Origin of the sequence: Streptomyces sp. NPDC006643 (assembly GCF_042870175.1) — a bacterium.
Lineage (GTDB): Bacteria > Actinomycetota > Actinomycetes > Streptomycetales > Streptomycetaceae > Streptomyces.
The window spans coordinates 111871-226739 of the sequence record NZ_JBIAHA010000009.1; the positions used below are offsets into that span (position 1 = coordinate 111871).

Annotated in this window: 101 protein-coding genes (1 of these 101 running past the window's edge); 56 read left to right on the forward strand and 45 right to left on the reverse strand. The window is 71.1% G+C overall.

Going from position 1 to position 114869, the window contains the following annotated elements; all coding sequences use genetic code 11:
• The first annotated feature begins 322 nt into the window (after positions 1-322).
• Positions 323-1177: an endolytic transglycosylase MltG gene (mltG, locus tag ACFYNU_RS14470; protein ID WP_356585513.1), complete on the forward strand. Its 855-nt coding sequence runs from the start codon at positions 323-325 to the stop codon at positions 1175-1177.
• Between the two features lie 21 nt (positions 1178-1198).
• Here mltG and ACFYNU_RS14475 read toward each other — a convergent pair whose 3' ends face one another.
• On the reverse strand, positions 1199-2257 hold the full coding sequence (locus ACFYNU_RS14475) for an NAD(P)-binding domain-containing protein (RefSeq protein ID WP_356585736.1): 1059 nt from the start codon (positions 2255-2257) through the stop codon (positions 1199-1201).
• A gap of 115 nt (positions 2258-2372) precedes the next feature.
• Here ACFYNU_RS14475 and ACFYNU_RS14480 point away from each other — a divergent pair, with 115 nt between their 5' ends.
• Positions 2373-2795 carry a YjbQ family protein gene (locus tag ACFYNU_RS14480; RefSeq protein WP_356585514.1) on the forward strand — a complete coding sequence of 141 codons (423 nt, stop codon included), beginning with the start codon at positions 2373-2375 and terminating at the stop codon, positions 2793-2795.
• A gap of 5 nt (positions 2796-2800) precedes the next feature.
• Here ACFYNU_RS14480 and ACFYNU_RS14485 read toward each other — a convergent pair whose 3' ends face one another.
• Positions 2801-3307: a hypothetical protein gene (locus ACFYNU_RS14485; RefSeq protein ID WP_356585515.1), complete on the reverse strand. Its 507-nt coding sequence runs from the start codon at positions 3305-3307 to the stop codon at positions 2801-2803.
• 33 nt (positions 3308-3340) lie between these two features.
• Between ACFYNU_RS14485 and ACFYNU_RS14490 the strand changes: the two genes are divergently transcribed.
• Both ACFYNU_RS14490 and gap read left to right on the forward strand, forming a co-directional pair.
• Entirely contained in the window at positions 3341-4297 is a 957-nt protein-coding gene (locus tag ACFYNU_RS14490) for a helix-turn-helix domain-containing protein (protein WP_356585516.1), read from the forward strand.
• A gap of 151 nt (positions 4298-4448) precedes the next feature.
• Positions 4449-5447 (forward strand): type I glyceraldehyde-3-phosphate dehydrogenase, encoded by a 999-nt coding sequence (gene gap, locus ACFYNU_RS14495; protein ID WP_356585517.1) that lies wholly within the window; start codon positions 4449-4451, stop codon positions 5445-5447.
• A 74-nt stretch (positions 5448-5521) separates the two neighbouring features.
• Here gap and ACFYNU_RS14500 read toward each other — a convergent pair whose 3' ends face one another.
• The 8 genes from ACFYNU_RS14500 to ACFYNU_RS14535 all read right to left on the reverse strand — a co-directional run bounded on the left by ACFYNU_RS14500 (position 5522) and on the right by ACFYNU_RS14535 (position 13958).
• A complete protein-coding gene (locus ACFYNU_RS14500; RefSeq protein ID WP_356585518.1) occupies positions 5522-6310 on the reverse strand; it encodes an ATP-binding cassette domain-containing protein in 789 nt (262 codons plus the stop codon).
• Complete coding sequence (locus ACFYNU_RS14505; RefSeq protein ID WP_356585519.1) at positions 6307-7119, reverse strand: ABC transporter ATP-binding protein; 813 nt, start codon at positions 7117-7119, stop codon at positions 6307-6309. Before ACFYNU_RS14505 ends, ACFYNU_RS14500 begins: the two co-directional genes overlap by 4 nt.
• Complete coding sequence (locus tag ACFYNU_RS14510) at positions 7116-7961, reverse strand: ABC transporter permease (RefSeq protein ID WP_356585520.1); 846 nt, start codon at positions 7959-7961, stop codon at positions 7116-7118. Before ACFYNU_RS14510 ends, ACFYNU_RS14505 begins: the two co-directional genes overlap by 4 nt.
• Positions 7958-8923: an ABC transporter permease gene (locus ACFYNU_RS14515; protein WP_356585521.1), complete on the reverse strand. Its 966-nt coding sequence runs from the start codon at positions 8921-8923 to the stop codon at positions 7958-7960. Before ACFYNU_RS14515 ends, ACFYNU_RS14510 begins: the two co-directional genes overlap by 4 nt.
• Before the next feature lie 28 nt (positions 8924-8951).
• On the reverse strand, positions 8952-10472 hold the full coding sequence (locus ACFYNU_RS14520; RefSeq protein ID WP_356585522.1) for an ABC transporter substrate-binding protein: 1521 nt from the start codon (positions 10470-10472) through the stop codon (positions 8952-8954).
• Positions 10469-11233, reverse strand: coding sequence for a DUF1684 domain-containing protein (locus tag ACFYNU_RS14525; protein WP_356585523.1), 765 nt, complete (start codon positions 11231-11233; stop codon positions 10469-10471). The genes ACFYNU_RS14520 and ACFYNU_RS14525 overlap by 4 nt, the downstream gene beginning before the upstream one ends.
• A gap of 200 nt (positions 11234-11433) precedes the next feature.
• Entirely contained in the window at positions 11434-11538 is a 105-nt protein-coding gene (locus ACFYNU_RS14530) for a putative leader peptide (RefSeq protein WP_356585524.1), read from the reverse strand.
• Positions 11539-11660: 122 nt separating this feature from the next.
• Positions 11661-13958: an Ig-like domain-containing protein gene (locus ACFYNU_RS14535; RefSeq protein WP_356585525.1), complete on the reverse strand. Its 2298-nt coding sequence runs from the start codon at positions 13956-13958 to the stop codon at positions 11661-11663.
• Between the two features lie 156 nt (positions 13959-14114).
• Here ACFYNU_RS14535 and ACFYNU_RS14540 point away from each other — a divergent pair, with 156 nt between their 5' ends.
• The 6 genes from ACFYNU_RS14540 to ACFYNU_RS14565 all read left to right on the forward strand — a co-directional run bounded on the left by ACFYNU_RS14540 (position 14115) and on the right by ACFYNU_RS14565 (position 24027).
• A complete protein-coding gene (locus tag ACFYNU_RS14540) occupies positions 14115-15116 on the forward strand; it encodes a LacI family DNA-binding transcriptional regulator (RefSeq protein ID WP_356585526.1) in 1002 nt (333 codons plus the stop codon).
• A 228-nt stretch (positions 15117-15344) separates the two neighbouring features.
• Positions 15345-16634 carry an extracellular solute-binding protein gene (locus ACFYNU_RS14545; RefSeq protein WP_356585527.1) on the forward strand — a complete coding sequence of 430 codons (1290 nt, stop codon included), beginning with the start codon at positions 15345-15347 and terminating at the stop codon, positions 16632-16634.
• Positions 16631-17608: a sugar ABC transporter permease gene (locus ACFYNU_RS14550; RefSeq protein WP_356585528.1), complete on the forward strand. Its 978-nt coding sequence runs from the start codon at positions 16631-16633 to the stop codon at positions 17606-17608. The genes ACFYNU_RS14545 and ACFYNU_RS14550 overlap by 4 nt, the downstream gene beginning before the upstream one ends.
• Positions 17605-18426 (forward strand): carbohydrate ABC transporter permease, encoded by an 822-nt coding sequence (locus tag ACFYNU_RS14555; protein WP_135068564.1) that lies wholly within the window; start codon positions 17605-17607, stop codon positions 18424-18426. Before ACFYNU_RS14550 ends, ACFYNU_RS14555 begins: the two co-directional genes overlap by 4 nt.
• Before the next feature lie 10 nt (positions 18427-18436).
• A complete protein-coding gene (locus ACFYNU_RS14560) occupies positions 18437-21304 on the forward strand; it encodes a glycoside hydrolase family 2 TIM barrel-domain containing protein (RefSeq protein ID WP_356585529.1) in 2868 nt (955 codons plus the stop codon).
• A complete protein-coding gene (locus ACFYNU_RS14565; RefSeq protein ID WP_356585530.1) occupies positions 21301-24027 on the forward strand; it encodes an alpha-mannosidase in 2727 nt (908 codons plus the stop codon). Before ACFYNU_RS14560 ends, ACFYNU_RS14565 begins: the two co-directional genes overlap by 4 nt.
• A gap of 9 nt (positions 24028-24036) precedes the next feature.
• Here ACFYNU_RS14565 and ACFYNU_RS14570 read toward each other — a convergent pair whose 3' ends face one another.
• On the reverse strand, positions 24037-24996 hold the full coding sequence (locus ACFYNU_RS14570) for an NAD(P)-dependent alcohol dehydrogenase (protein WP_356585531.1): 960 nt from the start codon (positions 24994-24996) through the stop codon (positions 24037-24039).
• 88 nt (positions 24997-25084) lie between these two features.
• Between ACFYNU_RS14570 and ACFYNU_RS14575 the strand changes: the two genes are divergently transcribed.
• From ACFYNU_RS14575 to ACFYNU_RS14585, 3 genes are all read left to right on the forward strand, one after another.
• Entirely contained in the window at positions 25085-25828 is a 744-nt protein-coding gene (locus ACFYNU_RS14575) for a helix-turn-helix domain-containing protein (RefSeq protein ID WP_356585532.1), read from the forward strand.
• 99 nt (positions 25829-25927) lie between these two features.
• A complete protein-coding gene (locus ACFYNU_RS14580) occupies positions 25928-27508 on the forward strand; it encodes a TIGR03086 family metal-binding protein (protein WP_356585533.1) in 1581 nt (526 codons plus the stop codon).
• An 86-nt stretch (positions 27509-27594) separates the two neighbouring features.
• Positions 27595-28089, forward strand: a complete 495-nt coding sequence (locus tag ACFYNU_RS14585; RefSeq protein WP_356585534.1) for a hypothetical protein — start codon at positions 27595-27597, stop codon at positions 28087-28089.
• Between the two features lie 48 nt (positions 28090-28137).
• Here the strand turns inward: ACFYNU_RS14585 and ACFYNU_RS14590 are convergent, their stop codons facing one another.
• The 7 genes from ACFYNU_RS14590 to ACFYNU_RS14620 form a co-directional block, all read right to left on the reverse strand.
• Complete coding sequence (locus ACFYNU_RS14590; RefSeq protein ID WP_356585535.1) at positions 28138-28935, reverse strand: polysaccharide lyase family 7 protein; 798 nt, start codon at positions 28933-28935, stop codon at positions 28138-28140.
• 181 nt (positions 28936-29116) lie between these two features.
• On the reverse strand, positions 29117-30148 hold the full coding sequence (locus ACFYNU_RS14595; protein ID WP_356585536.1) for a D-2-hydroxyacid dehydrogenase: 1032 nt from the start codon (positions 30146-30148) through the stop codon (positions 29117-29119).
• Positions 30145-31134: a hydroxyacid dehydrogenase gene (locus ACFYNU_RS14600; protein WP_356585537.1), complete on the reverse strand. Its 990-nt coding sequence runs from the start codon at positions 31132-31134 to the stop codon at positions 30145-30147. The genes ACFYNU_RS14595 and ACFYNU_RS14600 overlap by 4 nt, the downstream gene beginning before the upstream one ends.
• Positions 31131-32318, reverse strand: coding sequence for a hypothetical protein (locus ACFYNU_RS14605; protein WP_356585538.1), 1188 nt, complete (start codon positions 32316-32318; stop codon positions 31131-31133). Before ACFYNU_RS14605 ends, ACFYNU_RS14600 begins: the two co-directional genes overlap by 4 nt.
• Positions 32319-32323: 5 nt before the next feature.
• Positions 32324-33178 (reverse strand): carbohydrate ABC transporter permease, encoded by an 855-nt coding sequence (locus ACFYNU_RS14610; RefSeq protein ID WP_356585539.1) that lies wholly within the window; start codon positions 33176-33178, stop codon positions 32324-32326.
• On the reverse strand, positions 33178-34224 hold the full coding sequence (locus ACFYNU_RS14615; protein ID WP_356585540.1) for a sugar ABC transporter permease: 1047 nt from the start codon (positions 34222-34224) through the stop codon (positions 33178-33180). Before ACFYNU_RS14615 ends, ACFYNU_RS14610 begins: the two co-directional genes overlap by 1 nt.
• Before the next feature lie 187 nt (positions 34225-34411).
• Complete coding sequence (locus ACFYNU_RS14620; protein ID WP_356585541.1) at positions 34412-35860, reverse strand: extracellular solute-binding protein; 1449 nt, start codon at positions 35858-35860, stop codon at positions 34412-34414.
• Positions 35861-36224: 364 nt separating this feature from the next.
• Here ACFYNU_RS14620 and ACFYNU_RS14625 point away from each other — a divergent pair, with 364 nt between their 5' ends.
• The gene (locus tag ACFYNU_RS14625; protein ID WP_356585542.1) at positions 36225-37304 is read left to right on the forward strand and encodes a LacI family DNA-binding transcriptional regulator; all 1080 of its coding nucleotides are present in this window, start codon (positions 36225-36227) and stop codon (positions 37302-37304) included.
• A 12-nt stretch (positions 37305-37316) separates the two neighbouring features.
• Positions 37317-37958, forward strand: coding sequence for a hypothetical protein (locus tag ACFYNU_RS14630; RefSeq protein ID WP_356585543.1), 642 nt, complete (start codon positions 37317-37319; stop codon positions 37956-37958).
• Between the two features lie 21 nt (positions 37959-37979).
• On the opposite strand, the gene ACFYNU_RS14635 is transcribed toward ACFYNU_RS14630, so the two are convergent.
• From ACFYNU_RS14635 to ACFYNU_RS14645, 3 genes are all read right to left on the reverse strand, one after another.
• Positions 37980-39257, reverse strand: coding sequence for a VWA-like domain-containing protein (locus ACFYNU_RS14635; RefSeq protein WP_388766262.1), 1278 nt, complete (start codon positions 39255-39257; stop codon positions 37980-37982).
• A 20-nt stretch (positions 39258-39277) separates the two neighbouring features.
• On the reverse strand, positions 39278-40489 hold the full coding sequence (locus ACFYNU_RS14640) for a MoxR family ATPase (protein ID WP_356585740.1): 1212 nt from the start codon (positions 40487-40489) through the stop codon (positions 39278-39280).
• A 121-nt stretch (positions 40490-40610) separates the two neighbouring features.
• Positions 40611-42044 carry a hypothetical protein gene (locus tag ACFYNU_RS14645; protein WP_356585544.1) on the reverse strand — a complete coding sequence of 478 codons (1434 nt, stop codon included), beginning with the start codon at positions 42042-42044 and terminating at the stop codon, positions 40611-40613.
• A gap of 375 nt (positions 42045-42419) precedes the next feature.
• Between ACFYNU_RS14645 and ACFYNU_RS14650 the strand changes: the two genes are divergently transcribed.
• The 6 genes from ACFYNU_RS14650 to ACFYNU_RS14675 all read left to right on the forward strand — a co-directional run bounded on the left by ACFYNU_RS14650 (position 42420) and on the right by ACFYNU_RS14675 (position 49133).
• The gene (locus tag ACFYNU_RS14650; RefSeq protein ID WP_388766265.1) at positions 42420-43241 is read left to right on the forward strand and encodes an endo alpha-1,4 polygalactosaminidase; all 822 of its coding nucleotides are present in this window, start codon (positions 42420-42422) and stop codon (positions 43239-43241) included.
• A gap of 196 nt (positions 43242-43437) precedes the next feature.
• Positions 43438-44772, forward strand: coding sequence for an ABC transporter substrate-binding protein (locus ACFYNU_RS14655; RefSeq protein ID WP_356585545.1), 1335 nt, complete (start codon positions 43438-43440; stop codon positions 44770-44772).
• Between the two features lie 11 nt (positions 44773-44783).
• Positions 44784-45851 (forward strand): sugar ABC transporter permease, encoded by a 1068-nt coding sequence (locus tag ACFYNU_RS14660; RefSeq protein ID WP_356585546.1) that lies wholly within the window; start codon positions 44784-44786, stop codon positions 45849-45851.
• Positions 45848-46714 carry a carbohydrate ABC transporter permease gene (locus tag ACFYNU_RS14665; protein ID WP_356585547.1) on the forward strand — a complete coding sequence of 289 codons (867 nt, stop codon included), beginning with the start codon at positions 45848-45850 and terminating at the stop codon, positions 46712-46714. The genes ACFYNU_RS14660 and ACFYNU_RS14665 overlap by 4 nt, the downstream gene beginning before the upstream one ends.
• A 56-nt stretch (positions 46715-46770) precedes the next feature.
• Positions 46771-47823, forward strand: a complete 1053-nt coding sequence (locus ACFYNU_RS14670) for a sugar kinase (RefSeq protein WP_356585548.1) — start codon at positions 46771-46773, stop codon at positions 47821-47823.
• Entirely contained in the window at positions 47823-49133 is a 1311-nt protein-coding gene (locus ACFYNU_RS14675; RefSeq protein WP_356585549.1) for an alpha-glucosidase/alpha-galactosidase, read from the forward strand. Before ACFYNU_RS14670 ends, ACFYNU_RS14675 begins: the two co-directional genes overlap by 1 nt.
• Positions 49134-49173: 40 nt before the next feature.
• Here ACFYNU_RS14675 and ACFYNU_RS14680 read toward each other — a convergent pair whose 3' ends face one another.
• Both ACFYNU_RS14680 and ACFYNU_RS14685 read right to left on the reverse strand, forming a co-directional pair.
• Complete coding sequence (locus ACFYNU_RS14680; RefSeq protein ID WP_356585550.1) at positions 49174-49932, reverse strand: dienelactone hydrolase family protein; 759 nt, start codon at positions 49930-49932, stop codon at positions 49174-49176.
• A gap of 389 nt (positions 49933-50321) precedes the next feature.
• Positions 50322-50924: a TetR/AcrR family transcriptional regulator gene (locus ACFYNU_RS14685; protein ID WP_388766327.1), complete on the reverse strand. Its 603-nt coding sequence runs from the start codon at positions 50922-50924 to the stop codon at positions 50322-50324.
• A gap of 443 nt (positions 50925-51367) precedes the next feature.
• On the opposite strand from ACFYNU_RS14685, the gene ACFYNU_RS14690 reads away from it, so the two are divergent.
• Positions 51368-52579 (forward strand): S8 family peptidase, encoded by a 1212-nt coding sequence (locus ACFYNU_RS14690; RefSeq protein ID WP_356585552.1) that lies wholly within the window; start codon positions 51368-51370, stop codon positions 52577-52579.
• Positions 52580-52698: 119 nt separating this feature from the next.
• Here the strand turns inward: ACFYNU_RS14690 and secD are convergent, their stop codons facing one another.
• From secD to ACFYNU_RS14705, 3 genes are all read right to left on the reverse strand, one after another.
• Positions 52699-55059, reverse strand: a complete 2361-nt coding sequence (gene secD / locus ACFYNU_RS14695) for a protein translocase subunit SecD (protein ID WP_356585553.1) — start codon at positions 55057-55059, stop codon at positions 52699-52701.
• A gap of 76 nt (positions 55060-55135) precedes the next feature.
• Entirely contained in the window at positions 55136-55666 is a 531-nt protein-coding gene (locus ACFYNU_RS14700; protein WP_356585554.1) for a hypothetical protein, read from the reverse strand.
• Between the two features lie 52 nt (positions 55667-55718).
• Positions 55719-55979, reverse strand: a complete 261-nt coding sequence (locus ACFYNU_RS14705; protein ID WP_356585555.1) for a hypothetical protein — start codon at positions 55977-55979, stop codon at positions 55719-55721.
• 195 nt (positions 55980-56174) lie between these two features.
• Here ACFYNU_RS14705 and ACFYNU_RS14710 point away from each other — a divergent pair, with 195 nt between their 5' ends.
• Positions 56175-56402: a DUF397 domain-containing protein gene (locus tag ACFYNU_RS14710; RefSeq protein ID WP_356585556.1), complete on the forward strand. Its 228-nt coding sequence runs from the start codon at positions 56175-56177 to the stop codon at positions 56400-56402.
• A gap of 76 nt (positions 56403-56478) precedes the next feature.
• A complete protein-coding gene (locus ACFYNU_RS14715) occupies positions 56479-57402 on the forward strand; it encodes a helix-turn-helix transcriptional regulator (protein WP_356585557.1) in 924 nt (307 codons plus the stop codon).
• Here ACFYNU_RS14715 and ACFYNU_RS14720 read toward each other — a convergent pair.
• Both ACFYNU_RS14720 and ACFYNU_RS14725 read right to left on the reverse strand, forming a co-directional pair.
• Positions 57383-58225 carry an SAM-dependent methyltransferase gene (locus tag ACFYNU_RS14720; RefSeq protein WP_356585558.1) on the reverse strand — a complete coding sequence of 281 codons (843 nt, stop codon included), beginning with the start codon at positions 58223-58225 and terminating at the stop codon, positions 57383-57385. The genes ACFYNU_RS14715 and ACFYNU_RS14720 overlap by 20 nt on opposite strands.
• A gap of 124 nt (positions 58226-58349) precedes the next feature.
• A complete protein-coding gene (locus ACFYNU_RS14725; protein ID WP_356585559.1) occupies positions 58350-58799 on the reverse strand; it encodes a hypothetical protein in 450 nt (149 codons plus the stop codon).
• Positions 58800-59308: 509 nt separating this feature from the next.
• On the opposite strand from ACFYNU_RS14725, the gene ACFYNU_RS14730 reads away from it, so the two are divergent.
• Positions 59309-61822: an alpha-L-fucosidase gene (locus ACFYNU_RS14730; protein ID WP_356585560.1), complete on the forward strand. Its 2514-nt coding sequence runs from the start codon at positions 59309-59311 to the stop codon at positions 61820-61822.
• Between the two features lie 199 nt (positions 61823-62021).
• Here ACFYNU_RS14730 and hypB read toward each other — a convergent pair whose 3' ends face one another.
• Complete coding sequence (gene hypB, locus ACFYNU_RS14735; protein ID WP_356585561.1) at positions 62022-62807, reverse strand: hydrogenase nickel incorporation protein HypB; 786 nt, start codon at positions 62805-62807, stop codon at positions 62022-62024.
• A 63-nt stretch (positions 62808-62870) separates the two neighbouring features.
• On the reverse strand, positions 62871-63335 hold the full coding sequence (locus ACFYNU_RS14740; RefSeq protein ID WP_356585562.1) for a hydrogenase maturation nickel metallochaperone HypA: 465 nt from the start codon (positions 63333-63335) through the stop codon (positions 62871-62873).
• 53 nt (positions 63336-63388) lie between these two features.
• Between ACFYNU_RS14740 and ACFYNU_RS14745 the strand changes: the two genes are divergently transcribed.
• From ACFYNU_RS14745 to ACFYNU_RS14810, 14 genes are all read left to right on the forward strand, one after another.
• The gene (locus ACFYNU_RS14745) at positions 63389-64444 is read left to right on the forward strand and encodes a hydrogenase expression protein HypE (protein ID WP_356585563.1); all 1056 of its coding nucleotides are present in this window, start codon (positions 63389-63391) and stop codon (positions 64442-64444) included.
• A 147-nt stretch (positions 64445-64591) separates the two neighbouring features.
• Complete coding sequence (locus tag ACFYNU_RS14750) at positions 64592-66364, forward strand: nickel-dependent hydrogenase large subunit (RefSeq protein WP_356585564.1); 1773 nt, start codon at positions 64592-64594, stop codon at positions 66362-66364.
• Between the two features lies 1 nt (position 66365).
• A complete protein-coding gene (locus ACFYNU_RS14755; RefSeq protein ID WP_356585565.1) occupies positions 66366-67331 on the forward strand; it encodes a NifU family protein in 966 nt (321 codons plus the stop codon).
• Positions 67328-68050, forward strand: a complete 723-nt coding sequence (locus ACFYNU_RS14760; RefSeq protein WP_356585566.1) for a DUF5947 family protein — start codon at positions 67328-67330, stop codon at positions 68048-68050. The genes ACFYNU_RS14755 and ACFYNU_RS14760 overlap by 4 nt, the downstream gene beginning before the upstream one ends.
• Complete coding sequence (locus tag ACFYNU_RS14765) at positions 68047-68760, forward strand: DUF6084 family protein (protein WP_356585567.1); 714 nt, start codon at positions 68047-68049, stop codon at positions 68758-68760. The genes ACFYNU_RS14760 and ACFYNU_RS14765 overlap by 4 nt, the downstream gene beginning before the upstream one ends.
• The gene (locus ACFYNU_RS14770) at positions 68757-70262 is read left to right on the forward strand and encodes a hypothetical protein (RefSeq protein WP_356585568.1); all 1506 of its coding nucleotides are present in this window, start codon (positions 68757-68759) and stop codon (positions 70260-70262) included. Before ACFYNU_RS14765 ends, ACFYNU_RS14770 begins: the two co-directional genes overlap by 4 nt.
• Positions 70259-70378, forward strand: coding sequence for a DUF6893 family small protein (locus tag ACFYNU_RS14775; RefSeq protein ID WP_388766279.1), 120 nt, complete (start codon positions 70259-70261; stop codon positions 70376-70378). Before ACFYNU_RS14770 ends, ACFYNU_RS14775 begins: the two co-directional genes overlap by 4 nt.
• A gap of 29 nt (positions 70379-70407) precedes the next feature.
• Positions 70408-70614, forward strand: a complete 207-nt coding sequence (locus ACFYNU_RS14780) for a hypothetical protein (RefSeq protein ID WP_356585569.1) — start codon at positions 70408-70410, stop codon at positions 70612-70614.
• A 7-nt stretch (positions 70615-70621) separates the two neighbouring features.
• The gene (locus ACFYNU_RS14785) at positions 70622-71188 is read left to right on the forward strand and encodes a hydrogenase maturation protease (RefSeq protein WP_356585570.1); all 567 of its coding nucleotides are present in this window, start codon (positions 70622-70624) and stop codon (positions 71186-71188) included.
• Positions 71189-71190: 2 nt separating this feature from the next.
• The gene (hypF, locus tag ACFYNU_RS14790) at positions 71191-73761 is read left to right on the forward strand and encodes a carbamoyltransferase HypF (protein ID WP_356585572.1); all 2571 of its coding nucleotides are present in this window, start codon (positions 71191-71193) and stop codon (positions 73759-73761) included.
• Between the two features lie 67 nt (positions 73762-73828).
• Complete coding sequence (locus tag ACFYNU_RS14795; RefSeq protein WP_356585574.1) at positions 73829-74122, forward strand: HypC/HybG/HupF family hydrogenase formation chaperone; 294 nt, start codon at positions 73829-73831, stop codon at positions 74120-74122.
• A complete protein-coding gene (hypD, locus tag ACFYNU_RS14800; RefSeq protein ID WP_356585576.1) occupies positions 74123-75226 on the forward strand; it encodes a hydrogenase formation protein HypD in 1104 nt (367 codons plus the stop codon). It abuts the gene before it with no gap.
• Positions 75223-76341, forward strand: coding sequence for a hydrogenase expression/formation protein HypE (gene hypE, locus ACFYNU_RS14805; protein WP_388766285.1), 1119 nt, complete (start codon positions 75223-75225; stop codon positions 76339-76341). The genes hypD and hypE overlap by 4 nt, the downstream gene beginning before the upstream one ends.
• The gene (locus tag ACFYNU_RS14810; protein ID WP_356585577.1) at positions 76342-77061 is read left to right on the forward strand and encodes a DUF6390 family protein; all 720 of its coding nucleotides are present in this window, start codon (positions 76342-76344) and stop codon (positions 77059-77061) included.
• A 7-nt stretch (positions 77062-77068) separates the two neighbouring features.
• On the opposite strand, the gene bla is transcribed toward ACFYNU_RS14810, so the two are convergent.
• Positions 77069-77998 (reverse strand): class A beta-lactamase, encoded by a 930-nt coding sequence (gene bla / locus ACFYNU_RS14815; RefSeq protein ID WP_356585579.1) that lies wholly within the window; start codon positions 77996-77998, stop codon positions 77069-77071.
• Between the two features lie 144 nt (positions 77999-78142).
• Here bla and ACFYNU_RS14820 point away from each other — a divergent pair, with 144 nt between their 5' ends.
• From ACFYNU_RS14820 to ACFYNU_RS14830, 3 genes are all read left to right on the forward strand, one after another.
• Complete coding sequence (locus ACFYNU_RS14820) at positions 78143-79069, forward strand: LysR family transcriptional regulator (RefSeq protein ID WP_356585746.1); 927 nt, start codon at positions 78143-78145, stop codon at positions 79067-79069.
• On the forward strand, positions 79066-80001 hold the full coding sequence (locus tag ACFYNU_RS14825; protein ID WP_356585581.1) for a serine hydrolase: 936 nt from the start codon (positions 79066-79068) through the stop codon (positions 79999-80001). Before ACFYNU_RS14820 ends, ACFYNU_RS14825 begins: the two co-directional genes overlap by 4 nt.
• A gap of 330 nt (positions 80002-80331) precedes the next feature.
• Positions 80332-81012 (forward strand): hypothetical protein, encoded by a 681-nt coding sequence (locus ACFYNU_RS14830; protein ID WP_356585583.1) that lies wholly within the window; start codon positions 80332-80334, stop codon positions 81010-81012.
• Positions 81013-81019: 7 nt separating this feature from the next.
• Here the strand turns inward: ACFYNU_RS14830 and ACFYNU_RS14835 are convergent, their stop codons facing one another.
• From ACFYNU_RS14835 to ACFYNU_RS14850, 4 genes are read right to left on the reverse strand one after another with little or no spacing between them, the layout of a single operon-like run.
• Positions 81020-81721, reverse strand: a complete 702-nt coding sequence (locus ACFYNU_RS14835; RefSeq protein WP_356585585.1) for a beta-glucanase — start codon at positions 81719-81721, stop codon at positions 81020-81022.
• 55 nt (positions 81722-81776) lie between these two features.
• The gene (locus tag ACFYNU_RS14840) at positions 81777-84011 is read right to left on the reverse strand and encodes a bifunctional serine/threonine-protein kinase/ABC transporter substrate-binding protein (RefSeq protein ID WP_356585587.1); all 2235 of its coding nucleotides are present in this window, start codon (positions 84009-84011) and stop codon (positions 81777-81779) included.
• Positions 84011-86188, reverse strand: a complete 2178-nt coding sequence (locus ACFYNU_RS14845) for a bifunctional serine/threonine-protein kinase/ABC transporter substrate-binding protein (protein WP_356585589.1) — start codon at positions 86186-86188, stop codon at positions 84011-84013. Before ACFYNU_RS14845 ends, ACFYNU_RS14840 begins: the two co-directional genes overlap by 1 nt.
• A complete protein-coding gene (locus ACFYNU_RS14850) occupies positions 86185-87120 on the reverse strand; it encodes a hypothetical protein (RefSeq protein ID WP_356585591.1) in 936 nt (311 codons plus the stop codon). Before ACFYNU_RS14850 ends, ACFYNU_RS14845 begins: the two co-directional genes overlap by 4 nt.
• A 292-nt stretch (positions 87121-87412) precedes the next feature.
• Between ACFYNU_RS14850 and ACFYNU_RS14855 the strand changes: the two genes are divergently transcribed.
• The 5 genes from ACFYNU_RS14855 (at position 87413) to ACFYNU_RS14875 (ending at position 94931) form a co-directional block, all read left to right on the forward strand.
• Positions 87413-88915 (forward strand): PHB depolymerase family esterase, encoded by a 1503-nt coding sequence (locus tag ACFYNU_RS14855; RefSeq protein WP_356585593.1) that lies wholly within the window; start codon positions 87413-87415, stop codon positions 88913-88915.
• An 81-nt stretch (positions 88916-88996) separates the two neighbouring features.
• Complete coding sequence (locus tag ACFYNU_RS14860; RefSeq protein ID WP_356585595.1) at positions 88997-90442, forward strand: 3-hydroxybutyrate oligomer hydrolase family protein; 1446 nt, start codon at positions 88997-88999, stop codon at positions 90440-90442.
• A gap of 128 nt (positions 90443-90570) precedes the next feature.
• Positions 90571-91323 (forward strand): 3-hydroxybutyrate dehydrogenase, encoded by a 753-nt coding sequence (locus ACFYNU_RS14865; protein WP_356585597.1) that lies wholly within the window; start codon positions 90571-90573, stop codon positions 91321-91323.
• Between the two features lie 114 nt (positions 91324-91437).
• Positions 91438-92889, forward strand: coding sequence for an MFS transporter (locus tag ACFYNU_RS14870; protein WP_356585599.1), 1452 nt, complete (start codon positions 91438-91440; stop codon positions 92887-92889).
• Between the two features lie 65 nt (positions 92890-92954).
• The gene (locus ACFYNU_RS14875; RefSeq protein WP_356585601.1) at positions 92955-94931 is read left to right on the forward strand and encodes a GAF domain-containing protein; all 1977 of its coding nucleotides are present in this window, start codon (positions 92955-92957) and stop codon (positions 94929-94931) included.
• Position 94932: 1 nt separating this feature from the next.
• On the opposite strand, the gene ACFYNU_RS14880 is transcribed toward ACFYNU_RS14875, so the two are convergent.
• The 5 genes from ACFYNU_RS14880 to ACFYNU_RS14900 all read right to left on the reverse strand — a co-directional run bounded on the left by ACFYNU_RS14880 (position 94933) and on the right by ACFYNU_RS14900 (position 100872).
• Positions 94933-96441 (reverse strand): phosphoesterase, encoded by a 1509-nt coding sequence (locus ACFYNU_RS14880; RefSeq protein WP_356585603.1) that lies wholly within the window; start codon positions 96439-96441, stop codon positions 94933-94935.
• Between the two features lie 141 nt (positions 96442-96582).
• Positions 96583-98682 carry a xanthine dehydrogenase family protein molybdopterin-binding subunit gene (locus ACFYNU_RS14885; protein ID WP_356585605.1) on the reverse strand — a complete coding sequence of 700 codons (2100 nt, stop codon included), beginning with the start codon at positions 98680-98682 and terminating at the stop codon, positions 96583-96585.
• Complete coding sequence (locus tag ACFYNU_RS14890) at positions 98679-99707, reverse strand: xanthine dehydrogenase family protein subunit M (RefSeq protein WP_356585607.1); 1029 nt, start codon at positions 99705-99707, stop codon at positions 98679-98681. The genes ACFYNU_RS14885 and ACFYNU_RS14890 overlap by 4 nt, the downstream gene beginning before the upstream one ends.
• The gene (locus ACFYNU_RS14895) at positions 99704-100270 is read right to left on the reverse strand and encodes a 2Fe-2S iron-sulfur cluster-binding protein (protein WP_356585609.1); all 567 of its coding nucleotides are present in this window, start codon (positions 100268-100270) and stop codon (positions 99704-99706) included. Before ACFYNU_RS14895 ends, ACFYNU_RS14890 begins: the two co-directional genes overlap by 4 nt.
• A 143-nt stretch (positions 100271-100413) precedes the next feature.
• On the reverse strand, positions 100414-100872 hold the full coding sequence (locus ACFYNU_RS14900; RefSeq protein ID WP_356585611.1) for an ATP-binding protein: 459 nt from the start codon (positions 100870-100872) through the stop codon (positions 100414-100416).
• Between the two features lie 196 nt (positions 100873-101068).
• Here ACFYNU_RS14900 and ACFYNU_RS14905 point away from each other — a divergent pair, with 196 nt between their 5' ends.
• A complete protein-coding gene (locus ACFYNU_RS14905) occupies positions 101069-101644 on the forward strand; it encodes a TerD family protein (protein WP_356585613.1) in 576 nt (191 codons plus the stop codon).
• A 210-nt stretch (positions 101645-101854) separates the two neighbouring features.
• On the opposite strand, the gene ACFYNU_RS14910 is transcribed toward ACFYNU_RS14905, so the two are convergent.
• Entirely contained in the window at positions 101855-102868 is a 1014-nt protein-coding gene (locus ACFYNU_RS14910; protein WP_356585615.1) for an alcohol dehydrogenase catalytic domain-containing protein, read from the reverse strand.
• Between the two features lie 93 nt (positions 102869-102961).
• Here ACFYNU_RS14910 and ACFYNU_RS14915 point away from each other — a divergent pair, with 93 nt between their 5' ends.
• Positions 102962-104677, forward strand: a complete 1716-nt coding sequence (locus ACFYNU_RS14915) for an IlvD/Edd family dehydratase (protein WP_356585617.1) — start codon at positions 102962-102964, stop codon at positions 104675-104677.
• A gap of 18 nt (positions 104678-104695) precedes the next feature.
• Here the strand turns inward: ACFYNU_RS14915 and ACFYNU_RS14920 are convergent, their stop codons facing one another.
• Positions 104696-105682 (reverse strand): YihY/virulence factor BrkB family protein, encoded by a 987-nt coding sequence (locus ACFYNU_RS14920; protein WP_356585619.1) that lies wholly within the window; start codon positions 105680-105682, stop codon positions 104696-104698.
• Positions 105683-105816: 134 nt separating this feature from the next.
• On the opposite strand from ACFYNU_RS14920, the gene ACFYNU_RS14925 reads away from it, so the two are divergent.
• Entirely contained in the window at positions 105817-106227 is a 411-nt protein-coding gene (locus ACFYNU_RS14925) for a cold shock domain-containing protein (protein WP_356585621.1), read from the forward strand.
• 63 nt (positions 106228-106290) lie between these two features.
• Entirely contained in the window at positions 106291-106938 is a 648-nt protein-coding gene (locus tag ACFYNU_RS14930; protein WP_356585623.1) for an SIMPL domain-containing protein, read from the forward strand.
• Here ACFYNU_RS14930 and efeU read toward each other — a convergent pair.
• The 3 genes from efeU to efeO all read right to left on the reverse strand — a co-directional run bounded on the left by efeU (position 106925) and on the right by efeO (position 110376).
• Positions 106925-107851, reverse strand: a complete 927-nt coding sequence (gene efeU, locus ACFYNU_RS14935; RefSeq protein ID WP_356585625.1) for an iron uptake transporter permease EfeU — start codon at positions 107849-107851, stop codon at positions 106925-106927. The genes ACFYNU_RS14930 and efeU overlap by 14 nt on opposite strands.
• 79 nt (positions 107852-107930) lie before the next feature.
• Entirely contained in the window at positions 107931-109214 is a 1284-nt protein-coding gene (gene efeB, locus ACFYNU_RS14940) for an iron uptake transporter deferrochelatase/peroxidase subunit (protein WP_356585627.1), read from the reverse strand.
• 10 nt (positions 109215-109224) lie between these two features.
• Positions 109225-110376 carry an iron uptake system protein EfeO gene (efeO, locus tag ACFYNU_RS14945; protein ID WP_356585629.1) on the reverse strand — a complete coding sequence of 384 codons (1152 nt, stop codon included), beginning with the start codon at positions 110374-110376 and terminating at the stop codon, positions 109225-109227.
• Between the two features lie 199 nt (positions 110377-110575).
• Between efeO and ACFYNU_RS14950 the strand changes: the two genes are divergently transcribed.
• The 5 genes from ACFYNU_RS14950 to ACFYNU_RS14970 form a co-directional block, all read left to right on the forward strand.
• Complete coding sequence (locus ACFYNU_RS14950) at positions 110576-110995, forward strand: TOBE domain-containing protein (RefSeq protein ID WP_356585631.1); 420 nt, start codon at positions 110576-110578, stop codon at positions 110993-110995.
• A 99-nt stretch (positions 110996-111094) separates the two neighbouring features.
• A complete protein-coding gene (locus ACFYNU_RS14955) occupies positions 111095-112441 on the forward strand; it encodes an extracellular solute-binding protein (protein ID WP_356585633.1) in 1347 nt (448 codons plus the stop codon).
• Positions 112428-113306, forward strand: a complete 879-nt coding sequence (locus tag ACFYNU_RS14960) for a sugar ABC transporter permease (RefSeq protein WP_356585635.1) — start codon at positions 112428-112430, stop codon at positions 113304-113306. Before ACFYNU_RS14955 ends, ACFYNU_RS14960 begins: the two co-directional genes overlap by 14 nt.
• The gene (locus ACFYNU_RS14965) at positions 113303-114292 is read left to right on the forward strand and encodes a carbohydrate ABC transporter permease (protein WP_356585637.1); all 990 of its coding nucleotides are present in this window, start codon (positions 113303-113305) and stop codon (positions 114290-114292) included. Before ACFYNU_RS14960 ends, ACFYNU_RS14965 begins: the two co-directional genes overlap by 4 nt.
• 136 nt (positions 114293-114428) lie before the next feature.
• Positions 114429-114869, forward strand: the 5' portion of a protein-coding gene (locus ACFYNU_RS14970; RefSeq protein ID WP_356585639.1) for a VOC family protein. The gene runs 36 nt beyond the window's last position; the window shows 441 of its 477 coding nt (coding positions 1-441); its start codon is at positions 114429-114431; its stop codon lies beyond the right edge, outside the window.

Consider the following 114869-nt stretch of genomic DNA (forward strand, 5'->3'; position numbering starts at 1 on the left):
GCGCCGGCGGTGGGGGTGTGTCAGACGAGCCAGCCGACGAAGTGGACCAGGCCGGCGAGCAGGTTCGTGATGACGTTCATAGTGGTGCGTTCTCCTTGTGAAGATGTACAGCTGGGACAGCGCACTCGCGGTCTGCAGCCCGTCGCTTGCGCACCGTAAGCATCTGTTGTCACACGGGAGTTGGGTCAGGATTCCCGTTGCGATCACACGTTCCAGCGAACATCCGCTCCCACGTTCGTGTGTTCGCGTCGCCGGTGAACGCCTGGTGTCGCCCCGTGCGGGGCTGCCGGAATCTCCCCTATGCCCGGGTTAGCGTGCCCGCATGACGAACGAGCCCCCACGTGCGACATCCGGGCGCGGGCCCCGACTGACCCGCCGTGGCCGACTGGCCCTGATCGTGACGGCGGTGGTCGTCGTCGCCGCGGTGGCCGTGCTCGTCCCGTTGCTGCGCACCGGGCAATCACCCGACAGCGAGCAGAAGAAGACCGTGTCGCTGCTCGTCCCCGAAGGGCGGCGGGCCACCCAGGTCTACGCCTCCGTCGACAAGGTCCTCGACTTGGCACCCGGCACCACCGAGAAGACGGCGACCGGCACCCGGCTCGAACTCCCCGACGCCGCCCGGCGCAACCCCGAGGGGTATCTCTTCCCCGCCACCTATCCGGTCGAGAAGGGCGCGACCCCGGCCGGTCTGCTCGGCTACATGGTCGACACGGCGCGCCGGCACTTCGGCGCCGACCACATCACCGAAGGCGCGCGGCGCAACGGGGTGACGGTCTATCAGACCGTCACGATCGCCAGCATCGTGCAGGCCGAGGCCGACACCGAGGCCGACATGGGCCGGGTGGCGCGCGTCGTGCACAACCGGCTGGCCCGGGACATGGCGCTCCAGATGGACTCGACCCTCAACTACGCCCTGAACCGCAGCACGCTGGACACCACACACTCCGACACCAGGACCGCCAGCCCCTACAACACCTATGAGTCCAAGGGCCTGCCGCCCACCCCGATCGGCAACCCGGGGGAGCAGGCGATGAACGCGGCGATCAACCCCACGCGCGGCGACTGGCTGTACTTCGTGACGGTGGCGCCGGGGGACACCCGCTTCACCGCCGACTACGCCGAACACCGGAGCAACGTCGAGGAGTTCAACGCCAACAGGAGCGCCGCGACCGACTGAGCGCGCGCCGCGTCCGGACCCTCAGACGAGGACCGGCTCCCGCTCCAGCAACGCCCGGATCTCCCGTACGGCGGCGCGCCCCGCCCGGTTGGCGCCGATCGTGGAGGCCGAAGGCCCGTACCCGACCAGATGGACCCGCTCGTCCCGTACGGCACGGGTGTCCTCGACCCTGATCCCGCCGCCCGGCTCGCGCAGCCGAAGCGGTGCGAGATGGTCGATCGCGGGGCGGAAGCCGGTGGCCCAGAGGATCACATCGGCGTCGACGCGCCGCCCGTCGTCCCAGACCACACCCGACGGGGTGATCCGGTCGAACATCGGCAGCCGGTCGAGCACCCCCTTCTCACGCGCCCGCGTGATCGCCTCGTTCACCGGCAGCCCGGTCACCGACACCACGCTGCGCGGCGGCAGCCCGGCCCGTACCCGCTCGTCCACCAGCGCGACGGCGGCCCGACCCTGCTCCTCGCCGAACGGACCCTCCCGGAAGACGGGCGGCCGGCGCGTCACCCAGGTCGTCTCGGCGGCCACGTCCGCGATCTCCATCAGATGCTGTGTCCCGGAGGCCCCGCCACCGACGACGACCACCCGCAGCCCGGCGAACCCGCCGGGGCCCGGGTAGCCGGCCGTGTGCAATTGGCGGCCCCGGAAAGTCTCCTGTCCCGGATAACGCGGCCAGAACGGCCGGTCCCAGGTGCCCGTGGCATTGATCAGCGCCCGCGCCGACCAGACGCCCTCCGACGTCTCGACCCGCAGCCGCCCACCGTCGCCCTCCCGCACCGCTGTCACATCCACGGGCCGGTGTACGCGCAGGTCGAACCGTTCCTCGTACGCGGTGAAGTACTCGCCGATCACCTCGGACGACGGCCGCGACCCGTCGGCGCCGATCAGCTCCATGCCGGGCAGCGCGTGCATGCCGTGGATCTTCTCGTACGTCAGCGAGTCCCACCGGAACTGCCAGGCGCCGCCCGGCCGCGGCGAGTGGTCGAGGGTGACGAAGTCCCGGTCGGGCACCAGCCCGGAGCGCCGCAGATGGTAGGCGCTCGACAGACCGGCCTGCCCCGCGCCGACGACCACGACGTCCATGTCCCGTGTCTCCCGCGCCGCTGCCACCCCGAAGTCGTTCACGCTTCTACCAACAGCCGGGGGCGCGCGGATCATCCCGCACGCGCACGCGCCCCGCGCGCGGCAGGATGGACCCATGCCCGACGCCTTCACCACCAGGACCGTGAACCTCACCACCGGCACCGACGAGACCGTCGTGGACCTGACGCACGTGTGCGAACAGTTCCTCCGCGAGAGCGCGGCCGGCCGGGACGGTCTCCTCAACGTCTTCGTCCCGCACGCGACAGCCGGCGTGGCCGTCATCGAGACAGGAGCCGGCAGCGACGACGACCTGCTCGCCGCGCTGCACACCCTGCTCCCGGCGGACAACCGCTGGCGACACCGCCACGGCTCCCCGGGCCACGGCCGCGACCATGTCCTGCCGGCGCTGGTCCCACCCCACGCGACGCTCCCGGTGATCGGCGGCCGACTGGAGCTGGGCACCTGGCAGTCGGTCTGCCTGGTCGACACGAACACCGACAACCCGGACCGGACGGTACGGCTGAGCTTCCTGGGCTGAACCGGTCAGCGCGCGCCCGGCGCCGGCTCCTCCAGTGTGGCCACGACCATGACCGGGAGATCGGTGTCCTGCTGGATCACACCGGCGGTCAGGAGCCGGCCGGTCAGCAGCCACTTCCGCACCGCGATGAAATCGTCGCCCTCCCACTCCCTCTCGGCGTCCGCCGCCGTCCGCCCGGCCTCGGCCAGGTGTCCGGCGAGCGGGGACTCCTCGATCTCGGGGAGGAACCGGGCCAGCACCCGCTCGCCCTCGTCGTACACGGCGTCCAGATCGTCGAAGTAGCCCGACGCGTCGACATCGCGGATCCAGACGGCGAACGAGACATGCACCGCCCCGTCGCCGAACGCCTGGATCCAGCCCTGGACGCCGTCCTTGTCCCAGGACGTCTCCACGCCCTCGCGGCGCCTGCCCCCGGGCACCCATCCCTGGGCCGCGAACCTCGCCGCCGCACCCGCGCGGGTCAGCGGGACGAGCCCCCGCAGCTCCTCGAGCATCGCGCTCACCGCCGTCATGAACGCACACCCTCCCACGCGTAGGCTGGCCCCGTGCCAGCCTCCCGCCCGCAGCGTGTAGCCGTCCTGGTGCTCGAAGGGGCGAAACCGCTCGACGTCGGCATCCCCGCGCAGGTGTTCACGACCCGCGAGAGCATGCCGTACGAGGTACGGGTCTGCGGTGCGGCGCCCGGTCTGGTGACCGGCGGCGACGGGCTGTCGTACCACGTCGCGCACGGGCTCGACGCGCTCGTCTGGGCCGACCTCGTCTTCATCCCCGGCTACCGGTTCCCGGACCGCGACGACCCGCGCCCTGAGATCATCGACGCGCTGATCGCCGCGCACGAGCGGGGCGCGCGGCTCGCCGCCATCTCGACGGGTGCCTTCGCGCTCGCCGCCACGGGGCTGCTCGACGGCAGGCGCGCCACGACGCACTGGCACTACACCCGGGCGCTCGCGGCGAAGCATCCGCTGGTCCGGGTCGACGAGAACGTGCTCTTCGTCGACGAGGGCACCGTGCTGACCTCGGCCGGCGCCGCCTCGGGCATCGACCTCTGCCTGCACATCCTGCGCGCCGATCTCGGCGTGGCCGCCTCGAACCACACCGCCCGGCGGCTGGTCGCCGCCCCGTACCGCAGCGGCGGGCAGGCCCAGTACGTACCGCGCCGGGTGCCCGAGCCGCTCGGCGAGCGGTTCGCCGCGACCCGCGAGTGGGCGCTGCGCCGGCTGGGGGAGCCCCTGACGCTCACGGCCCTGGCCCAGCACGCGGCCGTGTCGGCGCGCACGTTCTCCCGGCGCTTCGTCGAGGACACCGGGTACACGCCGATGCAGTGGGTCATGCGTGCCCGGGTCGACGCGGCCAGGGAGTTGCTGGAGCGTTCGGAGCGGAGCATCGAGCAGATCGCCACCGACGTGGGACTCGGTACGGGGACGAACCTGCGGCTGCACTTCCAGGCGACGCTCGGCACCACGCCCAGCGCGTACCGGCGCACCTTCACCCAGGGCGAGTAACCCCGCGCGAGCCGTACGGCGCGTCCGGCCGTCCCGGCACGGTCGACCCGTTTGGCGTGATCCTTTCGAACCATGGCGTTCGCGCCGCCGTCGTCCGGCACCCGCCGCTTGCGAGCATGGGCAGGACCCGAAACGCGAAAGGACATCCCCCATGACTCGGATCGCCATCAACGGATTCGGCCGCATCGGACGCAACGCGCTGCGCGTCCTGCTCGAACGCGACAGCGACCTCGACGTCGTCGCCGTCAACGACCTCACGGAGCCCGCCTCCCTCGCCCGGCTGCTCGCCTTCGACACGACCGCCGGCCGGCTCGGCCGCCCTGTCACCGTCGACGGTGACACCCTCGTCGTGGACGGCCGCCGTATCACCGTGCTCGCCGAGCGCGAACCGGCGCGGCTGCCGTGGTCCGAGCTCGGCGTCGACATCGTGCTGGAGGCCACCGGCCGCTTCACCTCGGCCGAGGCCGCCCGCGCCCATCTCACCGCGGGCGCCAGAAAGGTCCTCGTCAGCGCGCCGTCCACCGGCGCCGACGCCACCGTCGCGTTCGGCGTCAACACCGAGGCGTACGACCCGGCCACCCACACGATCGTCTCGAACGCCTCGTGCACGACCAACGCCCTCGCACCGCTGGCCAAGGTCCTCGACGACCTCGCCGGCATCGAGCACGGCTTCATGACGACGGTGCACGCCTACACCCAGGAGCAGAACCTCCAGGACGCCCCGCACCGCGACGCCCGCCGCGCCCGTGCCGCCGCCGTCAACATCGTCCCGACCACGACCGGCGCCGCCAAGGCGATCGGCCTCGTCCTGCCGAACCTCGACGGCAAACTGTCCGGCGACTCGATCCGCGTACCGGTACCGGTGGGCTCGATCGTCGAACTCAACACGACCGTCGCCCGCGACGTGACCCGCGACGACGTGCTCGCGGCGTACCGCGCCGCGGCGGACGGGCCGCTCGCGGGCATCATCGAGTACTCCGACGACGCGCTCGTCTCGTCCGACATCACGGGCAACCCGCACTCGGCGATCTTCGACTCGGCCCTCACCCGGGTCGACGGCCGGCACATCAAGGTCGTCGCCTGGTACGACAACGAGTGGGGCTTCTCGAACCGGCTGATCGACACGCTCGAACTGCTCGCCGCCCGCTGACCGTTCGGGCGTGACCGTTCAGCCGTGACCGCGCGGCCGTGACCGCCCAGCCGTAACCGTTCAGCCATGGCCGCTCAGCCGTCGCGCTTCTCCAGGGGAAGCGCCGACGGCAGCCGCGGCACACTCGCGATCAGCCGGGCGGTGTACGGGTGGGACGGCGCGCCCAGCACCTCGCGGGTGTCGCCCTGCTCCACGACCCGGCCGCTCTCCAGCACCGCGGTGTGTTCGCAGAGCGCCGCCACCACCGACAGGTCGTGGGAGACCATGGCGATGGTCAGGCCCCTCGACTCCTTCAACTCGCCGAGCAGATCGACGATACGGACGCGCGTGGTGACGTCGAGGGCGCTGACCGGCTCGTCCGCCAGCAGTACGCGCGGGTCGCAGACAGTGGCCCGCGCGAGGGCGATCCGCTGCCGCTGACCGCCGGAGAACTCGTGCGGATAGCGGTCCCCGGCGTCCGCCGGCAGCCCCACACCCTCCAGCGCCGCGGCGACCCGGCTCTCCGTGTCCGGCCCCGCGAGCCCCAGCGAGCGCAGCGGCTCGGCGACGATCCGGCGCACCCGCTGCCTGGGGTCCAGCGAGGAGTACGGATCCTGGAAGACGCTCTGCACACTGCGCCGGAAGGCGCGCATCCGCGCCCGGTTCCGCAGGTCCAGCGGCTGACCGTCGAAGACCACCGCGCCGCTGGTGGGCCGGGTGAGACCGAGGAGCAGCCGCAGGAGCGTCGTCTTGCCCGCCCCGGACTCGCCCACCAGCGCGACACTGCGGCCGGCGGTGATCTCCAGGCTGACGCCGTGCAGGACGGGCGCGGCGCCCCGGTACGCGAAACCCGCGTCCCGTACGGCGAGGACCGGTGACTTCATCGCGTGATCCGTTCCAGTGCGTTCTCGAAGGTACGGGCGCTCTCCACCAGGCTCCGGGTGTACGGCTGCCGGGGCGCGTGCAGGATGTCCGCGGTGCGCCCCGACTCCACCGCCGCGCCGTCCTTGAGCACGACCAACTCGTCGGTGACCCCGGAGACGACGGCCAGGTCATGGCTCACGAACAGCAGGGCCATGTCCTGTTCCGCGATCAACTCGCCCAGCAGCGACAGGACTTCGGCCTGGACGGTGACATCGAGCGCGGTCGTCGGCTCGTCCGCGATCAGCAGGGCCGGTTCGGGGGCCAGCGCCATGGCGAGGGCCACCCGCTGGCGCTGCCCGCCGGAGATCTCGTGCGGGAACGCACGGGCGATCCGCTCCGGCTCCGGCAGTTGGACCCGGTCGAGCGCGGCGGCGACGGCGCGCCGGAGTTCTCCGCCGCGCAAACCCCGGTGACGGCGCAGCGGTTCGGCGATCTGCCGTCCGACACGCATCAGCGGATCGAGCGCGGTGAGGGGCTCCTGGAACACCACGCCCACCCCCCGGCCGCGCAGCGGTCGCAGCCGGGACTCGGCCGCGCCCACCACCTCGGTGCGGCCCAGGCCCGGCGCGTCCAGCACCGCACTCCCGGTCGCGGTCAGGCCCGGCGGCAGCAATCCCATGAGCGCGAGCGCGGTCAGCGACTTCCCGGAGCCCGACTCACCGATCAGCCCCAGCCGGCCGCCCCGTTCGACGGTGAACGAGAGATCCGAGACGAGGGACCGGCCGCTGTCGGTGACGATGCCGAGGCCGGTGACGTCCAGCAGGCTCATGAACTCCTCCGGCGGGTCGGATCCAGGGTGTCGCGCAGTCCGTCCGCGATGAGATTGACCCCGACGACGAGAGCCACCAGCAGCACCCCCGGCGCGATGGCCCCGTAAGGAGCGGTCGTCACCGTCGCCTGGGCCTCCTGGAGCATGCGGCCCCACGAGGCGTTCGGCGGCGGGGCCCCCAGTCCGAGGAACGACAGACTCGCCTCGGCAAGCACCGCGAGACCGAACTGGAGCGCCAGATTGACGACCAGGGTGGGCCAGATGTTCGGCAGCACATGGCCGGTGATCACCCGTGGCCAGGACGTGCCGGACGTCCGCGCGGCGGTGATGTAGTCCTGTGCGAGTACCCGTTTGACCAGGATGCGGGTCAGCCGCGCCACGACGGCCGTCATGGCGAGACCGATCGCGACGATCGCCGAGGTGAGCGACGCCGACTGGGCCGCCACCACGAGCATGGCCAGCAGCAGGGTCGGGAAGGCGATCAGCACATCGAGGAGCGCCGAGAAGGTGTCGTCCACCCAGCGGTTGGCGAATCCGGCCGCCAGGCCCGTGGCCACCCCGAGCACCCCGCCGATCGCCACCGCCCCGGCCCCCGACTCCAGGGCGATCCGCGCGCCGATCATCACCTGGGAGAGCAGATCGCGCCCCAGCTTGTCGGTGCCGAGCAGATGCGACGTGCCGGGCGGGGACAGCCGGCCCCCCGAGGTGTCGTCCAGGGGGTACGGCAGCCAGAAGAAGGAGACCAGGGCGAGCGCCACGATCAGTCCGGCCGGTACGCAGCCGGCGATCAGGATGGCGGAGCGGCGGCGGGAGGGGACGCGCGTCTTCGTCGTCGATGTCATGGCTTGCCCCCGCCCAGCGTGGAGCGCAGCCGCGGATCGATGAGGCGCTGTGCGAGGTCGGCCAGGAAGCCGATGACCAGCACCGCGAGTGTGGTCACGAACAGCACGCCCTGGATCGTCGGGTAGTCGTGCTGCGCCACGGCCTGGGAGAGCATGCTGCCCAGCCCCGGCAGGGCGAAGACGGTCTCGACCACGACCGCGCCGAGCAGGGTGGAGGCCAGTTCGATGCCGAGTACGGCGACGACGGGCACCGCCCCGTTGCGCAGTCCGTGCCGCCGTACCGCCTCGCCGAACGAGGAACCGAGCGCCCGCGCCGTACGGAGGTAGTCGCTCCCGAGGACGTCCAGGCTCGCGGAGCGTACGTACCGGATGAGGGACGCCGACATGATCACGGCGACGGTGATGACCGGCAGGGCCAGCGACCGCAGCGCCTCCACGGGGTCGGCCCAGCCGTCCTGCGGGAAGCCGCCCGCCGGCAGCACTCCCAGATGCAGCGCGAACACGGTGATCAGGATCATGCCCACCCAGAACACCGGTACGGCGATGCCGAGTTGGGAGACCCCGTTGAGGATCAGCCCGTACCAGGTGTTGGCCCGGTGGGCGGCCAGAAAGCCGACGGGCAGTGCGATGAGGAGCGCCAGCCCGAACGCGAGGAGCGTGAGCGGGCCCGTCACCTCGATCCGGGTGGCTATCTCCGGTCCCACCGGCAGGGTGCTGACGAAGGAGTTGCCCAGGTCGAAGGTGGCCAGGCTGTGCAGCCAGGTCACGAACTGCTCGGGCAGCGGCCGGTCGGACCCGATCTCCTGGCGGGCCGCCGCCAGCTGCTCCGGGCTCGCGCCGACCGACGCCAGCGCGTTGGCGGGGTCGCCCGGAAGCAGCCGCAGCAGCAGGAACAGCACCACGCTGGCCAGCAGGAGGGAGGCTGCCAGGAAGGCCAGCCGCCTGAGTATGTACACGGTCATGGGTGCGTCGGGTTCCTGTCGGTTCCGGTCAGCTCTTCTTGATGTCGTAGGCGTAGAACTGGGAGTTCAGACCGTTGAGCGGATAGCCGGAGAGCTTCGAGGACGCGACGACGATCTGCGGGTAGAGATACAGCCAGTCGCTGGCCGCGTCCTGCGCGATCTGCCGGTTGACCTTCTTCAGCAGCTCGGTCTGCTGCGCGGTCGTGTCCGACTGCTCGGCCTGCTCGACCCACTGGGTGACCTGCTTGTTGTCGTAGCCCCAGTAGAAGTCGGGGTTGCCGTACCAGACGATGTCCCGGTCGTTCACGTGCTCCTGGAGCGTCGCGCTGAAATCGTGGTTCTGGTAGACCTTCGTGTACCACTCGTCCGGCGTGATGACGTTGATCTTGACCTTGATGCCGACCTTCGCCAGCTGGGACTTGATGAAGGTCGCGGCCGTCGGATGCGGGTCGTAGTTCGGGGTGTCGAGCGTGAGGTCGAAGCCGTCGGGGTAACCGGCCGCCGCCAGTTGCTTCTTGGCGAGCGCGGGGTCGTACGGATTGACGCCCGTCAGGTCCTCGTACCACGGGTCGGTCGGCGGGACCATCGAGCCGATGAGCTTGCCGTAGCCGCCCCAGACCGAGTCCAGCAGCTTCTTGTTGTCGATGGCCGAGCTGACGGCCTTGCGGACCCGCGCGTCGTCGAACGGCTTCACCCGGTCGTTGAAGGCGAGCAGCAGCTTGGTGGTCGAGTCGCCGCTGTTGACCTTGTACGCCGGGTTGTTCTTGAACTGGTCCAGCGCGTCCGGGCTCTGCTCGCTCGTGACCACGTCCACGGCGTTGGTGAGCAGCGCGTTGTTGAGGGCGGTCGCGTCCTTGTAGTAGCGGAAGACGACCTTCTTGTTCTGCGCGGCGCTGCCCCAGTAGTCCGCGTACCGGTCGAGACTCAGCGCGGAGCCACGATTCCAGCGGTCCAGCTTGTACGGCCCGGTGCCGTCCTCGGACGTCTTCAGGTTCTTGGCCTCGGCGTCGATGATCCACACATAGCTGAGGTTGTAGACGAACGAGATCGACTTGCTCTTCAGCGTCACCTCGACGGTGCGCGGGTCCGGGGTGGCGATGGACTTCACGGCTTCGAGGCTGCTCTTGCGCGCCGACTGCGACGACTCGCCCGTCACCTTCTCGATGCTGTACTTCACATCGGCGGAGTCGAGCGTCCGGCCCGAGTGGAACGTCACCCCGTCCCGCAGCTTGAACGTGTAGGTGAGGCCGTCCGGCGAGACGGTGTAGCTCTCGGCCAGCAGCTTCTCGACCTTGCCCTGGTCGGTGAGCCTGAACAGCCCCTCGTACACATTGCCGTTGAGGGCCTCGGTCACGCCCTGCCCGCCGCCGCCCGTGTTGTCCAGGTTCTGCGGCTCGTACAGGGAGCCGACGGAGACGGTCGCGTCCTTGTCGAAGGAACCGGACGCCCCGCCCTTCTGGTTCGACGTGCCCCCGCCGCAGGCGGTGAGGGCGACGGAGAGAGCGACCACCAGGGCGGCGCCGGCGAGGGGAGTGGTGGTTCGGTTCACTTCGATACTCCTGAGGGGTGGCTGCCGTCGATCGTGTGGCCGTCGAGGAAGACGGGCAGTTTCTCGCCCGCGGGTACGGGGAGATGGAGCCGGTTCTGCGGCGGGGGCAGCGGGCAGTTGTACTGGACGGAGAAGCCGCACGGCGGGACGAAGGCGCGGTTGAAGTCGAGCGTGACGGTGTCGTCGCCGGGGGCGCGCTCCACGAAGAGGAAGCGGCCGGCGGCGTACGTACCGGCCCCGTTCGTCGGGTCGGCGAAGACGAGCAGCAGCGTCCCGCCGTCGTCGAAGGCCGCGAGGGTGTAGTCGGTGCCGTCGAGCGTGACGGTGATGTCGCCGGGCACGATCAGACCCCGGCTGCCGCCGTTGTCGCGGATGTACTCGAACGGGATCCGGCGGTCCGTGGCGACGGGCGTGAACGTGGCCCGGACCACCCACGCAGGGTCGTGGTCGTAGGTCTCGATGTGCGAGAAGTGCTGGAGCGCGGGGGCTCCGGCGTCCCAGAACCGGAGGGCGAACTCCGGCTCACCGGTGAGGATATGGGTGCGCTCCAGCGACGTGACGCGTACGCCCGGGGGAGCGCTCCGCTGCTCGGCCGCCGGGTCCGGGACCGTACCGGACGGCAGCCATCGCGTTTCGACCAGTGCCAGGTTTCCGGTGGGCGCGGTCACGGAGGCGATCCGCCGCGCGCGCCAGGTCTCCCAGGAGGCCACCGCGGGGTCGGTGCCCCGCGCCGGGGAGGCGCCGGGCGACGGGAGGGACATGCTGACTCGATTCGGCAAGGTGAGACGTGTGCTTCGACACACTCGTCTCGCAAGGTGGTACGGGGAGAGAGAAGCCCCTTGCCCAGAGCCCGGTCAGGGGCGGACAAGGGTGGGCCGGCACGTCCACGATGTGGGAGATGGTTCCGGCTGCACAAGACGGCCCTCGTCGCCGCGTACGGCGGAGGGGCCCGCAGAACCGCTCAGACGGCGGAGGGGCTACAGAGCGCGCTCGCGACGCGGACAAGATCCACGTGCGCGCGGCTGACGAGGTGCAGAGAGTGGAACACGGCGCAAGATTCGCACACGCATTCCCGGGGGTCAAACAAACTAAACCGGACGGTTCGTCAGATGTCGGATGCGCCCGCCGTGAGCCGGCGGGCGCATGATCCACAGCTGATCCGGTCGGATCGACAAGACGCCCCGGGGCCTAGCCGCAGGCCGCGCCGACCTTGATCGTCACCGGTACTCCCGGCACGGGGCCGAGCCGGCTGCTCGTCGTGGGGGTCACGGCGACCGTGCCCGGCCTCTTCGCGGTGACCCGGCCGGCCCGGTCGACCGCGGCGATCGTGGGATCGCTGCTGGTCCAGCGCGTCGGGCCGAGCAGCGGCAGGATGTTGTCGGCGCCCAGGGCCACCTCGTCGGCGCTGACCTCGGCCTCGTCGGTGGCGTCCAGGTCGGCGCGCAGGTTCAGCCCATTGTCGAAGCGGTTGTCCTTGATCAGGGCCCCGGACGAACCCCGGTAGGCGAAGAGCGGGGTGGTGTACGGCGAGGCCTTCGCGACGGCCCGTACCTCGGTGGTGGCGCCCGGCGCCGGGCAGGCGTTCGCCGTCTCGGCGGCGAAGGCGGTCCGGCGGTCCAGCCGGGAGACCGTGTTGTGTGCGAAGGAGACGCCGCTGACGCTCTTCGCGTCGAACAGCTTCACGTCCGCCGTCCGGAAGTCGTTGTCCCGCACCCGGATGCCGTGGTGCACCGGCGTCGCCGGGTCGACCACCTGGTTGGTGGGCTCCACGAGGATCACCGGGGAGGCCGGCCGCAGAAAGGTGTTGCGGCTGATCAGGACATCCTTGACCGGCCCGGACTCGTACCACTGGTAGGCGTCGGAGGAGATGAAGACACTCGCCATCGTCATCCCGTCGAAGACGTTGTCCTCGATGACCACGGGCTTACGGGTGGTGAGCAGGATGCCCCGGGTGGGGATGTTGCGGAAGGTGTTGCCGCTGATGGTCACCGCCGGCGTGTAGGTGGTGTTCTCCACCACGAAGTCCGAAGCGGTGACGGTGGCGGGGACCGCCCGGTCGAAGGTGACCGTCATGGTGGTCAGCGGTTTGTCGTGGTCCTGGCCGGAGGGGCCGTCGACGGACACCACCCTGGGCGCCGGGCCGGGCACCGGCGCCATGGTCTCCTTGTCCACGATCTCCACCTCGTCGCCCGGGTGGAACTGGGGGAACCCGGCCGTCTCACGGTGTCTGTACGCGAGGGTGAGCGTGCGCGGGTCCGCCGGCCTGCCGGTGACCTCCAGATAGGTGCCGTGGATGTTGATCGCGTCGTCGTGCGCGCCGTCGAAGACGTTGTCGGTGACCCTTACCCGGCCCTTGACGCCGGACATCTGGACGAAGTCGGCGAACGCCGCCGTCGTCCGCCCGGAGGCGGGATCGGTGCGGAACGTGTTGCCTGCCACCGTGATGTTCTCGCTGAACTGGCCGACGAAGCCGAAGCCGTGCAGATAGCGCGCTTCGAGGCCGCGGACCGTGATGTCCCGCGACTCCCAGAACAGCGCCGACGAGGTGTCCCGGGTGGTCTCGCGCATCTGGTAGACGAGGCCGCGGTCGGTGGGGGCGGTCGCGGTCGTGTAGTCGATACGCAGCTTGTGGCCGCCGAGGTCGCGCACCGACGCGACATCCGTGAACAGAGGGTTGTCGCCGCGCCAACTCCGTTGCGCGGCCGGGTCGTGGAGCTGGGTGTAGTCCATGGCGCCGACGCCCGACCAGTACGGCTCCGAGGTGACCGGGCTCTTCTCGCCGAGCCAGGTCACCGTGTTGTCCGTGACGGAGAAGCCGTTGCCCGGAGGAACGGTCAGCACCCGGTAGGCCCGGCCGTCGGACACCCCGGCGTCGCTGACGGTGGCGTCGACGACCTTGGGCGCGGTGACGTCGTAACTGAAGTCCTCGACCACGACGTTCTGCGAGCGGATCGTCGCGAACGCGGTCATCAGCCCGTGGAACTGGAGGTGCGAGCCGTCACCGTCGATCGTGACGTCCCGCATGTCCTCGGCGAGGACGCCGATCCGCTTGTCCCGGTAAGTCTGGTCGGCGCCAACGGTGTTGGAGATGTACAGCTCACGGCTCTCGGCCCGCTCGGGGTAGATCTGATAGGTGCCGCGCGGGAACAGGACGCGGACCGGGCCGTCGGTCTTCCTGGCCTGCCTCATCGCCTTCGCCACGGCGGCGGCGCTGTCGCGCCGGCCCGTCCGGTCGGCGCCGAAAGCCGTGACGTCGACAACCGTCTCGGCGGAGGTGCCGGCGGAGGACGTCTCGGCGGGCGTCTCGGCGGGCGTCTCGGCGGACGTGCCGGACCCGGCCGCGTACACCGCCGGGGCCGGCGCCGTCAGCGACAGGACCACGGCCAGGGTGAGCGGCAGGGGCAGCAGGAGTTTCCGCAACGGCGGGCGGGTGCCGGGCAGATGCACGTCAGGCTCCGTGGGGGAGGAGAGATCATGGATCAACACAGTCGAACGTAAGCGAACGTATTCAAACAGCGAGCTGCCTCATGGAAACGTCGGACCTATCTCCCTGTCAATACGTCGGTCGTGCGACCCCGCACCGCCGAGGCATACTCGGATCCCTGTCGGCACGCCGGTGCCGTCGGATGCGCGGAGGTATCGATGGCGCCGTCGGGGACCGAATCCCGCAGGGTGACGATCCACGATGTCGCCCGGTCCGCCGGGGTGTCCCGGCAGACCGTGTCCCGGGCCCTGAACGACAAGGGCGAGATCCACGGCTCCACCAAACAGCGGGTGCTCGACGCCGCCCTCGCGCTCGGATACCGCCCGAGCCGGTTCGCCAGGGGGCTGGTCAGACAGGACACCATCAGCGTCGGACTGGTCATCCCCGACCTGCTCAATCCGTTCTTCACCGAGGTCGCCGCCGCCGCGCTGGAGGCCGCGCGCGCCCGCGGCTGGCACGTCCTCGTGTACGACACCGCCGACAGCGCCGAGGAGGAGCGCGGCACCCTCCAGGTGATCGCTTCCCAGGTGGACGCCGTCGTCGGGTACTTCAGCCGCCCCGAGGACGAGATCGAGAAGCTGACCCGCGGCGTCCCCGTCGTGCTCATCGACCGGGAGCGGCGCACCGACCGGTTCAGCTCGATCCGGATCGACGGCGAGGACGGCGTCAAGGCGGCAATCGCCCACCTCGTCGCGGCCGGTCACCGGCACATCGGCATGCTCGACCACGCGGGCCGCGCCGAACCGAGCGTCCGGCACGCCTGGTTCGCGGCGGCGACGGCGGCCTGCGGCCTCGACGCGGGCCCGGTGCGCCGCGCGGACCAGAGCGTCGAGGGCGGCGAGCGCGCGCTGGAGGCGCTGCTCGCCGAACACCCGGACGTGACCGCCGTGTTCACCTTCAACGACATCATCGCCATCGGCGCGCTGCGCGCCGCTCGGCGCCTCGGCCGGCAGGTCCCCCGGGATCTCGCGGTCATCGGCTTCGACGGCCTGCGGCTCGGCGCGCTCGTCGAGCCGCCGCTCTCGACCGTGGCCCTGGACACCCGGAGCCTCGGGGCGCTCGCCGTCGAACAGGCCGGCCGGCTGCTGACCGGCGGCGACCCACTCGCCCCCGGTGAACTGGTCGTTCGCGCGGAACTGAGACTCCGCGAATCCGGCTGAGCGCGCCGCTCGCACCTCGGACGCAGGCCGCTCGCGCCGCGAACGCGCGCCGCTCGCACCTCGGACGCACGCCGTACGCACCGCGAACGCGCGCCGCACGCACCTCGAACCCACCCCGCACGCACGCCGCATGTGACACCTCTTGACACATCGGCGTCGTCAGCCAGAGACTTCCCGGCAATTCGTGAACGTTCACGGGAACGTTCACGGGCCGTGGAAGGGTCCTCAATGACGCTGACTCGACGAAGGCTCCTGGCAGGCGCGACCGCTCTCGGCGCCGCCGCGTTCGGAGCCGGCGGATGCGCGAGCCCGAAGACCGCGAACCCCGGGCACCTCACCTTCTGGTACACGTACAACGGCTTCTCCGAGAAGGTGCTGAAGGCCGCCCGGAAGCGTTTCGCGGCCGACGAGTTCGTCCCCTCCCAGGTGAGCGGTGATCTGACGCAGCGGCTGCTGGCCGCACTCGCCGGTGATGCCTATCTGCCCGACATCACGATGATCGGCGACAACATCTCGCGGTACTTCAGCGACAGCGACCGCTTCGTGAACATGAACGACTACGGGGCGCGGGAGCTGGCGCCGGGATATCTGCCGTGGAAGTGGCAGGCCGGGGCGACCCCCGCCGGCTTCCAACTGGGCTTCCCCATCGACATCGGCCCCGCCGCCCTCTACTACCGTCACGACATCTTCGAGAAGGCCGGCCTGCCCAGCGAACCGGACGACGTCGCGGCGGCCGTACCCACCTGGGAGAAGTACTTCACCTTCGGCGAGCAGATCCGGAAAAGACTCCCCGGCCGCTATCTGATCACCGACACCAAGACGGTCTTCACCTACTCGATGGCCCAGGAGCGGCAGAAGTACTTCACCCCGCAGAACGGCTACCTCGACGACCAGTCCCATGTCCGGCTGGCCTGGGACCGCGCCGTCGAGGCCTTCGAGCGGCGGCTCACCGCGGGATTCGGCGGGTCGCAGACGGCCAGCGGCCAGTCCGTCGACCGGCACGCGGCGTGGAACACGGGCCAGGAGGTCAGCCTCGTCAACGCCTCCTGGATCACCGGCGAGATCAAGCAGTCGGCCCCCGGCACGGCCGGCAAGTGGCGGGTCTGCGCACCGCCCGGCGGCCCCGGCAACCAGGGCGGTTCCTTCCTCGCCATCACCGCGGCCTGCCCCGACCCGCAGGCGGCGTTCGACATCATCAGCTGGCTCCAGAACCCGGCGAACCAGGCCGCCAACTACGCCGAGATCGGCCTCTTCCCGGCCGGCCCGGCCGCGGCCGAGGACGAACGGATCACCGCCCCCGACGCGTTCTTCGGCGGCCAGTCCGCCGTCAAGGTCTTCGCCGACATCGCCGACCAGGTGCGGTACGCCTACTTCAGCCCCTGGGACATCACCCTCAGCGACATCTACACCGACGAACTCACCAACGTGGAACTGGGCGGCAAGGACCCGGAGCGCGCCTGGCGGGACGCCCGGAACCGGATCGAACGACTGCTGCGCCGACAGGGGGTGCTCTCATGACCGCGACGTCCGACACCGACACCCCGGCGCCCGCCGTCCCACGACCACGGGCCGCCGAGGACGCCGCCCGGCGACGGAGGCGGTGGCGCCATCTGCCGCAGTACGCCGCCGTGTCCCCGTTCTTCATCCTCTTCGCCGTCTTCGGCCTCTACCCGGTGTTCTACTCGCTCTATCTCTCGCTCCAGCGCTGGGACGGCGTCGGCCCGATGAAGTTCGTCGGCCTGGAGAACTTCCGCTATCTGCTCACCGACAGCCAGTTCTGGGACTCCATAGCCAACACCCTGATCATCTGGGTCATGTCGACGGTCCCGATGACCGTCCTCGCCCTGCTCATCGCCCTCGGCCTGAACTCCTCGGTCCGCTTCAAGGGCGCACTGCGCATCGCGTACTTCATGCCCAACGTGACGTCGATCGTCGCCATGTCGCTGGTCTTCGGCTCGATCTTCAGCGGCGAGTTCGGCATCCTCAACTGGATCCTCGACCTGTTCGGCTTCGGCCATGTCCCCTGGCTCACCGACCCGTGGGGCATCCGGTGCGCCATCGCCATCATGATCATCTGGCGGTGGACGGGCTACAACGCCATCATCTTCCTCGCCGGACTCCAGGCCCTGCCCACCGACGTCTACGAGGCGGCGCGCGTCGACGGCGCCGGGCCCGTACAGACCTTCTTCAGGATCACCCTGCCCCTGCTGCGGCCGGTGCTGCTCTTCTCCCTGGTCATGTCGGCCATCGGCGGCCTCCAGATCTTCACCGAGTCCCAGGTGCTGCTCGGCGACCGCGGCGGCCCCGGCGGCGCCGGACTGACGATGGTCCTCTACTTCTACGGAACCGCGTTCGCGGACAACGACTTCGGCTACGGAGCCGCCATCGCCTGGGGCATCTTCGTCGTCGTCGTGCTCTTCTCCATCCTCAACTGGCGCCTCGTGCAACGCCCCGAGCGCGGCCGGGTCACCATCAAGGAGGACGCCCGATGAGCACCCGCGGACGTGTCCTGACGTACGCCGCGCTGCTCGTCGGCGCCGCGATCACCCTCTTCCCCTACTACTGGCTCGCCGTCATGGCGTCCAACACCACGCCCGACATCTACTCCAGCCCGCCCAAGCTCGTCTTCGGCGACCAGTTGTTCCACAACATCGGGGAGGTGTTCTCCCGGATCGATTTCTTCGGGTCGCTGCTCAACACCCTGGTCGTCGCCGTCGTGACGACCGTCGCCGTGCTGTTCTTCGACTCGCTCGCCGCCTTCACCTTCGCCAAGTACACCTTCCCCGGCAGCAAGATCCTCTTCGGGATCCTGCTGGCGACCTTCGTCGTGCCCACCCAGCTCGCCGCGATCCCGCAGTTCTCCCTGATGGCCGACCTCGGCTGGGTGGGCAGTCTGAAGGCGCTGATCGTGCCCGCCGCCGCCAACGCCTTCGGCATCTTCTGGATGCGCCAGTACGCGGCCGGCGCCCTGCCGGACGAACTGCTGGACGCCGCCCGTATCGACGGCTGCGGCTTCTTCCGTACGTATCTGCACGTCGGACTGCCGGTACTGCGCCCGGCGCTCGCGTTCCTCGGCATCTTCACGTTCGTCAACGTGTGGAACGACTTCCTCTGGCCGCTGGTCGTCCTCATCGACTCCCGCCACATCACGCTCCAGCTCGCGCTCGCCCAGCTCAACGGCCTCTACGTCACCGACTACAGCGTGGTCATGGCGGGCACGCTGGTGGCCATCGTCCCGCTGATCATCATCTTCCTGTTCGGCGCCCGGCACTTCATCCGCAACATCGCCGCCGGCGCTCTCAAGGGCTGAAGGGAATCCATTGCCTTCCTCGTACGTCGAAGATCCGGCCCCCGGTCACGGCTCGACGGCGCCCCGCTCCGCCTTCCGCTCCGACGCGCCCGCGCTCAGCCTGGGCGGCAGTTGGCGGTTCCTGCTCTCACCGGCGGTCGACGCGGCGCCGGACGGGATCGAACGGGACGACTTCGACGACGGGGGCTGGAACGACATCCCCGTCCCCGGCCACTGGCAACTGCACGGACACGGCAGCCCCGCCTACACCAACGTCCGCTACCCCTTCCCGGTCAACCCGCCCCAGGTGCCGTCCGACAACCCGACGGGCGACTACCGGCTGGCCTTCGACCTGCCCGACGACTGGCCCGCCGAGCCCGCCGTGCTCCGCTTCGACGGCATCGACTCCTGCGGGCGCGTCTGGCTCAACGGCGTCGAGCTGGGCGTGACCAAGGGCAGCAGGCTCCCGGCGGAGTTCGACGTCGGCCCGCTGCTGCGACCGCGCGGCAATCTGCTCGCCGTCCGGGTCCACCAGTGGTCCGCCGGCAGCTATCTGGAAGACCAGGACATGTGGTGGCTGTCCGGCATCTTCCGCGACGTCACCCTGCTCGCCCGACCGGCGGGCGGGGTACGGGACTTCACCGTCGACGCAGGCTACGACCATCTCACCGCGCGCGGCACGCTCCGTCTGGACGCCGACAGCGGCGTCCGGATCAGCGTCCCCGAACTGGGCATCGACGGCCTGCCCGCGGGCCGGCCGGCCGAGATCGCGGACGTGGAGCCGTGGAGCGCCGAGGAACCACGGCTGTACGAGGGCGAGGTGTACACCGGCACCGAACGCGTACCCGTACGCATCGGTTTCCGCACCGTCGCCGTTGTGGACGGCCAACTCACGGTCAACGGCCGCCGTATCGTCTTCCGGGGCGTCAACCGCCATGAGTTCCACCCGGAGTCGGGACGTGCCGTGCCCCGCGAGTTCGCCGTCGCCGACATCGAACTCATGAAGCGCCACAACGTCAACGCCGTCCGCACCAGCCACTATCCGCCCGACTCCGCGTTCCTGGACCTGTGCGACACCTACGGCCTGTGGGTCATCGACGAGAGCGACGTGGAGACGCACGGCTTCTCCGAACTCGACTGGCGGGGCAACCCCAGCGACGACCCGCGATGGGCGGACGCCTATCTGGACCGGATGCGCCGCATGGTCGAGCGGGACAAGAACCACCCCTCGATTCTTCTGTGGTCGCTCGGCAACGAGGCGGGCACCGGCCGCAATCTGGCCGCCGCCGCCGAGTGGACCCACCGGCGCGACCCCACGCGCCCCCTGCACTACGAGGGCGACACCGACTGCTCGTACACCGACGTCCACAGCCGGATGTACGCGGGCCACGACGAGGTGGACCGCATCGGACAGGGCGTCGAAGGGCCGCCGCGCGTACGCGAACTGCCCTTCATCCTCTGCGAGTTCGGCCACGCGATGGGCAACGGGCCGGGCGGCCTGCTGGAGTACCGCGAGCTGTTCGAACGCCATCCGCGGTGCCAGGGCGGCTTCGTGTGGGAGTGGATCGACCACGGCATCGCCCGGCAAGACACGGACGGACGCGCCCACTTCGCGTACGGCGGCGACTTCGGCGAGCCCCTGCACGACGGCAACTTCGTCATCGACGGACTGGTGCACCCCGACCGCACTCCGTCCCCCGGCCTCGCGGAGTTCGCGAAGGTCTTCGAACCGGTACGGATCACGGCGGCCGACGGCGCCCTGCGCGTCACCAACCACTACGACATCATCCCGACCTCGCACCTGAGATTCCCCTGGGTCCTTGAGGAGGAGGGGACCCGGATCGCGCACGGCGACCTCACCGTGCCACCGGTCGCCCCGGGCGACAGCGCCGACGTCCCGCTGCCCGAGCTGCCGGCCACCGGTGCGGAGAGCTGGCTCACCGTACGGGCCGTGCTCGCCACCGACACCCCGTGGGCACCGGCCGGGCACGTCGTCGGCTGGGGGCAGATGCGCGTGACGGAGGCGGCCACCGTCCCCCCGGCCACCGGGGCGGCCCCGGACACGACGGACCCGGCGCCACGCCTGGGATCCGGCGTGTTCGACCCGGTCACCGGCCGGTTGACCGCGCTCGGCGGCCTGCTCGTCGAAGGCCCCCGGCTCGACCTGTGGCGGGCCCCCACCGACAACGACCGCGGCTCCGACGACCCCGAGGAAGCCCGGTGGCGGGCCGCCGGGCTGCACCGGTTGCAGCACCGACTCCTCGGCATCGAACGGCTCGGCGACACACTCGTCGTACGCACCCGGGTCGCCCCGCCCGGACTCGGCTTCGGCATGCGGGCCGACTACCACTGGACCGCCGACCACCGGCGCCTGCGGCTGCGCCTGGAGGTCGAGCCGGACGGCACCTGGCCGTGCACGCTGCCCAGGCTCGGTTTGCGGATGGCGCTGCCGGGGGACCTCGGGGCCGTCGAATGGTTCGGGCGCGGACCGGGTGAGGCGTACGCCGACAGCAGGCAGGCCGCCCGGATCGGCCGCTTCACCAGTACCGTCGACGCCCTCCAGACGCCGTACGTCCGCCCGCAGGAGAACGGCAACCGCGTCGACCTGCGATGGCTGAGGCTGACCTCCGCCGACGGCGCCGGCCTGCGTGTCGACGGCGAACCGGCCTTCGCGTTCACCGCGCGCCGCTGGACGTCCGAACACCTCGACGCCGCGACCCACACCACCGGCCTCGCACCGGGCGACAGTGTCGTACTCAACCTCGACCTCGCCCAGTACGGACTCGGGTCGGCGTCGTGCGGCCCCGGCGTACTGCCCGAGTACCGCCTCCAGCCGGCCGGGGCGTCGCTCACCCTGACCTTCACGCCCCTGGACGCAGAGGAGACACCGGCCCGATGACCGACCGCGCCCCTGAGGTCCTGCTCGTCCCGCACACCCACTGGGACCGCGAATGGTACGAGCCCTTCCAGCGCTTCCGGCTGCGTCTGGTCGACCTGCTGGACGAAGTCCTCGACCGGGCCGAGGCCGACGACCGGTTCCGGTTCACGCTCGACGGGCAGATGGCCGCCGTCGACGACTACCTCGAAGTACGCCCTGAACACCGCGACCGCGTCGTCCGGCTGGTCCGGCGCGGTCAACTGGCCGTCGGACCCTGGCAGATCCTCCTGGACGAGTTCCTGTGCTCCGGCGAGAACATCATCCGCAATCTGGAACTCGGCCACCGCCGCGCCACCGAGCTGGGCAGCGCCATGCCCGTCGGCTATCTCCCCGACATGTTCGGCCACTGCGCGCAGATGCCGCAGATCCTCTCCGCCGCCGGTCTCGACCACGCCTGTGTATGGCGGGGCGTTCCCGCGGGCGTACCCGGGCACGCCTTCCGCTGGCAGGCGCCCGACGGCAGCTCGGTCCGTACCGAATATCTCGCCGGCGGTTACGGCAACGCCGCCTACGTCTTCTCCGACCCCGGACACTTCGCCGCGCGCATGGCCGACCTCGGCAGGCGGCTGCGACCCGCCTTCGGCGCCGACCCGGTCCTCGCGATGTACGGCACGGACCACTCGGCGCCGGTCGGCTCCCTGGTCAGACTGGTGGCGGACCTGGACCCGGCGGACGTCGACGTCAAGATCACCACCCTCGCCGACTACATCGGCGAACGCGACCCGCACGACGGGTCGTTGCCGGTGGTGGCAGGCGAACTGCGCAGCCACGCCCACGCGAACATCCTGCCCGGAGTGCTCTCCGCGCGCCCTCATCTGAAGCAGGCGCTGGCCCGCGCCGAGCGTCTGGTCGAACGCTACGCCGAGCCCTTCGCCGCGCTCTGGTCGCCCGAGTGGCCCGAGAGGTTCCTCGACATGGCGTGGTGGCGGCTGATCGACGCCTCGGGCCACGACTCGGTCACCGGATGCGGTGTGGACGAGACGGCCACCCAGGTGTTCGCCCGTATCAGCGAGGCCGGACACCTCGGTCAGGCCGTACGCGACAGGGTCGCGGGCGCCCTCGCGCCCCAGGTCGCGCGGGACGCCGTACTCGTCCTCAACCCCACCCCGGCCGTACGCGAAGACCTCGTCACCGTCGATCTCGAAGTCCCCGACGAGTGGCAGGACATCGCCGTCGAACTCCCCGACGGCGGCAGACTGCCCGCCCAGACCGAGGTACGCGCCGAACAACTCCTGCTCTCCGAGGCCCTGTCCGGCGCGGACCTGCCCACGTTTCTGCCACGGATCCACGGGCGTGAACTGTTCGGCAGCGAGATCACCCACTGGTCCTGCGACCACGAACGGCGCGTACTGGAATTCGGCGTGGCGCGGCACGGCGGTGACACACCGTTCGACGTCGAGGCGGTCCGCGCCGCCGTGACCGGCGCGGGCGGCGACTGGACGGTCCGCATCACCCGGGCCGCGCACCGCACCGTCACCTGTCTGGCCCGGGTACCGGCCCTCGGCTGGACGTCGTTGCGGCCGGTCCGGGGCGGAGCGCCGGCCCAGCGGCCCGTACGGGCCGAAGGCCGCACGCTCTCCAACGGACTGGTCACCGTCACCGCGCTGGACGACGGCACCCTGCGGGTCACGGCCGCCGACGGGACCGTGCTCGACGGCGTCGGCCGCGTCGTGGACGGAGGGGACCGCGGCGACAGCTACAACTACGCCCCGCCCGGCACCGACACGCTCGTCACGACCCCCCGGACCCTGCGCGTCGGCGCCGCGACCGGCGGCCCGCTGCGCGCCTCGCTCACCGTGGAGCGCCGGTACGACTGGCCGGAGGCGGTGGACCGGACGGCCGACCGGCGGACGGCGGTGACCCGGCCCGGTGACGTCCGCCTGGACGTCGAACTACGGGCGGGGGAGCCCTTCGTCCGGCTGGACCTGACGCTGGACAACGCCTCGCTCGACCACCGGATACGCGTGCATGTGCCGCTCGCCCGCCCGGCCGAAACCTCCCACGCGGAGGGGCAGTTCGCGGTGGTCGAGCGGGGACGCACCGCGCAGGGCGGGTTCGGTGAGCACCCGGTGCCGACGTTTCCCGCGCACGGATTCGTCGACGCGGGCGGCGCGGGCCTGCTGCTGAGCCAGGCGTGCGAGTACGAACTCCTCGACGGCGAAGTCGCGTTGACCGTCCTGCGCGCCACCGGCTGGCTGAGCCGCAACATCCACCCCTACCGCGCCGAACCGGCGGGCCCTCAACTCGCCGTCCCCGCAGCCCAGATGGTCGGTACGAGCACCGTCTCGTTCGCCGTGCTGCCGCACGCGGGCGACTGGCACGAGGCGGGACTCATGGAGGCGGCCGAACGCTACCGCCACCCACTCCACACCACGCCGGGCACGGGCGCGCACGACGCCCCACCCGCCGCCTGCCCCGGTCTGTCGGTCGAGGGCGCGGTCATGACCAGCCTTCGCCGACGCGACGGCGACCTGGAACTCCGGCTGGTCGCCGCGTCCCCCGAGCCGGTCACGGCGGTCGTACGAGGTCCGTTCACCGCCGCCCACCGCGTCGGTCTGCTGGGCGGCGGTGACAGTCGGACCGAAGCGCCCGCCGTCGAAGCCGGAACGGTCCGGATTACGCTGCGGGCCTGGGAGATCGCGACGGTACGTCTGTCCGGCGGCCCGGGTGGCGCCCGTCGGTGAACGGCGTGCTCACACCACCCGCACGACGTGTTTTCCCCGGACGCCGCCGGCCTCCAGCGCCCGGTGGGCGGCGGCGATACCGGCGAGCGGATGGACGGTGTCGACCACCGGGCGCACGTCGCCGCTCTCCGCGTACCGGGTCAGCTCGGCGAACAGCGCATGGCGGGGATTGCCGCTGAAGAAGCGCACGCGACGGGAGCCGTGGACCGTGGAGCGCAGGATGTACGACAGGCTCGCGGCGGCGTTGTCGATGTCGAAGGCGATGGCCACCATGCGCCCGCCCGGTGCCAACAGGCTTCGGTAGACCGGGTGTTGGGTGCCGACGGTGTCCATGACGACGTCGAACGTGCCCAGCGCGGACGCGTCGGTCGTCCGGTGGTCCAGCACCTCGTCCGCGCCCAGGCCCCGGACGAAGTCGAGACTCCTCGCACTCGCGAGAGCCGTGACATGAGCGCCGAAGACCTTGCCGATCTGCACGGCGACGCTGCCGACCCCGCCGCCGGCGCCGCGCACCAGAAGGCGTTCGCCGGGCCTGAGGCCGGCCTTGTCGCGCAGGGCGGTGATCGAGGTCGTGCCGCCCGCCAGCAGGGAGACGGCCTCCACCGGGCTGAGATTGCCCGGGGCGAGGGCGATCTGCCGGGGCCGTACGGTCACGTACTCCGCCGCGCTGCCGAACGTCGACCGCCCCAGGAGCCCCCACACCAGCTGCCCCACCCGTGGTCCGGTCACCGAGGGGCCGATCCCGGTGATCTCGCCCGCGAAGTCGAGCCCGGTGCGCTGCGGGAAACGGCGGCCCGTCACCAGGCGCACCTTCCCGGCCCGGCCCGCCAGTTCGCCGCCGTTCACGGTTGCCGCGTGGACGCGGACCAGCACCTCGCCGGGCCGTACCTCCGGCACCGGCACCTTGCCCTCGTACAGCACCTCCGGGGGTCCGTAACGGTCGAAGAGGGCTGCGCGCATCTCACTCATGATCTCGTCCTGTTCTCTGTACCGGCTCTCCCGATCAAGCTAACGCGGTAAACGGACGACGCCTTCCACTTGCCGTAAAGTGAGAGACATGCCTGCTCAGCCCTCTCGGAAGCCGGGCCCACCGGCCGGAACCGCCGCCACCGCCACCGCCGACGACGCCACCACGCTGCGCGCCGACGCCCAGCACAATCGCGACCGCATCCTCGAAGTCGCCCGCGAGGCGTTCACGACCCAGGGCACCGACGTCCCCCTGACGACGATCGCCCGCCGCGCCGGCGTCGGCCCCGCCACCCTCTACCGGCGCTTTCCCACCCGCGCCTCTCTCGTCAGCGAGGCCTTCGCCGAACAGCTCAGCCTCTGCGCCTCCGTCCTGGACGACGCACTGGCCGACCCCGACCCCTGGCACGGACTGTGCACCGTCATCGAGAAGGTCTGCGCCATGCAGGCCACGGACCGGGGCTTCACCGCGGCCTTCTTCGCCGAGTTTCCCGACACCGTCGACTACCAGCGCGAGCGCGCCCGCGCCGAGGACATCCTCGGCGAGCTGGTACGCAGGGCCAAGGCCACCGGTCAACTGCGCGCGGACTTCGACCCGGCCGACATCACCCTGCTGCTGCTGGCCAACAGCGGCGTCGTCGGAGAGTCCCGGCAGATCTCACAGGCGGCGTCCCGACGACTGGTCGCCTACCTCCTCCAGTCCTTCGGACCCGACCACGCCGAACCTCTGCCGCCTCCGGCGCCGCTGGGCCTGCACCGGCTCCACACGACCGGGCGCAAGCCCTGGGAAGGCTCCGCGGCGGCCCAGGAGACGAGGAACCCCAGACCTTCGTAGGCGTTCGTAGGCGTTCTGGCCGGGGCCTCGCGGTCGTCGAGGAACAGCGGGCCACGAGTGCTTGACTCTCCCACGAGAGGAGAGTCGAGAGTGGAGCGCATGCGCAAGGACGACTCGTCGCGGCCCACGTGGAGCATCGGGGCCGTGGCGCGGCAGATCGGGCTGCCGGTGAAAGTGGTCAGGCACTGGTCGGACGTCGGCGTCGTGGCGCCGGTCGGCCGGACCGCCGGCGGCTACCGCCGCTACGACACCGCCGGCGTGGCCCGGCTACAGCTGGCCCGCACGCTGCGGGATCTGGGGCTGGGGCTCGGTGACATTCGGGCTGCCCTGGATCGCGAGGACGGGCTTCCCGAGGTGGCGGCGGCGCACGTCGAGGCTCTGGAGAGGCGGATCCGCCGCCTGCGGACCCACCAGGCCGTTCTGCGCACCGTCACACGCCGTACCACTCATGAAGGACTCGCCCTGATGACTCGCACTGCCCGTATGTCCCCCGACGAACGCCGCGAGCTGGTCCACGACTTCCTCACCGACACGCTCGGCGAGCTGGACGTTCCCCACTTCCGCGAAGGGCTCCTCGCGGCCGGCGCCGACCTCTCGGAAGATCCCACCGACGAGCAGGTGGAAGCCTGGCTGGAGCTGGGTGAGCTGGTCGCCGAGGGGGAGCTGCGGTCCGCCATGCGGCGCCTCGCGACGTACGCCGCCCGTCAGGAGCCGGGAGCGCGGGACTCCGCCACGGCGCAGGAGATGCGCGCCCTCACCGAGACCTGGACCGCACGCGTACGCGAGGCGATACACACCGGCACCGCGGCGGACTCCCCGGCCGCCGACCACGTCGTCTCGGAGATCGTCGCCGCCTGGCTGCCCAGCAGCGCGAACACCGCCCCCGCCGTGACCGCCGACGGCGCCGAAGCACGCAAGCTGCTGTGTGAGCAGCTCACCGCCGCGGCCGAGCCCGCCGTCGAGCGCTTCTGGCAACTGCTCTGCGTCCTCGGCGGCCGGCCCGCACCCGCCGGAATCGCCGGGGAGGGAGAGTGGCTGACCACCGCGCTGCGTGCCAACCCCTCGCCCGGCGCGCGAGGGGCCCGGCTCGAAGCCCTCTACACGGACGACACCGACCCGTGGCCGGGCGGTGTCCTGGACGCGTTCACGCGTGTCCAGGACACGGTCGGCGCACTCGTACGCGCGACGGCCCCGGACCGGTTCGACCGGCCGACCTCCTGCACGGACTGGACCGTACGGGATCTGCTCGACCATCTGGTGTGGGAGAACATCATCTGGGGCGGCCTGGCCCAAGGCACGCCCCCCACCGACGGCCACACCGAGGACCACCTCGGCGACGACCACGTCGCCGCCTTCGAGACCGCCGCCGCCGACGCCCGCGCCGCCTTCCGGCAACCGGGCATGCTGGACCGGTCCTTCGGCCCGGCCCCCGGCCGCCGCCTGGTCGAGCAACTGCTCATCGAGCTGCTCGTGCACGGGTGGGACCTCGCGACCGCGCTCGACCGCGACCGCGACCTTGAGCCGGACATCGCGCGTGCCGCCCTGCCGGTCGTCCGGGAGATCTACGGCGACCTGCCCCGCACCGCCGGCGGCTCCATCGCCCCGGCGAAGCCCGTACCCGAGCACGCCCCGGCCCTTGACCGGGTAGCCGCGTATCTAGGCCGCCGTGTCCCGCACTGATCGGGTCCATGAGCCGCGGCGGCGGTGGAAGGTCCTCGTCATATCGTGATCCGGCCGCTGTCGGTGCCGTGCGCTTGAATCACCCCATGGACGACTCGGCGCGCATGTGGATCACCCCCGTTCCCGCACTGGATCCGGACGGACCTCCGGCGGTGCTCCTCGGTCACGACAGTGCCTCGCGGGACGCCGGGGAGCGCATGATCTCCCGGCTTCTCGACCGTGGGCACGAAGGCGAGGAGGGGGTGTTCTATCTGCTGCCGTTCGACCTCTCGGCCCGCTACGAACGGACCGGCGACCGGCTCGCGGTGGTCGTCACCACCTCCAGGCAGCTCCTCGCGCGGGACGGCGCCGATCCCGCCGAACCCGCAGGTCCCGGCGAGTTTCCCGGCGACGGTGTGGACGGTGACCGGGTCGTCCTGCTGCGCCGTGAGATCGTGACGGATTTCGTGCCCGCCGAACAGGGCGGGGAGAAGCAGCCGGTGCTCCTGATCGACCACGACGGCTCGGCGGCCTCGCTCGCGGAGTTGTTCGACCGTTTCGACGAGGGCGAGGCCGGCATAGCCGTCCTCAACGCCGAGTGACTGTGGTCCGGCCCGGCGGACGCCACACCCGCCGGGCCGGGGCTTGGGTCAGCTGTGCTTGACGCTGACGTTGTACAGGGTCGTCTCGCCGTAGTTGCTCGTGTCACAGGGCGAGGAATTGCCGCAGTTCGCCTGGGTGTAGACGCCCGCCTTGAAGTATCCGGTGGTGAACTTCACCGGGATGGTGGTCTGGAGGACCCCGTTGTAGTACGCCTTGATGTTGCCGCCGCCGACGACGAACTTCGCCTCGAACTCCGTCCCGAGCTTGTAGTTGTCGGTGATGAGCTTGTGGTGGGTGTCGTTGTCCTTGGTGACGTAGAGGCTGCTGCCTTCGAGGCGGAAGACCGACCGGTCGTTGCCGTCATGGATCTGACCGGCCACCACATGGCTCTTGGTGGCGGGCAGCCGGTTGATGGCCTGGTCGATGATGAGGGTGTGCGTCCCCGAGGTGGACGACCAACTGGCGTTGGTCGCACCGTTGTTGGTCATCTCCCGCAGTTCCGAGCGCGGGTAGGACGTGTTCGTCGTCGTCGCCCCGTTCACGGCGGCGCGGAACTTCACCCCGTCGCACGCCGAGGTCGGCGTGAACCAGGGGGCGTTGTTGTACGAGGCGAGAGCCGGCTGCTTGATCTCCAGCGGCTGGGTGCCGGAGGCGTTGGGGTCGTCGACCGGCAGCTGGATCTTCCAGTTGCTGGTCAGCCCGAGCACCTTGGAGGGTGACGCGCACGCGGCCGACTCGGCCGCGACGGCCGTCGGTCCGGCGGTGAGCAGCGTCGCGCCGAGGCCCAGCGAGGCGAAGGCGCAGGCCGCCCGGCCGTGGCGGGTGCGGAGGGTGAACTTGTACATGTGCGACTCCTGTTCAGGAAAACGGTCGGTTGCCGAGCTGAGGGGGGTGGTTATCTCCTCCGTTCATGTACATGACAATCCTGGTGCCGGTCCCGTCGGCACCCGCATCAGGAAATCCGGGGGTCCGGCGGAGAGAGGCGCGGGCGGGCGGCCCGCACGCCCGCGCTCCCTCGTCCGCCGGTCAGTGCCATTCCGCCTTGTCCACCACGTTGACCAGCGGTTCACCGGCCATGAAGCGCCGGGCGTTCGCCAGGAACACGGCGAACCGCCGCTCGTCCGCGTGCGGACCCGCGCCCGCGACATGCGGTGTGATGAGGACATCGGGGCGGCGCCACAACGGGTGGTCCGCCGCCAGTGGTTCGGTCTCGAACACATCGAGCGCCGCCCCGCGCAGCCGCCCCGCTTCGAGCGCCGCCACGAGCGCGTCGAGCCGGACGGTCGGCCCTCGCCCGATGTTGACCAGACAGGCACCGGGCTTCATCAGGGCGAGGCGGCCGGTGTCCATCAGCCCCTCGGTGTGCGGGGTGTGCGGCACGGTCAGCACGACGAGGTCCGCCAGGGGGAGCCGCGCGTCGAGCCGGTCCGCCGGGTGGAGCCGGGTGAAGCCCTCGACGGGACCCGTACGCCGGGTGTCGACGCCCTCCACCTCGGTGCCGAAGGCGGCGAGCAGCCGCCCCACCTCCGCGCCCACGGCACCCACCCCGACCACCAGCGCGCGGCTCTCCGTGAGCGGCACCACGGAGCCGGGATCCCAGTCGGGTGCCCACCGCACGGCCTGCTGGTCACGCACATAGCGGGGCAGGCCCCGCGCCAGGGCGAGCACCAGCGCCAGAGTGTGCGCCGCCACATGGTCGGTGTACGTGTCGCGCATGTTGGTGACGACGACCGGGTGCTCGATCAGTGCCGGATAGTAGAAGCCGGGCGGCGGACCGGCCTGCGGGACCTGGAGCCAGCGCAGCCGTCCGGCGTGCGGCAGCAGCTCCGGGGGGAGGGTGCCGTACGCGGCGTCCGCCTCGGCCAGCGCCCGCGCCGCCTCTCGCGGTTCCTCCGGCCGCAGGACCCGGATGCCGGGCACCTCCCGCGTCAGCCGCCCCGCCCACTCCTCGGTCGCCGGGGCCTGCGGCGGCAGCATCACCAGGGTGTACGGGCCGGGCCCGCCGTTGCGACCGCCGTCCGTACCGCCATTCCGATTGCCGTCCGTACCGCCGCTCATGCCGCGAACTCCATTCTGTCGGCGGTCACTTCGTGCCGCAGCCGCTGCCCCCGTGCGTACCGGGCCAGTTCCTCCGCCATGGCCCGGCCCAGCCGTCTCCGCTCCGGCCCGAGATTTCCCGCGAGATGCGGGGTCACGACGATGTTCTCCAAGGAGAACAGAGGCGATCCGGCAGGTGGCGGCTCCGGATCGGTCACGTCGAGCGCAAAGAACAGATCGGGTCGGCGGGCCGCCACGACGGCCAGCGCCTCCTCGTCGATCAGCCCGCCGCGCGCCGTGTTGATCAGGGTGGCGTCCCGCTTCATGGACCCCAGCAGCCGGCCGTCGACCATGCGCCGGGTCGCGGGCAGCAGCGGGGTGTGCAGACTGACGACGTCACTCGTCGCGAACAGCTCGTCGAGGCCCGTGAGCCGCACACCGAGTGCCGCCGCCTCCGACGGGTCGGCGTACGGGTCGTACGCCTGGACACGTACCGCGTGCCGGCCGAGCAGCTGGGCCGTGGCGCGCCCGGCGGCCCCGAGCGAGACCAGTCCGACGACGGAGCCTGCGGTGCCCCGTTCGGCCTCCCGGGGTACCGGCGCGCGGGCGGCTCGGTTCCGCAGGACGTACCGCCAGCCGTGCTTCAGCGCGAACAGCACCTGGGCCAGGGTGAATTCGGCGACGCAGTCGGCGATGACCGACCCGGCGGCGCTGACCCGGACACCGCGCTCCCAGGAGTCGGCGGTGACGACGTGGCGTACCGATCCCGCCCCGTACAGCACCAGTTCGAGCCGGGGAGCGGACGCGAGCAGTTCCGCGTCGAGCCGGGGCGCGCCCCAGCCGGTGATCAGGACCTGGGCGGCGGCGAGTTGGTCCGGCGGCAGCCGGTCGGCCGCCAGATTGGGGCTGGGGACCGTGACGTACCGCTCGACGGCCGCACGCTCCTCGGGTCCGTACACGTCGTCGAATCGCGCCGGGTCCATGGCGTAGATACCGGTGAGCGTCATGCGGTCTCCCGTACGGCGGATCGCAGGGCTTCGAGCCGGGCGGACGACGCCAGCCCCGCGTGGTAGAAGCGGATGTCCCGCGCGCCCGCGGCGCGCAGTCCGGCGACCCGGGCGGCGAGTTCGCCCGGCGGGTCGTCGATGACCGAGATGTTGGCGACGATCGGGACGGTGGTGTTCTGCGCGGCGTTCTTCACCCGCGTCAGCGCCGCGTCCGGCTCGTCCCAGCACTTGAGTACGTACGCGTCGGCCGGCCCGTCGTAGCGGGCGAGTTCCAGCGCGCTGTCGGGACCCGTCGCCTGCGGGTTGTCCTCGGCCATCAGCAGCAGCTCACGCCCGCCCGCGACATCGGCGATACGGTGCGCGAGAGCGGTGATGACGGACCGGCGGTGGTCGAAGAGCCGCTGCGCGCGGGCCTCGCCGAGTGTCTCGGCCAGGGTCGGGGCGACGATGCGTCCCTCCCGCAGCTCCCCGTCGACGGCGGTACGGATGTCCCGCGCCAACTCCTCGGGATCCAGCCCGTCGGCCCGCTCGCCCGGGCCGTTCGCGAGCGCGGTCCGGCAGGACCCGCACAGGCAGACGGACAGCAGCGCGCGGCAGCCGGGGGAGAGGTCGGCCCCGTGCGTCTTCTCGTGGTGGCTGCCGTGCTCGAAGCCCAGCCAGCCGCAGGCCTCCAGCACCAGCGCGGGCACGTCGTACCTGGTGCAGACCTCCCGGGCGAGATTCACCGCGTACGCGGCGACGTCCGGGTGCGCGGGGCAGAGCGCGTACGGATACCGCTCGTCGTAGGCGTTGCGCACGGTCAGTTCGGGGGCCCCGGCGCCCAGGGCCGAGGAGTGCGTGAGCACGAGCCACGCCTCCGTGCGCAGCCCCGCCCCGGCCAGCGCGGCGGTCGCCGCCCCGAACCGGTCGGGCACCTCCACACCCCAGGAGGGGGCCGGCGGTCTCAGCCGCTGGCCTCGCCAGATGTCCGGCGACAGCGGGAAGTACGCGGCGGCGTGCGCGGCGTGGACGACCCGGTGGCGCGGATGGCGCGGGGTGATCGCCCGTACGGCGTGATAGCTCGCCTGGAGCGTCACCGAGCCGACTCCCAGCGCGGCCAGGTGCTCGGCGGCGGCCGGGTCGCCCACGATGTCCCAGGTGTAGGCGAAGACGCCGTCCGAGCCGGTTGGATTCGATCGGGTCACGCGGGTCACTCCTTGGTCGCGCCGGCCAGGCCACGCACGAAGTAGCTCTGGAAGAAGATGAAGACGAGCAGCATCGGCAGGAAGGAAATGGTCATTCCGGCCGCGAACCCGGTCCAGTCGACGGAGTGTTCACCCTTGAACGAGAGCATGCCGACCGCGAGATTCTGGAGTTCCGGCTGGCCCAGGGTGAAGACCAGGGGAATGTTGAACTCGTTCCAATTGGTGACGAACTGGAAGATCACCACGACCGCGATCACCGGTTTCGCGAGCGGCAGCACCAGCCAGAACGTACGCAGGAATCCGGCGCCGTCCAGCTTGGCCGCGTCGAACAGATCGGGCGGCACGCTGGAGAAGAACCCGATGAACAGCAGCACGTACAACGCTCCCGCCGCCCCGGACATCGCCAGGATCACACCGGCGCGGGTGTTGAGCAGCCCGAGCTGCTCCACGAGCACGAATTGCGGGATGATGATGGAGGCGACCGGAATGAACAGCGTCGCCACGATCGTGCGGTGCAGCAGCTTGCGGCCGGGGAATTCGTACCGCGCGAGGATGTAGCCGCACAGCGCCGACTTCACCAGCTCCACGAATGTGGGGATCACCGTGTACAGAACGGTGTTGTAGAAGTAGCGGGAGAATCCGGCGTTCACCCAGGCGCGGCGGAAATTGTCGAAGTTCAGCTGGTCGGGTATCAGACTCGCTCCGCCGGTGAACAGTCCCGTCTGTGTTTTGAAGGCTCCCGAGACCGTCCACAGGAACGGGTAGATCCACAGGAGCGAGACGACGAGGAGCAGCGGCAGCGTGATGAGATTGAGGCGATTTCCCCTGGCCATGGGGCGACGCCTGTCGTTGCCGGCCATCAGACTCCGTACTCCTTCCGGAGTTTCTGGGCGCGCCGGACGAAGAAGCCCTGGCTCATGACGATGAGGAAGGCGATGACGGAGAAGAGGAGAGCGGCGGCGGAGGCATAGCCGTAGGCGAAGGGCACGGTGCCGAAGGCCCGGTCGTAGATGAAGTACGAGACGACATAGGTGCTGGTGCCCGGTCCGCCGCCGGTGAGGGTGACGACGAGCCCGAACACATGCATGGCGTTGACCAGGCCCAGCAGCAGGATGACCACGGCCACCGGCTTGATGATGGGCAGGGTGATACGGGCGAGTTTCTGCCACTCCGTGGCGCCGTCGAGTTCGGCGGCCTCGTACAACTCCTCGGGCACGTTCTGGATGGCGGCCATCCAGTAGATGACGTACTGGCCGAAGACCTGCCACACCGAGATGAGCACCAGCGCGATCAGCGCGCTCCAGCGCGAGGCGAAGACGTCGACCGACTCGTCGATCAGGCCGACGTCCCGCAGCAGGGCGTTCAGGGCGCCGTTGGACGGGTTGAGCAGATAGGTGAAGACGAGACCGGCCATGGCGACCGGAATGATGAGCGGCGCGAAGAACGTCGTACGGAAGAACTTCTTGCCCCGCAGCCATTTCCGGGTGAAGAGCACGGCCGCTATCAGGGAGAGCGGAAGTTTGATCACCGTGGTGAGGACGGCGAATATCAGGGTGTTGGCGACCGCCAGCCAGAACAGCTCGTCGGTGAGGATCGAGCTGTAGTTGCCCGCGCCGACATAGTCCTCCACCGGGCCGCTGCCGGACCAGTCGAAGAACGAGTAGTAGACCGTGGCCGCCAACGGCCAGAGCGTGAAGCCCAGATAGAGCAGGAGGAAGGGCGCGAGGAAGAGCGCGACCCATATCCGGTTCCAGCCCTTGGCCCGCTCGCGGGGGCGCTCGCCGTCGGCCGGCCGGTCCTGCCCGCTGTCACGTCGCGGCCCTTTCCTCTTGTGCGGCTCGTCCTCGTGCGGCAGGGGCGTCGGCGCCCCGGCCGGGGGAGGTGGGGCGGTCCGTGCGGAGACCATAGAGAGTTCCTTGATTCCATATCCGGAGGGTGCGGAGGATCACCGGCGCGGGAGTTCCCGGTTCGAGCGCGATTCGCGATTCGCGATTCGCGATTCGCGATTCGCGATTCGCGATTCGCGATTCGCGGTTCGCGGTTTCCGATTCGCGTTTCGCGTTTCGCGTACGGCTCGGGCGGCGGTCGCCGGACTACTTCGGGTACTTCTCCTGCGGGTAGTCCTCGGTGTACTTCCAGTCCGCGAAGGTGTAGCAGTCGATCGACACCTTGAGTCCGGACGCCGCTTCCTTCTTGAGTTCCGACTCCAGAATCCGCTGGCGTTCGGCGACGAGCTTCTTCGCCTCGGGCGCGAGCGGCTTGCCACTGGTCAGGGCGGCGACCATCGCCTCGTACTCCCAGTTGGGCCGCTCCGAGATGGCCTTGACATAGGCGTTCGACTTGACGAGATCGGGGCATTTGCGTACGGCCACGGGGACTTCGACGCGATATCCCGGCTGCTCCGCGATCTTCATGATCTTCTGGATGGCCGGATCGTCGATGCGCTTCGCGTTGTCCGTGAAGGCGAGGGTCCCGAAGCCGGCCTTCAGATACTCCTTCGCGAAGTACCCGTCGGGCTCGGTCATCCACTGGAGGAACTTCCAGGATTCCGCCGACTTCTTGGTCTGGGCGCTCACCCAGTACTTGTTGCCGTCGTGCTGGCGGGCGAGCGCTCCGGTCGCGCCGCCGTCCGGAACGGGGCGCGGCGCCACGGTGTACTGGTCGGCCGGGAAGCCCTGGCTGTTCCAGACGCTGGGCACCCAGGTGCCGTCCAGATAGACGCCGGCCTGTCCGACGGCGAACTGCTGGCGGCTGAAGTTCTTGTCGTTGAGTCCCGGTGCGATGTACTTCTTCTTCTGAAGGTCCTGGATGTAGTCGAACGTCTTGAGCGCCTGCGGGTCGTCGAGGGCGAACTTGCCCTTCCGGAAGTCGAAAAAGAGATCCGTCGAGGCGCCCGACGCGAGCGCGTACCAGATGCGCTGGAGGTCAAGTCCCTTGTTGGGCGAGGCGATACAGGAAGCCTTCGTCCTGTCCGTGATCCGCTCGCAGGCGTCGGTGAGTTCCGACCAGGTGGCGGGAGGGCTGTCGGGGTCGAGACCGGCGTCCTTGAACACCTTCTTGTTGAGGAACATGTAGCCCGGACCCCAGTAGAGGTTCTCGGAGAACGGGAATCCGTATGTCTTGCCCTCGTGGGTGTTGATCCCCTCCACGAAGGAGCCCTCGGGCCAGCGGTCGGTGAAGGACTTCGGCACCTTGCCGTCGCCGTTCAGCGGCTGGATCCACTTCTGGTCGAGCAGTTGGGCCATGTCCGTCGGACCGGCCGGCCGCCAGTAGAAGATGTCCGGGCCCTGTTTGCTCTGGAAGGCGAGCGGCAGGGTCTTCACGTACTCGTCCTGGGATATCGACCGCCACTCGATCGCGGTGCCCGTCTCCTTCTCGTACTGGGCGGCGACCTTCTTGTGGAAGTCGGTCTGCTCCGCCGAGAAGTCCCAGACGGTGAGCGTGGCCGACGCGGAGCTGTCGCCGCTCGTGCCACATCCGGCGAGCGCCGTCCCCGTCAGGGCGAGCGCTCCCGCAGCCCCGACCCATTTTCTCCTGAGCATCACTGACCTCCAGCTGTCGTCCACGCCGGACCGAAGGGCCCGAGGTGCGGATGAGGCTAGGTGCGGGTTTCCCGCTGTGCAAGCGTTTTCACAAGATCAACTTAGCGAACCGAGTGGGTGCTTGTGTCGATGATGCTCTGAGCTGGCTTTATGTGAAGAGATGGCTGGTCGCGATGGTTCGCTGGTAGATTCGGGGAAACGTTTTCACAGAACGGTGAGTCGGTCGTGCACGGCCGGCGTACGGAAGGGGTGTGGGCAGGGCGCCCCGCCTCGGCATGATGGGATAGCGGCAACGGAATCGGAGGCGTCCTTGAGCAAGTCGCGGGAACGGACGGGCAGAACGAATGGGTCCGAACGGCCCCGGGTGACCATCCGAGATGTCGGCGCCGCCGCCGGTGTCTCGACCTCCACGGTCTCGCGTGTGCTCAACGGCACCGCCAAGGTCGACGCGTCGCTGGCCCGCCGTGTCCAGGACGCGGTGGCCGACCTGGGATACCGGCCGAACGCCGCCGCGCAAGGACTCGCGAAGGGCGAGGCGGGCGCCATCGGCGTACTGGTCCCCGATCTGGCGAACCCGTACTTCCCGGACGTTCTGAAAGCGGTCTCCCGCGCGGCCCGGGGCTATGGGCGCCGAGTCATGATCATGGAGTCGGACGAGGACGCGGCGAGCGAGTACGACCTCGCCCTCGACCTGATGCGGTCCTGCGACGGAGTGCTGCTCTGCTCGACCCGGATGGACCGCGCGTCACTGGCCGAACTCGCCCTCCACTCACGGCCGATGGTCCTGGTCAACCGGATGGCGCCCGGCCTGAGCACCCCTTCGGTCTCGGTGGACTTCTACGGCGGGATGGCCCTGGTCTGCGGACATCTGACCCAGCTCGGCCACCGCCGGGCGCTCTACCTCAGCGGCCCGGAGACCTCGTGGGCCAATGCCGAGCGCATCCGGGCGTTCGACGCGGCGGCGGCCTTCGGCCTGGAGGTGACGATCGTCCCGTGCGGTACGACCAGCCGCCACGGCCACCAGGCCGTCAGCGCGCTGGCCGACTCGGCGCTCGCCGACTCGGTGCCGGCCGACTCCGCGCCGGTTGACTCCGCGCCGGCCGGCCCCGCAGCGATCGGCCCCGGCTCGGGCGCCACCGCCATCGTCGCGTACAACGACCTCGTCGCGCTGGGCGCGATGGCCGCGCTGGAGGAGCGTGGCATCACCGTCCCCACCGGCATGTCCGTCATCGGCTGCGACGACCTCGCCCTCGACAGCCAGCTCTCCCCGGGCCGCCTCACGACTGTGTCCGGGGCCCGGAACCAGCTCGGCAAGACGGCCGTGGACACGCTGGAACTCCTCATGACCGCCGAGTTCGACGGCGAACCCGGCCTGATCCCGATGAACCTGATCGTCCGTGACACGAGCGCCCCGCCGCGCCCGTCCGCAGCGGTCTCGTCCTGAGGAGGCGGACCCATGGTGAGACCGGCGGTCGGAGCGGCCCCGCGCCGCTGTGCGGAGTGCTCCGGGTACGAGTACGGCGGCGCGCCCGCCTGTACGGCCTGCCGGGAACTGGTCGACGGCATCGTGGAGGACGAATGGTCCGACCTCCTGCGCCGGTGGGACGTCGCCCATGACCAGGAGGCCGCGCTCGCCGAGATGGTGGCGGCCGAACCCGACCGCCACGACTGGCGGGTGGTCGACGCCGCGCTCGACCGGCTCGACTGCGCGGACTGCGGTGACCGGCTCGGCCGCGGCCCCGTGGGCTGCTTCGCCTGCGACCGGGCCCACGGCTTCCGCTACGCCGCGATCGAGACGGACCGGCCGGGCGTCCCGAGGGGCAACGAGCACGCCGTCCGGGTCAACGTCTCCGTACTGCGCAGGCCCCATGTCACCTCCGCGAACGAACTCCTCGCACGGCGACTGCTGTTGCCCCTCCTCCTGATCGGGTTCCTGCCCACCACCGAAGAGGCCCAGCGGATGAGCGCCCCGATCAAGAGCGGCACCCGGACACAGGCCACCCACCTCGTCGAGCAGGTCGTCGAGCAGATCATCGAGGACGCGGCGGCGCGGCGGCACACGGGCCGCCGCGGTCCTCCCGGACGGGACGACGGCTGAGCCGAGCGCCACGGGCGTCGGCTATCCGATGGTCACCACGCGCGCCCACGCGGGCGGCGAGTCCGGCACATAGTCGGGATCGTCCTCGTTCCACGACCCGGTGGACCGGTCGAACAGCCCGACCACCGTCCGGCACGACGGCCGGCTGTCGGGCCACGGGGTCTGACCGTCCGTCAGGACCACGATGACATCCGGCCGATGGCCCTTCCGGAGCGCCCTGGCGAAGCCCGTACGCAGATCCGTCCCCCCACCGCCCACCAGCGGAATCCCGGCGGCCCGGCACAACGGGTGCACGATCTCCGACGCCGCGTCGCACGGCAGCACCGTGATCAGATCCCGACGGCCGCCCACGGCGCGGGAGATGGCGGCGACCTCGTGGAGCGCGCCGCCCAGTTCGGAGTCGCTGACCGACGCGGACGTGTCGATGATGACGGCCACCCGGGGCGGCCGGCGCCGCAGACTCGGCAGTACGGTGCCGGGCACCCCGGCCGAGCGCCGCGACGGTCTGCCGTACGTGTAGTCCTCGCCCGCGCCGGAGCCGGAGGTCGCCGAACGGACCGCCGCGCCCAGCAACTCCCGCCACGGCTGCGGCGGATGGAACGCCTCCTCCGCCCACCGTTGCCACCCCTGCGGCGCGTCCCCCGGGCGAGCCCTGATGCCCTGCGCCACCCGGAACCGGACGGCGTCCCGTTCCTGCGCGCTCAGGCCGTGCGAGCCGTTCGGCCCGAGGTCCCACCCCCGTGCCAGTCCGTCGGAGCCGCTGCCGCAGTCCAGCCAGGCCATACTCTGCGTATACGGACCGAGCCGGAACTGGCGCAGATAGTCCTCCATCAGCTCCCCCGACGGCAGTCCCAACGAGTGCGGCCCGACGGCGCCCTCGGGCCGTGCCAGCCCGTCCCCGAACGCGTCGTCGTTGATCTCGCAGTCCGCCGCGATGTTCATCCGCAGTCGCTCAGCCGGGCCGGTCAGCTCGTGTGCCCGCGCGATCCGGTCGCTGCGGCCGTGGTGGTCACGGAGCAGATGCGACACCTCGTGCACCCAGACCCCGGCCAGCTCCGCCACCGGTGTCCGGGCCACGAACGCCGGCGAGACGTAGCACCGCCAGTGCCGGTCGACGGCCATGGTCGGGACCTCGCGCGACTCCACGACATGCAGCGCGAACAGCGCGGTCGCCATGAAGGGCCGGACCCGGACGGCGTGCAGCCGGGCGGCGAACAGCTTGTCGAGGTCCAGCACTCCCGGCGCGCTCATGTCCACGTCCACGTCCACGTCCACGTCCGCGTCCGTGTCCGCGTCCATGCCCATCTCCGTGTCCGGGGTCATCGTTCCGCCCGCGCGGCCGACCCGGCACCGACCGCAGCCCGGTCCGCCCGCCGGGAGAGGGACACCGCCCCGGCGAGCCGGTCGATCGACGCCGGCACGTCCCACTCCTCCTGCCGCAGCGACGCGAGTGTGGTCGCCGGGACGACCACCAGATCCGGTGCCCCGGTCTCCATCGCCCGCACCAGCAGCGCCCACGCCGCGTCCCACCGGGACTTCTCCGGGCGCTCACGGACCGCACTCACCACACCGTCGAGGACCGCCTGGCGCAGATCACCGCGCTCGGGCAGGGCGGCGCCCGCCGGATCGGCGAGCAGCGTCTCGGGGTCCGGGAGGTCCATCCGGTCCAGGGAGGCCAGCAGTTCGAGCCCCGGACCGTCCCCCACCGTGCCCCTGACCAGCAGCGAGAGTACGTCCCGCGAGGACCCGGCGGCGGTCGCGAAGGCGATCAGACGCAGCGTCATCTCCCAGCTGCGCGGCGACGGCCAAGGGCCGCCCTGACGTGTCTCGTTGCTCGGCAGCCGGTGTACGAGCCCGGCCCGCGCGGCGAGCAGCCCGCACACGGCACGGCGGGCGAAGTCCACGGCCTCCGGCAGCCGCCGGGGATCCAGCCGTGGCAGGGTCGCCACCGGCCAGGTCCCCCCGAGGCCGCGCACCACCACGTCGTGATCGTGCGTCCAGCGCAGATGCACGAACCGGTTCGCCAGCGGCGGGCTCAGCTCCCACCCGTCGGCCGCCGAGGACCGGGGATTGGCGGCGGCCACGATCCGTACCCCGGGGGGCAGTTGGAGCGCGCCGATCCGTCGTTCGAGTACGAGCCGCAGGAGGGCCGCCTGCACGGCGGGCGGCGCGGTGGACAACTCGTCCAGGAACAGCAGCCCGCGCCCGGCCCGTACGAGTCGGACGGCCCAGTCCGGCGGGGCCATCGGGACGCCCTGCTCGGCGGGGTCGTCCCCGACGATCGGCAGGCCCGCGAAGTCGGAGGGCTCGTGCACGCTGGCGATCACCGTCGTCAGCGGAAGGTCGAGCGACGCGGCGAGCTGCGTCAGCGCGGCGGTCTTGCCGATGCCCGGCTCACCCCACAGAAGTACGGGCAGGTCGGCGGCCACGGCCAGGGTCAGCGCCTCCAACTGGATGTCGGGGCGCGGTTCGGTGGTCGTATCGCGCAGCAGGGCCAACAGGTCACCGGCCACGTCGAGTTCGGTGGGCATGGAAGGGGTGCTCGTGGACAAGTGGCATCACCTTTGGGTTCGTTGAGAAAGAGAGAAAGGAAGAGGAAGAGGAAGGGGTCAACACGGGGACCGGCAGGTCCCACGGCCGATCGGTCCCGCGTCAGCGGGTGGACACGTCACGTGGATGCGAGCGGAGATCGCGAGGACGTTGCTCACCTGGCCGATTGCGGCCGGACCTCGGGCCGGGGCCGACCAGCCCCGCCCTGAACAGGCCGTGGACGACCCGCCGTTGCGCGGCGGCCTCCAGCTCGTCGCGGAGAGCGCCGTCGCGCAGCAGTGCGTCGGGCCCCAGCAGACCCTCGACGACGGCCAGCGCACCGGCCGCGTCGCCGTGGTCGAGGCGTTCGCGGACACCGGGGAGGCAGTCGGGATTCCGGTGCGCCTCGTCGATCGCCCGCAGACAGGCGAGCGGAGTCCCGGTCAGCTCGGCCAGCAACTCCTCCCGCCGGATCTCGACCGGATCGTGGTCCAGCGGCGCCAGCACCCCGTCGACCAGGGCGATTCGGTGCGGCGCTCCCCGGCACTCCACGACGCGGGGTGCTCCCGCCGATTCCGATGTGCGCGCGGGACCCGGTGACCGCGTGTGGCCCGGTACGAGCGCCGCGGCGACCAGTGGGTGCAGCCGATCGGCCTCGATCGCACCGGCGCGGATCAGCTCCAGGTCGGGCAGTACCCAGGTCGCCGCGTCGGGCAGGACCGGCGGCGCGGGTGCGCCGCCGGTCCTGCCCGACGGCGCGATCCGCAGTACGGGCGGCCCGGAGCCGCCGTCCGTGACCAGCTCCAGGTCCAGCCGGCGCCGCGCCCGGAGCCGTACGGTGAACGCGCCGTCGGACCGCCCCTCGGCCCGGAGCAGGATCGCCGCCTCGTCGGCCCACCGGCCGACGGCGCAGCCGCGCCCGTCGGGCACCCGCTCCACGACAGCCGGGTCCAGCCACGAACGCCGCGAACGCCGCGAACGGCCTTCGCCGGAAGGTGAGTTGACGCCCGCCCGGACGGCCAGCTCGTCGGTCCTGCGCGCGTCCCACAGATGGCGGTGCAGATCGAGCCGGAACCGCCGGTCGGGACGGGGATGCGGATGACGGCGGGTACCGGCGTCGGCCAGGGAGCCGTCCCACAGCGCGAGGCTGATCCGCTGACCGGCGTCCGCCCAGGCGGGCGGAGTCCGGGCGACGAGGCTCACGGGCCCCGTGGCGCCGTCGTACCGGGCCAGGGCGACCGTCAGTCCCGGGCGCAGCAGACCGTCAGGCGCGATCCTCGGCAGATGCCAGCGCAGCAGGTCGGGTGCCAAGTGGCGGAGATCGGCCCGGAGTCGGGCCGCGATGTCACGACCGTGGGTACGCGCCACGGCACGCGGATCGACATCGACATCGATTCCCGCAGCGGCGCACGCCCCGGCCCAGTCGCCGACGAGGCGGCGGTCGGTCGCGGTCTCGATCATGGACGGCGGCACGGCGTACGCACGCACACGCGGCCAGAAGGAGGAGCGCGGGGAGAGGGAGGGGAGGGAAGTCCCGTTCGCGGATCCAGTGAGCATCAGCACTCACCTTGCGCGGACGGGTCCCCCAATCTGCGAGAGGAGAAGGTAGTCATCGCGGCGACCATAGCGCTCCTGACCCCGAACCGCCAGATCCTTTTCGCCGGACGCAACTCTCGCACCCGCCCTCGTACTTGCCCTCGCCCCCGGCCCGCCCCCGACGTCGGGGACGTCGCACTCTGTTGACACGACGAAGGTCCGCTCGCTTTACTCCTCACAACGTCGCAGCTGAGCGAGCAGAGCTGAGCACACGGCGCCAGAGGTACGCCTAGCCGGTGGACGGGCCCATGGGAGCCCGCAAGCCCGGACAGTGTCGCCAGGATCGCTCCAGGGTCCGAGGCGGGGACGTACCCTCCATGTTTCTGGAGCTCGACTGTGAGCATCACACGTGTCCGTTCCCGCCGGTTCCTCACCGGGGTCGCGGGCCTCGCGGCAGCGTTGATCACCCCCCTCCTCGCCTCGTCCTCCGCGGGCGCCTCGGCCGCCGCCGCGCCCCTTCCGCCGGTCCACGCCGGATTCGACTACCAGATCGGCGGCGCGTACCCGCCGCCCTCCGGGGTGAGTGTGGTCAGCCGTGACCGCGAGGACTCCCCGGCGGCCGGGATCTACAACATCTGCTACGTCAACGCCTTCCAGGTCCAGCCCGACGAACTGGACGAGTGGGCGCCCGACCTGCTGCTCCGCGACGCCAACGGCGATGTCATCATCGACGAGGAGTGGGACGAGGCCATCCTGGACGTCAGCACCCCGGCCAAGCGCGACCGTATCGCCGCCAAGGTGAACGGCTGGATCGACGGCTGCGCGAGCAGCGGCTTCCAGGCCGTGGAGCCCGACAACTACGACAGTTACGAGCGCAGCCGGGGCCAGTTCGGCTCCACGGCCGCCAGGGAGTTCATCACCCTGCTCTCCCGGCACGCGCACGACAAGGGTTTGGCGATCGGTCAGAAGAACACCGCCGATCTCGCCGAGTTCCGCGACGACACCGGGCTCGACTTCGCCGTCGTCGAGGAGTGCGGGGAGTACGAGGAGTGCGACTCCTTCACCGAGTACTTCGGTGACAACGTGATCGTCATCGAGTACACGGCGGGCGGGCTCGCGACCGCGTGCGACGGCTGGGGGGACCGGCTCAGCATCGTCCGCCGTGACCTCGACGTCCTGCCCGCGGGCAGCAGCGGCCATCTCCGCCAGACCTGCTGACCAGCTGACTCGCTGACCCGCTCACCCGCCGCTCGTTCGCCCTTCCACGAAGGGCACTTCACCCGGCCCGGTGCGGCACCGCCGTACACGCACGCACCCGGCCGGGTCCGAACCCTTCCCCTCGGAGCGCTGTCGCCGTCGCGCCCACCGTGGTGCCGGACGCCGGGCGCCCGACGTACGAAGCATGGAGGTGCACATGGCCGTCGACCGCCGCGTCCCGCCCCGCGTGTCCCGGCGCGGGATCCTGCGCCGGGGCTCCGGACTCGCGCTCGCCGCCGCCGCCGTGCCGGCCACGGCGGCCGGCTGCGCCGGGGGAGCCTCCGACGGCGTCGGCGCCGACGGACGGGTCACGATCGAGCTGTGGCACGGTCAGACGGACACCGGCCGCGCGGCGATCGAGGCCCTGGTCGAGGACTTCAACCGGACGCATCCCAAGATCCGCGTCGACGCCGGCGGCGGTGTCATCTCCGACGCCATGCTCCAGAAGATCACCGCGGCGCTCGCGTCCGGTTCCTTCCCAGACGTGGCGTACATCTTCGGCTCGGACCTCGCCGGCGTCGCCCGCAGCCCCTCGGTGGTCGACCTCTCGGAGACGGTCCGCTCCGGACCCACCCCGTGGAGCGACTACTGGGCGCCGGCGCGCGAGGCCGTCACCGTCAACGGCCAGGTGCGGGCGGTCCCCGCCCTTCTCGACTCGCTCGCCGTCGTCTGCGACAAGAAGCTCTTCCGCGAGGCCGGTCTGCCGCTGCCCCGAGCCGGCTGGACCTGGCAGGAGTTCACCGACACGGCCGCCCGCCTCACCGACCGCAGGCGCGGAATCTTCGGCACCGGCTGGCCGGGAGTGGGGGACGAGGACACCGTGTGGCGGCTCTGGCCCATGGTGTGGGACCTGGGCGGTGATGTCGTCGCGCCGGACGGGAAGTCGATCGGCTTCGCCACGACCGGTGTCCGGGCACTGGAGACCGTCGAAGCGCTGGCGCGGGCGAAGAGTGTGTACGTCGACCCCAAGACCGGCAGCGAGCAGATGTACCAGGTCTTCCTCTCCGGACGTATGGGCATGGTCGTCACGGGACCGTGGCAGCTGCCCGACATCCGCGACGCGGGGATCGACTACCACGTCGTCCCGCTCCCCAGCTACAGCCGTAGGCCGATGACCATCTCCGGACCCGACACCTGGACCGTGTTCGACAACGGCCCGGCCCGGGTGCGGGCCGCCCGTACCTTTGTGACCTGGCTGGCCCAGCCCGCCCAGGACGTGCGCTGGGACATCCAGGCCGGCAGTCTGCCGCTCAGCCGACGGACCCAGGCGCTGCCCGCCTGGCGGGCCCAGGACACGCGGACCGAAGGTCTCGCGGTGTTCACACGGGCGCTGGAGACCGCGCGGGTACGGCCCGTGCACCCCGCGTATCCGCAGATCTCGCAGGCGCTCGGCCAGGCCATCGCCGCTGTGCTGCTCGGCAGATCCAGCCCCGCCGACGCACTGCGCCGGTGTGCCCGTACGGCCGACGCCGCGCTGCTCATCCCGCGTTGAGGAGACCCACCATGGCGAGACTGCCCACACCGCTCACCCTCCCGGCGCGGGACGGACGCGGCGACCGCACCCGGGACGGACGCCGGGACCACGCGGACCGCGCCGCCGGTCGAGGCGGAGGCGCGCGGGATCCCGGCCGGCCGGCCGCACCGGGCTCCGGCCGGCGCCGCTCGCCGCTGCGCCGTGGCGAGACCGCGACCGCCTGGGCGTTCGTCACGCCCGCCGTCCTGATCATCCTCGGGCTGAGCGTCGTCCCCGTCGCCTGGTCGGCCCTGCTCTCCTTCCAGGCGTCCGACCTCGTCACCCCCAGCCGCTGGGTCGGGCTCGACAACTACCGCGCGCTCAGCCAGGACCCGAACTTCCATCAGGCCGTCCGCAACACCCTGCTCTACACGGCGCTGTACGTGCCGCTGAGCATCGGCCTCGGCCTGGCGCTCGCCCTCGTACTGAACCGGCGTATCCGGCTCGTGGGGCTCTACCGGACCCTGATCTTCGTGCCGTTCGTCATCTCGGCCACGGCCCAGGGCGTGCTGTTCTCCTTCATCCTCGACCCGGAGTTCGGCGCCGCCAACTCCGTACTGAACTCACTCGGCATCTCCCCGCAGGGCTTCCTCACCGACCCCGGCCAGGCCCTGCTCGTCCTCGTCGCCATCTCGCTGTGGAGCGGCACCGGTTTCTGTGTCGTGGTCTGTCTCGCCGCGCTTCAGGACGTCCAGCCGTCCCTGATCGAGGCGGCGCGCCTCGACGGCGCCGGGCGATGGCAGCTCCTGCGGCACGTCACCCTGCCCGCGATGAAACCGGTGAGCGTGTTCCTGCTGGTGTGGCAGACCATCAACGCCCTCCAGGTCTTCGACCTGGTGTACGTGACGACCAAGGGCGGGCCGCTCGGGTCCACGACCGTGATCGTCTACTTCATCTGGGAGCAGGCGTTCAAGAACTTCACCGCCGGTTACGGCGCGGCGGCGGCCTATCTGCTCGCGGTCGCGCTGGGCCTGGTCACCGTGGGTCTGCGCCTGGTCCGGGGCCGTGAACAGCGGCGCTCCGCACGCCCCGTGAACCTCGAAGGAGCCGGTACATGACCGTCACCACCGCACCGGCCGCCCCGCCGACCCGGCGCCGGGGACTCGCCCGGCTGCCGTTCAGCGCCTGGCATCTGCTGCTCGCGCCGCTGGCGCTGGTCTTCGCGATCCCGCTGATCTGGCTGGTGCTCAGCTCCGTGATGAGCGACGCCGAGATCAACCGCTTCCCGCCCGCCCTGTGGCCCTCGGGCATCGACCTCGGCGGCTACCGCTATGTCCTCGGCAACGCCATGTTCCCCCGCTGGTTCGCCAACTCGCTGATCGTCTCGGTCGTCGCGGTCGCGTCCAACCTGCTGTTCGGCGCACTCGGCGGCTACGCCTTCGCCCGGATGCGGTTCGCCGGGTCCCGGCTGCTGTTGGGGCTGATGCTCGCCACGATGGCGATCCCGTTCCAGCTCACGATGGTCCCCACCTTTCTCGTCATGAAGCGCCTCGGTCTCATCGACACCCTGGGCGCGCTGATCGTGCCGTCGCTCGTCACCCCCTTCGCGGTCTTCCTGCTGCGGCAGTTCTTCCTCTCGCTGCCCAGGGAACTGGAAGAGGCCGCGTGGCTGGACGGCTGCTCACGGCTGCGGGTGCTGTTCCTCGTCGTCCTGCCGATGTCGAAGCCCGCGCTCAGCACCGTGGCGGTGCTGACGTTCCTGACCACCTGGAACGACCTGACCTGGCCGCTGATCGCCATCAACCACGACACGCAGTACACGTTGCAGCTCGGACTCACCACGTTCCAGGGGCAGCACCACACCAAGTGGGCCGCCGTCATGGCGGGCAACGTGATCACCGTGCTGCCGGTGCTGATCGCCTTCCTCGTGGCGCAGAAGTCCTTCATCCAGTCCATCACCTCCTCCGGGCTCAAGGGATGAGACCGGACCACCTCGCGCATCTCTCCACACACCGCCGCGTACTTCAGGGAAGCCGGATGCCGCACAACTCACCCCGCACGCACGCCCCGACCACCTCTCGCGCCTTCGATCTGCTGGTCGTCGGGGACATCAATCCCGATATCGTCGTCGGACCGCTCGACGCGCCCCTCGCCTTCGGCCAGCGCGAACAACTCGTCGACAGCGGGCTGCTGACGCTCGGCGGCTCCGCCGCGATCATGGCGTGCGGCGCCGCCAGGCTCGGACTGAAGGTCGCCTTCGCCGGACGCGTCGGGGACGACGAGGCCGGGCGGTTCGCCGTGGCGGCGCTGGCCGCGCGGGGCGTCGACACCGGCGCCGTACGGATCGACCCCGCTCTGCCGACCCCGCTGACCGTCGTGATCACGCGCGGCGACGAGGACCGTACGATCCTCACCTCGCCCGGCACCCTCGCCGCCACCGGCGCCGACGACGTACCCGACGCGCTGCTCGGCGACTGCCGGCATGTGCACGCGGCCTCGTACTTCCTGCTGCCGCGCCTGGCCCCGGCGCTGCCCGGACTGTTCCGTACGGCACACGACCGGGGCGCCACCACCTCGCTCGACACCAACGACGACCCCGCCGGCACCTGGGACCAGGACGGCTCACCGGGGCTCGGCGCACTGCTCGCCGTCACCGACATCCTGCTGCCTAACGCGCGCGAGGCCCGCGCGCTCGCCGGGCTGCCCGACGACACGCCACTGGACGCGGTCGCCGGTCGACTCGCCTCGCGCGGACCGCTGGTGGTCGTCAAGGACGGCGCCGACGGGGCCCTCGCCCACAACGGCCGCTCCCCGGTCCGTACTTCCGGCATCCCCGCCCGCCCGCTCGACACGGTCGGCGCGGGCGACAGTTTCGACGCCGGCTTCGTCGCGGCCGTCCTGGCCGGACGCTCGACCGCCGACGCGCTCGAACTCGCCGCCGTCTGCGGTGCGTTGTCCACCCGCGCGTACGGCGGCACCCCCGCCCAGCCCACCTGGGACGAGGCGTACGAAGCGTACGAGGCCCACCAAGCGCTCGCCGCCGCGGCGGCGGCCCGCACCACCACCCATCGCAACGGAGCCACCCTCTGATGAGCACCACCAAGATCGCCTTCATCGGCGCCGGAAGCGTCGTCTTCACCCAGGGGCTCCTGACGGACCTCTTCGCCTTCCCCGAACTCCGTGACATCCACATCGCCCTGCACGACATCGACCCGGAACGGCTCGCCACCGCCCACGGCGCCGCCCGCCACATCGCCGGCCGCAGCGGTGCCACCCCGCGCGTCACCGCCCACACCGACCGCCGGGAAGCCCTGGCAGGCGCCCGGTTCGTCATCAACATCGTGCAGGTCGGCATGGGCGGCTCGACCCGTACCGACTTCGACGTCCCCGCCGCCCACGGCGTCCGCCAGACCATCGGCGACACCCTCGGCATCGGCGGCATCTTCCGGGCCCTGCGCACCTTCCCCCTGCTGAAGGCGCTCGGCGCGGACATCGCCGAACTGTGCCCCGACGCCTGGCTGTTGAACTACACCAACCCGATGGCGATGAACGTCCAGTACCTCACCGCCGCCACCGGTCTGACCCGGGTCGTGGGCCTGTGCCACTCCGTCTACTGGACCCTGCGCGACCTGTCGGACCTGCTCGGCGTGCCGTACGAGGAGGTCACCTACCGCGCGGCCGGGGTCAACCACCAGGCGTGGCTGCTGCGGTTCGAGCACGACGGCGCCGACCTCTACCCCCGTCTCGACGAACTCATCGCCGCCGAACCCCAGTTGCGGCGCCGCGTACGCGTCGACATGTACCGGCGCCTCGGCTACTACCCCACCGAGACGAGCGAGCACTCCGCCGAGTACGTGCCCTGGTATCTGCACCACGACAGCGAGATCGAGCGGCTGCGGCTGCCCGTCGGCGCGTACCTCGGGATCGTCGACGAGAACGTCGCCCTCTACGAGAAGACCCGTGACGCGCTCGCCGCCGGCACCCCGCTCGATGTCGAGGGCACCATGGAGTACGCGCCCCAGATCATCCACAGCATCGTCACCGGCACCCCCAGGACCGTCTACGGCAACGTCCCCAACCACGGCCTGATCGACAACCTCCCGGCCACCGGAACGGTCGAAGTACCGTGCCTGGTCGACGGGTCGGGCGTCCAGCCGACCCGCGTGGGCGCGCTGCCCGCCCAGTGCGCGGCGCTCAACCGCAACTATCTGAGCATGAACGACCTGGTCGTCAGGGCGGCCCTGGAGGACGACCCGCGCTCCGTACGGCAGGCCGCGATGGCGGACCCGGCGACCGCCGCCGCACTGCCCGTGGAACGTATCTGGGAGCTGTGCGACTACATGGTGCGCGCGCACGGCGAACTGCTCCAGCCGTCACTACGGGCCACCGGCCTGCTCTGACCGGCGCGACGGTCGCCCCCTCGCACTCCTCGTTCAGGAACTACAGGGCGCGGCCCAGCAGATCCAGCAGCGCCACCCAGTGCCGCTCGGCCGCCTCGGCGTCGTACGACGCGGTGTCCACCTGCGTGTAGCCGTGGTGCGCGCCCGCGTACACCTCGGCGCGGTGGCGGACGCCGGCGTCCGTGAGGGCCTTGTCGAGCCGGTCGATCTGCTCGGGGGGAAGCGTGGCGTCCTGGTCGGCGTGGCCGAAGTACAGCTCGGCGGTGATCCGGTCGGCGCCGAGGTGTGGGCTGTCGGGTGCGTCACTGGCGAGATACGCGCCGTGGAACCCGGCCATCGCCGCGACCCGGTCCGGGTACGCGGCGGCGGTGCGCAGCGCCAGACCGGCCCCCATGCAGTAGCCGGTGATGCCGACCGGCCCGTCGGTGGTGCGGGGGTCGGCGGCCAGCCGGTCGAGGTACGCGCCCGCGTCCCGGACGCTCATCTCCGGGGTCAGCGACCGCAGATGGGGGAGCAGGCCCTCGAAGATCTTCGGTCGCTGGTCGTCGCTGATGAACGCGGGCAGTTCCGCCAGTGGTGCCCGCCCGGCGCGATAGAGGACGTTGGGGACCAGGACGGTGTAGCCGGCCGCGGCGATCCGGTCCGCCATGGCCTTGAGGCTCGGGCGCAGCCCGAAGGCGTCCATGTAGAGCAGGACGCCGGGGTACGGGCCGCCGGACTCGGGCTGGACCAGATAGGCGTCGGCGGTTCCGTCGGGGGCGGGGAGGTCGACGGACGATCCCTGTACAGCGGTGGTCATAGGTGTCTCACTTCGTGGGTTGAACGGTGGTCCGGGTGGTCCGGGTGGTCCGGGTGGTCGAGGCGGCTGGGGCCGGCGGGTTCGCCGGGGACAGGCGCACCACCGACCCTTCGCCGTTGGCGAAGAGAAGAGGAGAACCGTCGGGGGCCGCCGCGAGGCGCCCGCGAAAAGGCTCGGCGAACCGGGCATCCCGCAGGCGAACAGGGCGAACAGGGCGAACAGGGCGACTTCGGCACTGCTTCGGGGACCTGCCCCGGTCGCCTCGGGCGGGGGTCCGACCGCCGGATCTCTACATCGACCCTACTCTCCCCGGTGATCGGGACGACGGCCCGCGGGGTGCGGTGCTCGGCGTCCACCGTGAACGGCTCCGGTCGTCGCCGTACGCACGCCTACGACGCCGCACGAGGCGTGACGGGCGCGGTGAGCAGGCCGACGATCGCGTCCGTCAGCGCGCCGGCCGTGCGCGCCCACGACGAGCGCGCCGGTGCGGCGCCCTCGGCCAGTGCGTACTCCCGCTCCGCGCAGGTGTGGGTGATCAACTGGCGTGCCATGTCCGCCCGTTCGGCCCGTACGCCGACGGGCATGTCCGCCACGCAGTGGCGGAGCCCTTCGAGGGTCCGCCGCAGAGAGGTCCTGACGAGGGCCTCGTCGATGCTGATCGCGCGCAGCAGCGGGTCGTTCATGACCTGGACGCCGAAGCGGGCCTGCCAGGACGGGATTCCGAGCGAGGCGAGATGTTCCGCCACCGGGCGCACCAGACAGCCCACCCAGTCCCGGATGTCGTCGCTGTCGCCGGCCTCCGCCAGGTGCCGCCCCCGGATCAGATCGATCTGCTCGCCGTGCTTCCAGAGGATGGCGCGGATCAGACCGGCCCTGCCGGTGAAGTGGTAGCTGACGGCGGCGACGTTGCCCTGGCCCGCGGCCTCGCAGATCTGACGGTTCGACACGGCCGACAGCCCGTGCTCGGCGAAGAGCCGCTCCGCCGTCGACATGATCGCCTCACGGGTCTCCGCGACACGATCGGCCCGTGTGGTCCTGCCGTGTCCGACGCTCACCGCTGGCCTCCTCGAACTGGTGCCGGTGCGTGGGTGTTCAGCTGTCCGGCCGCTCGCCCCTCGGCCTGTCGAACCCCTCGACTCAGCGCAGTCAATCCGAGATCGAATAGCGAGTCAATCGACTGACTTAATACAAGCCATGGGCCGACTTGATCTACGCCTCCGCCCCGGCCGGACCGTTCGCACGAAGGTCGCATTGCCTGTGCGTTACGAGGAGTTGACGGAGTGTCAATCGCGTGTCGCGGCCATGACATCACCCCGGAATCGCTTGTTCCGCCCAAACGTGGCAGGTCATCGTCGGTGTGCGGCGTACGACTCCGTACGCCACCCCCACCCGGCGCGTGGAAAACCAACGCGCCACCGTTCGAAGGACTCTCTCGATGGCAGCAGTACGCGACACCAAGCGGCGCATCACCGTGGCGGTCACCACCGCGGCGACCCTGGCGGCGGTACTCGGCGCGGGTCTGGCCGCCCCCGCCCAGGCGGCCCCGGCGGAAGGCAGGATTCTGCACGCCGGCGCGGCCGAGGCGGTGCCCGGCAGCTACATCGTCACCCTGAAGCAGACGGCCGGGCTCAAGGCGTCGACGGCCCAGGGCAAGAAACTGATATCCGGCTACGGCGGCCAGATCAAGCGCACCTACACCTCCGCGCTCAACGGCTACGCCGCCACACTCAGCGCCGCCGAGGCGAAGCGGCTCGCGGCCGACCCCGCGGTCGCGCGGGTCGAGCAGGACCAGAAGGTCCACGCGACCGCCACCCAGACCAACGCGCCCTGGGGCCTCGACCGCATCGACCAGCCGAACCTCCCGCTTAACGGCACCTACACCTACCCGGACTCGGCGGGCGGCAACACGACCGTCTACGTCCTCGACACCGGCGTGCGCATCAGCCACCAGGAGATCAGCGGCCGGGCCTCGTACGGCTGGGACTTCGTCGACAACGACGCCACCGCCCAGGACGGCGCCGGTCACGGCACCCACGTCGCCACGACCGTCGCGGGCACCACCTACGGCGCGGCGAAGAAGGCGAAGATCGTCGCCGTGCGCGTCCTCGGCAACAACGGCTCCGGTACGACCGCCGGCGTCATCGCCGGTGTCGACTGGATCACCGCCAACCACGTCGCCTCCTCCGTCGCGAACGTCTCGCTCGGCGGAGGGGCCAGCACCACGCTGGACGACGCGGTGCGCAGATCCATCGCGTCGGGGGTGACGTACTCCATCGCGGCCGGCAATTCGGGCGCGCTCGCGTCCAACTACTCACCCGCCCGGGTGGCCACCGCGATCACCGTCGGCGCCACGACCCGGACGGACGCGCGGGCCACCTACTCCAACTACGGCCCCACCGTGGACATCTTCGCGCCGGGCTCCGACATCACGGCCGGCTGGAACACCTCGGACAGCGCGACCTACACGGGTAACGGCACCTCCTTCGCCGCGCCGCACGTCTCGGGCGCCGCCGCCGTCTATCTGACCAACCACCCGGGCTCCTCGCCGGCGGCCGTCGCCACGGCGCTGGTGAACGGCGCGACGTCCAACGTGCTCTCGGGCGTCGGCACCGGCTCCCCGAACAAGCTCCTCCGGCTCGTCCCGTAACGACACCGCACGACGGCGCGACGGCACGACCGCACGACCGCACGACGGCCGGGGATCCGGACGTGGGAACGCCCCCACGCCCGGGTCCCCGGCCCGCGTCACCCCCCGTCAGGCCCGCGTCACACCCGTGCCCCGTTGTCGGCGGGACGGCCGCGACCGGGCAGCGGTCGCGCACGGCCGTCGCCGCGCCGGGACGGCCGGGCCGGCGGACTTCCCTTCCGGCGTGACTCCATCTCCAGCGCGACCGGCACCGCCGTGAACACCGACGAGTACGTCCCCACACAGATGCCGATCAGCAGCGCCAGCGCGAAGTCCCTGAGCGAGTCCCCGCCGAGCACCGCCAGGGCGGTGAGGATGAACAGCGCGCCCATCCCCGTGTTCACCGTCCTGGGCACGGTCTGTAGTACGGCGGTGCGCGCCACCGGCAGCAGGGGACCGCCGGGCCTCCTCGCCCACAGCTCACGGACCCGGTCGAAGACCACCACCGAGTCGTTGACCGAGTAGCCGATGACGGTGAGCAGTGCCGCCAGGAAGATGCCGTCGACCGGACGTCCCAGCCAGGCGAAGACGCCAACCAGGATCACCACGTCGTGCACCATCGCGGTGACCGACGCCACCGCGAACGACCACCGGAACCGCACGGCCAGATAAAGGAGTTGGGCCCCGACGGCGATCCCCAGCGCGATCAGCGCGTGCCGCCTCAGCTCGTCGCCGAGACTGGGCCCGATCAGATCGTCCCGTGTCTTCGTGGCCGTGCCGCCCTCCTCGGCCAGGGCGCCCCTGATGGCGGCCTCGGCCCGCTCGCCGGTGTCGCCGGTGCGTACGGACAACTCCCGCTCGCCCGCCGTCGTCACCTCGGCGTCGGCGAACCCGGCGCCGGCCAGGGCGGTGCGTGCCGTGTCGACGTCGACCGGCCTGCTCGTCGAGTACTCCATGAGCCGCCCGCCGGTGAACTCCACCCCGAGATTCAGCCCGCGCAGCGTGACGCCCAGCACGGCGAGCGCCACCGCGACCGTCGAGACCACCAGCCACCGCCGGGACCTGCGGAACAGCCGCGGGTCCCGGCGGGTCAGATACGTACGCACCCGGCCCCGCAGACCGATTCCGTTGACGCCGGGGAAATCGGTGACGAAGCGGGAGCGCGCGGCCATCTCGGTCAACGCCCGCGCGAGCACCAGGGCGGAGAACATCGACACGAGTACGCCGACGGCGAGCGTGACCCCGAACCCCTTCACCGGCCCCGATCCGAGACCGAAGAGGAGACCGGCGGCGAGCAGCGTCGTCACGTTGGAATCGACGACCGCGGTACGGGCGTTGCGGAATCCCGCGGCCAGCGCGGACCGCAGGGTGCGGCTCGTACGACCGGAACGGCTCGCGTACTCCTCCCGCGCCCGCTCGAAGGCCAGGACGTTCGCGTCGACGGCCATACCGATGGCGAGGACGAACCCGGCCAGCCCGGGGAGCGTCAGCGTGACACCGAGCGCGACCAGGGCGGCGTACGAGATCAGCGCGTACCCGGCCAGGGCCAGCGACGCGAGGCCGCCGAAGAGGCGGTACACGAAGGTGATGAACACGGCGGTCAGACCGGCGCCGATGACCGCCGCCCGCGCGCTGGCGCTGATCGCCTCGGCGCCCAGCGTCGGGCCCACCGTGCGCTGTTCGAGGACCTCGACCGGCACGGGCAGGGCCCCGCCCTTGATCAGCAGCGCCAGGTCCCTGGCCTCGTCGGCGGAGAAGGACCCGCTGATCTGTGTGGTGCCCGACGGCAGCCCGGCCCCGCAGGCCACCGAAGGGCTCACCTGGGGCGAGGAGATCACCTTCTCGTCCAGCACGATCGCGACCCGGCGCCGGTCGTCCTCGGGCGGGTGGCAGGCGGCCTCACCGGTCAGCCGTGTCCAGAGACGGGAGGCGTCGTCACGGAAGTCGAGGGAGACGGACCAGCCCGCCCCGCGCTGCCCGTCGAACTCCGCGCGGGCGTCCTGAACCCCCGCGCCCGACAGGTCCGAGGCCCCGAGCCGGAGCATCCGCCCGCTCTCGTCGGGCAGCTCCGACTCCCCGGCTTCCGGCCGGTCCGGTGCGGGGGCGGCGCCGTCGTCGGAGGCACTGTCGTCGGAGGCACTGTCGTCGGGGACGCCGAGGACGGGATGGAACGTCAACTGGGCTGTCCTGCCCAGCACCTCGGCCGCCTCGCGCGGATCGGTGACATCGGGAAGTTCGACGAGAACACGGTCCTCGCCCGAGCGCGTGACGGTCGGCTCCGAGACCCCCAGCGCGTCGATCCGCCGGCTCAGCACCTCCACCGTACGGTCGGTGCTCTCCCGGTCCGCTCTCGCGGTCGGTGAGTCCTTGGCCTGGAGAACGAGCCGGGTACCGCCTTGCAGGTCCAGCCCCAGTCTGGGGCTCATGGTCAGAGTGACGAAGAGTGATACGAGCAGGACGACCGCGGCCAGAACTGCCCGCACCGTGGTGGCGCGAGTCATGGGAATCCTCCGGGAGGGCGCCGGACAGCGCCGCGCCACGGGGGGACACGGGCCTGGCTCTCAGGCCCGCCCACCTCTACCGAGGGCGGTGCACCGGCGCGGAAACGGGACAGTGCGGATGACTGCTCCCGTTTGGAGGTCCGCGTACGTCCGGCAGACCCGGAGGGCCGGTCGTCGATGCGGCGAAGCCGGCCGGGGAGGCGCACTCCACGACGGCGCGGGGGACGGGAAGGACCGCGGGGACCGGCAGGGCGCCGCTGTCGGGCCCCGGCGCCGGGTGCTGCCGGGTACGTTCGGGCGCCCACAGACCGGTGGGCGCCGTCCGGGTCGGCGCACCCGTGGAGGTCCGCTCGGAGCGCGTCGGCCGGTCGGTCTGCTGGGGGAGTGTCCGCTGTACGGGGGTGGCCGCCGGGGCGCCCACGCCCGCGCTCGTGGCGCCGAGCGCGGACGCCGGAGCGGGGGAGACCAGGGTGACGACGCCGAGAAGCAGCGCCGACAGCACTCCTGCGGCACGCTGCCGGACTCCCCAAGCCGTCCGCCGCACCGCCGAGTTCATCGGCGCGGGGATCGCGCGACGGGCGCGCGCCTTCCGTGCCGGGACATTCACCGTCTCAAGGTACCTGGTGCGGGCGAGACGGGTGGGCGCCGTACGGGAATGGTCAGATGAGGCCCGCGCGTACGCCGGCGAGTGCCTCGTCGAGCGAGTCGGCGGTGTTCTCGTGCCCGCTGAATCCCTCGTCCTCGGCGGGGTCGACGGTCCATCCCCAGCCGCTCTCCGGGTGTCCGTCGATCGTCGCCGCGTGCTCGCCCTTGGTGAGGGTGATCGAGAGATTGCCCGCCGGGAAGGCGGTCACCTCGGCGTGCGCGCTCTCGCCGAACGCGTGGTGGATGGCGTCGCGGGCTTCCTGCTCCGTGGTCATGGCTGCTCCTGGATGAAAGTGAACCGGCGGACCCGGCGAGGGTAATCGAACGTTTTTCTGCTGGCTGATGCCGCGCTCGGAGGTATACCGCGATCACTCTTCAGGGGGACAGCTCCCCTCGGGTGGCGCGGTCTAATATCGCCGTGTTTCCAGCCCGTGCAATTGCACCACGGGCACTCAGCCAGGGAGAAGCGTATGGACAGCTATCGCAATGGTGTCTCCGCGGGTTCCATCACGGCGGACTGGATCAAGAGCGAGAAGAGTTCGGCCAACGGTCAGTGCGTCGAACTCGCCTCCCTGCCGGGCGGTAAGGTGGCGATGCGCAACTCGACCGATCCCGACGGGCCGGCGCTGATCTTCGAGGCGCCCGAGATGGAAGCCTTCCTGGACGGTGCGAGGAAAGGCGAGTTCGACACTCTGTAGTCCAACTGGTGTGGTTTGAATGCCAGTTCGGTGGGACACGCGAGCTTCGCCGTGCCATGATGAGCCACGCTTATTCATGAACGGAGCACGCGTGTCCCATCAACCTGATAACCCGGTCCCGCTTTTCGGCCCCGTTCGCCAACCGAGTCTCAATCCGACAGCGGCCGGTATCGTGCTCGGCACGCAACTGCGCAGAATGCGCGAGGCTCATAATGTCACCGCCACCCACTCGGCGAAATTGATCAACGCCTCCGTCTCCAAGGTGAGCCGGCTCGAACGGGCGCTGAGCCCGCCGGACCTTCGGGACGTCGAGATCCTCGCCGCCAAGTACGGGGCGACCGCGGCCGAGCGCGCCGATCTGCGGCACCTCGCCCGCCGCGCGCTGGAACCGGAATGGTTCGACCGCTACTCGGACTACGCGGCCTCGTGGATGCAGCGGCTGATCGCGCTGGAGTCCGACGCCGTGTACTTCTGCGCCTACGAGGCCCGGATCGCCCCCGGTCTCCTCCAGACCGCCGCGTACGCCCGCCAGATCATCAGCGACGGCCTGCGCGTCTGCGAGGGCGACCAGGTGGAACAGCGTGTCGAGCTGCGGGCGGAGCGGCAGCGGCGGTTCTTCGAGCAACCCGACCCGCCCAAGGGGAGGTTCCTGCTGGACCAGTCCGTACTGCTCCGCCAGGTGGGCTCCCGGCAGACCATGGCCGAGCAACTGCGCAAGCTCCTGGAGTACAGCGACCGGCCCGGTGTCTCCATCCAGTTCGTGCCGCTGAACAGCAGCGTCGTCTCCAACCACGGCTCCATGGCGCATCTGCGCTTCGCCCCCCTCGGGCCACCCGCCATGGTGTATGTCGAGGGGGACGACGACGCGACGTACTACGTCAAGCCGGACGAGGTGGAGCGGCGCGTGGAGCTGATGCTGCGCCTGAGCCACGAGGCGGCGGCCTCCTGGCGGGACAGCCGGGCCATACTGCTGGACGCGATCAAGCAGTACGAGGAGTAGGGAGGAGTGTCCGCCGCCGGCTCGGCGGCACCTCGGCCAGTCCGCCGTACTCCGTCCACTCGATGCTGCGCTGCCGTTGCTGGAGCTCCGAGTCCGGCCGCCAGTCCGTGACGTCGACCAGTCCGGGCGGCTGGATGTCCAGCCCGTCGAAGTACCGGTCCACCTCGGCCCGTTCGCGTACCTGACCCCATCGGCCGTGGGTCTGTTCCAGCATCATCTCCGTCACCTGGCGGCGCAGCTCGGCGTCGTCGCTGACCAGTTGGCAGATCACCACGAAGCTGCCGGGCCGCAGACGGTCCACGACACGTGTGACGAGTTCGGCCGGTCCGGCGGAGTCGGGAATGCAGTGCAGAACGGAGTTGAAGAGAACGCCGACCGGCCGGTCGAGGTCGATGAGCCGCTTGAAGTCGGCGTGTTCCAGGATGTGGTCCGTCTCCAGCATGTCCGAGGCGATGACGACACTCTGGTCGTTCTCGTCGAAGATCGCCTGACCGTGCGCGAGAACGACGGGGTCGTCGTCGACATAGACGACATGTGACCGGGGATCGACGGCCTGGGCGATCTGATGCACATTGTTCTGCGTCGGCAGACCGGAGCCGAAATCGACGAACTGCCGAATTCCGTGCTCCTCGGCCATGACACGCACCACGCGCTCCAGGAACCAGCGGTTGTTCCTGGCCAGTTCCTTCGTGGTCGGCGCGACCTTGAGGAGTTCCTCGGACGCTTTCTGGTCGACTTCGTAGTTGTAATGGCCGCCCAGCAACCAGTCATACATCCGCGCCGCACTCGGTACGGATAAATCGACACGCCTGTTGTCCGCCAAGGGACAGACTCCTCCCGGTTCGAGCCCCGATCTCGCCAGGGAATACGAACCCATCCTAGGAGGGCAGCCGAAGGCGCACCACCACGTGTCGGCGTGATGATGGCGCCCCGGAGTCGAGCCTGTGTTACGGACGGGAAGTGCGATGCTCCAGTTGTTGGAGTGTCGCGGCCGGGCACTGTCGCCGGACCGTCAGAAGAGACGCGACCACCGCCGGCGGATCGACGCCCATGAGATCGGCGACCGCCCCGATCGTCAGGGACAGCCGCCACCGCAGCAGGGCGATGTCCGCGGCGTCCTGCGGGAGGACGCCGTACAGCCACCCGACGGCCGGATCCTCGTCGCCGGCATGGCGGCTCGCGGTCTGGATCTGCGCGCGCAACTGCCGCCACGCGTCCGCCGCCGGGCGGGCGTTGCGCAGGAGGTCGCCCCATCGGCCGCCGACGGCGGCCAGGGTCGCCTCGACGGCGGCGCGGCTCGCACTCTCGTCGACGAGTCTCGCCCGTGCGTAGCGGAGATAGTCGGGCCGGTGCAGCTGAACAAAGGCGGCGAAGCCGAGAAGGCCGTGCTGATTCACCGGCCGGCCGGGAACGGCTGCGGAAATACTGGGCGCACTGCTATCGTGCGATGGCCCGGAGGGCGGAATTATCCAACCTCGGCGAAATTGGTCAAGCATCGGCTCTCCGCTTTTGATCGATTCGCACCCTGGGTTGTGGCTGGTACCCATTCCCGGGGCGGGCTCCTCACCGGGAGCTGAAACGACCGTACCGCGTGTCACTCCGCGACTGCCGTGAACAGCCCCTCATGCAAAGTCAGATTCGGCCGGGCGCCCCAATGGGCAGCTGTCGTAGCGCCGTTCGATATTCGATTCGAATATGCAGCCGCTTTCCGTTCGAGTGGGTCGTTTTCTTTTCGAATTCGATCGGGACCGCCGAACCGGCCGCGTCGGAGGGGGTGACGCGGGGCCAACTGGCCTTTAACATCCGATGTGTTGACCCGCTCGATCGTCAAAACTGGGCGCAAAGTGCCCAATTGGGATGTCAGGGTCGGATGTATCCACGGGATCGCTCGCGGAGGAGTGCCGGAATGCGCAAGGTGATCGGTGTCGTGCTCGCGTTGCTGCTCGCCGTGGGGGCGGTGGCGACAGGCCCGCCCTCGGCCGTCGCCACCGCGGCGGACCGGCCGGAACACCCGGGCGCACCGGCTGTCCGCGGCATACCGGGCGCGATCGATCTCAGCGCCGACGAAGACCTCGCGGCCTGGCAGCGGCTCCAGTTCGGCATGTTCATCCACTGGGGTCTTTTCTCCGAGCTGGGCGGCGTCTGGAAGGGCGAGCCCGTCACCTCCGGGTACAGCGAGCAGATCCAGATGTGGGCGAACATCTCCGAGGAGGAGTATCTGGACGTCGCCGCCCGTTTCCGGCCGGACCGCTTCGACCCCGCCGAGATCTGCTCGCTCGCCAAGCGGGCCGGTATGCGGTACGTGGTCATCACCAGCAAGCACCACGACGGCTTCTCCATGTTCGACACCGCCACCACCGACTACGACGTGACGGACGCGACCCCGTACGGAAAAGACCCCCTCAAGGCGCTCGCCGACGAATGCCGGGGCCAGGGACTGAAGTTCGGCTTCTACTTCTCCCTGGTGGACTGGCACCAGGGCCACGCCTTCGACGGCAACAACAACAATCCGATCCCGGCCTCGATGGAACCGGTGATAAAGGCGCAGATCCGCGAGTTGATGACCAACTACGGTGACATCGCCGAGGTGTGGTTCGACATGTCGTCGCCCACGGACGCGCAGAGCGAGGAATTCGCCGGCATCGTCCGCGAACTCCAGCCGGAAGCGGCGGTCAACAGCCGGGTCTGGAACAACAAGGGCGACTTCCGCACACTCGGCGACAACGAGATCCCCTCCGTGGCACTCGACGGTGCCTGGCAGACCCCCGCCTCGATCTACCACGACACCTGGGGCTACCGCAGCTGGCAGGTCCGCGACGACCTGCCCGGCAAGATCCGCGACCTCGTCGTCGGACTCACCGGTGTACGGGCCCGTGGCGGCAACTATCTGCTCAACATCGGCCCGCGCGGCGACGGTTCGGTGGTCGAGTTCGAGGCCGACGTCCTGCGCGGAATGGGCGACTGGCTCGACCGCCACCCGGGCGCCGTGCTCGACGCCTCCGCCACCCGGTTCGGGGGACAGCCCTGGGGCGAGGTGACGGTCGACGACCGCGAGATGTTCCTCCATGTGACCGACTGGCCGGAGACCGGCGAACTGCGGCTGCCCGGCCTGGCCACGCCCGTACGGGAGGTCCGCGAGGACGGGGCGGCGGAAGTGCTCGACTGGCGCCGGGACGGGGACGACCTCGTCGTCACGCTGCCCGCGGCGCCACGCGACCAGGTGCTTCCCGTGATCAAGGTCGAACTCGGCTCCGAACTGCGCGTCATCCCCCGAGGAACCGTCTCCCTGGGCCGCGACGGAGCGGCGGCGCTCGACGCGGCGGACTTCGAGCAGGGCTACAGCTACGCCGACGACGGCAACTACTCCACCACCCGCCGGACCACTGTGCGCCACACCGCGTACGTCACCCCCGACCGCGCCGGACGGGTGTCGCTGGCGGTACGGGGAGAGGCCCGCCCGGACGCGCTCTACCGCGTCCAAGTCGGCTCGCGGTCCGAGCTGGTGAAGGGCGAGGACCTGACCCGCGAGACCGTCGGCCCCTTCTCCGTACGCCCCGGCCAGGTCACCCCCGTGACCCTCACCCTCGCGCGGCCCGACCACGCGGGCGAGGACCTCGGCCTGCGCCTCGACGCGCTGCTCGTCGCGCCCACCGGAAGCGTCGTCTCCTGGGCCCAGGCGCCGGACCAACTCACGGTGGGTGCGGTGACGGACGTCCCGGTCCATGTGACGAACCTCGGCCGGCGCCCGGCGCGCGGCACCCTCGCGCTGCGGGCGCCCGAGGGCTGGACCACCGGCGGTGGAGAGCGGTTCAGCGGCCTGGGAGCGGGCCGTACCCACACCCTCACGGCCCCCGTGTCGATCCCGGCGTCGAGTGCGACCGGCCCGGCCGCACTCGAAGCGGTCGTGACCGGCGTGGGAGGGAAGGTCGTCGAACTCACCGTTCACACCGAGGCCGTGCTGCCCAACGTGGCGCGCGACAGGGCGGCGACCCAGTCCAGCACGGCGTGGGACGGTGTCGCCGGCCGCGCGGTCGACGGGAACACCGCGGGGGACTATCTGCGCGACAACACCACGACCCACACGGCGGAACCGTCCCGCGAGGCATGGTGGCAGGTCGATCTGGAGCGGTCCCACACCATCGACACCGTCGAGATCTGGAACCGCACCGACTGCTGCGCGGAACGCCTCGCCGACTACTGGGTGCTGGTCTCCGACACCCCGTTCACCTCGGACTCACTGGAGGAGGCCCGCACCGCACCGGGTGTGACCGCCGTCCACCGCGAGGACCGGGCGGCGCGCCCGACGAGCGTCGACCTCGCCGGAACGAAGGGCCGCTACGTACGCGTCCAACTGACATCGACCACGAACCCGCTGTCCCTGACGGAGGTCGCGGTGCGGGCCCGGGAAGGCACGACCTAGTACATCTCCGTGTTGGAGAGCGCCCACAGGGCCCACAGGACCACCCCGAGGGGAACGACGACGGCCACCGAGCCGAGTACGACCCCGCCCCAGGCGCGCCGCCGGTCGACCAGCGGCGGCGGAGCGTAGATCCCGTGGTGTCGGCGCCGTATGGGTGCGGCTACTCAGATCGGCGGACGAGTGGCGGGGGCGGCACGGCTCAGTACCGCGCGGCGATCCAGTCGTACCAGTCCCGCATCCCCTCACCGGTGGTCGCCGACAGGGCCAGCACCCGCAGGCCCGGGTTGACGGAGCGGGCGTACTCCTCGCAGCGGGCCATGTCGAAGTCCACGTACGGCAGGAGGTCGACCTTGTTGATGATCACCAGGTCCGCCACGGCGAACATGTACGGGTACTTGAGCGGCTTGTCCGTGCCCTCGGTGACCGAGATGATCACGACCCGGCTGCGCTCGCCGAGGTCGAACAGGGCGGGGCAGACCAGATTTCCGACGTTCTCCACCAGGATGAGTGACCCCGGCTCCGGCGTCAGGGTCGTCAGCGCGTCCCGCATCATCTCCGCGTCGAGGTGGCATCCCGCGCCGGTGTTCACCTGTACGACGGTGCTGCCCGCGCGCTTGATCCGCTCGGCGTCGAGCATCGTCTCCTGGTCGCCCTCGATGACCGCGACGCGGCGTCGGCCGGCGAAGTCCCGGATGGTGCGTTCGAGCAGGGTGGTCTTGCCGGCCCCGGGTGAACTCATCATGTTCACCGCCACGATGCCCTGTTCGGCCAGCCAGGCGCGATTGCGGGTGGCCAGGTCCTCGTTCTTGGCGAGGACCCGCTGTTCGAGGGTGATGGTCTCGCCGCTGTCGGCCGCGCCGCGGATCGCGACCGGCGCGGTACGGCTGTGGTCGTGGTCGTGGTCGTGGTCGTGGTCGTGACCGTCACCATGACCGTGACCGTGACCGTGGTCGAGATCGCCCTCGTGGGGATGCGTGTGAGGCACGGCGACCCGCGTCCCGCCGCCCCCCTCGCTACCGCCCGAGCAACCGCACGTACCGCACATAGGTCAGCCCACTCTCATGGAGATGATCTGTAGCTCCTGGCCCGATGTGATCTCCACATCGGCGCTCCCGCACGGACACAGCAATACAAGATCCGGCACGGTGAAGTCCGCCGAACACGCCCGGCAGCGCGCCGTTCCCGGAGGCTGCTCGATTTCGAGCGTCGCGCCCGCCGCGACCGTGCCCGCGGTGGTCAGATCGAAGCAGAAGCGCATGGATTCCGGCACCACCGCGGTCAGTATTCCCACCCGGACACTGACGGTATGGACCGGCCTTCCCGCGGCGCGTTCGCAAATCGCGTCGACAATGCTCTGCGTGATCGACAATTCATGCATCGACTGGCCGGCCTTCCTCAAGTCACCCAATTGGCCGAGCTTCGCGGGGCGAAACAGATAGGGCCGCCCGGACGAAACTCGTGTTGACAGAACGCTCAGCCAGATCCTAGATGGTAGCAATGTGAGCGACGCCACACCCATGAGATTCGTGGGTATCGGGTGGGACAATCCCGGAAGGCAGCGGTGCTATGCCGACAGAAGCGGCGAGAAAAGCCGAGGACACACTGATTCACGTGCTGTGGATCAATGCCGGACTGAGCTGTGACGGGGACTCGGTCGCGCTGACCGCCGCGACCCAGCCCAGCATCGAGGAGATCGCGCTCGGCGCGCTGCCCGGTCTTCCGCAGATCGCCGTGCACTGGCCGCTGATCGATTTCGAGTGCGGCCCCAACGGCGGCGCCGACGACTTCCTGGAGTGGTTCTTCAAGGCGGACCGCGGGGAACTGGAGCCTTTCGTCCTGGTCGTCGAAGGCTCGATTCCCAACGAGAAGCTGCACGACGAGGGCTACTGGTCCGGCTTCGGCAACGACCCGGCGACCGGTCAGCCGATGACCACCAGCGAGTGGCTCGACCGGCTCACGCCGAAGGCCACGGCGGTCGTCGCGGTCGGCACGTGCGCCACCTACGGCGGTATCCACGCCATGGCGGGCAACCCCACCGGCGCCATGGGCGTCCCGGACTATCTGGGCTGGGACTGGAAGTCCAAGGCGGGCATCCCCATCGTGTGCGTCCCCGGCTGCCCCATCCAGCCGGACAACCTCTCGGAGACGCTCACCTATCTGCTCTACATGGCCACCGACCAGGCCCCGATGATCCCCCTCGACGACGAACTGCGCCCGACCTGGCTGTTCGGCCAGACGGTGCACGAGGGCTGCGACCGGGCCGGCTACTACGAGCAGGGCGACTTCGCGACGGAGTACGGCTCGCCCAAGTGCATCGTGAAGCTGGGCTGCTGGGGCCCGACCGTGAAGTGCAACGTGCCCAAGCGCGGCTGGATGAACGGCATCGGCGGCTGCCCCAACGTCGGCGGTATCTGTATCGGCTGCACCATGCCCGGCTTCCCCGACAAATTCATGCCGTTCATGGACGAGCCCCCCGGCGGGAAACTCTCCACGAATGCCGTCGGCCTGTACGGGGCGACGATGCGGCGGCTGCGCCACATCACCACCCACACTCTCGACCGCGAGCCGAAATGGCGTAAGCGCGGCAAGGAACTCACCACCGGCGCCACGCGTAACTGGTAATCCGGTGACCTGCCCCATCGGCCGCCGGTCCGGCGGCCGATGGGGCACTCGGCTGGCAACCGCCCGGTAGCACCTGGCAATTCACCGTTCAATGACATCCCCACGACATCCCCACGACATCGCGAACCGGAAAGCAGAGGCGGCCTCATGACGGCGACGAGCCAGGGCAGAGACGAACTGGTGGAGATGGCGTGGGATCCCATCACCCGGATCGTCGGGAGTCTGGGTATCTACACGAAGATCGACTTCAAGCAGAAGGTCGTCGCCGAGTGCCACAGCACCAGCTCGATCTTCCGCGGCTACTCGGTCTTCATGAAGGGCAAGGACCCGCGCGACGCCCACTTCATCACCAGCCGGATCTGCGGAATCTGCGGTGACAACCACGCCACCTGTTCCTGTTACGCGCAGAACATGGCGTACGGCGTGAAGCCCCCGCATCTGGGGGAGTGGATCGTGAATCTCGGCGAGGCCGCCGAGTACATGTTCGACCACAACATCTTCCAGGAGAATCTGGTCGGGGTCGACTACTGCGAGAAAATGGTCGCCGAGACCAATCCGGGCGTACTCGAACAGGCCAACCGCACCGAGTCGCCGCACGCGGCCGACCACGGGTACAAGACCATCGGCGACATCATGCGCTCGCTGAACCCCTTCACGGGCGAGTTCTACCGCGAGGCCCTCCAGGTCAGCCGGATGACCCGCGAGATGTTCTGCCTGATGGAGGGTCGCCATGTGCACCCCTCCACGCTCTACCCCGGCGGCGTGGGCACCGTGGCGACCATCCAGCTCATGACGGACTACATCACCCGCCTCCAGCGCTACGTGGAGTTCATGAAGAAGGTCGTGCCCATGCACGACGACCTCTTCGACTTCTTCTACGAGGCGCTGCCCGGCTACGAGCAGGTCGGCAACCGCCGTATCCTGCTCGGCTGCTGGGGCTCCTTCCAGGACCCCGAGCACTGCAACTTCGAGTACAAGGACATGACCGACTGGGGTCGGAAGATGTACGTGACCCCCGGCGTCGTCGTGGACGGCAAGCTCGTCACCACCGACCTGGTGAAGATCAACCTCGGCATCCGCATCCTGCTCGGCTCGTCGTACTACAACGACTGGGACGAGCAGGAGATGTTCGTGACCCACGACCCGCTCGGCAACCCGGTCGACAAGCGGCACCCGTGGAACCAGCACACCAACCCGCAGCCGCAGAAGCGCGACCTGGGCGACAAGTACAGCTGGGTCATGTCACCGCGCTGGTTCGACGGCAAGGACTACCTCGCGCTCGACACCGGCGGCGGCCCCCTCGCCCGGCTGTGGGTCACCGCGCTGGCCGGCCTCGTCGACATCGGCTACATCCAGGCCACCGGCAAGAGCGTGAAGATCAACCTCCCCAAGACCGCGCTCAAGGGCCCGGTCGAGCTGGAGTGGCACGTCCCGCGCTGGAGCAACACCATCGAGCGCAACCGGGCGCGGACCTACTTCCAGGCGTACGCGGCGGCCTGCGCGCTGCACTTCGCCGAGAAGGCCCTCGTGGAGATCCGGGCCGGCCGCACCAAGACCTGGGAGAAGTTCGAGGTCCCGGAGGAGGCTGTCGGCTGCGGCTTCACCGAGGCCGTACGCGGGGTGCTCTCGCACCACATGGTGATCAAGGACGGCAAGATCGCCAACTACCACCCGTACCCGCCGACCCCGTGGAACGCGAGCCCGCGCGACACCTACGGGACACCGGGGCCCTACGAGGACGCGGTGCAGGGACAGCCGATCTTCGAGGAGAACGACCGGGAGAACTTCAAGGGCATCGACATCATGCGGACCGTCCGCAGCTTCGACCCCTGTCTGCCCTGCGGCGTGCACATGTATCTCGGTGAGGGCAAGAAGCTGGAGCTGCTGCACTCGCCCACGCAGTCCGCGGGCAGTGAGTGACGTGACCGAAGTGACCGAGACGCCCGAGGCGGCCCAGGAGTGGCGGGCGACCGGGGAGCGTATCGACACCCTGATCGCCGCCAGCGCGGCGGGCGGCGTCGTGGCACGCGAGCGCAGCGAGGAACTGGTGCGGCTCGTCACCGACTTCTACGGCGCCGGCCTGGAACGCCTTCTGGACCTCGTCCATGAACAGGGGCGACTGGACGACGAGTTGCTCGCCGCCCTCGCCGCGGACGACCTGGTGGCCAGCGTGCTCCTGGTGCACGGACTGCACCCGTACAGCGTGACGACGCGCGTCGAGAACGCGCTGGAGAGCGTGCGGCCCTATCTCGGCTCGCACGGCGGCGACGTCGAGTTGCTGGGCGTCACGGACGAAGGGGCCGTACAACTACGGCTGTTGGGCAGCTGCGACGGCTGCCCGTCCTCCTCCGCCACCCTCGAACTCGCCGTGCGCGGCGCCATCGAGGCGGCGGCCCCGGAGATCACCACGATCGAGGTCGAGTCCACGGAGAAGAACGCCGCCGGGACCGCGGGACCCCTCGTCCCGGTGGACGCCCTCTTCTCCCGGCTGCACGACGCGGATCCCGCGGGCGGCGCGGACACCGGCGCCAGCTGGGAGCCGGTCCCCGCCCTGCTCGCCCTGGAGTCCGGCGGCGTGGCGCGCCTCACCGCCGGCGGGCTGCCGGTGGTGGCCTGCCGGATCGGCCCCGACCTGTTCGCCTTCCGGGACCGCTGCGCCCGGTGCGAACTCCCCCTGGAGGGCGCCACGCTGGCCCGGCGGCTCGGCGGCGGCTCGGGCGACGGAGTGCTGCGCTGTTCCGCCTGCCGCGCGCACTACGACGTACGGCGGGCCGGTGCCTGCCTCGACCCCGAGGCCGACGGGGCGCATCTGGACCCGCTGCCGCTGCTGGCGGACGGGGCGTCGGTCTCGGTCGCCGTACCGGCCACGCAGGTGGTCGCGACATGAGCGCGCCCACCGGCCGCGCCGTGCCCCGGGGGCGCGCCGCGTCGCCGGCCGCCGCGCTGCTGCGGGTCAACCGCAGTCGCCCCGGGCCCGTCGTCGGCGAGCGGTGCGAGATGTGCGCCGCGCCGATCGGCGAGGAGCACCAGCATGTGGTGAATCTGGAGAGCCGCAGTCTGATGTGCGGCTGCCGCGCCTGCTATCTGCTCTTCACGGACGACGCCGCCCAACTGCGCTACCGCGCCGTCCCCGACCGGTACGTACGTTTCGACGGGCTCCCGCTGGACGCGCGCACCTGGGACGAGTTGCAGATCCCGGTGGGTCTGGCGTTCCTCTTCCGCAACTCCGCGCAGGACCGCACCATCGCCTTCTACCCCGGCCCGGCCGGGGCCACCGAGTCCGAACTGCCTCTCGACGCGTGGTCGACCATCGTCGAGGCCAGCCCCGAACTGGCCATGCTGCGGCCGGACGTCGAGGCGCTGCTCGTACGCCGCACCGACGCGGGCGGCGGTGGTGGCGGGCGCGAGATCGCCGCGTCCTGCCATCTGGTCCCGATCGACGCGTGCTACGAACTGGTCGGTCGACTGCGGACGTTGTGGCGCGGCTTCGACGGCGGCCGGGAGGCACACGCCGCGATGGACGCCTTCTTCGAGCACGTACAGCGGCGCAGCCGGCCGGCGCCCGCCGTCGCCGACGGCACGCCGGCCCCGGGCGGCGCCTCATGAGCGCCGCCGCGGCCCCCGGTCCCGGCCTGGAGTTCTCCGTACGGGACATCGTCGCCGAGCCGTACTCCGCCGCGCCCCAGCTGACCGCGCGGCTGCGGATCGAGGACGGCACCGACGAGCGGATCCACGCGATGGTGCTGCGCTGCCAGGTCCGTATCGAACCGCAGCGCCGCCACTACGGACCGGCCGAACAGGAGTCCCTGCGGGGGCTCTTCGGGGAGCGTGAGCGCTGGTCGGACACGCTGCGGCCGTTCCAGTGGATGCAGTGCCACACCACCGTGCAGGGCTTCACCGGCGCCACCGAGATCGACCTCGCGCTGCCCTGCACCTACGACTTCGACGTCATCGGCTCCCGCTATCTGCACGCCCTCGGGGACGGGACGGTGCCGATCAGCCTGCTCTTCTCGGGCACCGTCTTCACCAAGGGCGGCGGCGGGGACGGCGGTGGCGGCGGTTCGGGCTTCGGCGTACGGCAGGTGCCCTGGGACTGCGAGGCGCGCCATCAACTGCCGGTCGCCGTATGGCGGGAGATGATCGCCGCCCACTTCCCCAACTCGGGCTGGATCAGGCTCGATCACGATGTGCTCGCCCGCTTCGCCGACTTCCGGGAGCGGCGCGGACTGATCAGCTGGGACGAGACGGTGACCACGGTGCTGGCGGACGCGCGGGCGCGGACCGCCGCCGACGAGATCGGTGAGGTGGTCACATGACCCCGGTGACGCCCGTACCGGCCATGGGCCTGGACCATGTCCGTACGATCGCCGACGCGGTGCTGTACGAGGGCTACTTGCTGTACCCGTACCGCGCCAGCTCCCACAAGAACCGGTCCCGCTGGCAGTTCGGCGTGCTCGGCCCGCCCGACGCGGCTCCCGGCAGCTTCGCCGAGGATCCGGGCATGGCGATGCAGGCACTCCTCCAGGTGCCTGACGTCGCCTCGGGGCGCCCGCCCGGGGTGACCGTTCGGCTCCGTTTCCTCCAGCTCCAGGTACGCGAGGTGCAGCGGCTGGAGGCCGACGGCGGGTACACCCCCGTCGGTGAACTCGATGTCGCCGGTGTGTCCGTCCTGAGCTGGGACGAAGCCGTCGAGTGCGAACTGGACCTGGGAGAAGTCGCGTTGAGCCCCGAGGACGGCTCGACCGACGAGGTGCGGACGGTCCCCGGCGGCGAGGAGACCGAGCCGCTGACGGACGGGCACGGGGTCACGGTCGGCCGCGTCGTACGGCGCCGCGAACCGCTGACGGCCCGTGTCCGCACCCGTACGACATGGGACGACGGCTACCTGCGGCTCTCGGTGTCGGTGGACAACGAGCACACGGGAACCGCCACCGACAAGGACGCCGCGATCCGCGCCTCGCTGATCGGCACGCATCTGCTCCTCCAGGCCCACGGCGCCGACTTCCTCTCCCTGCGCGAGCCCCCGGACGAGGCCGCGCCCTCCGCCGCCCGGTGCGAACAGCGCAGATGCTGGCCGGTCCTGGCCGGTGCGAAGGGCTCCACGGACACGGTGCTCGGCGCGCCGATCATCCTCTACGACCACCCCGAGATCGCCGAACAGAGCCCCGGCGCCCTCTTCGACTCCACCGAGATCGACGAGATCCTGACCCTCCGGGTGATGACGATGACGGAGGAGGAGAAGGCGGAGGCGCGCGCCACCGACCCACGGGCCCGCGAGATCATCGACCGCTGCGACACGATGTCGCCGGGCGACCTCCAGCAGCTCCACGGCCTTCTCCGTGACCCGCATGGTCCCGGTCCCGGCCCTGGTCCCGCCGGGCTTGAGCGCGGCCCCGTCGGCGATCTGCGGGACGCCGAGCCGGCCGCCTTCGACACCGGCGGCGCCCCCTGGTGGGACCCGGCGGCCGACGCCGCCGTGTCGCCCGCCTCCGACGCCGTCGTGATCGAGGGCGTCGCCGTCGCCAAGGGCAGCCTCGTCCGCGTACACCCCTCCCGCCGCGCGGACGCGCAGGATCTCTTTTTCGCCGGTCAGGTGGCGCGCGTGACCGCCGTCCTGTCGGACGTCGACGGCGGCGTACATGTCGCCCTCGTCCTGGTCGACGACCCGGCCGCCGAGATGCATGACTGGTACGGGCGCTACTTCTACTTCGCCCCCGACGAACTCGAACCCCTGCCCGACACCCCCGATGTCACGGGCATCCCCGGCACCTCCGAACCACCCGAATCCCCCGAACACCGGAAGGAGAACCCCTCGTGAGAATCCTCGGAATGGTCACCGCGGGTGCCGCCGCCGCTGTGGCGGTCGTCGCCGTCGCCGTCGGCGTGCGCTCGATCCCCGACATCCGCAGATACGTCCGCATGCGCTCGATGTGAGCGCGTGACACGAGCGAGAGGAGCATCCGATGACTGACACGGCACGTGGACGCCACGACGAAGAACCGCAGGAGGAGCGCGGCCCGAAGGGATCGCGCGACACCGGCTCGGACCAGCCCTCCGGCGGCCCGGCCGAGCGGCCGGCCGGCCGCTCCGGCAAGAAGTCGGACACCTCCGTCAAGCCGGAGGAGCCCACCGACCCCGACGCGCCGAACCTCCAGTCCGGCGGAAACTGACAGCGACGTGACCAGAGGCGTGCTCGTTGCCGGCATCGGCAATCTCTTCCTCGGCGACGACGGTTTCGGCCCGGAGGTCGTACGCCGGCTCGCCACCGACCCCGGCGCGCCGCTCCCGGACGGCGTCCGGGTCGTCGACTACGGCATCCGGGGCATGCACCTCGCGTACGACCTGCTCGACGGGTACGACGCGCTGGTGCTGGTCGACGCCTACCAGGGCGGCGGCGCACCCGGCGAGCTGACCGTTCTGGAGGTCGGACCCGACGACCTTGGATCAGGTGAATTCGACGCACACGGCATGAATCCGGTATCAGTACTGGCAAATCTGGGCCAACTGGGCGGTACGCTTCCGCTGACCCACGTTGTGGGGTGCACCCCCGCCGACGTCGAGGAGGGCATCGGCCTCACCGAGGCCGTCGCCGCGGCCGTACCCGAAGCGGTGGCGGAGGTGCGCGCGCTGGTCCGGCGGCTGTCGGCGGCCGGACCGGCACCCACCGGCGAATCCGCGGCCGTTCCCGAATCCGCGACCGCTTCCGCAACCGCTCCCGCACCCGCCCGGACCCGGAGGTCCTGATCATGTGTCTCGGTATCCCTGGGCGAGTGGTGGAGATCGTCGAGGGGTACGCGGACCAGCTCGCCCTCGTCGATGTGGAGGGCGCCCGGCGGCGGATCAACGTCGGCATGCTCGACGCGCCTCCAGCCCCCGGCGACTGGGTTCTGCTGCACATGGGCTTCGCCATGGAGATCATCGACGAGACGAAGGCGGCGGAGGCGCTCTCGGGCCTGGAGATGATGGGCAGCGGCGCCCGGGAGACGGCGGAGCCCGAACAGCCGCGCGTACGCCGCCGGTTCGAGGTGCGCGGTGTCGTCCAGGGCGTGGGCTTCCGCCCGTTCGTCTATGTCACCGCCGCCGAACTCGCGCTCACCGGCTCGGTGACCAACACCGGTGACGGCGTCGTGGCCGAGGTGGAGGGCGACGCCGACGCGGTCGCGGAGTTCGGCCGCCGGCTCCAGTCCGACCCGCCGCCGCTCGCGGTCGTGGAGTCCGTGACCGTGACGGACCAACCACCCACCGGGGGAGCGGAGTTCGTCATCGAGGCCTCCAGCACGGCCGACCGGGTACGCACCCTGGTCTCGCCCGACACCGCGACCTGCCGGGACTGTCTGGCCGAACTGCGCGACCCGGACGACCGGCGCCATCGCCACCCCTTCATCACCTGCACCCACTGCGGGCCGCGCTTCACGATCGTCACCGGTATGCCCTACGACCGCGCGGCGACGACCATGGCGGGGTTCGACATGTGCGACGACTGCCGCGCGCAGTACGAAGACCCCCGCGACCGCCGCTTCCACGCCCAGCCGATCGCCTGCCACGCCTGTGGCCCCCGTCTCGAACTCGTCGGCGAGAACGGCGAGGTGCTCGGGCACGGCGACCAAGCACTGCGCGCCGCACGGCGGTTGCTCACCGAGGGCGGGATCGTCGCGATCAAGGGACTGGGCGGCTACCATCTCGCGTGCGACGCCCGCGACGAAGCCGCCGTCACCGAACTGCGCAGCCGCAAGCGGCGCGGTGGCAAACCCTTCGCCGTCATGGTCGCCGACCTCGGTGTCGCCGAGGAACTGGTGACGCTCGACGACGACGAGCGGGCCCTGCTCACCGGCGGCCGGAAGCCGATCGTCCTGCTGCCGCGCCGTAACCCTGCCGCCGGCGCGGGCCTGGCAGCCGCCGTGGCGCCCGGCAACCCCGACCTCGGCCTGCTGCTCCCGTACACGCCCCTGCATGTCCTCCTCTTCGGCATCGGCGACGACGCCCCCGGCCCCGACGCGCTCGTCATGACGTCCGGCAACCGGTCCGGTGAGCCGATCGTCACCGACGACACGAAGGCGCTCAGCGAACTCGCCCCGCTGGCCGACGCGTGGCTCCGGCACGACCGCCCCATCCAGGTGCCGTGCGACGACTCGGTCAGCCGGTTCGTGGCCGGCGCCGAACTGCCCGTACGCAGGTCACGCGGGTACGCGCCGCTGCCCCTCGCTCTGCCCTTCGACATCCCGCCGCTGCTCGCCACCGGCGCCGACCTGAAGAACACCTGCGCGCTCGGCGAGGGCGGCTACGCCTGGGTCAGTCAGCACATCGGCGACATGGACGACCTCTCCACGGTCGACGCGCTGACCCGCACGGCGGCCCACCTCGGGCTGCTGACCGGCGTCGAACCGGGACAGCTCGTGGCCGACGCCCACCCCGGCTACCGCTCCGGCGCCTGGGCCCGCGCGCACGCCGAGGGCCGGGCCGTACACACCGTGCAGCACCATCACGCGCACATCGCGGCGGTGATGGGCGAGCACGGCATCGGCCCCGGCGAGAGCGTCATCGGCTTCGCCTACGACGGCACCGGCCACGGTCCCGACGGCGCGGTGTGGGGCGGCGAGACGCTGATCGCCGGCTACAAGTCCTTCCGCAGGGCCGCCCATCTGGCGTACGTACCACTCGCGGGCGGTGACGCCAGCGTGCTGCGGCCCTACCGGATGGCGCTCGCCCATCTGCACGCCGCGGGGATCGACTGGGACGAGAAGCTGCCCGCCGTGGCCGCCTGCCCGGCCGACGAACGCGACGTGCTGGCCCACCAGTTCGCGACCGACTTCGGCTGTGTGCCGACATCCAGCATGGGCCGGCTCTTCGACGCGGTGGCCTCACTCGCGGGCGTACGGCACGAGGTGGCGTACGAGGCGGAGGCCGCCATCGCGCTGGAGGGCCTGGCCCGTTCGGCGGCGGGGGAGCCCATGGGGACCCCTTACGAGTTCGGGGTCCTGGCGGGGCGCGACGTCGGGGAGCCGGTTGTCGCCGACGTCGGCCCGGTGATCCGCGCGGTGGTCGCCGACGTACGGGACGGCGTCCCGCCGGAGCTGATCGCGGCGCGCTTCCACGCGGCCGTCGCGGACCTCACCGTCGACCTGGCGGAGCTGTTCCGGCACCGGACCGGACTCGGTGTGGTGGCTCTCGGCGGTGGTGTCTTCCAGAACGCCGTCCTGCTCGAATCGACCCAACGGGCCCTGCGGGCTTCGGACTTCACCGTCCTGCGCCCCCGGCTGCTGCCGCCCAACGACGGCTGCATCGCGTTCGGGCAACTGCTGGTCGCCGCCTCCGGCTGACCTCACGCCGGATCACCTCGTCCTCGCTCCATCCATCACGCCATCCAGAGAGAAGGAAAGAGGCACCATGTGTCTGGCAGTCCCCGGGCGGGTGCTGAGCACCGCCGAGGTCGACGGCGCCCTGATGGCCCAGGTCGACTTCGGCGGCGTACGTAAGGAGGTCTGCCTCCAGTACATCCCCGACGCGGAGATCGGCGAATACGTCGTCGTCCACGTCGGCTTCGCCATTCAGCGGCTCGACGAGGCGTCGGCCCTGCGCACGCTGGCGAACTTCGAGCAACTCGGGCTCTTGGAGGAGGAGTTCGGCGACGGCTTCGAACTCGCCGCCAGGCAGCGGGAATCAGTGGAAGGCACCGGTTAAGTGAAATACCTCGACGAGTTCAGCGACCCCGATCTCGCCAAGCGGCTGGTCGACCAGATTCACGCGGTCACCACCCGCCCCTGGGCGATGATGGAGGTCTGCGGCGGCCAGACCCACTCGATCATCCGGCACGGCATCGACCAACTGCTGCCCGACGGCGTGGAGATGATCCACGGACCCGGCTGCCCGGTCTGTGTGACCCCGCTGGAGATCATCGACCGCGCGCTGGCCATCGCCGCCCGGCCCGGCGTGATCTTCTGCTCCTTCGGCGACATGCTGAGGGTGCCGGGCAGCGGCCAGGACCTGTTCTCGGTGAAGAGCGCGGGCGGTGACGTACGGGTCGTGTACTCCCCGCTCGACGCGCTGAAACTGGCCCGCGAGAACCCGGACAGGGAAGTCGTCTTCTTCGGCATCGGCTTCGAGACGACCGCCCCTGCCAACGCCATGACGGTCCATCAGGCCCGGCGTCTCGGCGTACGGAACTTCTCGATGCTCGTCTCGCACGTACTCGTACCGCCCGCGATCGCCGCCATCATGGAGTCGCCCACCTGCCGGGTGCAGGCGTTCCTCGCCGCCGGGCACGTGTGCAGCGTGATGGGGACCGCCGAGTACCCGCCCCTGGCCGAGAAGTACCAAGTCCCCATCGTGGTCACCGGATTCGAACCGCTCGACATCCTCGAAGGGGTCCGCCGCACGATCCTCCAGCTCGAACAGGGCCGCCACGAGACGGAGAACGCTTACCCACGCGCCGTACGCGAGGAGGGCAACGTGCCGGCCATGGAGATGCTGCGCGACGTCTTCGAGGTCACCGACCGGACCTGGCGCGGCATCGGCATGATCCCGGGCAGCGGCTGGCGACTGTCCGAGAAATACGCGGAGTTCGACGCCGAACGCAGATTCGACGTGACCGGTATCCGCACCGCCGAGTCGGCACTGTGCCGCTCGGGCGACGTGCTCCAGGGGCTGATCAAGCCGCACGAGTGCGCCGCGTTCGGCAAGGAGTGCACCCCGAGGAACCCGCTGGGCGCCACGATGGTCTCCTCCGAGGGCGCGTGCGCCGCCTACTTCACCTACCGCCGACTCGAACTGGTCGATGCGAAGTGACTGAGACCCGGACCACACACCCCGTACCCGCCCCGGCGACCGGCGCCGCCGTCGCGGACAACGGCCTCGACTTCGAGAGCTGGACCTGCCCCGTCCCCCTGCGCGCGACCCCGACGGTCGTCATGGGCCACGGTGGCGGCGGCGCGATGTCGGCCGAACTCGTCGAGCACCTGTTCCTGCCCGCGTACGGCTCCGCCGCCGCACCCGAACTGGGCGACTCCGCCGTCCTCACCGTCGGCGAAGGCACCCGACTCGCCTTCTCCACCGACTCGTTCGTGGTCAGACCGATGTTCTTCCCCGGTGGCTCCATCGGCGACCTCGCCGTCAACGGAACCGTCAACGACCTGGCGATGTCCGGCGCGACGCCGCTGTTCATGTCGTCCGCGTTCATCCTCCAGGAGGGCACCGCGCTCAGCGACCTCGGACGCGTCGCCCAGGACATGGGCGCGGCGGCGCGGGCGGCCGGGGTACGGCTGGTCACCGGCGACACCAAGGTCGTCGACAGCGGAAGCGGCGACGGCGTCTACGTCAACACCTCCGGGATCGGGGTGATCCCCGCCGGCGTTGACATCGGTCCGCGCCGCGCGGCCCCCGGCGACGCCGTGCTGATCAGCGGCGACATCGGAGTGCACGGCGTGGCGGTGATGAGCTGCCGCGACGGCCTGGACTTCGGTACGACGGTCGAGAGCGACACCGCGCCCCTGCACGGCCTGGTCGGCGCGATGCTCGCCACCGGCGCCGACATCCACGTACTGCGCGACCCCACCCGCGGCGGTGTCGCCGCCTCGCTGAACGAGATCGCCACCGCCTCGGGGGTCGGCGTCGCACTGATCGAGCGGGACCTGCCCGTACCGCACACCGTGCGCGACGCGTGCAGCCTGCTCGGGCTCGACCCGCTCCAGGTGGCCAACGAGGGCAAACTGATCGCGATCGTCCCCGCCGACCGCTCCGACGAAGTCCTCGAAGCCCTCCAGGCGCATCCCCTGGGACACGGCGCCCGGCGCATCGGCACCTGCGTACCCGACCACCCCGGCATGGTGGTGGCCCGGACCGGGCTCGGCGGCTCGCGCGTGGTGCCCCTCCCTGTCGGCGAACAGCTCCCGAGGATCTGCTGAATGAGCGAGCGCGGCGCGATCCTCTTCGCGCGGTACGCCTATCCGCCCAACGAACTCGGCTACTGCGGCCCGGCGGACTCCGCCGCGCTGCTGCGCCCCGCCGACCCCGACGGCATCGAGCGGGGCGCCCGCCAGTTCGACGGCGCCTGGGTCTATCTCGAATTCCTCGCCGAGACGGCGGGCCTCGACGACCCGCTCGACGAGCGCGTCGTCGAGGCCTACTGGATCGGCAACGACCTGCTGGACCGGGCCGACCCGGCCGCCCTGCTGGACCGGATGCGCGACCGCTTCCGGGGCCAGCTCGGCGGAACCTGGCGCGAGGCGTCCGGCCGGGCCCTGGCCCACCACAGTTTCCAGGTCTTCGACGTCTACCCCTGGGCGGAGCTGCTGCGCTCCACCGGCAATCCGACGGCGCTGTCCGTCCTCGACCGGTGCCGTATCCGGACGGGCGTGGTCCGCGCGGTCGCCGGTGAGTCGGCCACGGTCGAGTCCCGCCCGCTGACCTGGACAGGAACGGCCCTGATTCCGGGACCGCCCCTGACCGAGTCCGTGCGCTGGTCGACCGGAGGCCGCTCGCTGATCCAGGGACTCGCTCCCGGGGACCTCGTGACGCTGCACTGGGACTGGGTGTGCGACGTGGTCACTGCGGCACAGGCGGAACGCGTCGAGTCGACCGAGGCGCGCCGACTCGCCGTACCGGACCGCGTGGCGGCGGGGTGACGCGCGGTCAGGCGAACGCGTCGAGCGTCACCTTGGCGGCCCCCGCGAGAAGGGCGTCGTCGGGCACCGCGTCCTTCTCGTCACGGCGGGACAGCACCGCGATGGCGATCGGGGCGGACTTGGGCGGCCACACGATGGCGATGTCGTTGCGGGTGCCGTAGCCGCCGGTGCCGGTCTTGTCGCCGACCTGCCAGCCCGCCGGGGCACCGGCCCGGATGACCGTGTCACCGGTGGTGTTGCGCTTGAGCCAGTCCGTCAGCACGTCCCGCTTCTCGGTGGGGAGCGTGTCGCCGAGGACGTACGTACGCAGATCGGTGGCCAGCGCGCGGGCCGTGCTCGTGTCGCGGAGGTCGCCGGGGCGGGCCTCGCTGAGCGCGTCCTCGTAACGGTCGCACCGGGTCACCCGGTCGCCGATGGAGACGAGGGCGGACTCAAGACTCTTCGGGCCGCCGATCTCGCGGAAGAGAAGGTTGGCGGCGCCGTTGTCGCTGTAGCGGACGGCGGCGTCGCACAACTCGCGCAGGGTGAGACCCGTGTCGAGGTGCTTCTCGGTGATCGGCGAGTATCCGGCGCCCGCGAGATCCTCACGGTCGTAGCGCACCAGCCGGTCGAGTTCCCTGAGGGAGTTCTTCTCCAGCATCACGGCGGCGAGCAGCGCCTTGCAGGTGGAGGCGAACGCGAAGCGCTCGTCGGGCCGGTGGGTGATGGACCGGCCGGTGCCGGTGTCGACCGCGTAGACCCCGAGCCGGGCGTCGAACTTCCGCTCCAGATCCACGAACGCGCGCCTGATCCGGGAATCGGCGCCGGGCGGCGCGCCGGCCGGGCGGGGACTCGACTTCGCCTCGTCGGCCCTGCTCGTGCCGCATCCGATCAGCGGGAGGGTCGCGAGGCCGGAGAGCGTGGCGAGTGCGGTACGGCGGGAGAGGGTGCTGGACATAGGGTGCCGGGTTTCCTTTCGCTGGGAGCACTGCGAGCAGACCAACGCCCACGCATTCACGTCCAAGACCGATATGGCTCATGGATCGATCAATAATCAGTATGATTGCTGCTCGTGGACCTGATACGGCACCTCCAGTGCTTTGTGGCTGTTGCGGAAGAGTTACATTTCGGCCGCGCCGCCCAGCGTCTCGGCGTGGCCCAGCCACCCTTGTCGCAGCGCATCCAGCGCCTGGAGCGGGAGTTGGGCGTCCGCCTCTTCGAGCGCTCCAGCAGACAGGTGACGATCACCAAGGGAGGCACGCTCCTGCTGGACGAGGCCCGGCAGCTACTGGCCCACTCCGAGGCACTGATGGCCACGGCCCGCCGTATCCAGGACGGCCACAGCGGGCTGCTGCGCGCCGCCCTGCCGCCCGACATCACCGGCGGGACCGTGGCCGCGATCCTGGCCGGGTTCCAGGAGCGCGAGAGCGGCGTCGAGCTGGAACTGCACGAGCTGCCGACCGCCGAGCAGCTCGCCCAACTCGCCTCCCACGACCTGGACGTCGGCCTCATCCACCACCCCTGCGACGTGTCCGGGCTGGAGCTGGGCCCCGTCCTGCGCCATGAACTCGGTGTCCTGCTGCCGCACGACGCCGCCGAGGCACGCCTCGAAACCGTTCCGCTCGCCGCGCTCACCGGCTACGACCTGATCCTCTTCCCACGCACCCACGCCCCGGCCGTGCACGACGAACTCCTCACCACCTGCGCCCGGCACGGTTACACCCCCACGGCCGTCCGGCACGGCCAGGGCCCCAGCTTCATCCGCGGCCTGCTGCTGTCCAGCCGTGCCGTCGCCTTCGGCCCGCGCGACGCCCACCAGACCGGAGACCCGGATCTCAGCTGGCGTCCGCTGAGCGGCGCGCCGCTGGCCTGGCGTCACTCGGCGGCCTGGCCCAAAGGGCGGGGCGACGCCGCCGTACGCGCCTTCGCCGACACCGTCACCGACGCCCTGGGCCGTACCGCCGCACCCGGCCCCGACGTGTCCTCCGGCCCACTGCATCTGCGCCCGACGGCGGAGTACTGGATATGACCGAGCCCACCATCCGCAACCACCCACGGGAGCGCATCCGCGCCGCGTTCGCCGCGGCGGGCGTCACGGGCTGGCTGCATGCCGTCGACATCGACTCCGCCGCCCAGATCGACGTGGGCGCGGACCAGCCGGTGGTCACCGCGAGCGTCCACAAACTCTGTCTGCTCGTCGCGCTCCACCAGCACGCCGAGGCAGGGCAGCTGGCCCTGACGGACCAGGTCGAGTCCCCGGCCGATGGCCGTACCCCCGGGCCGACGGGGCTGTCCGCCATGCTCGATCCGGTCCGGGTCTCCCTGCGCGACGCGGCCTATCTGATGATGGCCGTCAGCGACAACACCGCCGCCGAACTGCTGCTGGCACGCGTCGGACTCGACGCCGTGAACGACACCACCGAGCGGCTGGGCCTCACCCGTACCCACGCCGTCCAGACCTTCGGCGAGTTCATCGCCACCATCAGGGAGGACGCCGGACACGGCGGCCCGCAGGCGCTGGCCGACCCCCAGGTCCTCGCCCGTCTGCGCGCCCTCGACCCCGCCCGCACCAACCGCAGCACCCCGCGCGACATGACCCGTCTGCTCGGCGCGATCTGGCGCGACGAGGCTTGCAACCCCGAACACAGCGCGGCGGTCCGCCGGCTGCTCGGCCTCCAGGTGTGGCCCCACCGGCTCGCGTCGGGCTTCCCCTTCGACGAGGTGCACGTCGCAGGCAAGACGGGCAGCGCTCCCACCCTCCGTAACGAGGTCGGCGTGATCGAATACCCCGATCACGGCCGTTACGCCGTCGCGGTCTTCACCCGCGCGGCCAGCCCCGCCGGCGCGCTGCCCGCGGCGGACGCCGTGATCGGCACGACGGCCCGCATCGCGATCGACGCGCTGCGCAGCCCTGATCCGCGCTCGGCGGGTGGCGTTCGGGGGCAGCCGGGGGGTGCGTAGCGCTCGGCCATCGGACGCCGGGGAGGCCGGTTCTCGTCCATGTGGGGCCATGGCCCTTCGCGCAGTCGTACTAGTCTCATCGCCGAAGCGGGTTATCCGTCGTACGACTGGGACGCACTGAGCGGGGCGGTTGTGGAAGAGCACCGGGCAGAGACCGATGCCGAGGGGGCGGACACCCCCCACGACGACGCGTCGGACCTGAGAGACCGGCTCGGTCGGCTGGAGCGCGTGGTCGCCGGGATGGCGGCCGAGGCCGAGGTACGGGGCGACGCCGAAGGCCCGGAGGCGTCTGAGACACCTGTGACGTCTGAGGTGCCTGAAGCATCTGACGTGTCTGACGTGTCTGCGACGTCCGGGACCGTCGAGGTGCCGGAGGCCGACACCGAGGTCATTCCCACCATCGAGCCGGAGCCGGAGCCGGAGCCCGAGGCCGAGGCCGAGGTGGAGCCCGAGCGACTGCCGGCTGTGTCGCACGACGACACCGCCGCTCCACGGCGCACGCGTCGGCGCCGGATCGGCTGGGTCGTGGCGGGCACCTGCGCCTGCTGCGCCGTCGTCCTCGGCGGCGCGTTGATCGGTGGCGGCTCCGGGCCGTCCTGGATATCCATACCCGGGGTCACCGAGAACAGCGACGAGGATCCGGCGAACTCCTCGCCGCGTCCCGCTGATTCGGTCTCCGGCGAGCCGGAGGGCGGACCGGGCGAACGCGCCGTACCGGTGCCGGGAGACTCCACCGGGAGCGGGGAGTCCCCGGAGCCCACGGCCGGGGCGCGATCCGGCGGCAGTGGCTCGCCCGACCCCGGCCCGACTCCGACCGGCGCCGTATCGCCCTCCGCGACATCGGGGAGCCCGAGCGCCCCGGAGACCACGACCCCGCAGTCACCCACCGGCGGTGCCGGCGACGGCGGTACGGGCACCGGCAGCCCGACCCCCTCCGACGAACCGTCGGACCCGCCGTCGGACGACACCGATCCGCTCGGCGGCCTGCTCGGTGGTCTCTTCGGCGACTGACCGGCGCTCAGGGGCGGAACACGAGGAGTCTGGTGACCTCGTACGAGATCTCCCGCGTGGCCGGTTCCGGGGCCGGGTGGTAGCGGCCCGCGCAGACCGAGAGGTTGACGATCAGATGGGCCTGCCAGTGCCGGCCCACGCCGGTGCGGTCGGCGAAGGCGCGGGTGCCGTTGACGTACCAGACCACCGAGCGGGCGCCGAGGTGGATCTCGAAGTCGACCCAGGCACCGGGGCGGATCGCCCTGTCGCGGTAGTAGCGTTCGCCGCCGTTCACATGGTTCGACAGCTCCAGCAGGTCAGGGTTGTCCGGGTGGTACTCGAACACGTCGATCTCGTTGCCGCCGTCGAGCCAGGTCCAGATCGCCGGCCAGGCGCCGACCTGGCGGGGGAGCCGGACCCGGGCCTGGAGGATGTCGCCGGTGCGGACCATGAAGTCGTCCGGGCTGCCCTCGGTCGTCAACAGACCGGTGTACCAGGTGCCTTGGGGCATCCGGGTGGCGCGGAAGACGCCGGACCGGCTGTACGCCGGGTCCGAGGTGAGGTGGTCCAGTTTGTCGTCGTCCGGGTTGGTCGGGCCGCCGTCGGGATAGGCCCAGGAGCGGCCGGCCACCCATTGGTCCTCCGACGAGAAGTCCGCCGTGAACACCGGTCGTCCGTGCGGGAAAGGGAAGTTCGCGGACTTGTCCGCCGTACCTGATGATCCGGCCATACCGGGATATGTACCTGCCCTGGTGTCCGAAGAAACACCATAAAAGACCGCACAGTTACTCGACCTGGTCGTACCGGCCCCGGAAGCGGAAGCTCCGGCCCCGCGCCTGGAAGAGGAAGTACACCGGGCCGCCCGGTTCCAGGCCGGTGCCGTCGGCCGTGAAGCGGAGGGGTTTGGCGATCCCCTCGTACTCGCCGTACCCGGCGTCGAACAGGCGCCGGGCCACCGCGACCGGTTCGACGCCGGCCGCTCCGCCCAGTTCCCGCAGGGTGCGCGCGACCAGTCCCACGGCGTCGTACGCCTCGGGGGACCAACGTCCGGGAGCCGCGCCGTACTTCGCGCGGTAGGCCGTCCGGAAGGTGGCGGACACGCTGCCGGGGTCGGTGAAGGGAGTGGCGAACAGCCAGCCGTCGCCCGCGTCCCCGGCCTGCCGGAGGAAGTCCGGCGTCATGATGCGCCAGGTCCCCAGACGTGCGCCGGTGAAGCCCGCTTCGGCGAGCGCGCGGGCGCAGCGGGCCGCGCGCTCGGGAGCTGTGCCGCTGAAGACGACGGCCTGTGCTTCGGCGGCCAGGGCGTCGCGTACGGCGGCGGTGAAGTCGTCGCTGTCGGCGTCGACGCCGTGGACGCCGGTGGTGCTGTCGTCGCCGGTCGACAACTGCGAGAGCCCGTTGGTGAGGTCCGAGCCGGCTTGGCCCGCCGCCTTGTCGTCGATGACGGCGAGGCGGTCGACCCGCTGTGCGGTGAGGTACGTCCGCAGGGGCACGGCCAGGCTGGACTCCGGGCCACGGGTGACCCGCAGCGTGGTCAAGTTCAGCTCGGAGCCGGTGAGTTCGGCGCCGTCCGAGGAGATCAGCACCATGGGCGTGCGGGTGTCCCGGTAGAGCCGGGCGGCGGCGAGTGCGGCGGTGGGGGTGCCGAGGCCGAGGACCGCGCTCACCCCGGCGTCGGTGAGGCGCTTGGCCGCCGCCTCCGCGCGGGCGGCCCTGCCCTGGTCGTCGACGGTGTCGAGGGCGAGGCGGAAGGTGATCCCCGCACGCTTGTTGTGCTGTTCCACGGCGAGCCGCGCCCCGCGCTCCTGCGCCACGCCGACGGCCTTGTCCGTGCCGCTGAGGTCGGCCTGGAAGCCGAGGGTGTGTACGGGAAGGTCGCCGCCCGAGCCGCCTGAACCCCCCGAACCCCCCGAACCGCCGTTCCCGCCCTGCCCCGCCGCCAGATACGCGGTGACTCCGCCACCTGCGGCGACCACGGCCGCCGCCGCGCCCCCCATCAGCAGAACGCGCCGCCGGGTCGGCGGGCGGGTGTCCTGCGCGGCCGGTGGCGCCGGGCGGTCGACGGTCGGGGTGTCGCCCGCCGGCGGCCTCGGGGATCGTCGGGGGGTGGGCACGTCCAGCGCGCGTGCGGAGCGTTCGGCGACCACGCGCAGGAGTGCGGGCGGCAACCAGTCCCCCTGCCGGTCTTCGGAAATGTCCCGCGCGAGCGAGCCCCGTGGGTCACGGAGCGCCGCCGCGACCGCCCGGACCGTCGGCCGTTCCGCCGGGTCCTTGGCCAGACAGGCCCGGATCGGTGCCAGCAACTCGCCCGGTACGTCCGCCAGATCGGGTTCCTCGTGCACCGTACGGAAGAGGACGCCGGCCGCGTTCCCGCTGCCGAACGGGCGTCGGCCGGAGGCCGCGTACGCCAGGACGGAGCCCAGCGAGAAAACGTCACTCGCCGGACCGACCTCCCCTGCGCGGGCCTGTGCCTGTTCGGGAGCGAGGAAGCCCGGCGTGCCGATGACCGCGTCGGGCGCGGTGAGCGCCGTGGCGCCGCCGGTGTGGGCGATGCCGAAGTCGATGAGGCGGGGGCCGTCGAGGGCGAGGAGCACGTTGCCCGGCTTGACGTCGCGGTGCACAAGTCCCGCGTCGTGCACGGCCGTCAGCGCGTCGGCCAGCCGGACTCCCAGCGTCCGTACGGTCGCGACGGGCAGTACGCCGAAGCCGTCGACCGACTCGACCAGCGACGGTCCTGGCACGAACTCCGTTGCCAGCCAGGGCTCCCGGGCCTCCGTGTCGGCCGCGACCACCGGCACGAGCCAGCGCCCCGTCAGGCCACGGACCGCCGCCACCTCGCGCCGGAACCGGGCGCGAAACGCGGGATCCGCCGCGTGCCGGGCGTGGATCGTCTTGAGCGCGACGAGCGCCCCGCCGCGCGTACGGGCGAGATGGACGACGCCCATGCCGCCCGCGCCGAGCCGGGCGAGCAGCCGGTGTCCGCCGATCTCCTCGGGGTCGTCAACGGCCAAGGGGCGCATCAGAAGGTGACCTTGCCCGTGTAGGAGTACCGGCCGCCCTTCACCTCGTACCGGAAGACCTCGTAACTCTCCAGCCAGCGGTAGTCCTTGTCGAAGGAGTACGACCGGACGACGCCCTTGTACTCGTCCTTCATCAGCAGGTCGAACAGCGCCTTCCCGGAAGGCCGGCCGCCGGCTTCGGTGAGGCGCGTGATGACCATGCGGGCGACGTCGTACGCCTCGGCCGCCCAGTACGGCGGTGCGGAGCCGTAGCGCTCGCGGTAGGCGGTGGCGAAGGCGCGGACGGGGGAGGCCGACGGGTCGATGTACGGCGCGAAGATCTGCCAGCCGTCGGCGGCGGCGCCCGCGGCGGTCAGGAACTCCTGGCCGGCCGCCGGATAGCCGAGCACACGCGCGCCGTCGAAGTCCGCGTCCGCGAGGGCGCGCGCGACCGCCGCCGCCCGCGCGGGGGTGCCCGTGTAGACGAAGGCGTCCGGCTTGTCGGCGACCATGTCCGCGACCAGCGGCGCGAGGTCCTCGGCCAGCCGTGGTGCCACACGCGGCTCGCCGGCGATCTTGAGGACGCCCAGGTTCTGGAACATCGTGCTGCCGAGCTGCCACGCCGGTGTACTGCCGGCCCGGTCGACCAGCACGCCCACGCGCCGGGCGCCCTGGGTCCGGAGCGAGAAGGCGGCCGTCGCCGGCAGATGCGTGTAGGCGGGGACGGCCTGGAGGAAGTGGCGCGGGTCCGAGGTGCCGTACGGGCTCTGCGCCGAGGAGGCGGTCAGCTGGGGGACGAGCCGTTCGTCGTAGCTGTCGAGGCTCGCACCGGTGGCCGCGTCACCGGTCGAGCCGATGACCGCGAGCAGATCGCGGTCGGCGGCGAGCGTACGGGCGACCTTGGCCGCGCGGGCGGCGTCGCCCCGGTCGTCGACCGTCTTGAGGGTGAGGGTGAAGGGCTTGTCCTTACGGGAGTTGAACTGTTCCACGGCCAGCCGTATCCCGCGTTCCTGGGCCTGCCCCACGGCTCCCTGAGGGCCCGTCAGATCGGCCTGGACGCCGAGGATCCAGCGTCGGGCACGGGGCGACGCGGTCGGCGCCGTACTGTCGCCGCGCTGTGCGGCCCAGACGGCGGCACCGCCGCCGGCGGCGAGCAGGGCCGCTCCGCCGAGCAGCAGGAAACTGCGGCGGCCGGCGCGCCCTGCGGCCGGCCGGGCGTCCTCCGGCCGTTCGTCGTCCGGCTGTCCCTCGTGTGGTTGTCCGTCGTGCGGTTCCTCGGCCGCCCCCGCGTCGAGAGTCGTCGCCTCGATTTCCGGAAGGGCGAGCAATTCGGCGGAACGGTCCGCGATGAGGCGTACCACCGCGTCGGGCAGCCAGTCGACACCGTCCTCGGGTGTCTCCTCCGCCAGCGCCTCGTCCACCTCACGGGCGGTGGGCCGATCGTTCGGGTCCTTGGCGAGGCAGCGCTCGACGAGGCGGCGTGTCTCGTCGGGAACGCCGTCGAGATCCGCCTCGTCGTGCACCGTGCGGTAGAGGAGGGCGTCCACGGCGCCGGTCCCGAAGGGCGGGCGCCCGGTGATCGCGTAGGCCAGGAGACACCCGAGGGCGAACACATCGCTGGCGGGCGAGGCGGGCCGGGCCCGCGCCTGCTCGGGAGCGAGGAAACCGGGCGTGCCGACGATCATGTCCGCCGAGGTCAGCGCGGTCTCCTCGGTGGCACGGGCGATACCGAAGTCGATGAGACGGGGGCCGTCGACGGCGAGCAGCACATTGCCGGGCTTGACGTCGCGGTGCACAAGTCCCGCGTCGTGCACGGTGGTCAGGGCGCGGGCCAGCATCCGGCCGAGGACGCGCGCACCGCGCGGCGGCAGCGGGCCGCACATGGCGACCGCCTCGGCCAGCGAGGGGCCGGGGACGAAGGCGGTGGCGAGCCAGGGCGCGGGCGCGTCCGGGTCGGCGCCGGTCACCGGCACGGCCCAGGGGCTGTCCACGCGCCGGGCGGCGGTGACCTCACGGCGGAAGCGGGCGCGGAACGCCGGCTGGTCGGCGTACTCCGGCAGGATCACCTTGACGGCGGCCAGCTCACCCGAGTCGGCGCGGCCGAGATAGACGACGCCCATGCCGCCCGCGCCGAGCCGGGCGAGCAGCCGGTGTCCACCGACGCGGGCCGGGTCGGCGGGGGTGAGCTTCTCGGTCATCGGCGGTCACCCTTCGCGTCAGCACTCGCGTCACTACTCGCGTCACCGCTCGTGCCGGCCTGCGTGCCGGCCTTCGTGTCGCCACTCGGCCCGCCACCCGGCCCCGACGGGTCCCGCTCGATCGCGGCCCTGAGGCGGGAGCGCATCCCGACGTGCGGATCCCGCAGCCGGTCGAGCAGATCGGCCTGCGACCAGCCACGGGCACCCTTGGCGGAGACGGCCAGAGTGAACTGGCCGATCCTGGTCTGCTCCCAGATGTACGGGTGGGGGCCACCGGCCCCGGCTTTCGTATAGCTGCCGATCTCCGTGAGGACGTCGTCGGCGTACTCGTTCCCGGACTCGCCGAGAGAGGCCGGGATGTCCCGCAGCGAGGTGATCAACTCGTCGGAGCGCAGCTGCTGCGACGGGCAGCGCATCATCTCCTCCAGAACCTCGGCGTTCTCCCAGTCGGCCTCCTCGGGAGTGCGGTGCGCCGTGACGACGGCGCTCAGCCGGAGCGCGGCCCTGCCGTCGCCCGCCGGTATCTCGTAGGAGCGGGTCAAGGTGGCGAGGACGCCCTTCGGGAGGGCCTGTTGCTGCCAGACGCAGTCGTCGCCGAGGACCGCCCAGCGCCGTGGGTCGCTCTCGTACGGGCTCTGCCGTACGGCGCCGGGCCCGAAGGCGGACGCGGCGGGGAGTACGTCCCGGACCAGGGCGGCGGCCTCCGCCGACGTGTCCGGGAGCCGGTCGGGGGCGATGTCGACGACTTCGGTCGGGGACGGGGAGGCGCTCGGCGCGGGGCCGCCCTTCTTGTCCGGCGCCGGTCCCGGTGGGTCGTCGCCTCCGTCGGAGGTGCATCCCGCGAGCAGTACGACGCCTATCGCGGTGGCACCGCCAAGGCGCGCCAACCGGCCCATCACGACCACGAGTCCCCCATGCGATTGCCCGCTCACCGGGCGCCTCCGGCCCATGCTAGGCAGCAACTCACGGACGCCGTCGACCCGTTGACGATCTCGTGGCGGAGCCGTACCCCATCTGTCACACAGTCGGCGTCAACAGCCGTGCGGCGGTTTCGGATAGCACGGCACCGCGCTCGCCGCAACAGGTGAACTCCCCGCTGTGGCAGGCGTGTTGTAGAGCGCCGCCACATGTCGTGGCGGTCGGCGCGCTCCTACTGTGACCGCACCCCACTCCGGCCGTCGTTCCTCCGGGTCCGGCGGCCGGCCCATGTCGCGGGAGGTCCCGTTGCTTCACGTATCGCCGCCCCATTCCGACCGGCCGACTCACACCCGACGGCGCGGGCGCCTGCGCCGTGCCGTCGCGCGGCTCGCCGCCGCCCTCACCCTGGCCACCGGCATCGCCCTGCTGCCGCCCGCGCCCCAGGCGCAGGCCGCCGTCACCCTTGAACGGGTGACCAGCTTCGGGGCCAACCCCGGCGGTCTCAACATGTACGTCTACCGGCCCGCGTCCCTCCCGGCGAACGCGCCGGTCGTGGTCGCGCTGCACGGCTGCACACAGTCCGCCCAGATCTACGCCGACAACTCCGGCCTGACCACCTTCGCCGACCGGCACGGCTTCCTGCTCGTCTTCGCCGAGACGACGTCGGTCAACAACGCGAACAAGTGCTTCAACTGGTTCCAGGCCGCCGACATCGGCCGGGGCCAGGGCGAGGCCGCGTCCATCCGGCAGATGGTGGCGCACGCCGTCTCGTCGTACGGCGCCGACGCCTCGCGGGTCAATGTCACCGGGCTCTCCGCCGGTGGCGGCATGACGGCGGTGATGCTCGCCGCGTACCCCGACGTGTTCAAGGCCGGCGCGGTGCTGGCCGGACTGCCGTACGCCTGCGCCACGGACGTCCTCTCCGCGTTCACCTGCATGAACCCCGGCGTGGACCGTACGCCCCAGGACTGGGCGCAGCGCGTACGCAACACCTACCCCGGACACACGGGCCCCTGGCCCAAGGTGTCCGTCTGGCAGGGCGACAACGACCCCACCGTCGTCCCGAGGAACGCCGACGAACTGCGCGACCAGTGGACCCAGGTGCACGGCCTGGACCAGACGCCCGACCGCAGCACCACCATCGGCCCCAACAGCACCCGCAGGGACGAGTACCTGGCCGGGGATGGCACCGTCGCCGTGGAGGTCAACCGCGTCCCGGCCATCGGGCACGGCACACCCGTCGACCCCGGCGGCGGCGCCGAGCAGTGCGGGGCGACCGGCACCGCGCACTTCATCGACTCCATCTGCTCCAGCTACTGGGTCACCCGCTTCTTCGGACTCGACGCGTCCGCACCCGGTCCCGGCGGTCTGCCCGCCCCGGCCGGACTGCGGTCCACGGGTGTGACCGGCTCCTCCATCGCGCTGGCGTGGGAGCCGGTGGCCGGCGCGACGGGTTACGCCGTCTACCGGGGCGGTACGCGGGTGGGCGGGCCGGCCGAGCCCCGGTACACCGACAGCGGTCTGGGCGCCGGGACCTCGCACACGTACAGCGTCGCGGCGCGCGGCGCGGACGGCGCCGAGGGTGCCCGCTCGGCGCCGGTCACCGCGGTCACCACCGGAGCGCCGGCGACCTGCTGGACGTCGAGCAACTACGAGCACGTACGCGCCGCGCGGGCGACCACCAGTGGTGGCTACGTGTACGCGAAGGGTTCGAACCAGAACATGGGTCTCAACAACACGTTCGTCATCCGCACGCTCAAGGAGTCCCCGACGGGTTACTACGTCCTCGCCGACGCTCGCTGCCCCTGACGGGTGGGTAGCGTCCCGCCGCCGCCCCGCGCCCCGTCGCGTGTCGTGTCCCCGCGTGTTCCTACAACGGAGTGATGGCCCATGCCACTTGTCCCGCAGTACGTCCGACGGATCAGGGCCGCCGCATGCCTCGTCGCGGCGGTCCTCGTGGCCCCGGCCGCCGTCGCCCCGCCCGCATCCGCCTCCGCACCCGCACCCGTATCCGCCACCGGTGCCGACCGGCCACCCGGCCACTGCGCCCGGACGGCCGCGCTCGCCGTACCCGGCGCCGCACATCAACAGATCGCCTGCCTCGACGAATTGACCACCGCCGGCACCGTCGCCTCGGGCCACACCGACCCGGCCGACTGGGCGGGGCTCACCCCGAAGGACCTCGCCACCCCCAGCGGTGTACCGGGCGTCCAGATCGACGGCTACTTCCCCGACACCTCCACCACCAACACCACCCACGGCTGGAACCACGACTCGCAGTTCGTGATCCGCCTGCCCGACCGCTGGAACGGCGGCCTCGTGATCGCCGGATCGCCGGGCGTCCGCAAGCAGTACGCCAACGACCGGGCCTTCGGCGACTGGGTGCTCGCCCGCGGCTACGCCTACGCCGCCACCGACAAGGGCAACACCGGCGCCACCTTCCACCGCGACGGCGCCGCGCCCGGCGACGCCCTCGCCGAATGGAACACCCGGGTCACCCAACTCGCCCTCGCGGCACGGAAGGTGACCACCCAGCGCTACCAGCGGCCGGTGTCCCGCACCCTCGCGATGGGCATGTCCAACGGCGGCTATCTGGTGCGCTGGCAGCTGGAGAACCACCCGGAGCTGTACGACGGCGGCGTCGACTGGGAAGGCACTCTCTGGCGTACGGAGGACCCCAACCCGCTCACCTTCCTGCCGCCCACCCTGCGTGCCTATCCCACCTACGAGGCCGGTGGCGCGGGCGCGGGCGCGGCGCGCCGGGAGATCGTGCAAGCGGGATTCCCGGCCGGTTCGGAGTTCCTCTGGCCGTACCACCATCAGTACTACTGGGACCTCACCCAGCGCATCTACCGCGAGGAACTGGACCCGGAGTTCGACGGCGCCACCGAGGCCGGGACACCCTTCTGCACGCCGGGGACGCCCGCCTGCGACGCCGACTACGACTACGGGGCGAGGCCGGCCGCCGTCCGGGACGCCGTAGGGAAGATCGCGCTCACCGGCCGGATCGGCAAACCACTGATCACCTTCCACGGCACGCTCGACGTGCTGCTGCCGATCTCCAAGACGTCGGACACCTACGCGGCGATGGTGCGGCGCGAGGGGCGCGGCGCACTGCACCGCTACTACCGGATCGAGGGCGGCACCCATGTCGACTCGCTCTTCGACACCTTCCCCGACCGGCTCCGTCCCCTGGTGCCGTGTCACCGCTCGGCCGTCGTCGCGCTGGAGCGCTGGCTGGACGACGGCCGGCGCCCGCCGGCCGACCGGACGATCCCGATGCCCGAGGGGGCGGATCCGGCCACGCTGCTCACCCGGTGCCCACTGACCGGCTGAGGTGGTGACGCAGCGTCACAGCCCGCCGCTCCCGGGCAGGCATGTGGTGGACGACGACATCTGATCCGCATCCAGTGTGGTGAACCGTCACATGGGATGTCGGGTCAGGTGTCTCTACCGTTCCGGCCATGAAGAGCAGGGAACTCAAGGGCCGCACCGCCCTGGTGACCGGTGGCGGCAGCGGCATCGGACGGGCCTGCGCCGAGGCGCTCGCCGAGGCCGGGGCGCTGGTCCACATCGTCGACCGCGACGCCGACGCGGCCAAGTCCGTCGCCGCCGCCACCGGAGGCGTCAGTCACGCCGTGGACCTGGCCGACGCGGGCGCCGTCGGCCGGCTCCCCGGCGAGGTGGACATCCTGGTCAACAACGCCGGACTGCAACACGTCGCGGCCATCGAGGACTTCCCGCCCGAGAGATTCGAGCTGATCCAGAAGGTGATGCTGACGGCCCCGTTCCTGCTGATGCGGCACTGCCTGCCGCACATGTACGCGGGCGGCTGGGGCCGCGTCGTCAACATCTCCAGCATGCACGGACTGCGCGCCAGTCCCTTCAAGTCCGCGTACGTCGCCGCCAAGCACGGACTGGAGGGGCTGAGCAAGGTGGCCGCGCTCGAAGGCGCGCCGCACGGGGTGACCAGCAACTGCGTCAACCCCGGCTATGTACGCACCCCGCTGGTGGAAGGGCAGATAGCCGCCCAGGCCGCCGCCCACGGAATCCCTCCGGACGAAGTCGTCAGCGACGTACTGCTGGACCGCTCCGCGATCAAGCGGCTGATCGAGCCGGCCGAGGTGGCGGCGGTGTGCGTCTGGCTCTGCGGCCCCGACACGGGCTACATCACCGGCTCCTCGATCCCCGTCGACGGCGGGTGGGGCGCCCGCTGACCCGGGCGACCGCTCCCCGCACCCGCTCCCGCCGCACCCCGCTCCCGCACCACCCGCTCCCGCACCACCCGCACCCCGTCCCTGACCGCCCCAACGAAACGCGGTGACTCCACCATGAGCGTCGTCCCCAGCTCCCCACCACCCGGCAGGACCCACATCGGCCGCATCGTCGCGGCCAGCCTCGTCGGCACCACCATCGAGTGGTACGACTTCTTCCTCTACGGCTCCGCCGCCGCCCTGGTCTTCAACACCCTCTTCTTCCCCAGCAGCGACCCCCTCGTCGGCACCCTCCTCGCGTTCCTCACCTACGCCGTCGGCTTCGCCGCCCGCCCCCTCGGCGGCATCGTCTTCGGCCACTACGGGGACAAGATCGGCCGCAAGAAACTCCTCGTGTTCAGCCTCCTGCTGATGGGCGGCGCCACCTTCGCCATGGGCCTGCTGCCCACCCACGCGACCATCGGTGTCGGCGCGCCGATCCTGCTGACCGTGCTGCGGCTCGTCCAGGGCTTCGCCCTCGGCGGCGAGTGGGGCGGCGCGATCCTGATCGTCTCCGAGCACGGCGGCGACAAGCGCCGCGGTTTCTGGGCCTCCTGGCCGCAGGCGGGCGCCCCCGGCGGAAATCTGCTGGCCACCGGTGTGCTGGCGCTGCTCGCCGCGGTCCAGTCCGACGAGGCGTTCCTCGCATGGGGCTGGCGCATCCCGTTCCTGCTCTCCGGGGTGCTGGTCATGATCGGACTGTGGATCCGTATCTCCGTCGAGGAGTCGCCGGTCTTCCTGGAGGCGCAGCGGAAGGCGGCCGACGAGGCGGCGCGGACGGGCGGTGCGGGCGCGGCGCCCGGGATCAAGGAGGACGCCCCCGTCGTCCAGGTGTTCCGCAAGAGCTGGCGCGAGGTGCTGGTCGCGATCGGCACCAGGTTCGGCGAGAACGTCTCGTACTACATCCTCACCGCCTTCGTGCTCGTCTATGTCACCGTGCATCTGGAACTGCCCAAGAGCGACGCCCTCAACGCGGTCCTGATCGGCTCGGCGGTGCACTTCGTCACCATCCCCATGTGGGGGGCGCTCTCCGACCGGCTCGGCCGCCGCCCGGTCACCCAGATCGGCGCGATCGGCATGGTCGGCTGGGCGTTCGCGTTCTTCGCGCTGCTGGACACCGAGTCGTTCCCGGTCATCACCCTCGCGGTCACGGTGGGGCTGCTGTTCCACGGGGCGATGTACGGGCCGCAGGCGGCCTTCATCTCCGAGATGTTCGACACCAAGGTCCGCTACTCGGGCGCCTCGATGGGCTCCCAGCTCGCCTCGATCATCGGCGGCGCGCTCGCACCGCTCATCGCCGTCGAACTGCTCAAGGACTACGACTCCTCCGTGCCGGTGTCCGTCTATCTCAGCGCGGCGGCGCTCGTGACCGTCGTGACCGTGTGGGTGGCGAAGGAGACCCGGGGCCGGGACCTCACCAAGGACGGACTGGTCGGCTCCGTGCCCGCGCCCGCCGCGCCGGGGCAGCTTCCCGCGAGCCGTACGGAGAGCGCCGGGAGCGCCAAGAACTCGGCGCGGCTCGGCGGCTGAGCGCCCCCGGGGCCGGGCCCGTACTCCCGTCGCCGCACCCGTGCCCACCCGGAGGTGATCACCGTATGCTCGCCGACGTGACAGCTCCAGGCACCCGGCACTCCGTGGCTGCCCTGCGCCGGCTCCTCGACCTGCTGGCGCGGGGCGCGCCCGCGCAGGAGTTCGCCCGCCCCGCCGCCGACGCCCGCGAGGCCGGCGTGCGGGGCGGTGAGCTGGCCGCGATCACCGACGCCACCGAGGTCGCCCTGCGCATCAGAGGCACCCTCAGCCAGCACCGGCGCCGCGAGGCCCAGCTCACCGCCCTCTTCGACACCGCGAGCGACCTCGCGGCGCTCCGGGACCTGGACGCCGTGCTGCGCGCCATCGTCCACCGGGCCAAACTGCTGCTCGGCACGGACGTCACCTACCTGTCCCTCAACGACGAACTCGCCGGCGACACCTATATGCGGGTGACCGACGGGTCCGTGGCCGCCGCGTTCCAGCAGGTACGGCTCGGGATGGGGGAGGGCCTCGGCGGACTCGTCGCGCAGACCGCCCGCCCGTACGCCACCGGCGACTACCAGCGCGACACCCGCTTCCACCACACCACCACCATCGACAGCGCCGTACGCGACGAGGGGCTGCGCGCGATCCTCGGTGTGCCGCTGCGCGTCGGCGCCCGGATCATCGGAGTGCTGTACGCCGCCGACCGCGCGCCCCGTGAGTTCGCCGCCGAAGAGGTCGCCCTGCTCTCCTCACTGGCCGACCACGCCGCCATCGCCATCGACGGCGCGCGGCTGCTGGAGGAGACACGGGCCGCGCTGGTCGACCTCAACGCGGCCTCGGAGACGATCAGGACGCACAGCGGCGAGATGCGCCGCGCCGAGGAGGCGCACGACCAGCTCACCGACCTGGTGCTGCGCGGCGGTGGCGCCGACGACGTGGCCGCGGCCATCGCCGACATCCTCGACGGCGGCATCCTCATCCACGACGCGGACGGCGCCGAACTCGCCGGCGCCCGCGTCGAGTTGATGCCGGACCCGCCGGACACGTCGGGCCCCCGAGGCTCCGCCGGGCAGGACCTGGCTCCGGCGGTCGCCGCCTCCAGGGCCAGCGGCCGGGCGGTCCCCCTGAACGGCACCTGGGTCTGCGCGGTCCTCGCCGGACCGGAACTCCTCGGCAGCATCGCGCTCACCGGACACCCGGACCTCGCGGACGTCGATCGGCTCCTGTTCGAACGCGCCGGTGTCGTCACGGCGCTGCTCCTGCTGCTGCGCCGCTCGGTCGCCGAGGCGGAGGACCGGGTACGCGGTGAACTGCTGGGCGACCTGCTCATCGGCTCCGGCGACCCGGGCGCCCTGTCGGCACGGGCCCGCCGGCTGGGGGTCGATCTGGCGCGCCCGCACTGTGTGTTCGTCGCGGACAGCGAGAGCGCCGACCGGCACCGTCTGCTGGCCGTGGCCGCCAGACACGCCCAGGCCGGCAAGGGACTGGCGGGCCTCCACGAGGGACACGTGGTGCTCGTCGCGCCCACCGGCAGCCCCGGGCAGGGCGCGCGCACACTCGCCGCCGAACTCGGCCAGGCCGTCGGCTCCCCGGTCACCGTCGGCGCGGCGGGCCCGGCCGCCGGCCCCGCCGAACTGCCCACCGTCCACGGCGAGGCCTGCCGCTGTCTCTCCGCCCTGCGCGTCCTCGGCCACACCGGACACGGCGGCGCCACCGACGAACTCGGCTTCGTGGGCGTACTCCTGGGCGACCGGGCGGACCTCGGCGGCTACGTACGCGCCACGCTCGGCCCCGTACTCGACTACGACGCCGAGCGCGGCACCGACCTCGTGGGCACGCTCGACGCGTACTTCGCCGAGGGGGCGAGTCTCACCCGGACCAAGACCGCGCTGCACGTCCATGTGAACACGGTCGTGCAGCGGCTGGAGCGGGTCGGCCGGCTCCTCGGCCAGGACTGGAACTCCCCGGCGCGCACGCTGGAGATCCAACTGGCCCTGCGGCTGCACGGATTGACGAGCGCCGGCCGGGCGGAGACCCGCCCGGCCGGCACCCGGTGAATCAGCGGACCTTGACGAACACCGGGTTCGAGTAGAACCACAGGTCGTCCCACGGGCTCTCCAGGCCGTCCGCGAGCGGCTCGGCCTCGTCCGTGCTGGTGCCGCGCACGCGGGCGTACATGTCGCCGTCCACGTCGCGCAGGGTGTGCTTGATGACGTACTCGTCGCCCTGCTTGCGCCAGTCGCGCTTGCCGAACCGCGCCACGACCTTGGTCGTCGGGTTGGTGTCGGAGTCGCGGTTGTCGCTCTTGCCGGTGATCCGGCCGGTGATCAGGTCGACCCGGCGCACCTCGGGACGGTCGCCGTTGGCGTTCTTGCCGTTCAGCGGGCGGAAGCGGATCTCGATCTCGACATCCGTACGGCCCCGGTTGGTGACCGTGACGGTCTCGCCGACGCCGGCCTCGTTGCCGCGGTTGCTCGCCGTGACGTCGAGGGTCCGGATGAGGTCACCGGTGCCGACCCAGATCCGGCCGTTGCGCAGACCGTCCATGATGTCGCCGTAGTCCTGGCGCGCCAGCACATGCGTCTTGCTGTACTCGCCCGGCCAGAAGTCGGAGCCGCCGCGCGTCCAGTGCACGTGCGAGTCGGACGTCGCGGTGATCCACCAGCGCCGGCCCTCACCGAGCAGCGCGTCCCACAGGCCGCCGACCCGCGCGGTCATCTGGTCGAAGCCGCCGTGCGTCGGGTAGTTGCCGTAGCCGCCGCGGTCGCCGCCGTTGAGCGGGCCCGCCTGGTGGCCGGGAGCACCCTCGAAGCCGACGTAGATGTCGGGCGCCGCGTCGTTGCCGTTGCGGAACTCGCGCGGGGTGTCCTGACCGTAGACGCCGAGGCCGGGCGCCGAGCGCGAGGCGTGGTGGGCGATCACCAGCGGCTTGCGGGGCATGCCCTTGGCCGCCTTGAGGAACTCCACCATCTTGGCCTCGGTGTCGCGGCCCGGGTCGGCGGGGAACGGGTCGAGCTTGGCGAAGCGCTTCTCCAGCTCGTACAGCTGCTGCGCCTCGTCGGAGTGGTGAGGAATCATCAGGGTGTGGTGGTCGAGCGCCGGGGCGTCGAACTCCATGCCCCAGAACTGGAGCACCTCGGGGACGAGCACACGCGAACGCAGCAGGTCGGGGTAGGCCTGCTCCAGGTTGACCTTGGAGTGCGTCGGACCGCCGTGGTCCGTGCACATCGCCCAGCTGAGACCGAAGTTCTTCGCCATGATCGCGTTGGTCACGATCGGGTAGACGGCGTCGCCGCCCTTCTGGAACACGGGCGGGTTCTTCGTCGTGTCGAACGAACCGCTGTACTCCGAGTGCACGTGGTGGTCGCCGGCGCGCCAGGCGCGTCTGCGGTTGTCACCGGAGCCGCCGGACTTCCTGCGGTCGTCCTCGTCGTCGTTGCCGAACGCGACGCCGGTACCGACGATCGGGGCGGCGGCGGCGAGGGTCGCGCCGACGCCGGCGAACTTGACGAGCCGGCGCCGGGAGAGGGCCGAGCGCTCGGGGTCTTCGGTGTTCTTGTCCTTCACGGTTGAAGCCTTTCGTTCAACTTCCGGCGCGGGGGGTGCCAACCGCAGAGTCTCGGAGAGCAAACCGAACGCCGAGTGAACGGAGGTCAGGTCTCCCGAGAACAACGAAAGCTGCCCGATACACCGACCATCGCGGGTGCCTCAGCCCAGCCGCGGCAGCAGTCTGTCCGGGCGCATCGGGACCTCCCGCAGCCGGACTCCCGTCGCGTGGTGCACCGCGTTGCCGATCGCCGCCGCCGCGCCGACGATGCCGATCTCGCCGATGCCCTTGCTGCCCATCGGGTTGAGGTGCCGGTCGTCCTCCTCGATCCAGTACGCCTCCACGGAGCGCACGTCCGCGTGAGCGGGCACGTGGTACGAGGCGAGATCGCGCTCCGTGAAGTCACCGGCGACCGGATCGATCGTCGCGCCCTCCATCAGCGCCATCCCGAGCCCCATCGTCATCGCGCCGATGAACTGGGAGCGCGCCGTACGGGGGTTGAGGACGCGGCCGGCGGCGAAGACCCCCAGCATCCGGCGCACCCGGATCTCCCCGGTGTCCGTGTCCACCTGGACCTCGACGAAGTGCGCGCCGTAGGCGTGCCGGGCGAACTCCGTACCGGCCTGGACGTCGTCCGTCGTGTCGGCCATCGCGGACAGCCCCTCGGCGGGCACCGCCCCGCCCGCCGCGTCGATGCGTGAACGCAGGGCCCGGCACGCCTTGTCGACCGACCAGCCCCATGAGCCGGTGCCCGACGAACCGCCGGCCAGCGGGGCCCGGGGCAGATCACTGTCGCCGATCTCGACACGGACCCGGTCCAGCGGCGCGTGGAGCGCGTCGGCCGCGATCTGGGCGAGCACGGTGCGGGCTCCCGTACCGATGTCCGTGGCGTTGACCCGTACCAGGAAACCGCCGTCCGCGTCGGCGCGGGCCTCGGCCGTGGACGGGGAGATCAGCACCGGGTACGACGCGGAGGCGACGCCGCTGCCCAGCAGGAACCGGCCCTGCCCGCGTACCCCCGGGCGCGGGTCGCGGTCGCGCCAGCCGAAGCGGCGGGCGCCCTCGCGCAGGCACTCCACGAGATGGCGGCTGCTGTAGGGCCGGCCCGAATCCGGCTCGTGCGAGGGCTCGTTGCGCACCCGCAGCTCCACCGGGTCCACCCCGACGGCCAGGGCCAGTTCGTCCATCGCCGATTCCAGCGCGTACATGCCCGACGCCTCGCCGGGCGCGCGCATCCACGACGGCGAGGGCACGTCGAGCGCGGTGACGCGGTGGGTGGTGCGGCTGTGCGGCGAGGTGTACATGGTGCGGGCGGGTGTGGCGGCCTGCTCCACGAACTCCTTGATCGTGGAGGTGTACGTGATCACCTCGTGCGCCAGCGAGTCGATCACCCCGTCGGCGCCCGCGCCCAGCCGTACCCGCTGGATGGTCGACGGCCGGTGCCCGACGAGCGCCGGGAGCTGCGAGCGGTGCAGCGCCAGCTTCACGGGGCGCCCGACATGCCGGGCCGCCAGCGCGGCCAGCACCGGCTGCGGGCGCGGGGTGCCCTTGGAGCCGAAGCCGCCGCCGACGTGTTCGCTGTGGACGGTGATGCGCTCCGGGTCCATGGCGAAGAGCGCGGCCAGGGTCTCGCGTACGGCCGTCGACCCCTGGCTGGAGTCGTGCACCGTCAGGTGCCCGTCGTGCCAGTGGGCGACGGCGGCGTGCGGCTCCATGGGGTGGTTGTGCATCGGGTCCATGGAGTACGTGACGTCGACGGTGACGGGCGCGGCGGCGTACGCGGCGTCGAAGTCGCCGCGCTCGCGGGTCGCGGGGTGGCCGCCGTTCGCCTTCTCGGGCGTGTAGAGGCCGGGATGGTCGGCGGTGAGAACCACGTCGTGGTCCTCGGCCGCGTAGCTGACGCGCACGGCGTCGGCGGTGGCGCGCGCCGTCTCCAGGGTCTCGGCCACCGCGACGGCGACGATCCAGCCGCGGTGCGGCACGCGGTCGTCGCGCAGCGCGCCGAGGATCGGGTCGTCGGGCGCCTCGATCCGCGGCGCGTTCTCATGGGTCAGTACGGCGACGGCACCGGGCTCGGCGAGCGCCGCGTCCGTCTCGAAGGACACGATCCGGCCGCGCGCCACCGTCGCGGGCACCACCCACGCGTAGAGGCAGCCGGGCGGCGTGTGCTCGGCCGCGTAGGCCGCAGTCCCGGTGACCTTGGCCGGGCCCTCGATACGGACGGTGTCGGATCCCAGGACCCGCTCCCGGCTGGTCGTCATCGGTCTCCTCGGCGGGGGTCGGTGTGGTCGACGGCGGTCGCGCCGGGGCCGGCGAGTTCGGTGAGCAGCCGGACGGCGAGGTTGCGGGCCATCGGGACCTTGAAGCCGTTGTCCCGCAGCGGCCGTGCGGCGGCCAGCTCCGTCTCCACGGCGTCGCCGAAGGCGTCGGCGGTGGCCGGCCCGCCGCGCAGCGCGGCCTCGGCGGTGGTGGCCCGCCACGGCTTGTGGGCCAGCCCGCCGAAGGCGAGGCGTACGTCCCGTACGACACCGTCGCGCACATCGAGCACCACGGCGGCCGAAGCCAGCGCGAAGGCGTACGAGGCGCGGTCCCTGGCCTTGCGGTAGGCGGACCGCAGCCCGGCGGCGGACGCGGACAGCCGTACACCGGTGACGAGTTCACCGGGCCGTAGCACCGTGTCCCGCTCGGGGCGGTCGCCGGGCAGCCGGTGGAAGTCCGTGACCGCTACGGTGCGTTCACCGTCGGGGCCCAGCAGCAGGACATCGGCGGCGAGCGCGGCGAGCGCGACCGCCATGTCGGAGGGGTGCGTCGCCACGCAGGACTCGGAGTGCCCCAGTACCGCGAGATCGCGGTGGACGCCCTCCCGCGCGGGGCAACCGGAGCCGGGCCGCCGCTTGTTGCAGGGCTTGGTGATGTCCTGGAAGTACGGACAGCGGGTGCGCTGGAGCAGATTGCCGCCGGTGGTGGCCATGTTGCGCAGTTGTCCCGAGGCCCCCGCGAGAAGCGCCTGCGACAGCACCGGGAAGCGGGTGCGGACGGCCGGGTCGGCGGCGAGATCGCTGTTGCGGACGGTGGCCCCGATGAGCAGCCCGCCGTCGGCGGTCTCCTCGATACGGTCGAGCGGCAGCCGGGCGATGTCGACCAGATGACCGGGGGTCTCGACGCCGAGCTTCATCAGGTCGACGAGATTGGTGCCGCCGCCGAGGAAGCGCGCGCCCGGCTCGCGGGCGAGGAGGGCGACAGCCTGGGCCGGATCGGTGGCGCGCTCGTAGCTGAAGGGTTTCACCGGGCCACCGCCCGCGCGCCGTTCGTCCCGGTTCTCGCGGCCGTGACGTCCTGGATCGCCGCGAGGATGTGCGGATACGCCGCGCAGCGGCAGATGTTGCCGCTCATGCGTTCGCGGATCTCGTCGGCGGTGAGCGGCACCGGCTCGCCGGGGGGCGGGCCGTCCGCGCCGGTGACATGGGACGGATGTCCGCCGGCCGCTTCGGCGATGACACCGAGCGCCGAGCAGATCTGGCCGGGTGTGCAGTAGCCGCACTGGAAGCCGTCCCGGTCGATGAACGCCTGTTGCAGCGGGTGCGGACCGTCCGTCCCGTCGCGCGACAGGCCCTCGATCGTGGTGATACGGGCACCGCTCTGCGCGACGGCGGGCATCAGACAGCTGTTGGCGCGCCGACCGTCCACCAGTACGGTGCAGGCGCCGCACTGGCCGTGGTCGCAGCCCTTCTTGGGGCCGGTGATACGCAGGTGCTCGCGCAGCGCGTCGAGGACCGTGGTGCGGTTGTCGAGCGTCAGCCGGTGCGGGGTGCCGTTGACGTGGAGCATCACTTCGGAGGTGTGCGGCATCACCGTCGGGTATCCCTCGCTCACAGCGGGTAAACGCGCCGTGCCGGGGACCACCCGATCGGCCGCGATCCCGCGGTGTGCCTTCAGATCCGCCGGTGTGCCGTCGGATCCGGCGGTGTGCCCTCAGACCCGGCGGCGTGCCTTCAGACCCGGCGGTCGTCCCCCGACGCGAGGCGGACCTTGACGCGCTTGCCCACCGGTTGGCGGCGTACGTCGTATCCCTCGCACAGCGCCATGACGATCTCCAGCCCGTGCTGCCCGATCCGGCCGGGCTCGGTCGCGCACGGCACCGGCAGTGTGGAGTTGGTGTCCCACACGGTGATCTCCACCGTGTCGCCGTCGAATACCAGATCCAGGAGGCAGGGACCCGGTGCGTACTTGCAGACGTTGGTGACCAGTTCGCTGACGACCAGCTGCGCCGTACCGATCACCTGTGACGGGACCGTCTTGCCCTGATCGTTCCGTGCACCCGCCAGGAAGTCGGCCGTGAAGCGGCGAGCCTCGCCGATCATGCCCGACTCTCCCTCGAACACCGCGCCCCGTCCGACCACCCGGCCCGGGGCGGGGTAGCGGTCCTCGGTCTCTTCCACCCGTTGGTCCATGAGTGCGATCCGTTCCCCGTGGCAGCCCCTAGGAGAGAGCCGCCTTGCTGTTCACATTCCCGCCTGCCCCGCTTCAGCCACTCCAGTCCCAAAGGCGGCCACCGAACCGTACGAGCCTGGTAGATACCGGGACCGACGACGGCGCGGTGTTATAGATTTTGATCCACTTTTCAGTCACGAACAGCAGGAGGAGATCGTGGGCGTTTCCCTGGGCAAGGGTGGCAACGTATCGCTGAGCAAGGAGGCTCCCGGTCTGACCGCCGTGCTCGTCGGCCTCGGCTGGGACGCGCGCAGCACGACCGGTGCGGACTTCGACCTCGACGCGAGCGCGCTGCTGGTGAACAGCGCCGGCCGGGTGCTCTCCGACCAGCACTTCATCTTCTACAACAACCTGAAGAGCCCCGACGGTTCGGTCGAGCACACCGGTGACAACCTCACCGGTGAGGGCGACGGCGACGACGAGTCGCTGAAGGTCAATCTCGCGGGTGTCCCGGCCGATGTCGACAAGATCGTCTTCCCGGTCTCGATCCACGAGGCCCAGTCCCGCGGCCAGAGCTTCGGCCAGGTGCGCAACGCCTTCATCCGCGTGGTGAACCAGGCCGGCGGCGCCGAACTGGCGCGCTACGACCTCACCGAGGACGCCTCCACCGAGACGGCGATGGTCTTCGGCGAGCTGTACCGGCACGGGGCGGAGTGGAAGTTCCGCGCGGTGGGCCAGGGTTACGCCTCCGGACTGGCCGGTATCGCGGCCGACTTCGGCGTCAACGTCTGAGAACCGGCACCGACGCGCACCGGTACCGGCGCCAACGAGCACCGGCGCGAACGAGTACCAGCGCTAGAGGTACGGGCACGAGCTACGAGCGGGACGGCGGCGGCCGGGGAACAGGTCCGCCGCCGCCCGGCTCGAACTCCCAGGCTCCCCAGACTCGTTGACGGCGCGTCACATGGGTGTGCGGCGAACGGGAGCCCGTACGCGGGTCGTTCAGAGCCGGGGATCGACCTGGATCTTCGGTCCCGGACCGGCTCCCTCGGGCCGTACCCCCGCCAGCACCTCCGCCAGCGACTCCAGCGCCACCGTGCCCGCCACCAGCGGACGCGGGTCGACCGCGCCCGACGCGTAGTGCCCGATGGTGCGGGCCAGGGCGGGCGACGCGCTCAGGACACCCACGGCCGTCACGTCCTTCAGCGCCAGCTCCCGCGTGTCGATCCGGCTCGGCACACTCGCCAGCCCGATGTAGACGACCCGCTTGCCCGGCTCGACCAACTCCAGTGCCCGCGCCGGAAGATGCGCCGCGTTCGAGGCGTCGATGACCGCGTCGAAGGGCAGTCCGGGGAGCCCGTCGGCGGTCCACGCACCGTGCGCGCCCACCGAGCGGGCGAACTCCAACGACGCCTCGTCCAGCCCCTGTACATGCACCTCCACGCCCCGCGCCAGGGCGAACCGCGCCGCGAGCAGACCGATGGTGCCGGGGCCGAGCACCAGCAGCCGGTCACCGGGGGACAGCGCGGCGGCCTCGACGGCGCGCAGCGCGTTGCCGCCCGGCTCGACCAGGGCGCCGGCCGTCGCGTCGACGCTGTCAGGCAGCGCGTGCAGCGAGGAGACCGGGACGGCGACCCGCTCGGCGAGCGCCCCCGGCCTGCCGTGCCGGATGCCCAACTCGTAACGGTCCTCGCACACATGGTGCAGCCCGCCGGCGCACCGCCGACAGTGCCCGCAGCCGAGCATGGTGTCCCCGGTGGTGCGCCGCCCGAGCCAGCCGGGTTCGACACCCTCACCCACCGCCGACACGGCGCCGCACCACTCGTGACCGATCCGGATCGGATACGTGGCGTGGCCGTCGCGCAGATAGCTCATCTCGCCGGTGTAGAACTCGACGTCGGTGCCGCAGACACCCACCCGGTCGACGTCGACGACGACCTCACCGGGCCCGGCGACCGGCGGTTCGACGTCCTGTACCTCGCACCGGCCCGGCCCGGTGATCACGAAAGCGCGCACGGAACTACCTCCTGACAAGGGCCGGCCGCACGGCGGGTGGCAGCGCGGGCGCGCTCTTCCCCGGTACGGCTCGGGGAAGTTAGGGTGCCAGCCATGCCGGAGCAGCGCAGCTCACAGTGGTACGCGGGAACCGACCGGAACGCCTACATCCACCGGGCGTGGATGCGCCGGGGACTGCCCGCCCACGCCTTCGACGGCCGCCCGCACATCGCCATCGCCAACACCGCGTCCGACCTGACACCCTGCAACGCCCACCTCGGCGAGGTCGCCGAGAGCGTCAAACAGGGCATCTGGGAGGCCGGCGGCGTCCCGATGAACCTCCCGGTCGTCTCCCTCGGCGAGACGCTGGTGCGGCCCACCGCCATGCTGTGGCGCAACATGGCGGCGATGGCCACCGAGGAGATGCTGCGCGCCAACCCCGTCGACGGCGTCGTACTCCTCGGCGGCTGCGACAAGACGATCCCGTCCCTGCTGATGGCGGCGGCCTCCGTCGACCTGCCCGCCGTGGTGGTGCCCGGCGGTCCGATGCTCACCGGCACCTTCCGGGGCACGCCGCTGGGATGCGGCACGGACGTGTGGAAACTCAGCGAGGAGGTACGGGCCGGAACACTCTCCGAGGAGGAGTTCCTGACCTCCGAGTCCTCGATGATCCGCAGCCGGGGCCACTGCAACACCATGGGCACCGCGTCGACCATGGCGTGCGTCGCCGAGGCGCTGGGCACCACCGTCCCCGGCGTCGCGGGCATCCCCGCCCCCGACAGCCGGCTGCTGGAGAGCGCCCACGGCACCGGGCGGCTCGTCGTGGAGATGGTCGCCGAGGGCCGCCGCCCCAGCACCACCCTCACCAAGGGGTCCTTCCTCAACGCCGTCGTCGCCCTGGCCGCCGTCGGCGGCTCCACCAACGCCGTCGTCCATCTGCTCGCCATCGCCGGACGGCTCGGCATCGACCTCACGCTCGACGACTTCGACCGCACCGGCTCCGGCGTCCCGCTGCTCGTCGACCTCCAGCCCGCCGGACGGCACCTGATGGAGGACTTCCACCGGGCCGGCGGTCTGCTCGCCGTCCTGCACGAGGTGCGCGACCTGCTCGACCCGGCGGCGCTCACGGTCACCGGCCAGCCGCTGGTCGACCATCTGGACGGGGCGCGGATCTGGGACGACTCCGTCATCCACCGGCGCGCGGAGCCGCTGCAAGCCGACGCGGGCATCGCCGTGCTGCGCGGGAACCTGGCCCCGTCCGGGGCCGTCATCAAGCCCGCCGCCGCGTCGCCCGAGCTGCTGAACCACCGGGGCCGGGCGGTCGTCTTCGACAGCGTCGAGGACATGCACGCCCGCATCGACGACCCGGACCTCGACGTGGACGCGACATCGGTGCTCGTACTCCGCGGCTGCGGCCCCAAGGGCTATCCCGGCATGCCCGAGGTGGCGAACCTGCCGCTGCCCACCAAGCTGCTGGAGCAGGGCGTGCGCGACATGGTGCGGATCTGCGACGGGCGGATGAGCGGGACGGCGTACGGCACCGTCGTGCTGCATGTCGCGCCCGAGGCGGCGGCAGGCGGCCCGCTGGGGCTCGTCCGCACGGGGGACTGGATCGAGCTGGATGTCGCGGGACGGCGCCTGGACGTCGACGTACCGGCGGCGGAGCTGGAACTACGGCGCCCCGCCCAGGAGATGACCGGCGCCTTCGCCGCGCCGGCGCGCGGCTGGGAACGTCTCTATGTCGACCATGTCATGCAGGCCGACACCGGCGTCGACCTCGACTTCCTCGTCGGGTCGAGCGGCCACGAGGTGTCACGCGAGTCGCACTGAGACGAGGCGCCGGCCCGTTCAGACATGGTCGGGATCGCCGCCGTGGCCCGGGTCGGGATGGACCGGGTCGTGCTGCCCGGCCCGCGCGGACTCCAGCTGCGCGGCCAGCGACAGCCCGAGGAACAGCGAGATGCCGGCCAGCTGGGACCAGAGCAGCAGCGCGACGAACGCGGTCAGCGGCCCGTACACCGAGCCGAACGAACCGCTGAACCCGACATAGATCGTCAGCAGCCACGTCGCGCCGACCCACAACAGCAGATGTACGGCCGAGCCGAACGCCAGCCAGGTGTAACCGGGCTGGTCGCGGCGCGGGGCCCGGCGGAACAGCACGGCCGACGCCAGCCATGTCAGCAGGACGCCCACCGGAATCCGCAGCCACTCCCAGGCGGTCTGCGCCGCGCCGCCCCAGTGGAACGTCTCCGCGAGCGCGCCACCGACCGCCCGGCCGCCCACCAGGATGAGGAACCCGCCGACCAGCGGCAGTCCGGCGGCGACCGCGAGCACCAGGGCACGCGTGTACTTCGCCAGGAACGGACGGTCCCGCTCCACCCCGTAGATACGGTTCGCCCCACGCTCGATCTGCGCCATCGCCGACGCGAGATTGAGCGTCGCGAACCCCAGACCGAGCCAGACGGCCACCTCGCCCGCGAAGCCGCCACCGGACCCCGCCCCGCCCTCGACGCGCCCGAGCGAGGTCCGGATCAGGTCCGCGCTGGGGCCGGGCGCTATTCGGGTCAGCGTCAACTCGACGACCCGGCCGACACTCTCCGTATGCAGGGACGTCGCCACACCGACCAGCGCGATGCTGAACGGCACCAGCGCCAGCACGAACTGGAAGGCCAGCGCACGCGCGATGCTGAACCCGTCCGCGTAACGGAACCGCAGGAACGCGTCCGTCAGCAGCTTGCGCCCGCCGTACGTGCGCAGCGCCGCCCACGCCTCGTCGCCGGAAAGCTCTTCCCCGATCATGTCCCGGGTCTGCGGAACCCGCACCACGGTGCCCATCGCGCCCCCGACTCCAGTTTTTCTGTTGAGAACGGATTCTCGCAGGCGGGCGGATGTGAGAGGTTGCTCGGGGGGTCCGCTGTGGATCCCCGCAGTGGTGGCCGAGGTAGTGGTGAGGCGTGGAGGTAGGGGCTGTGTTGCAGGTAGGTCGAGTGCTGAGGTTCGACGAGGTTCGCGGTTACGGCTTCATCGTCCCGAGCGAAGGGGACGAGGACGTGTTCATGCACGCCAATGATCTGCTGGACGAGAAGTACCAGTACAAGGCGGGCAGTGAGGTCGAGTACTACCTGGAGATGGGGGACAAGGGCCCCAAGGCGTCACAGATCAGGCTGGTGAACGCGCCGCAGCCGGCCAGGAGCACGTCGGGCTCGGGCCCGGCGGATCCGCACGGCGACTACTCCGACGTGCTGTCCCCGGTCGAGCTGCGGAACGAGCTGACGGAGGCGCTGCTCCAGGCCGACCCGTCGCTGACGGGCGATCAGATCAAGCGGGTGCGGACGTCGGTGATCGAACTGGCGCGCTCGCACGGCTGGATCGAGTCCTGAGCCGGTCCACCGGGGCCGGTCGACGGGCGTCGGGCTGACTCCCGGCCTGGTTGGATGAGTGGCATGAACGGTACTCAGTCCATAGACGCCCCTTGGGGCATATCGGTGTTCGGCGCGGCGAGTGTGGACGCCGCGCCGGACCTTGCCCGGCTGCGGGTGGCGATAGCGCAGACCCGGCAGCAGCCGGGCGAGTCCTTCGAGGTGACCCGCGGCGGGGTCAACCAGATCCGTGAGGTGCTGCGCGGCCACAGCATCCCCGACAACGCCGTGTCGACGTCCCGTCTCGATCTGAAGTCCCTGTGGACCTACGGCAACGAGCGCAAGTTCCGCGGCTACGAGTGCACCGCCTCGTTCGTCATCGAACTGCGCGAACTCGACCTGCTGGAGGCCGTGCTCGTCGACGTCGTGGAAGCCGGGGCGAACCAGGTCGACGGTGTCGAGTTCGACGTACGGGCGAAGAAGGAACTGCGCGCGCGGGCACGCACGGCCGCCGTGGCCGCCGCGCGCGAGAAGGCGGATCTGTACGCGGAGGCCGCCGGTGTCCGGCTCGGCCAGGTCATCCACATCAAGGACGTGGACGCCGAGCAGATGCGGAACAGCTACCGCAGCCACAGCAGCGGTGGAGGGGACGGCGGCGAAGGCGACCTGACCCCCGGCAAGGTCAGCGTCACGGCGGGTGTGGTCATCGGCTTCTCGATCAGCGGGGGCTGACTGTTCCGTCGTTGCCCGGCGGCCGGACCACGGCGTCCTCGGGGGCCGGCTCCGGGCCGGCCTTCGAGGAAGCCGCCGGCGCGGGCCGCCCGGTCGCCCGCCCCGTCGCCCGCTCGCGCTGGGGCGCGAGGAAGAAGAGCATCGTCGGAATCAGATACAGCGCCCACACGGTCACCTGGACGACGGTCGGATCGGGCTGGAAGTTGAACACGCCCTTCAGCACGGTGCCGTACCAGCTGTCCGGCGGGACCGTCTCGGTGATGTCGAACGCCTTGTTCCCCAGCCCGCCGAGGAAGCGCGCCTCCTGGAGGTCGTGCACGCCGTACGCGAGAACGCCCGCCGCCACGACCACCAGCATCGAGCCGGTCCATCTGAAGAACTTCGTCAGGTTGATCCGCAGCGCGCCCCGGTAGAACAGCCAGCCCAGCACGAGCGCCGTGGCGATGCCCAGCAGCACCCCGATCAGCGGCCCGGACCTGCCCTCCCCGCCGGCCCGTACCGACGCCCACACGAACAGTGCCGTCTCCAGCCCCTCCCGGCCCACGGCCAGCAGCGCGGTCGCGACCAGGGCGCCCGTACCCATCCGCAGCGCCGCGTCGAGCCTGCCGTGCAGCTCGCCCTTGAGATGCCGTGCCGTACGCCGCATCCAGAAGATCATCCAGGTCACCAGGCCCACCGCGATGATCGACAGCGACCCGCCGAGCAGCTCCTGCGCCTCGAACGTCAGCTCCTGGGAGCCGAATTCGAGCGCGGCGCCGAACCCCAGCGAGACGGCGCAGGCGATACCGATGCCGAGCCACACCGGCCGCAGCGCCTCGCGGTGGTCGGTCTTGACCAGATACGCGACGAGGATGCAGACGACCAGACTGGCCTCAAGCCCCTCGCGCAGCCCGATCAGATAGTTGCCGAACATGCCGGCCGTCCTTCCGCCGATGTCACTGTGCCGGTCAGGGGAGCGCGAGTCGCGGGAGCGCGGGTCACGGAAGCGCGGGTCATGAGAACAGCTCCCGTCCCCACCAGTCGTCCTTGTCCCGGACGCCCGGCGGTACGGCGAAGACCGCGGAACCCACATGCTGGATGTACTCGTTGAGTGCGTCGGACCGCGACAGACTCCGCTGCACGGGGATGAACGCCTCCCGCACGTCGTGCTGGTAGGCGAGGAAGAACAGCCCCGCGTCGAGGCGGCCGAGCCCGTCCGTACCGTCGGTGTACGAATAGCCCCGCCGCAGCATCCGCGCCCCGCCGTTGGAGTCGGGGTGCGCGAGCCGTACGTGCGACGTCGGCAGCATCGACTTGAGGAACGGCTCGTCGTGCTCCTCGGCCTTGCCGACCGCCGCGCCCTCGCCCTTGTCCCGGCCGAAGACGTCCTCCTGCTCCTTCAGGGACGTACGGTCCCAACTCTCGATCCGCATCGCGATCCGGCGGGCCACCAGATAGGAACCGCCCGCCATCCAGTCGGGTCCGGCGTCGCCGGAGACCCACACATGGCGGTCGAGCGCCGCCGTGTCGGTGCCCGCGACATTGCGGGTGCCGTCCTTGAAACCGAAGAGATTGCGCGGCGTCTGCGCGTCGGGTGTCGTGGACGACGTCTTGCCGAAGCCGAGCTGCGACCAGCGGATCGCGATCCGGCCGAAGCCGATCCGGGCCAGGTTGCGGATGGCGTGCACCGCGACCTGCGGATCGTCGGCGCAGGCCTGCACGCACAGATCGCCGCCGCTGCGCGCCGGGTCGAGGTTGTCACCGGGGAACTTCGGCAGGTCGACGAGCGCTTCGGGCCTGCGGCCCGCCAGCGCGAAACGGTCGCCGTCCCCCGTGAACAGCGACGGCCCGAAGCCGATGGTCAGCGTCAGCCGGGACGGCTTGAGGCCGACCGCCTCGCCCGTGTCGTCCGGCGGTGCCTCCGGCAGCCCGCCGAACGCCCCCTCACCGACCGCGCGTCCCTCGGTCAGCAACGCGGCAGCCGCCGTCCAGTCCTTGAGGAGCTGGATCAGCTCGGCCCGGTCCCCGGCGGTCACGTCGAAGGCCGCGAAGTGCAGCCGGTCGGGGACGGCGGTGGCGATCCCGGCCTGGTGCGCGCCGTGGAACGGTACGGCGGCGCCCGCCGACCCGGCGGACTCCGTCCCGTCCGGGCCGCGCAGCGCGACGGCCGTACCGCCGGCCACGGCCGCGCCGAGCGCCAGCCCCGCGCCGCCCCAGCCGAGCACCGAACGCCGGGACGGCGCCCGGCTGCCGGGGGCCGCGCCCGTCGTCTCGTCGGGATGTGTGTCGTCGGTCATGGCCGCGGCCCTACTTCACGACCGCGGCGGCGAGCTTCGACAGTGGCTCGGCCAGCGCGTTCACCGCGTCGGACAGTTTCTTGCGGTCCGCCTCGCCGACCTTGTCGTACGAGGTGAACACATAACTCGTCGTGTCCGCACGGTAGGTGTCGAGCAGCGTGTTCAACGCGGCGAACCTGGTGTCCAGTTCGCCGGTCAGCTTCGCGTCGTTCTTCGACGCCACCGGCTTCAGCAGCGCGTACGACTTCTCGGCGCCCTCGACGTTGGCCTTGAAGTCGACCAGGTCGGTGTGGCTGTACCGCTCCTCCTCGCCGGTGACCTTGCCGGCGGCGACCTCGTCCAGCAGTTCCTTGGCACCGTTCGCCATGGACGTCGGGGTGATCTCCGCCGTACCGACCTTCTTCTGCCAGGCGGTCAGATCCGTGATCAGCAGATCGGCGAGTTCCTTGTCGCGCGGGGTGATCTTCTTGTCCTCCCACAGCGACTTCTCCAGACGGTGCCAGCCGGTCCAGTCCGTCTCGGGGTCCTGTCCCTCTTCGAGGCCGTCCGCGCGCAGGTCGACCTTCGGGTCGATGTCACCGAAGGACTCGGCCACCGGCTCGGTGCGCTCCCAGCCGATGCGGGAGTCCGCGTACGCCCGCTTCGAGGCCTCGATGTCACCGGACTTCACGGCCTCGGCGAACACCTTCGCCTTCGGCAGGGTCTCCTCCGCCTGCTCCAGCGTGTACTGGCGGTAGGCCGCGACCGCCGCGTCCAGCTCGGGATCCCGCTTCGCGCTCCCGCCGTCGCCGGTGGCCTTGACCTGCTGCCGGATGCCCTTGCCCTTCATGCCCGGCTTGCAGGCGATCTCGTAGTCGCCGGCCTTGATCTCCGCGGTGATGTTCGCCTTGGTGCCGGCACCGATGTTCTCGCGCTCGGTGACGATCCGGTCGTCGGGGAACAGGACATAGACCTCGGTGACCTTCGAGCCCTTGTTCTCCACCGCCAGTTGGAGATGGCCGGCCGGGAACTCCTTCTTCGACACCTCGCAGGAGGTGTCGGTGGCCGTGACCTCTATCGCCCCGTCGCCGCCGGCGTCGCTCTTTTCGGCGCACGCCGTGACGGTGGTGAGGGCGGCGACCGCCGCGAGGGCGGTGACCAGGGAGAGACGGGAGGGGCGCATACGGGCTCCAGCGGGCTGAGGGCAGTGTTCGTCGCTGCCCCTGAATGAGGCGAGCCTAAGTTAGCCGGACCTTACTCGTTCGAAATCAGAGCAAATTCCCAGATATCGGCGTCAATGGGTGGCTGGCCTTTGCTCATCCTTTTGAATGGCCTCACTGCTGTCCGCTCCACGCCCCCACCAGCGAGAGGCCGAACCTCATATGCAGCTGAGCATTCGCAACCAGCTCCCCGGCACCGTCACCGCCGTCACCCCCGGGGAGGTCATGGCCACGGTTCGGGTCCATCTGTCGGGTGGGCAGGACGTCACCGCCGCCATCACCCTGGAGGCCGTCCAGGAGCTGGGCATCGAGGAGGGCGCCGCGGTGCGGGTGCTGGCCAAGGCGACCGAGGTGTCCCTGGCGACCGGGCCGGTCCAGGGTCTGAGCATCCGCAACCGGCTGGCGGGCACCCTGCTGGAGATCGTCCTCGGCCCGAGCCTGGCGAACGTCAAGGTGGCCGTGGACGACGCCGAGCTGACCGCCGTGATCACCAGGGAGGCCGTGGAGGAGCTGGGGCTCACCCCCGGCACCGGCGTCACGGCGCTGATCAAGTCGACGGAGATCTCCCTCGCGGTCGGCTGACCGAATCTCCGCTCGTCCGGGACCGTCCGGGTGCGGGACGCTTGTCGGCGCGCCCGCACCCGGTCCCCCTCGCCCCCGCCCCCACCGGAGAGGCATCCCATGGCGGCCATCGAACGAGGCGCGGCGCGCCGAGGCGCCGTCGCCGCCACTCGCGTTCTCTGCCTTTCCGTCCTGCTCGCCGCCTGCGGCGCCCTCATCCCGGGCAGCGGTTACGACGCGAACAACGGCCGGCCCGGAGCCGTACCCTCGGCCACGGCCGTACCCGACGAGGACATCACGCTCCGGCTGAACTTCGCGGACGCGCCGGAGATGGTCGACGCGCTCGCCGCCGCCTTCGAGAAGAAGCACCCGCGGATCGATGTACGGCCGGAGTACACGCAGTTCGCGGACTATGTGAAGAGCCTCAAGCTCTCGATGACCTCGGACACCGCGCCCGACATCGCGCAGTACGCCGTCGGGATGGACGCCCTCGCCCGTCGCGGCGACATTCTCGACCTGGCGCCCTACCGGGACGCGTACGGCTGGCGGAAGCGGTTCCCGGCTTCGAGTCTGGCTCAACTCACCGCGGGCCGGGGCGAGTCGCTGTACGGCGTCCCGGTCGGACTGTCCATGACCGGGCTGTACTTCAACAGGGAACTGGCCGCGCGGGCGGGCATCAGCCGTCCGCCGCGCACGCTGGGGGAGTTCGGGGACCGGCTCGCGGCGGCGAAGCAGGCCGGTCTCACGCCCCTGAGCATCGGCGCGCTCGACTCCGGCGGTCTGCATCTGTGGGCGGCGCTCGTGAACGTGCTGATGCCGCCCGAGAAGTACCGGGCCTGGGTCGACGGTCGGGACGGAGCCACCATCGAGACCGAAGGAGCCCTGCGGGCAGCCGAGTTGGTGGCCGCGTGGGCGGCGAAGGGATACTTCGACCCGTCCGCCAACGGCACGGCGCAGGTCGATTCCACCGCGCGCTTCACCCGCGACGAGAGCGTCTTCCTGATCAACGGGAACTGGGCGGCGGGCCAACTCGTGGGCGCCATGGGGGAGAACGTCGGCTTCTTCCCGATGCCCGCTCCGGGCGCGTCCGCGCGGTCCGTGGCGTCCGGCTTCAGCGTCGCGTACTCCGTCTCCTCACGTACCGAACACCCGGAAGCGGCCGGGGTGTTCCTCGATTTCCTGGCGTCGCCGGAAGCCGCCTCGATCGTCGCGGCCAACGGATTCCTCCCGGCGGACCCTGACACGGACGCCGTGCCCGACCAGCGGGGCGTACTGGGTGAAGTGGCGGCGGCGCACCGGCGGGTGGTCGCCGACGACGGCACCAACCAGTTCCCCGACTTCACCGCGCCGTCCATGCTCGACCGGCTCCGCTCCGGCATACAGCGGCTCATCGCCGGCCGTATCGGACCCGCGGAGTTCCTGGCCGAGATCCAGGACGTCTGGGAGGCACACCATGAGAAGAAGTAGCCAACGGCGCGGGGCGATGCGCGGGTACCTCTACGTACTGCCCGCCCTCGCCGTCTACGTCGTCTTCGCCGTGCTTCCCGCGATCCACACCGCGTATCTGTCGTTGTTCGACTGGGACGGCGTCACCCTCGGCAGCTGGGTGGGGCTGGACAACTACCGTGAGGTCTTCGGGAACCCCGTACTGCTGCGGTCCCTGGTCAACGCACTCGCACTGGTGGTCTTCTTCTCCTTCGTCCCCATCGCCACCGGCCTGCTGACGACGGCCCTGCTGTCCCGCTACCGGCGGCCCGGCATGGGCTTCTACCGGGCCTTGTTCATGCTCCCGCAGATCGTCCCGCTCGTCGCCGTCGGCGTGACCTGGCGCTGGCTGTACGGGGACGACGGCCTGATCAACGAGATGCTTCGCGCCGTCGGGCTCGACGGGACCGCCCGCGCCTGGCTCGGCGACTTCCAAACCGCGCTGATCGCCGTCGGGCTCGTCGGCACCTGGGTGCTGAGCGGGCTGTGCACGATGCTCTTCCTCAGTGGGGTCCACAAGGTCGACCCCGGCCTCTACGAGGCGGCCCGGCTCGACGGCGCGGGCCCGGTAAGGGAGTTCGTCTCCGTCACGCTGCCACAGCTGCGGGGTGAGCTGGCCATCGCGCTGACCGTGACGATGGTGGCCGCGCTCGCCAGCTTCGACATCGTGTACGTCACGACCAACGGCGGCCCCGGTGAACAGACCACCGTGCCCGGCCTGTTGGTCTACCGGCTGGCGTTCTCGGACGGCGAGGTGGGGCTGGCCTCGGCGCTGGGTGTGGTGCTGAGCTGTCTGATTCTCGGGCTCGTGTACGTGGTCAACCGGCTGTCGAGGTCCGAGACATGAAAGACATGAATGCCATGAGGGACACGGACGCGACGCGGGAGCCGAATGAGCTGACAGACCTGGCAGCCGCGGGGGACGTGACCGGCGAGACCACGGCGAGGAGAGCGAGGAGGAGGGGGAGAACGGAGAGGACCGGGAGGACGGGCGCCGCGGCCTCCGCGAACAGGGCGTCACGCGCGGAGCGCTGGTCCGGCTACGCGCTGCTGACCGTCATGGCCGTCGCCGTCGTCGTCCCCTTCCTGAGCGTCTTCCTCGCCTCGCTGCGGCCCGCGGGCGAGGCGGTCACCGGACTGGCGTGGCCGCAGGAGTGGAGCCTCGCCAACTACCGGCGTGCCTGGACCGTGGCCGGCTTCTCGGATCTGATCCGCTCCAGCCTGGTCATCGCGGTCGGAGTCGTACCCGCGTCGCTGGTCCTCGCGAGTCTGGCCGGATACGCGCTCGGCACGATGAGACTGCCCGGCGGCAACGCGGTGGCGGCGTTCTTCATCGCCGGCCTCACCATCCCGGTCGAGCTGATCGTGGTCCCGCTCTACTTCGACCTGCGGGCGGTGGGGCTCACCAACACCTACCTCGGCGTCATCCTCGTGGAGATCGCGCTGTTCATGCCGTTCAGCGTGTTCTGGATGCGGACCCACTTCCGCGCCACGCCGCCGTCACTGGTGGAGGCCGCGCGTATCGACGGCGCCTCGTCCGCCACGATCCTGCTGCGCGTGCTGCTGCCGCTGGCCCGGCCCTCGCTCATGACCCTCGGGGTACTGGTCTTCATGTGGTCCTGGAACCAGTTCCTGCTGGTCCTGGTGCTGATCCAGGACGCGACCCTGCGTACGGCCCCGGCGGGCCTCGGCTTCTTCGTGGGCCAGAACAACACCGACGTACCGACGCTCGCGGCCGGCACGGTCATCGTGATGCTGCCGATCATGATCGTTTATCTGCTGTTCCAGCGCAGCTTCGTGACCGGGCTGCTCCAGGGGGCGATGAAGGGCTGAGACGGCTGCCGCCGGGGGCGGCCGGTGCCCCCGCTGCTACTTCTGCGATGAGTTTCCGCCGGTGGGACAGTCAGAAGAGCAAGAGAAGAAGCGGCAGAAGCAGCAGCGAACCGCGACACCACACCGGGAGACAGCCATGCCGAAGATCACCCCCAACCTCTGGTTCGACGGACAGGCCGAGCCTGCCGCCGAGTACTACATCGGGATCTTTCCGAACTCCCGGATCACCGGTATCACCCACTACGGCGAGGCCGGTCCCGGGCAGGCCGGCACGGTGCTGACCGTCGAGTTCGAGCTGGACGGCCAGACCTTCATCGGCATCAACGGCGGCCCGCAGTTCACCTTCGACGAGGCCGTCTCGTTCATGATCGACTGCGCCGACCAGGAGGAGGTCGACTACTACTGGGAGAAGCTCTCCGACGGCGGCGAGGAGGGTCCCTGCGGCTGGCTGAAGGACAGGTACGGCCTGTCCTGGCAGGTCGTGCCCGGCGGGATGCAGGAGATGCTGAACGATCCCGACCAGGAACGCGGGCAGCGGGCCATGAAGGCCATGCTCGGCATGAAGAAGATCGATCTC

Coding starts and splice junctions, on each gene's coding strand:
- mltG (WP_356585513.1), top strand. CDS start 323: ATGACGAACGAGCCCCCACGTGCGACATCCGGGCGCGGGCCCCGACTG.
- ACFYNU_RS14475 (WP_356585736.1), bottom strand. CDS start 2,257: ATGGACGTCGTGGTCGTCGGCGCGGGGCAGGCCGGTCTGTCGAGCGCC.
- ACFYNU_RS14480 (WP_356585514.1), top strand. CDS start 2,373: ATGCCCGACGCCTTCACCACCAGGACCGTGAACCTCACCACCGGCACC.
- ACFYNU_RS14485 (WP_356585515.1), bottom strand. CDS start 3,307: ATGACGGCGGTGAGCGCGATGCTCGAGGAGCTGCGGGGGCTCGTCCCG.
- gap (WP_356585517.1), top strand. CDS start 4,449: ATGACTCGGATCGCCATCAACGGATTCGGCCGCATCGGACGCAACGCG.
- ACFYNU_RS14500 (WP_356585518.1), bottom strand. CDS start 6,310: ATGAAGTCACCGGTCCTCGCCGTACGGGACGCGGGTTTCGCGTACCGG.
- ACFYNU_RS14505 (WP_356585519.1), bottom strand. CDS start 7,119: ATGAGCCTGCTGGACGTCACCGGCCTCGGCATCGTCACCGACAGCGGC.
- ACFYNU_RS14510 (WP_356585520.1), bottom strand. CDS start 7,961: ATGACATCGACGACGAAGACGCGCGTCCCCTCCCGCCGCCGCTCCGCC.
- ACFYNU_RS14515 (WP_356585521.1), bottom strand. CDS start 8,923: ATGACCGTGTACATACTCAGGCGGCTGGCCTTCCTGGCAGCCTCCCTC.
- ACFYNU_RS14525 (WP_356585523.1), bottom strand. CDS start 11,233: ATGTCCCTCCCGTCGCCCGGCGCCTCCCCGGCGCGGGGCACCGACCCC.
- ACFYNU_RS14540 (WP_356585526.1), top strand. CDS start 14,115: ATGGCGCCGTCGGGGACCGAATCCCGCAGGGTGACGATCCACGATGTC.
- ACFYNU_RS14545 (WP_356585527.1), top strand. CDS start 15,345: ATGACGCTGACTCGACGAAGGCTCCTGGCAGGCGCGACCGCTCTCGGC.
- ACFYNU_RS14550 (WP_356585528.1), top strand. CDS start 16,631: ATGACCGCGACGTCCGACACCGACACCCCGGCGCCCGCCGTCCCACGA.
- ACFYNU_RS14555 (WP_135068564.1), top strand. CDS start 17,605: ATGAGCACCCGCGGACGTGTCCTGACGTACGCCGCGCTGCTCGTCGGC.
- ACFYNU_RS14565 (WP_356585530.1), top strand. CDS start 21,301: ATGACCGACCGCGCCCCTGAGGTCCTGCTCGTCCCGCACACCCACTGG.
- ACFYNU_RS14570 (WP_356585531.1), bottom strand. CDS start 24,996: ATGAGTGAGATGCGCGCAGCCCTCTTCGACCGTTACGGACCCCCGGAG.
- ACFYNU_RS14575 (WP_356585532.1), top strand. CDS start 25,085: ATGCCTGCTCAGCCCTCTCGGAAGCCGGGCCCACCGGCCGGAACCGCC.
- ACFYNU_RS14580 (WP_356585533.1), top strand. CDS start 25,928: ATGCGCAAGGACGACTCGTCGCGGCCCACGTGGAGCATCGGGGCCGTG.
- ACFYNU_RS14585 (WP_356585534.1), top strand. CDS start 27,595: ATGGACGACTCGGCGCGCATGTGGATCACCCCCGTTCCCGCACTGGAT.
- ACFYNU_RS14590 (WP_356585535.1), bottom strand. CDS start 28,935: ATGTACAAGTTCACCCTCCGCACCCGCCACGGCCGGGCGGCCTGCGCC.
- ACFYNU_RS14595 (WP_356585536.1), bottom strand. CDS start 30,148: ATGAGCGGCGGTACGGACGGCAATCGGAATGGCGGTACGGACGGCGGT.
- ACFYNU_RS14600 (WP_356585537.1), bottom strand. CDS start 31,134: ATGACGCTCACCGGTATCTACGCCATGGACCCGGCGCGATTCGACGAC.
- ACFYNU_RS14610 (WP_356585539.1), bottom strand. CDS start 33,178: ATGGCCGGCAACGACAGGCGTCGCCCCATGGCCAGGGGAAATCGCCTC.
- ACFYNU_RS14615 (WP_356585540.1), bottom strand. CDS start 34,224: ATGGTCTCCGCACGGACCGCCCCACCTCCCCCGGCCGGGGCGCCGACG.
- ACFYNU_RS14620 (WP_356585541.1), bottom strand. CDS start 35,860: ATGCTCAGGAGAAAATGGGTCGGGGCTGCGGGAGCGCTCGCCCTGACG.
- ACFYNU_RS14630 (WP_356585543.1), top strand. CDS start 37,317: ATGGTGAGACCGGCGGTCGGAGCGGCCCCGCGCCGCTGTGCGGAGTGC.
- ACFYNU_RS14635 (WP_388766262.1), bottom strand. CDS start 39,257: ATGGACGCGGACACGGACGCGGACGTGGACGTGGACGTGGACGTGGAC.
- ACFYNU_RS14640 (WP_356585740.1), bottom strand. CDS start 40,489: ATGCCCACCGAACTCGACGTGGCCGGTGACCTGTTGGCCCTGCTGCGC.
- ACFYNU_RS14645 (WP_356585544.1), bottom strand. CDS start 42,044: ATGCTCACTGGATCCGCGAACGGGACTTCCCTCCCCTCCCTCTCCCCG.
- ACFYNU_RS14655 (WP_356585545.1), top strand. CDS start 43,438: ATGGCCGTCGACCGCCGCGTCCCGCCCCGCGTGTCCCGGCGCGGGATC.
- ACFYNU_RS14660 (WP_356585546.1), top strand. CDS start 44,784: ATGGCGAGACTGCCCACACCGCTCACCCTCCCGGCGCGGGACGGACGC.
- ACFYNU_RS14665 (WP_356585547.1), top strand. CDS start 45,848: ATGACCGTCACCACCGCACCGGCCGCCCCGCCGACCCGGCGCCGGGGA.
- ACFYNU_RS14670 (WP_356585548.1), top strand. CDS start 46,771: ATGCCGCACAACTCACCCCGCACGCACGCCCCGACCACCTCTCGCGCC.
- ACFYNU_RS14675 (WP_356585549.1), top strand. CDS start 47,823: ATGAGCACCACCAAGATCGCCTTCATCGGCGCCGGAAGCGTCGTCTTC.
- ACFYNU_RS14680 (WP_356585550.1), bottom strand. CDS start 49,932: ATGACCACCGCTGTACAGGGATCGTCCGTCGACCTCCCCGCCCCCGAC.
- ACFYNU_RS14685 (WP_388766327.1), bottom strand. CDS start 50,924: ATGTCGACGGCGGAGCGGCTCTTCGCCGAGCACGGGCTGTCGGCCGTG.
- ACFYNU_RS14690 (WP_356585552.1), top strand. CDS start 51,368: ATGGCAGCAGTACGCGACACCAAGCGGCGCATCACCGTGGCGGTCACC.
- secD (WP_356585553.1), bottom strand. CDS start 55,059: ATGACTCGCGCCACCACGGTGCGGGCAGTTCTGGCCGCGGTCGTCCTG.
- ACFYNU_RS14705 (WP_356585555.1), bottom strand. CDS start 55,979: ATGACCACGGAGCAGGAAGCCCGCGACGCCATCCACCACGCGTTCGGC.
- ACFYNU_RS14710 (WP_356585556.1), top strand. CDS start 56,175: ATGGACAGCTATCGCAATGGTGTCTCCGCGGGTTCCATCACGGCGGAC.
- ACFYNU_RS14715 (WP_356585557.1), top strand. CDS start 56,479: ATGAACGGAGCACGCGTGTCCCATCAACCTGATAACCCGGTCCCGCTT.
- ACFYNU_RS14730 (WP_356585560.1), top strand. CDS start 59,309: ATGCGCAAGGTGATCGGTGTCGTGCTCGCGTTGCTGCTCGCCGTGGGG.
- ACFYNU_RS14745 (WP_356585563.1), top strand. CDS start 63,389: ATGCCGACAGAAGCGGCGAGAAAAGCCGAGGACACACTGATTCACGTG.
- ACFYNU_RS14750 (WP_356585564.1), top strand. CDS start 64,592: ATGACGGCGACGAGCCAGGGCAGAGACGAACTGGTGGAGATGGCGTGG.
- ACFYNU_RS14760 (WP_356585566.1), top strand. CDS start 67,328: ATGAGCGCGCCCACCGGCCGCGCCGTGCCCCGGGGGCGCGCCGCGTCG.
- ACFYNU_RS14765 (WP_356585567.1), top strand. CDS start 68,047: ATGAGCGCCGCCGCGGCCCCCGGTCCCGGCCTGGAGTTCTCCGTACGG.
- ACFYNU_RS14770 (WP_356585568.1), top strand. CDS start 68,757: ATGACCCCGGTGACGCCCGTACCGGCCATGGGCCTGGACCATGTCCGT.
- ACFYNU_RS14780 (WP_356585569.1), top strand. CDS start 70,408: ATGACTGACACGGCACGTGGACGCCACGACGAAGAACCGCAGGAGGAG.
- hypF (WP_356585572.1), top strand. CDS start 71,191: ATGTGTCTCGGTATCCCTGGGCGAGTGGTGGAGATCGTCGAGGGGTAC.
- ACFYNU_RS14795 (WP_356585574.1), top strand. CDS start 73,829: ATGTGTCTGGCAGTCCCCGGGCGGGTGCTGAGCACCGCCGAGGTCGAC.
- ACFYNU_RS14810 (WP_356585577.1), top strand. CDS start 76,342: ATGAGCGAGCGCGGCGCGATCCTCTTCGCGCGGTACGCCTATCCGCCC.
- bla (WP_356585579.1), bottom strand. CDS start 77,998: ATGTCCAGCACCCTCTCCCGCCGTACCGCACTCGCCACGCTCTCCGGC.
- ACFYNU_RS14825 (WP_356585581.1), top strand. CDS start 79,066: ATGACCGAGCCCACCATCCGCAACCACCCACGGGAGCGCATCCGCGCC.
- ACFYNU_RS14835 (WP_356585585.1), bottom strand. CDS start 81,721: ATGGCCGGATCATCAGGTACGGCGGACAAGTCCGCGAACTTCCCTTTC.
- ACFYNU_RS14840 (WP_356585587.1), bottom strand. CDS start 84,011: ATGCGCCCCTTGGCCGTTGACGACCCCGAGGAGATCGGCGGACACCGG.
- ACFYNU_RS14845 (WP_356585589.1), bottom strand. CDS start 86,188: ATGACCGAGAAGCTCACCCCCGCCGACCCGGCCCGCGTCGGTGGACAC.
- ACFYNU_RS14860 (WP_356585595.1), top strand. CDS start 88,997: ATGCCACTTGTCCCGCAGTACGTCCGACGGATCAGGGCCGCCGCATGC.
- ACFYNU_RS14865 (WP_356585597.1), top strand. CDS start 90,571: ATGAAGAGCAGGGAACTCAAGGGCCGCACCGCCCTGGTGACCGGTGGC.
- ACFYNU_RS14870 (WP_356585599.1), top strand. CDS start 91,438: ATGAGCGTCGTCCCCAGCTCCCCACCACCCGGCAGGACCCACATCGGC.
- ACFYNU_RS14875 (WP_356585601.1), top strand. CDS start 92,955: ATGCTCGCCGACGTGACAGCTCCAGGCACCCGGCACTCCGTGGCTGCC.
- ACFYNU_RS14885 (WP_356585605.1), bottom strand. CDS start 98,682: ATGACGACCAGCCGGGAGCGGGTCCTGGGATCCGACACCGTCCGTATC.
- ACFYNU_RS14895 (WP_356585609.1), bottom strand. CDS start 100,270: ATGCCGCACACCTCCGAAGTGATGCTCCACGTCAACGGCACCCCGCAC.
- ACFYNU_RS14900 (WP_356585611.1), bottom strand. CDS start 100,872: ATGGACCAACGGGTGGAAGAGACCGAGGACCGCTACCCCGCCCCGGGC.
- ACFYNU_RS14915 (WP_356585617.1), top strand. CDS start 102,962: ATGCCGGAGCAGCGCAGCTCACAGTGGTACGCGGGAACCGACCGGAAC.
- ACFYNU_RS14920 (WP_356585619.1), bottom strand. CDS start 105,682: ATGGGCACCGTGGTGCGGGTTCCGCAGACCCGGGACATGATCGGGGAA.
- ACFYNU_RS14930 (WP_356585623.1), top strand. CDS start 106,291: ATGAACGGTACTCAGTCCATAGACGCCCCTTGGGGCATATCGGTGTTC.
- efeU (WP_356585625.1), bottom strand. CDS start 107,851: ATGTTCGGCAACTATCTGATCGGGCTGCGCGAGGGGCTTGAGGCCAGT.
- efeB (WP_356585627.1), bottom strand. CDS start 109,214: ATGACCGACGACACACATCCCGACGAGACGACGGGCGCGGCCCCCGGC.
- efeO (WP_356585629.1), bottom strand. CDS start 110,376: ATGCGCCCCTCCCGTCTCTCCCTGGTCACCGCCCTCGCGGCGGTCGCC.
- ACFYNU_RS14950 (WP_356585631.1), top strand. CDS start 110,576: ATGCAGCTGAGCATTCGCAACCAGCTCCCCGGCACCGTCACCGCCGTC.
- ACFYNU_RS14955 (WP_356585633.1), top strand. CDS start 111,095: ATGGCGGCCATCGAACGAGGCGCGGCGCGCCGAGGCGCCGTCGCCGCC.
- ACFYNU_RS14960 (WP_356585635.1), top strand. CDS start 112,428: ATGAGAAGAAGTAGCCAACGGCGCGGGGCGATGCGCGGGTACCTCTAC.
- ACFYNU_RS14965 (WP_356585637.1), top strand. CDS start 113,303: ATGAAAGACATGAATGCCATGAGGGACACGGACGCGACGCGGGAGCCG.